Origin of the sequence: Variovorax sp. 160MFSha2.1, from assembly GCF_048305075.1 — a bacterium.
GTDB lineage: Bacteria > Pseudomonadota > Gammaproteobacteria > Burkholderiales > Burkholderiaceae_C > Variovorax > Variovorax guangxiensis.
Window position 1 is genome coordinate 5,802,269 of record NZ_CP157624.1, and the last position, 114,299, is coordinate 5,916,567.

The 114,299-nt window shown below is 68.2% G+C and carries 97 protein-coding genes and 1 tRNA gene (2 of these 98 running past the window's edge); 37 read left to right on the plus strand and 61 right to left on the minus strand.

Annotation, left to right across the window (positions count from 1 at the left end):
• The 8 genes from ABL838_RS26760 to ABL838_RS26795 all read left to right on the plus strand — a co-directional run.
• On the plus strand, positions 1 to 449 hold the 3' portion of the coding sequence (locus tag ABL838_RS26760; protein WP_240650729.1) for a type II secretion system F family protein. It extends 556 nt beyond the left edge of the window; 449 of the gene's 1,005 nt are visible here — the last part of the coding sequence; its start codon lies off the left edge, out of view; it ends in the stop codon at positions 447 to 449.
• Positions 446 to 1,417: a type II secretion system F family protein gene (locus ABL838_RS26765; RefSeq protein ID WP_418122720.1), complete on the plus strand. Its 972-nt coding sequence runs from the start codon at positions 446 to 448 to the stop codon at positions 1,415 to 1,417. The genes ABL838_RS26760 and ABL838_RS26765 overlap by 4 nt, the downstream gene beginning before the upstream one ends.
• On the plus strand, positions 1,414 to 2,397 hold the full coding sequence (locus ABL838_RS26770; RefSeq protein ID WP_418122722.1) for a tetratricopeptide repeat protein: 984 nt from the start codon (positions 1,414 to 1,416) through the stop codon (positions 2,395 to 2,397). The genes ABL838_RS26765 and ABL838_RS26770 overlap by 4 nt, the downstream gene beginning before the upstream one ends.
• A complete protein-coding gene (locus ABL838_RS26775) occupies positions 2,394 to 2,864 on the plus strand; it encodes a DUF3613 domain-containing protein (RefSeq protein WP_418122724.1) in 471 nt (156 codons plus the stop codon). The genes ABL838_RS26770 and ABL838_RS26775 overlap by 4 nt, the downstream gene beginning before the upstream one ends.
• A 37-nt stretch (positions 2,865 to 2,901) precedes the next feature.
• Positions 2,902 to 3,381, plus strand: a complete 480-nt coding sequence (locus ABL838_RS26780; protein WP_418122725.1) for a TadE/TadG family type IV pilus assembly protein — start codon at positions 2,902 to 2,904, stop codon at positions 3,379 to 3,381.
• A 59-nt stretch (positions 3,382 to 3,440) separates the two neighbouring features.
• Positions 3,441 to 3,887, plus strand: coding sequence for a TadE/TadG family type IV pilus assembly protein (locus tag ABL838_RS26785; RefSeq protein ID WP_418122727.1), 447 nt, complete (start codon positions 3,441 to 3,443; stop codon positions 3,885 to 3,887).
• 89 nt (positions 3,888 to 3,976) lie between these two features.
• Positions 3,977 to 6,040 carry a TadG family pilus assembly protein gene (locus ABL838_RS26790; protein ID WP_418122728.1) on the plus strand — a complete coding sequence of 688 codons (2,064 nt, stop codon included), beginning with the start codon at positions 3,977 to 3,979 and terminating at the stop codon, positions 6,038 to 6,040.
• Positions 6,041 to 6,085: 45 nt separating this feature from the next.
• Complete coding sequence (locus ABL838_RS26795; RefSeq protein WP_418122730.1) at positions 6,086 to 7,513, plus strand: sigma 54-interacting transcriptional regulator; 1,428 nt, start codon at positions 6,086 to 6,088, stop codon at positions 7,511 to 7,513.
• A 129-nt stretch (positions 7,514 to 7,642) separates the two neighbouring features.
• On the opposite strand, the gene ABL838_RS26800 is transcribed toward ABL838_RS26795, so the two are convergent.
• The 6 genes from ABL838_RS26800 to ABL838_RS26825 all read right to left on the minus strand — a co-directional run bounded on the left by ABL838_RS26800 (position 7,643) and on the right by ABL838_RS26825 (position 20,884).
• Positions 7,643 to 9,244 carry a TolC family protein gene (locus ABL838_RS26800; protein ID WP_184640779.1) on the minus strand — a complete coding sequence of 534 codons (1,602 nt, stop codon included), beginning with the start codon at positions 9,242 to 9,244 and terminating at the stop codon, positions 7,643 to 7,645.
• Positions 9,241 to 10,557, minus strand: coding sequence for an HlyD family type I secretion periplasmic adaptor subunit (locus ABL838_RS26805; protein WP_126023568.1), 1,317 nt, complete (start codon positions 10,555 to 10,557; stop codon positions 9,241 to 9,243). The genes ABL838_RS26800 and ABL838_RS26805 overlap by 4 nt, the downstream gene beginning before the upstream one ends.
• Positions 10,558 to 10,607: 50 nt before the next feature.
• Positions 10,608 to 12,431 carry a peptidase domain-containing ABC transporter gene (locus ABL838_RS26810; protein ID WP_126023569.1) on the minus strand — a complete coding sequence of 608 codons (1,824 nt, stop codon included), beginning with the start codon at positions 12,429 to 12,431 and terminating at the stop codon, positions 10,608 to 10,610.
• Between the two features lie 392 nt (positions 12,432 to 12,823).
• Positions 12,824 to 15,910: a glutamate ligase domain-containing protein gene (locus tag ABL838_RS26815; RefSeq protein ID WP_418122731.1), complete on the minus strand. Its 3,087-nt coding sequence runs from the start codon at positions 15,908 to 15,910 to the stop codon at positions 12,824 to 12,826.
• Between the two features lie 112 nt (positions 15,911 to 16,022).
• The gene (gene pal / locus ABL838_RS26820; RefSeq protein WP_126023572.1) at positions 16,023 to 16,526 is read right to left on the minus strand and encodes a peptidoglycan-associated lipoprotein Pal; all 504 of its coding nucleotides are present in this window, start codon (positions 16,524 to 16,526) and stop codon (positions 16,023 to 16,025) included.
• 104 nt (positions 16,527 to 16,630) lie between these two features.
• On the minus strand, positions 16,631 to 20,884 hold the full coding sequence (locus tag ABL838_RS26825) for a hypothetical protein (RefSeq protein ID WP_418122732.1): 4,254 nt from the start codon (positions 20,882 to 20,884) through the stop codon (positions 16,631 to 16,633).
• Between the two features lie 302 nt (positions 20,885 to 21,186).
• Between ABL838_RS26825 and ABL838_RS26830 the strand changes: the two genes are divergently transcribed.
• On the plus strand, positions 21,187 to 21,621 hold the full coding sequence (locus ABL838_RS26830; protein ID WP_019656213.1) for a DUF1841 family protein: 435 nt from the start codon (positions 21,187 to 21,189) through the stop codon (positions 21,619 to 21,621).
• Here ABL838_RS26830 and ABL838_RS26835 read toward each other — a convergent pair.
• Positions 21,618 to 22,610, minus strand: a complete 993-nt coding sequence (locus ABL838_RS26835) for a LysR substrate-binding domain-containing protein (protein ID WP_418122734.1) — start codon at positions 22,608 to 22,610, stop codon at positions 21,618 to 21,620. The two genes, ABL838_RS26830 and ABL838_RS26835, sit on opposite strands and share 4 nt — an antisense overlap.
• A gap of 124 nt (positions 22,611 to 22,734) precedes the next feature.
• Here ABL838_RS26835 and pcaH point away from each other — a divergent pair, with 124 nt between their 5' ends.
• Positions 22,735 to 23,448: a protocatechuate 3,4-dioxygenase subunit beta gene (gene pcaH, locus ABL838_RS26840; protein WP_184640953.1), complete on the plus strand. Its 714-nt coding sequence runs from the start codon at positions 22,735 to 22,737 to the stop codon at positions 23,446 to 23,448.
• A gap of 23 nt (positions 23,449 to 23,471) precedes the next feature.
• Positions 23,472 to 24,074 (plus strand): protocatechuate 3,4-dioxygenase subunit alpha, encoded by a 603-nt coding sequence (pcaG, locus tag ABL838_RS26845; RefSeq protein WP_369662391.1) that lies wholly within the window; start codon positions 23,472 to 23,474, stop codon positions 24,072 to 24,074.
• A gap of 82 nt (positions 24,075 to 24,156) precedes the next feature.
• Here pcaG and ABL838_RS26850 read toward each other — a convergent pair whose 3' ends face one another.
• Positions 24,157 to 24,849, minus strand: coding sequence for a c-type cytochrome (locus tag ABL838_RS26850; RefSeq protein WP_126023575.1), 693 nt, complete (start codon positions 24,847 to 24,849; stop codon positions 24,157 to 24,159).
• 160 nt (positions 24,850 to 25,009) lie between these two features.
• Between ABL838_RS26850 and ABL838_RS26855 the strand changes: the two genes are divergently transcribed.
• From ABL838_RS26855 to ABL838_RS26885, 7 genes are all read left to right on the plus strand, one after another.
• The gene (locus ABL838_RS26855) at positions 25,010 to 25,864 is read left to right on the plus strand and encodes an AAA family ATPase (protein WP_126023576.1); all 855 of its coding nucleotides are present in this window, start codon (positions 25,010 to 25,012) and stop codon (positions 25,862 to 25,864) included.
• A gap of 4 nt (positions 25,865 to 25,868) precedes the next feature.
• Positions 25,869 to 26,114 (plus strand): hypothetical protein, encoded by a 246-nt coding sequence (locus tag ABL838_RS26860; RefSeq protein WP_184640784.1) that lies wholly within the window; start codon positions 25,869 to 25,871, stop codon positions 26,112 to 26,114.
• 34 nt (positions 26,115 to 26,148) lie between these two features.
• Positions 26,149 to 26,736 carry a GNAT family N-acetyltransferase gene (locus tag ABL838_RS26865; protein ID WP_418122735.1) on the plus strand — a complete coding sequence of 196 codons (588 nt, stop codon included), beginning with the start codon at positions 26,149 to 26,151 and terminating at the stop codon, positions 26,734 to 26,736.
• Between the two features lie 21 nt (positions 26,737 to 26,757).
• Complete coding sequence (locus ABL838_RS26870) at positions 26,758 to 27,945, plus strand: vWA domain-containing protein (protein WP_184640786.1); 1,188 nt, start codon at positions 26,758 to 26,760, stop codon at positions 27,943 to 27,945.
• A gap of 63 nt (positions 27,946 to 28,008) precedes the next feature.
• Positions 28,009 to 29,958, plus strand: coding sequence for an autotransporter assembly complex protein TamA (locus ABL838_RS26875; RefSeq protein WP_418122736.1), 1,950 nt, complete (start codon positions 28,009 to 28,011; stop codon positions 29,956 to 29,958).
• Positions 29,959 to 29,972: 14 nt separating this feature from the next.
• Positions 29,973 to 34,040 (plus strand): translocation/assembly module TamB domain-containing protein, encoded by a 4,068-nt coding sequence (locus ABL838_RS26880; RefSeq protein ID WP_418122738.1) that lies wholly within the window; start codon positions 29,973 to 29,975, stop codon positions 34,038 to 34,040.
• A gap of 235 nt (positions 34,041 to 34,275) precedes the next feature.
• Positions 34,276 to 34,590: a hypothetical protein gene (locus tag ABL838_RS26885; protein WP_184640789.1), complete on the plus strand. Its 315-nt coding sequence runs from the start codon at positions 34,276 to 34,278 to the stop codon at positions 34,588 to 34,590.
• Here the strand turns inward: ABL838_RS26885 and ABL838_RS26890 are convergent.
• The 7 genes from ABL838_RS26890 to oxlT all read right to left on the minus strand — a co-directional run bounded on the left by ABL838_RS26890 (position 34,535) and on the right by oxlT (position 42,931).
• The gene (locus ABL838_RS26890; RefSeq protein WP_418122740.1) at positions 34,535 to 34,783 is read right to left on the minus strand and encodes a formate dehydrogenase subunit delta; all 249 of its coding nucleotides are present in this window, start codon (positions 34,781 to 34,783) and stop codon (positions 34,535 to 34,537) included. The genes ABL838_RS26885 and ABL838_RS26890 overlap by 56 nt on opposite strands.
• Positions 34,784 to 34,823: 40 nt before the next feature.
• Positions 34,824 to 35,648 (minus strand): formate dehydrogenase accessory sulfurtransferase FdhD, encoded by an 825-nt coding sequence (gene fdhD, locus ABL838_RS26895; protein WP_418125917.1) that lies wholly within the window; start codon positions 35,646 to 35,648, stop codon positions 34,824 to 34,826.
• A gap of 19 nt (positions 35,649 to 35,667) precedes the next feature.
• Positions 35,668 to 38,538 carry a formate dehydrogenase subunit alpha gene (fdhF, locus tag ABL838_RS26900; protein WP_418122741.1) on the minus strand — a complete coding sequence of 957 codons (2,871 nt, stop codon included), beginning with the start codon at positions 38,536 to 38,538 and terminating at the stop codon, positions 35,668 to 35,670.
• 180 nt (positions 38,539 to 38,718) lie between these two features.
• A complete protein-coding gene (locus ABL838_RS26905) occupies positions 38,719 to 40,278 on the minus strand; it encodes a formate dehydrogenase beta subunit (RefSeq protein ID WP_418122742.1) in 1,560 nt (519 codons plus the stop codon).
• The gene (locus tag ABL838_RS26910) at positions 40,275 to 40,775 is read right to left on the minus strand and encodes a formate dehydrogenase subunit gamma (RefSeq protein ID WP_418122743.1); all 501 of its coding nucleotides are present in this window, start codon (positions 40,773 to 40,775) and stop codon (positions 40,275 to 40,277) included. Before ABL838_RS26910 ends, ABL838_RS26905 begins: the two co-directional genes overlap by 4 nt.
• A 260-nt stretch (positions 40,776 to 41,035) precedes the next feature.
• A complete protein-coding gene (locus ABL838_RS26915; protein WP_418117894.1) occupies positions 41,036 to 41,524 on the minus strand; it encodes a gamma carbonic anhydrase family protein in 489 nt (162 codons plus the stop codon).
• A 126-nt stretch (positions 41,525 to 41,650) separates the two neighbouring features.
• Positions 41,651 to 42,931, minus strand: coding sequence for an oxalate/formate MFS antiporter (oxlT, locus tag ABL838_RS26920; protein ID WP_418120524.1), 1,281 nt, complete (start codon positions 42,929 to 42,931; stop codon positions 41,651 to 41,653).
• Between the two features lie 689 nt (positions 42,932 to 43,620).
• Between oxlT and ABL838_RS26925 the strand changes: the two genes are divergently transcribed.
• Positions 43,621 to 43,785, plus strand: a complete 165-nt coding sequence (locus ABL838_RS26925; RefSeq protein WP_418117896.1) for a hypothetical protein — start codon at positions 43,621 to 43,623, stop codon at positions 43,783 to 43,785.
• A gap of 48 nt (positions 43,786 to 43,833) precedes the next feature.
• Here ABL838_RS26925 and ABL838_RS26930 read toward each other — a convergent pair whose 3' ends face one another.
• The 11 genes from ABL838_RS26930 to oxc form a co-directional block, all read right to left on the minus strand.
• Positions 43,834 to 44,781, minus strand: a complete 948-nt coding sequence (locus ABL838_RS26930) for a LysR family transcriptional regulator (protein WP_418122744.1) — start codon at positions 44,779 to 44,781, stop codon at positions 43,834 to 43,836.
• Positions 44,782 to 44,807: 26 nt separating this feature from the next.
• Positions 44,808 to 46,226: a pyruvate kinase gene (pyk, locus tag ABL838_RS26935; RefSeq protein WP_418122745.1), complete on the minus strand. Its 1,419-nt coding sequence runs from the start codon at positions 46,224 to 46,226 to the stop codon at positions 44,808 to 44,810.
• Positions 46,227 to 46,380: 154 nt separating this feature from the next.
• Positions 46,381 to 47,394 (minus strand): 2-dehydropantoate 2-reductase, encoded by a 1,014-nt coding sequence (locus ABL838_RS26940; RefSeq protein WP_184640795.1) that lies wholly within the window; start codon positions 47,392 to 47,394, stop codon positions 46,381 to 46,383.
• Positions 47,395 to 47,443: 49 nt separating this feature from the next.
• Complete coding sequence (locus ABL838_RS26945; RefSeq protein WP_369660801.1) at positions 47,444 to 48,223, minus strand: fumarylacetoacetate hydrolase family protein; 780 nt, start codon at positions 48,221 to 48,223, stop codon at positions 47,444 to 47,446.
• Between the two features lie 54 nt (positions 48,224 to 48,277).
• Positions 48,278 to 49,177 (minus strand): succinate--CoA ligase subunit alpha, encoded by a 900-nt coding sequence (gene sucD, locus ABL838_RS26950; protein ID WP_126023594.1) that lies wholly within the window; start codon positions 49,175 to 49,177, stop codon positions 48,278 to 48,280.
• A 40-nt stretch (positions 49,178 to 49,217) separates the two neighbouring features.
• Positions 49,218 to 50,396: an ADP-forming succinate--CoA ligase subunit beta gene (gene sucC, locus ABL838_RS26955; RefSeq protein WP_369660799.1), complete on the minus strand. Its 1,179-nt coding sequence runs from the start codon at positions 50,394 to 50,396 to the stop codon at positions 49,218 to 49,220.
• 32 nt (positions 50,397 to 50,428) lie between these two features.
• Positions 50,429 to 50,746 carry a hypothetical protein gene (locus ABL838_RS26960; RefSeq protein ID WP_369660798.1) on the minus strand — a complete coding sequence of 106 codons (318 nt, stop codon included), beginning with the start codon at positions 50,744 to 50,746 and terminating at the stop codon, positions 50,429 to 50,431.
• A gap of 275 nt (positions 50,747 to 51,021) precedes the next feature.
• Entirely contained in the window at positions 51,022 to 52,269 is a 1,248-nt protein-coding gene (gene frc, locus ABL838_RS26965; protein WP_126023597.1) for a formyl-CoA transferase, read from the minus strand.
• A complete protein-coding gene (locus ABL838_RS26970) occupies positions 52,266 to 52,712 on the minus strand; it encodes a PAS domain-containing protein (protein ID WP_126023598.1) in 447 nt (148 codons plus the stop codon). The genes frc (ABL838_RS26965) and ABL838_RS26970 overlap by 4 nt, the downstream gene beginning before the upstream one ends.
• Before the next feature lie 158 nt (positions 52,713 to 52,870).
• Positions 52,871 to 54,142, minus strand: coding sequence for a formyl-CoA transferase (frc, locus tag ABL838_RS26975; protein WP_418117900.1), 1,272 nt, complete (start codon positions 54,140 to 54,142; stop codon positions 52,871 to 52,873).
• A 33-nt stretch (positions 54,143 to 54,175) separates the two neighbouring features.
• Positions 54,176 to 56,005: an oxalyl-CoA decarboxylase gene (gene oxc / locus ABL838_RS26980; protein ID WP_418122747.1), complete on the minus strand. Its 1,830-nt coding sequence runs from the start codon at positions 56,003 to 56,005 to the stop codon at positions 54,176 to 54,178.
• A 151-nt stretch (positions 56,006 to 56,156) separates the two neighbouring features.
• Between oxc and ABL838_RS26985 the strand changes: the two genes are divergently transcribed.
• Positions 56,157 to 56,765: a Crp/Fnr family transcriptional regulator gene (locus tag ABL838_RS26985; RefSeq protein WP_126023601.1), complete on the plus strand. Its 609-nt coding sequence runs from the start codon at positions 56,157 to 56,159 to the stop codon at positions 56,763 to 56,765.
• Between the two features lie 162 nt (positions 56,766 to 56,927).
• On the opposite strand, the gene ABL838_RS26990 is transcribed toward ABL838_RS26985, so the two are convergent.
• The 4 genes from ABL838_RS26990 to ABL838_RS27005 form a co-directional block, all read right to left on the minus strand.
• Positions 56,928 to 57,764 carry a cytidylate kinase family protein gene (locus tag ABL838_RS26990; RefSeq protein WP_184640801.1) on the minus strand — a complete coding sequence of 279 codons (837 nt, stop codon included), beginning with the start codon at positions 57,762 to 57,764 and terminating at the stop codon, positions 56,928 to 56,930.
• Between the two features lie 16 nt (positions 57,765 to 57,780).
• The gene (locus ABL838_RS26995; protein WP_126023603.1) at positions 57,781 to 59,313 is read right to left on the minus strand and encodes a tripartite tricarboxylate transporter permease; all 1,533 of its coding nucleotides are present in this window, start codon (positions 59,311 to 59,313) and stop codon (positions 57,781 to 57,783) included.
• A 25-nt stretch (positions 59,314 to 59,338) separates the two neighbouring features.
• Positions 59,339 to 59,860 carry a tripartite tricarboxylate transporter TctB family protein gene (locus ABL838_RS27000; RefSeq protein WP_126023604.1) on the minus strand — a complete coding sequence of 174 codons (522 nt, stop codon included), beginning with the start codon at positions 59,858 to 59,860 and terminating at the stop codon, positions 59,339 to 59,341.
• A gap of 108 nt (positions 59,861 to 59,968) precedes the next feature.
• Positions 59,969 to 61,000 (minus strand): Bug family tripartite tricarboxylate transporter substrate binding protein, encoded by a 1,032-nt coding sequence (locus tag ABL838_RS27005; protein ID WP_126023605.1) that lies wholly within the window; start codon positions 60,998 to 61,000, stop codon positions 59,969 to 59,971.
• 253 nt (positions 61,001 to 61,253) lie between these two features.
• Between ABL838_RS27005 and ABL838_RS27010 the strand changes: the two genes are divergently transcribed.
• The 3 genes from ABL838_RS27010 (at position 61,254) to ABL838_RS27020 (ending at position 66,310) form a co-directional block, all read left to right on the plus strand.
• A tRNA-Arg gene (locus tag ABL838_RS27010) sits at positions 61,254 to 61,328 on the plus strand.
• Positions 61,329 to 61,450: 122 nt separating this feature from the next.
• On the plus strand, positions 61,451 to 63,115 hold the full coding sequence (locus ABL838_RS27015; protein WP_418122748.1) for a methyl-accepting chemotaxis protein: 1,665 nt from the start codon (positions 61,451 to 61,453) through the stop codon (positions 63,113 to 63,115).
• 234 nt (positions 63,116 to 63,349) lie between these two features.
• Positions 63,350 to 66,310 carry a hypothetical protein gene (locus tag ABL838_RS27020; RefSeq protein WP_418122749.1) on the plus strand — a complete coding sequence of 987 codons (2,961 nt, stop codon included), beginning with the start codon at positions 63,350 to 63,352 and terminating at the stop codon, positions 66,308 to 66,310.
• A 216-nt stretch (positions 66,311 to 66,526) separates the two neighbouring features.
• Here ABL838_RS27020 and ABL838_RS27025 read toward each other — a convergent pair whose 3' ends face one another.
• From ABL838_RS27025 to ABL838_RS27075, 11 genes are all read right to left on the minus strand, one after another.
• On the minus strand, positions 66,527 to 66,850 hold the full coding sequence (locus tag ABL838_RS27025; RefSeq protein WP_418122750.1) for a hypothetical protein: 324 nt from the start codon (positions 66,848 to 66,850) through the stop codon (positions 66,527 to 66,529).
• 89 nt (positions 66,851 to 66,939) lie between these two features.
• Positions 66,940 to 67,641 (minus strand): EthD domain-containing protein, encoded by a 702-nt coding sequence (locus ABL838_RS27030; RefSeq protein WP_418117939.1) that lies wholly within the window; start codon positions 67,639 to 67,641, stop codon positions 66,940 to 66,942.
• Positions 67,638 to 68,828: an NADH:flavin oxidoreductase/NADH oxidase gene (locus ABL838_RS27035; protein WP_418122751.1), complete on the minus strand. Its 1,191-nt coding sequence runs from the start codon at positions 68,826 to 68,828 to the stop codon at positions 67,638 to 67,640. Before ABL838_RS27035 ends, ABL838_RS27030 begins: the two co-directional genes overlap by 4 nt.
• A 12-nt stretch (positions 68,829 to 68,840) precedes the next feature.
• On the minus strand, positions 68,841 to 69,794 hold the full coding sequence (locus ABL838_RS27040) for a DMT family transporter (RefSeq protein WP_418122752.1): 954 nt from the start codon (positions 69,792 to 69,794) through the stop codon (positions 68,841 to 68,843).
• A gap of 168 nt (positions 69,795 to 69,962) precedes the next feature.
• On the minus strand, positions 69,963 to 70,934 hold the full coding sequence (locus ABL838_RS27045) for an MBL fold metallo-hydrolase (protein ID WP_418122753.1): 972 nt from the start codon (positions 70,932 to 70,934) through the stop codon (positions 69,963 to 69,965).
• Positions 70,935 to 70,962: 28 nt separating this feature from the next.
• Positions 70,963 to 71,673, minus strand: a complete 711-nt coding sequence (locus tag ABL838_RS27050) for an ABC transporter ATP-binding protein (protein ID WP_126023612.1) — start codon at positions 71,671 to 71,673, stop codon at positions 70,963 to 70,965.
• A gap of 20 nt (positions 71,674 to 71,693) precedes the next feature.
• Positions 71,694 to 73,484 carry an ABC transporter permease subunit gene (locus ABL838_RS27055; RefSeq protein ID WP_418122754.1) on the minus strand — a complete coding sequence of 597 codons (1,791 nt, stop codon included), beginning with the start codon at positions 73,482 to 73,484 and terminating at the stop codon, positions 71,694 to 71,696.
• Positions 73,481 to 74,404 carry a branched-chain amino acid ABC transporter permease gene (locus ABL838_RS27060; RefSeq protein WP_301506119.1) on the minus strand — a complete coding sequence of 308 codons (924 nt, stop codon included), beginning with the start codon at positions 74,402 to 74,404 and terminating at the stop codon, positions 73,481 to 73,483. The genes ABL838_RS27055 and ABL838_RS27060 overlap by 4 nt, the downstream gene beginning before the upstream one ends.
• Positions 74,405 to 74,483: 79 nt before the next feature.
• Positions 74,484 to 75,692 carry an ABC transporter substrate-binding protein gene (locus ABL838_RS27065; RefSeq protein WP_418122756.1) on the minus strand — a complete coding sequence of 403 codons (1,209 nt, stop codon included), beginning with the start codon at positions 75,690 to 75,692 and terminating at the stop codon, positions 74,484 to 74,486.
• A 52-nt stretch (positions 75,693 to 75,744) separates the two neighbouring features.
• On the minus strand, positions 75,745 to 76,521 hold the full coding sequence (locus ABL838_RS27070; protein ID WP_418122757.1) for an SDR family NAD(P)-dependent oxidoreductase: 777 nt from the start codon (positions 76,519 to 76,521) through the stop codon (positions 75,745 to 75,747).
• A 41-nt stretch (positions 76,522 to 76,562) separates the two neighbouring features.
• Positions 76,563 to 78,323 (minus strand): FAD-dependent oxidoreductase, encoded by a 1,761-nt coding sequence (locus tag ABL838_RS27075; RefSeq protein WP_418117945.1) that lies wholly within the window; start codon positions 78,321 to 78,323, stop codon positions 76,563 to 76,565.
• A gap of 186 nt (positions 78,324 to 78,509) precedes the next feature.
• Here ABL838_RS27075 and ABL838_RS27080 point away from each other — a divergent pair, with 186 nt between their 5' ends.
• On the plus strand, positions 78,510 to 79,307 hold the full coding sequence (locus ABL838_RS27080) for an IclR family transcriptional regulator (RefSeq protein WP_126023618.1): 798 nt from the start codon (positions 78,510 to 78,512) through the stop codon (positions 79,305 to 79,307).
• A 77-nt stretch (positions 79,308 to 79,384) separates the two neighbouring features.
• On the opposite strand, the gene ABL838_RS27085 is transcribed toward ABL838_RS27080, so the two are convergent.
• The 6 genes from ABL838_RS27085 to ABL838_RS27110 all read right to left on the minus strand — a co-directional run bounded on the left by ABL838_RS27085 (position 79,385) and on the right by ABL838_RS27110 (position 84,333).
• A complete protein-coding gene (locus ABL838_RS27085; protein WP_126023619.1) occupies positions 79,385 to 80,131 on the minus strand; it encodes a lysophospholipid acyltransferase family protein in 747 nt (248 codons plus the stop codon).
• A gap of 17 nt (positions 80,132 to 80,148) precedes the next feature.
• Positions 80,149 to 81,435, minus strand: coding sequence for a dihydroorotase (locus tag ABL838_RS27090; protein WP_184640813.1), 1,287 nt, complete (start codon positions 81,433 to 81,435; stop codon positions 80,149 to 80,151).
• Positions 81,436 to 81,574: 139 nt separating this feature from the next.
• Positions 81,575 to 82,537 (minus strand): aspartate carbamoyltransferase catalytic subunit, encoded by a 963-nt coding sequence (locus ABL838_RS27095; protein ID WP_019656265.1) that lies wholly within the window; start codon positions 82,535 to 82,537, stop codon positions 81,575 to 81,577.
• Positions 82,538 to 83,038, minus strand: a complete 501-nt coding sequence (gene pyrR / locus ABL838_RS27100; protein ID WP_126023621.1) for a bifunctional pyr operon transcriptional regulator/uracil phosphoribosyltransferase PyrR — start codon at positions 83,036 to 83,038, stop codon at positions 82,538 to 82,540.
• 139 nt (positions 83,039 to 83,177) lie between these two features.
• Positions 83,178 to 83,609, minus strand: a complete 432-nt coding sequence (ruvX, locus tag ABL838_RS27105) for a Holliday junction resolvase RuvX (RefSeq protein WP_418117947.1) — start codon at positions 83,607 to 83,609, stop codon at positions 83,178 to 83,180.
• A 124-nt stretch (positions 83,610 to 83,733) separates the two neighbouring features.
• Positions 83,734 to 84,333 carry a YqgE/AlgH family protein gene (locus ABL838_RS27110; protein WP_301506141.1) on the minus strand — a complete coding sequence of 200 codons (600 nt, stop codon included), beginning with the start codon at positions 84,331 to 84,333 and terminating at the stop codon, positions 83,734 to 83,736.
• Here ABL838_RS27110 and ABL838_RS27115 point away from each other — a divergent pair, their 5' ends adjacent.
• Positions 84,334 to 85,833, plus strand: coding sequence for a cryptochrome/photolyase family protein (locus tag ABL838_RS27115; RefSeq protein ID WP_418122758.1), 1,500 nt, complete (start codon positions 84,334 to 84,336; stop codon positions 85,831 to 85,833). It abuts the gene before it with no gap.
• Positions 85,834 to 85,907: 74 nt separating this feature from the next.
• On the opposite strand, the gene ABL838_RS27120 is transcribed toward ABL838_RS27115, so the two are convergent.
• The 6 genes from ABL838_RS27120 to ABL838_RS27145 form a co-directional block, all read right to left on the minus strand.
• Positions 85,908 to 92,147, minus strand: coding sequence for an Hpt domain-containing protein (locus tag ABL838_RS27120; RefSeq protein WP_418122759.1), 6,240 nt, complete (start codon positions 92,145 to 92,147; stop codon positions 85,908 to 85,910).
• 184 nt (positions 92,148 to 92,331) lie between these two features.
• Positions 92,332 to 94,641, minus strand: coding sequence for a methyl-accepting chemotaxis protein (locus ABL838_RS27125; RefSeq protein WP_126023625.1), 2,310 nt, complete (start codon positions 94,639 to 94,641; stop codon positions 92,332 to 92,334).
• A gap of 42 nt (positions 94,642 to 94,683) precedes the next feature.
• Positions 94,684 to 95,217, minus strand: coding sequence for a chemotaxis protein CheW (locus ABL838_RS27130; protein WP_126023626.1), 534 nt, complete (start codon positions 95,215 to 95,217; stop codon positions 94,684 to 94,686).
• 19 nt (positions 95,218 to 95,236) lie between these two features.
• Entirely contained in the window at positions 95,237 to 95,602 is a 366-nt protein-coding gene (locus ABL838_RS27135; protein ID WP_093304503.1) for a response regulator, read from the minus strand.
• Entirely contained in the window at positions 95,602 to 96,000 is a 399-nt protein-coding gene (locus tag ABL838_RS27140; RefSeq protein ID WP_093205631.1) for a response regulator, read from the minus strand. Before ABL838_RS27140 ends, ABL838_RS27135 begins: the two co-directional genes overlap by 1 nt.
• A gap of 84 nt (positions 96,001 to 96,084) precedes the next feature.
• Positions 96,085 to 96,255 (minus strand): rubredoxin, encoded by a 171-nt coding sequence (locus ABL838_RS27145; protein WP_007838397.1) that lies wholly within the window; start codon positions 96,253 to 96,255, stop codon positions 96,085 to 96,087.
• A gap of 111 nt (positions 96,256 to 96,366) precedes the next feature.
• Here ABL838_RS27145 and thiD point away from each other — a divergent pair, with 111 nt between their 5' ends.
• From thiD to ABL838_RS27160, 3 genes are all read left to right on the plus strand, one after another.
• Positions 96,367 to 97,329 carry a bifunctional hydroxymethylpyrimidine kinase/phosphomethylpyrimidine kinase gene (gene thiD, locus ABL838_RS27150; RefSeq protein WP_126023627.1) on the plus strand — a complete coding sequence of 321 codons (963 nt, stop codon included), beginning with the start codon at positions 96,367 to 96,369 and terminating at the stop codon, positions 97,327 to 97,329.
• Between the two features lie 101 nt (positions 97,330 to 97,430).
• Positions 97,431 to 98,717 (plus strand): glutamate-1-semialdehyde 2,1-aminomutase, encoded by a 1,287-nt coding sequence (gene hemL, locus ABL838_RS27155; protein ID WP_418122760.1) that lies wholly within the window; start codon positions 97,431 to 97,433, stop codon positions 98,715 to 98,717.
• A gap of 3 nt (positions 98,718 to 98,720) precedes the next feature.
• On the plus strand, positions 98,721 to 99,206 hold the full coding sequence (locus tag ABL838_RS27160) for a hypothetical protein (protein ID WP_418122761.1): 486 nt from the start codon (positions 98,721 to 98,723) through the stop codon (positions 99,204 to 99,206).
• Positions 99,207 to 99,285: 79 nt separating this feature from the next.
• Here the strand turns inward: ABL838_RS27160 and purH are convergent, their stop codons facing one another.
• The 3 genes from purH to dusB are packed head-to-tail and all read right to left on the minus strand — an operon-like array spanning position 99,286 to position 102,230.
• Complete coding sequence (gene purH, locus ABL838_RS27165; protein ID WP_418122762.1) at positions 99,286 to 100,893, minus strand: bifunctional phosphoribosylaminoimidazolecarboxamide formyltransferase/IMP cyclohydrolase; 1,608 nt, start codon at positions 100,891 to 100,893, stop codon at positions 99,286 to 99,288.
• A 16-nt stretch (positions 100,894 to 100,909) separates the two neighbouring features.
• Complete coding sequence (locus ABL838_RS27170) at positions 100,910 to 101,146, minus strand: Fis family transcriptional regulator (protein WP_007838304.1); 237 nt, start codon at positions 101,144 to 101,146, stop codon at positions 100,910 to 100,912.
• A gap of 19 nt (positions 101,147 to 101,165) precedes the next feature.
• Positions 101,166 to 102,230: a tRNA dihydrouridine synthase DusB gene (dusB, locus tag ABL838_RS27175; RefSeq protein WP_369660782.1), complete on the minus strand. Its 1,065-nt coding sequence runs from the start codon at positions 102,228 to 102,230 to the stop codon at positions 101,166 to 101,168.
• Between the two features lie 174 nt (positions 102,231 to 102,404).
• On the opposite strand from dusB, the gene ABL838_RS27180 reads away from it, so the two are divergent.
• The gene (locus ABL838_RS27180) at positions 102,405 to 102,875 is read left to right on the plus strand and encodes a YqaA family protein (protein ID WP_126023632.1); all 471 of its coding nucleotides are present in this window, start codon (positions 102,405 to 102,407) and stop codon (positions 102,873 to 102,875) included.
• Between the two features lie 15 nt (positions 102,876 to 102,890).
• Here ABL838_RS27180 and ABL838_RS27185 read toward each other — a convergent pair whose 3' ends face one another.
• From ABL838_RS27185 to ychF, 4 genes are all read right to left on the minus strand, one after another.
• Positions 102,891 to 103,565 carry a glutathione S-transferase gene (locus ABL838_RS27185; RefSeq protein ID WP_418122764.1) on the minus strand — a complete coding sequence of 225 codons (675 nt, stop codon included), beginning with the start codon at positions 103,563 to 103,565 and terminating at the stop codon, positions 102,891 to 102,893.
• 62 nt (positions 103,566 to 103,627) lie between these two features.
• Positions 103,628 to 103,813, minus strand: coding sequence for a hypothetical protein (locus tag ABL838_RS27190; protein WP_126023634.1), 186 nt, complete (start codon positions 103,811 to 103,813; stop codon positions 103,628 to 103,630).
• Positions 103,810 to 104,331, minus strand: coding sequence for a zeta toxin family protein (locus ABL838_RS27195; RefSeq protein ID WP_184640823.1), 522 nt, complete (start codon positions 104,329 to 104,331; stop codon positions 103,810 to 103,812). Before ABL838_RS27195 ends, ABL838_RS27190 begins: the two co-directional genes overlap by 4 nt.
• A 26-nt stretch (positions 104,332 to 104,357) precedes the next feature.
• Entirely contained in the window at positions 104,358 to 105,449 is a 1,092-nt protein-coding gene (gene ychF, locus ABL838_RS27200; protein ID WP_126023635.1) for a redox-regulated ATPase YchF, read from the minus strand.
• A gap of 209 nt (positions 105,450 to 105,658) precedes the next feature.
• On the opposite strand from ychF, the gene ABL838_RS27205 reads away from it, so the two are divergent.
• From ABL838_RS27205 to rbsD, 6 genes are read left to right on the plus strand one after another with little or no spacing between them, the layout of a single operon-like run.
• The gene (locus ABL838_RS27205) at positions 105,659 to 106,612 is read left to right on the plus strand and encodes a sugar ABC transporter substrate-binding protein (RefSeq protein ID WP_184640824.1); all 954 of its coding nucleotides are present in this window, start codon (positions 105,659 to 105,661) and stop codon (positions 106,610 to 106,612) included.
• A 38-nt stretch (positions 106,613 to 106,650) separates the two neighbouring features.
• The gene (locus tag ABL838_RS27210; RefSeq protein WP_418122765.1) at positions 106,651 to 108,249 is read left to right on the plus strand and encodes a sugar ABC transporter ATP-binding protein; all 1,599 of its coding nucleotides are present in this window, start codon (positions 106,651 to 106,653) and stop codon (positions 108,247 to 108,249) included.
• Positions 108,246 to 109,238 (plus strand): ABC transporter permease, encoded by a 993-nt coding sequence (locus ABL838_RS27215; protein ID WP_418122766.1) that lies wholly within the window; start codon positions 108,246 to 108,248, stop codon positions 109,236 to 109,238. The genes ABL838_RS27210 and ABL838_RS27215 overlap by 4 nt, the downstream gene beginning before the upstream one ends.
• A gap of 34 nt (positions 109,239 to 109,272) precedes the next feature.
• Positions 109,273 to 110,370: a LacI family DNA-binding transcriptional regulator gene (locus tag ABL838_RS27220; RefSeq protein WP_126023639.1), complete on the plus strand. Its 1,098-nt coding sequence runs from the start codon at positions 109,273 to 109,275 to the stop codon at positions 110,368 to 110,370.
• Positions 110,367 to 111,344, plus strand: a complete 978-nt coding sequence (gene rbsK, locus ABL838_RS27225; protein WP_418122768.1) for a ribokinase — start codon at positions 110,367 to 110,369, stop codon at positions 111,342 to 111,344. Before ABL838_RS27220 ends, rbsK begins: the two co-directional genes overlap by 4 nt.
• Complete coding sequence (gene rbsD / locus ABL838_RS27230; RefSeq protein ID WP_418122769.1) at positions 111,341 to 111,733, plus strand: D-ribose pyranase; 393 nt, start codon at positions 111,341 to 111,343, stop codon at positions 111,731 to 111,733. The genes rbsK and rbsD overlap by 4 nt, the downstream gene beginning before the upstream one ends.
• A 22-nt stretch (positions 111,734 to 111,755) precedes the next feature.
• On the opposite strand, the gene ABL838_RS27235 is transcribed toward rbsD, so the two are convergent.
• Entirely contained in the window at positions 111,756 to 112,643 is an 888-nt protein-coding gene (locus ABL838_RS27235) for an MOSC domain-containing protein (RefSeq protein ID WP_418122770.1), read from the minus strand.
• A gap of 118 nt (positions 112,644 to 112,761) precedes the next feature.
• On the opposite strand from ABL838_RS27235, the gene ABL838_RS27240 reads away from it, so the two are divergent.
• Positions 112,762 to 113,889, plus strand: a complete 1,128-nt coding sequence (locus ABL838_RS27240) for an FAD-dependent monooxygenase (RefSeq protein ID WP_418122771.1) — start codon at positions 112,762 to 112,764, stop codon at positions 113,887 to 113,889.
• Positions 113,890 to 113,935: 46 nt separating this feature from the next.
• Positions 113,936 to 114,299 carry the 5' portion of a DsbC family protein gene (locus ABL838_RS27245; RefSeq protein WP_184640831.1) on the plus strand. Its footprint extends 359 nt past the window's final position, so the window shows 364 of its 723 coding nt (coding positions 1-364); its start codon is at positions 113,936 to 113,938; the stop codon falls past the right edge of the window.

A 114,299-nucleotide genomic window follows, 5' to 3' on the forward strand; every position in this document is an offset into this window, starting at 1 on the left:
AGCTCGCGATCGCCACCACGCAGGCGCCGTTGCGCGGCCACCTGGAACGCGCGGCGGCACTGGTGCGCGCGGGCGTCGATCTCGACCGCGCGCTGCACCAGACAGCGGACAACGTGCGCATCGAGGAGATGTACCTGCTCGCCTCCATCCTAGGCCTGGGCGTGCGATACGGCGGCCGCGCCGACCTGCTGTTGGAACGCGTGAGCAACTTCATGCGCGACCGCGAGCAGGCCGAGCAGGAACTGATCGCGCTGTCTTCGGAGACGCGTCTTTCGGCCTGGATCCTGGGCCTGCTGCCGGTGGCGGTTGGTGCCTTCCTGATCCTCACCAATCCGAGCTATTTCATGGGCATGTGGAACGATGGCACCGGCCGCATCCTGATCTTTTCCGCGGTGGGCCTGCAGCTGACGGGTGCAGCGCTGCTCTACCGTCTGGCGAGGCTGGCATGACGGCGCTCACGTCCAGCCAACTGACCATCTACAGCATCGTTCTGCTGGCGCTGGGCCTGCTGGTGGGCGCCGCGGCGCTCATCGCGGCCGAGCTTCGCCGCACGCGCAGCGGGCAGGTCATCGGCCGGGCCATCAGGCAGGCGGCCGGAGCCGCCGATCCGGGCTCGAAGTCCGCCGTCGAACTCGCCGTGGATCAGGACGCCCCTCCCAAGCCCGAACTCGACCTGCCCTTCCACTGGCTGGACTCGAAGCTCGGCCGTGCGCTGGTGGCGGACGAAGACCGCAACCTCATCGACCAGTGCGGCTTTCCTTCGAAGCGGTCGCAGCTCATCTTCCTGGTCACGCGGATCTCGCTTGCCTTCGTGCTCCCGCTGCTGGCCTATGTCTTCTGGAGCGGCGGGCATGTGCGCAGCACCGTCACCATCGTCCTCGCCACCGCGACCGCCGTCGGCTTCATGGCGCCCAAGTGGGTGCTCGGCCGCATCGCCGCCGGCCGGCGCGAGCGCGCGGCGCAGGAGCTGCCCCTGTTCATCGACTTGCTGCGGCTGTTGCAAGGCGTGGGTCTGAGCCTGGACCAGAGCCTGCAGATCATGGCGACCGACTTCCGCCATGTGCTGCGGGTGCTCGGCTTCGAGCTGGCCATTGCCAACGCGCAGTACAGCCAGGGCCGCACGCGCGAGCATTCCCTGCATCGCCTCGCAACGCTGCACAGGAACGAGAACATGCGCGGCCTCGTCTCGCTGCTGGTGCAGGTCGACAGACACGGTGGCGCGGTGCAGGAGCCGCTACGCATCTACAGCGACCGGTTGCGCGAAAGCCGCCGCTCCGAGATGAAGGAACGCATCGGAAAGATCACCGTGAAGATGACCGGCGTCATGGTGACCACGCTGCTGCCGGCACTGGTCATCGTCACCGCGGGACCGGGCTTCATCGCAATATTCCGTTCACTGGGAGCCATCAGCAAATGACACCCCTCGATCTCCCCGGGCGCACGGGCCGCGCCGGCCGTCTGCTAGCCTGCGGCGTCGCGGTGGTGGCCGCCGTCGCAATCACCGGATGTGGCGCGCTCAAGGACCAGTACGCCGCTGCTGCCGATGCGCAGCAGCGCGCCTCCGCCGAAGCAGCCGCCGAAACCAAGGCAGGAGCATCCGTCGACACCAAAGCCACCTATCTCAAGCTCGTCGAGCAGATGCAGAAGGAAGGCCTGTGGTTCGCCTCGCTGGCGCACATCGATGCACTGGAACAGCGATGGGGCGTGTCGCCCGAGTCGACCCGCATGCGCGCCGATGCCCTGCGCCAGACCGGACAGGCCGCCGCGAGCGAACAGGCCTACAAGCGCCTGGTCGGCACGCCGCTCGAAAGCGCCGGCTACCGCGGCCTCGGCCTCCTGGCCGGCACCCGCGGCAGCTTCGCCGAAGCCGTGCAACTGCTGAAGCAGGCCCAGCGACTGACGCCCACCGACGCAGCCCTGCTCAGCGACCTGGGCTATGCCAACCTGCGCGCCGGACAGATCGACGAAGCACGGTTGCCGCTGATGCAGGCGCTGCAGCTGCGCCCCGACAGCGCCCAGGCACAGTCGAATCTCGCGCTGTATCTCGAAGTCACGGGCCAGAGCGAACAGGCCGACAGGCTGATGGAAGCCAACCGCATGTCCGCCGCGGCACGCGCGGCGGTGCGCGACGCAGCGCAGCAGCTGCGCGCGGGCGGTACGACGCCTCTCGCAGCTGCCCGCGCCGCGCTGCCTTCCGTTGCCATCGTGCGCCCGCTTCCCGCCGCCACCGAGCCGGCGCGCGAAGACAGTATGGCAACGCAGCAACAGCCGCTGATGCTCAAGGCATCCCGCTGGTCCGGCAGCGGCGGCATTCGCACGGCCAGCCAGCTCAACCCCGTTGCAGTAGATGCCGCGGCCGCCATTTCGCCGACCCCGACCTCACGAGGCACCCAATGAGAAGAGAAGAAAAAAAGCAGGCGCGCGCCGTCGCTACGAACGGTCTGGCCATGCTGTCCGCGTTCGGCATCGCAGCCGTGCTGATGGCTTTCGGACCCGCGGTGAAGGCACAGCAGCAAGCACAGCCCACACCCGCGAAGGTCCAGGAATCGAAGGCCCCGGCCGCCGCTGGTACCGCAGGCCCGACCACTCCCGACCCGACGCCCGCGCAGGGGCAGGAAGGGATGGACGAGGAGGACTACGTCATATACGAACCGCTTCAGGTGGGCGACGCCACGCATGATCTGTTCGCATGGCAGCGCGGCGGCGAGATCGCCTCCACAACGCCGCGTCCTATTGCGGGCAATGTCGCGACGCGCAGCTACGAACGCTACCTGAAGAGCTTCGAATTTCCCATTCCCGAGCGCATGAGCTCGACCGTCAAGCAGACGGGCAGCGGCTCAGGCTCCAGCTCCATCCCGAAGTAGGCGGCCACGCAACCAGCACAGACGCAGTAGGCGCGCCATGGACAGCTCCCTCCGACTTCGCAACCGCAACCGTGCACACGGCCAGCGAGGCGCGTACGCCGTCGAGTTCGCCATGGTGTTCCTGATCTCCTTTTCCCTGCTGTACGGCGTCATCACCTACGGCATGCTGTTCGCGTTCCGCATGGGGTTGCAGAACGCTGCGGAAGATGGTGCCCGCGCGGCGTTGCGCTACCAGCCCACTCTGAATAAGCGTAAGGATCAGGCCACGGCGACTGCAATGTCCAGCAGCAGCTGGATGCCGAGCAAAGTGGCTCCAGGCGTCGAAGCAACAGTGTGCGAGGTGCTGACGAACAACTGCGCAAACCCCGCATGCACTACTTGGGATACACGATGCCAGATGATCGTGACCGTCACGGCCAACAATCTGCAGCAATTGCTGCCACCCTTCCCCAGCTTTGCAATGCCTGACCAGATTGTCGGCAAGGCAAACATGCTCCTCGATGGGAGAGTTCCTTGACTGCTGGTCGATATTCGAATGGCAAGAGGCGCCAGACTGCCGGTGGAATGCAGCGCGGCGTGGCCGCCATCGAGTTCGCGATGGTCTTTGTCATCCTGTTCAGCGTGCTGTATGCACTGGCGACCTTCGGAGCGGTGTTTTATGTGCAGCAGTCGATCACGCGAGCATCGGAAGAAGGGGCGCGGACTGTGGGCCTGCTTACGCCAGCACCAACTGCAGGCGATCAGCGCGTCAAGGATGCTGTGTACGACTCACTTGCCAACTCGATAGTGGTTCCCGCGTCGGCCAACACCAGCATTGCAGCGCGACGCAGTTGGATCATCGCCAACGTTCCGGTGGACGTGGCCCGCAGCACTCCGAGCAGCCCGGGAGCCTACATCCGCTATGTAGTCACCGTAAGGTACCCCTATAGCGCAAACCAGCTACTACCCACGATTCCACTGGTGGAGCAATGGATGCCCGATCAATTGCAAAGCCGGACAACCGCCGCGCTTCAAGCGTCTTGAAGGGCATCTTCGACATGAACGCTGCATTTCAGAATCACCCTCGCCACAGGCGAATCCGTGGTTCGGTCCTCATCAACACGGCAATCGCGATGAGCTTGATCGTCATCACTCTGATCGGTACCGAGATCGGCTTCATGTACTTCATGAAGCGGGAATTCCAGAAGGCGGCGGACCTTGCCGCGCTGGCGGGTGCACAGCAGATCCGCAGCGGCTGCACCGCAGCGAGTACCGCGGCGCAATCGAACGCAAACGGCACCTCGGCAAGCGATACGGCACGCAATATGCCTATTGGTTTCTCGCTGGTCGCAAGTGAAGTGCAATGCGGCTATTGGGACAGGGCCACCAGCTTCCAGTCTCCCGCGACCTCCGGCACTCCGAATGCAGTACGTGTGAGCTTTCAGAAGGAGACTGTGAAACTTCTGCCCTTCTTCGACGGCAATCGCATCATCAGCGTCAGTGCCGTGGCTGCACTGAGTGCTCCGCTTGCTTCATTTTCCATCGGCACCAAGCTCGTCGAGATCAGCGGCGATTCACTGCTGGGACGGGCACTCAAAGGCATCGGCCTCAATCTATCCGGCTCATTGGTTGGCTATGACGGTCTTGCCCAACTTAAAGTGACACCGGCCGGTTTGCTGGAAAAACTGGAACTGCCAGTCAGCGCAGACATAACCGTAGGAGAGTTGAATGCACTTCTCAACGCACAGACCGTCACGCTCGCCAAGTTGTTAGACGCAACGGTGCAAGCGGCAGGTGCCGGTAGCGATTTGCTGGCAAGCAACATCCTTCTTCTTAATGCCATCCAGGCCAAGCTCGGCCTCTCGGGATTGACCGTTCCCCTAGGATCCCTGTTACAAATCACCGCACCCGACGGCCCGGCGGGTGCGGCATTGAACGTGGGAATCAATGCACTCGACGTTCTTTCTACCGGCATCGGTATCGCCACGCAAAAGCATGCCATCGCCATCAACGATTTGAGCGTAGCAAATCTCATCAAGTCTCGCGTGGCACTCATCGAGCCGCCGTCTATCGCCGTCGGTGGTGTCGGGGCAACTGCATATACCGGGCAGTTGAGAACCTATGTCCAGATCGATACTGGCAACCTTCCCATAGTGGGCAGCCTTGTGCGGCTGAAGCTTCCGGTCATGATTGACGCAGTCAACGGCAAGGGAACTCTCACGCAGATGTGCACACCCGAGTTGAGAACTCCTGCAGGAGTGGATCGTGCGCGCATCGATGTGCAAGCATCGATTCTCAAAGTCTGCGTGGGCAAACCAGGAGCCGATCCTTCGAAGGAAGACGAGATTTTCTCAAAGAGCGCCAGCTGCGACACCAACCTTCAGAATGAGCAGTTGCTGAACGTGGGGCTCCTCGGCATCAACCTTGTGTCGCTCAACACTCAACTCAAGATCGATGCGTTGCCACTCCCGCCTAACTCCTACGTGACGTTGGCGCAGTCCGAGACCGGCACGCTAGGCAACGATCTACTGGTTGGAACGACCGTCTCGAATATCACCAATGCTTTGCTTGCATCGCTCTTGGCAAACTCACTGAGCCAATCGCCGCCGCTGACCGATGCACAGCGTCAGGCCATGGCGACGGATCTTTGGGGAGCCCCTCCCTGCGGTGCAAACGACAGTGCTTGCCGGAAAGCAAGACTGACAACGGTCAACAACAAGATCACAGCAGCGGCCAACGGTCTCGGCGGCTTTCTCGGCAACTTGGGCACAGACACAGTGAGCATCTTGAACCAGCTGCTGACACTGGATGTCGCCGGTCTTATTTCTGGAATCCTCAATTTGGTGGGTGGCCTTCTCAACAATGTAGGAGACGTACTAAACGGCATCCTTGGTGGCCTCCTAGGCAATACATGCACAGGAGGAGGCCTACTCGGCGGCTATGGCTCGGATGCCGGATGCATCAGCAAGATCGCGGACAGCTTGAAGAATTCGTCCAGCAGCGGAAGCGGGTCGACACCGAATGCAGTTACCTCCCTAGTTGGCTTCTTGCTTCAACTGTTGCAGCCGATTCTTGACGCCCTAGGCACCCAAATACTCACTCCTCTACTGCAGAACGTCCTCGGACTTCACCTGGGTCAAGTAGACGTCAATCTCCGTACTCTGGATTGCAATGCCGCACCATCGCTCGTCTATTGAGTTGCCCCAATCTGCAGACCTAAGCGTCGACCAATTCAAGCGTTCATGACCTCCCCCGCCAATTTCGACGAACTCGACCTCTTTGTCTGGGAAGGCAAGGCAGACATCCTCGACCGCATCGCGCGGTGCATGGCGAGCTTCGACGTGGAGGTCATCCGGGCCGACGGCATGCCGACGCCGCATCCGGAGCAGGGGGCTGCGCTGCGGCCTTCGGTGGCGATCATCAGCGTGACGGTCATCGACGGCGGAGGGCTGGCGCATGCGACGGAGCTGCTGCAGGGCATGCCGGTGATCTGGGTGGCGGCCGGCTCGCGCGAGCGCGACTCGCGCACCTATCCGCCCGAGTACCTGCACGTGCTGCCCTACGACTTCACCTGCGCCGAGTTGCGCACGATGGTCGCGAAGCTGGTGCGCCAGCTGCGTGCGCGCGAGGTGGCGCCACAGGCGCCCGACGTGCTGGTGGCGCATTCCGATGCGATGAAGGCGCTGCTGGCCGAAGTGGGCGCGTTCGCCGACTGCGACCACAGCGTGCTGGTGCGCGGCGAAACCGGCGTGGGCAAGGAGCGCATCGCGCAGCAGCTGCACCTGGGCCACCAGCGCTACGGCAAGGGCGCGTTCGTGGCGGTGAACTGCGGCGCGATTCCCGACGGTCTTTTCGAGTCGCTCTTCTTCGGCCATACCAAGGGTTCTTTCACGGGCGCGGTGCATGCGCATCGCGGCTACTTCGAGCAGGCCACGGGCGGCACGCTGTTCCTCGACGAGATCGGCGACCTGCCGCGCTACCAGCAGGTGAAGCTGCTGCGCGTGCTGGAAGACAACGCGGTCACGCGGCTGGGCGCGACGGCGCCGGTGCGGGTGGACTTCCGGCTGGTGGCGGCCACCAACCGCAACCTGCGCGAGATGGTGGCCAGCGGCGAGTTCCGCGCCGACCTGTTCTACCGGCTCGCGGTGATCGAGCTTCACGTGCCCAGCCTCGAGGAGCGCGGCGAGATCGATAAGATCGCGATCTTCAAGGCGCTGCTGAGCAACGTGCTCGGCGACGAACTCGAAGCGCTTGGCGAGACGCCGCACTGGCTCAGCGACGCTGTTGCCGAGACCTACTTCCCCGGCAACGTGCGGCAGCTGCGCAATCTCGCGGAGCGCGTGGGCGTGATCGCTCGGCAGCTGCACGGCTGGGACCAGAACCTGATCCAGCGCGCCATCGCGCTCACGCGCGGAACGCCGGCACCGGCTGCATCGGCCGGCAACGGCATGAACGGCAATGGCGGCGGCCTCGGCGCGATCGACGGCAGCGCCGACCGCAAGGGCTGGAACAGCAGCGAGCGCAACCGCATCATCGCGGCGCTGGAGATCAACGACTGGAAGCGCCAGGACACGGCGCAGCACCTGGGCATCAGCCGCAAGGTGCTGTGGGAAAAAATGCGCAAGTACCAGATCCTCGACGGCGAACCGGGCATTCCGGAAGAGCAATAGGCTCTCCCCCAGGCTGCGCGGCACTCTTCGTGTCCGCTTCGCCAACCCCCTTCCGGGGGCAACACCTGCGGCCCGGCAGAGCCGGTTCCGCGGTGTTCCCGAATTGGCTTCGCTTCGCTTGCCTCGTGTTTATGGGATCGAGAGACGTTGTGCTCTGCGTAGCGCAGGCGGCGCGCCGGCTGCTCCCGTCGCGCGTTCGGCCACCACCGGCTCGCTCGCGCAGGCCGTATTGCTCGAGATGCACAGCTTCGCAAGCAGCCCGTCTTCGGTCAGCACCTGGCGGCTAGGCGCGCCGAAGAGGCGGTCGATCCAGTTGTTGGGGCCGTTGGGGTCGATGCGCAGTTCGCCGGTGGTGCGCGCCAGGCGCAGCTCGGAGATGCGCAGGTCGAAGACGCCGTCGACGTAGTCGAACAGCAGCGTGTAGTAGTCGAGCTGGGCGTCGAGCACCTTGGGCAGGGTCTCGCGGCCGAACTCCATCAGGCGGCGGCGGCCGCGGAAGGCCTGGCCGGCGGTGCTGACGGCTTCCATCAGCTGCTTCTCGCGCTCGCGGCCCGAGACGGTGCGCGACCACGAGGCCGACGTGAGCTCGAACAGGTTGAGCTTCACGCCCTCGAGCTTGGCTTCCTGGTTGGCGACTTCGGCCAGCGCCGACTTCATGCGCAACTGGCGGTCGAAGCCGTTGCCGAAGTTCCAGTTGAGTTCGAAGGCGGCGCGCGTCGGGTCCTGCGGAGAAACGCCGCGTGGGTCGCGGCTCTTCACGAGCACGGCGTCGAGCGTGGGGTAGAGGCTCGCATCCTGCTGGTCGGCCAGCGCCCTCGCCCGCTCGATGCGGCCCAGCGCCTCGGCGATCTCGGTGCTGCGCGACTCGGCACGGCGCAGCGCCTCTTCCTGCGAGCCGATGCGCCACTGCACCGGCGCCGCGAGCACCGGCAGCGATTCGGCGTTCGGCGAGAACTTGAAGTAGTTGCGGAACTTGGCCATCGCCTCGTCGCGCTGCGCCTCGAAGTCGGACTCGCGCGCAGCCACCAGCGCGCGGCGCGAGGCCGCCATGTTCAGGTCGTTGTCACCGCTCACGCCCAGTGCCACGCGGCGGGCCTCGGCCTTCGAGAGTTCGGCCACCACCTCGGTGGCCTTGTGCGCGATCTGCTTCTTGAGGTCGAAGCGCTGCACCTGCAGGTAGGCGGTGAGCGCGTCCAGCACCACCTTCTGCGACGTGGTGACGACGGCCTCGTCGTCGGCCTGGTTGCCGGCTTCGGCGGCGCGCTGGGCGGCGCTCATGGCGCCGCCGTCGATCAGGCTCACGCGGGCTTCGGCTGTCAGCACCGTGTAGCTCTGCGTCTTGGCGTTGGCCGCGCCGCTGTTGTAGTTGCCCGATGAGGTGCCGACCTTGAACTTCGGGTAGCGCGCCTGCTTGGCGGCGTCCACGCCGTAGCTGCTGGTGTTGGCGGCCGCCTGCATGGTCTGCACTTCGGGATAGTCCTGCGACAGCGCGATCAGCGCCTGCTTCACCTGCTGCGCGTAGCTGGCGGCGCCGAGCGAAGGCGGCGACAGCCTGCGCGCGACCGTGAGCCTGGCGGCGCTTTCCATCTCCTGCTGCTGCAGCAGGTGCTCCGGCAGCGGCTGTTGCTGCTCCTGGGCGTACGCAGGCGGCAGCGCGAAGCCCGCGCACAGCGCCGCGCAGACGGCGCCGGTGCCAACGCGGCGCAGATCGACCGGTTTGCGGTACTTCATGGTTCGCGGAAAGCTTCGCGGCGAAGCTTGAGCACAGGTCGCAGGATGTACCAGATGAACGGGTCGGTGCCCACGCGCAGGTCCACCTCGGACTCCATGCCGGCGGTGATGCGGTTCTCGACGCGGCCCACGTGCGACTGCGACATGCTGATGAGCAGCCGGTAGTAGGGCGCGCCGTTGGAGATGGCGGGGTCGCGGTCGGCGTCGGCCGCCACCAGCCTGACCTTGCCGTCGACCGCGCCGTAGCGCAGGTAGTCGTAGGCGGTGATCTTCACGCGCGCCTCCTGGCCCACTTCGATGAAGCCGCGGTCGTTGGGGTTGAGCCGCGCCTCGACCATGATCTCGTCCTCGTCGGGCACCACTTCGAGAATCGATTCGCCCGGCTTCACCACCCACCCCGGGCTGGAGTTGCGCAGCCCCTTCACGATGCCGTCGGAAGGCGCCTTCACCACGGTGCGCGAGCGCTGCGTGCGCGCACGCGCCAGGTCTTCGCTCAGGCTCGCGAACTGGCGCTCGACGGTGGCCAGTTCGTCCGACGCGCGGCGGCGGAAGCGCCCCTCGGCCTCCGCCATCTTGGCCTGCGCCTCGGTGATGGAGGCGTTGGCGGAAACCACGCCCTGGCGCGCCACCGCGAGTTCGCTGCGCACGCTCTCGGCCTGGCGGCGCTTCTCCAGCACTTCGACCTGGCCCACCAGCTTCTCGCTGAGCAGCTGTTCGGAAATTTCCAGCTCCTTCTGCATCAGCGCGAGCCGGTCGCTCAGGCCCTTGACCTTGGCCTCCTGCTCCAGCTTCTTGCTGCGCGCCTGCTCCAGGCCCGACACCGCGCCGGCCATCACGCCGCGCTGCTCGAGCGCGCGCGCCTGGTAGGCGCCGGTCTCGCCTTCGAACACGCCCTCGTCGATGTCGGTCGCGAAAGACTGCCGCGTGAGCGGCTGGCCACGGCTCTCGGCCATGAGCCGTACGCGCGTGGCCTGCGTGGCGGCGTAGCGGGCGGTGAGCTCCTCGAGGTTGAGGCCGCTGCCGCCCAGGTCGATCTCGACCAGCGACTGGCCCTGCTTGACCTTCTCGCCCTCCTTCACCAGCACGTTGCTGACGATGCCGCCTTCCAGATGCTGGATGGATTTCACGCGGTCCGAAGGGATCACGCGGCCTGGCGCGACCACCACGGTCTCCATCGGAAAGCCGAGGCCGACCAGCGCGAGCACGGCGATGGCGCCGCCGATGATCCACTGTCGCCGCCTTCCCTGCGGCGAGGTCTGGGCCGCGCGCTTCTCGTTCTCGTCCTGAAGAATCTGCGGCAGGTCTGATTTCAAGTCGCGTCCCCGATCACTCTTCGTTCGTCACTCATCACATCGCCAGTCGATCACGCCATCGAGCGGGAAGCCGGGGAGGCTCCCGCCGCGCCATCTTCCGCGTCGCCCAGCGCCACCAGCGGCTTCTTCACGCCGAACAGCTTCGGCACCATCACCGCCGCCGTGCCCTGTTCCACGTTGCCCATGCCGGTGACGTGGTAGACCACGTTGGCGGCCGAGACGATGCGCAGCGAGTGCGTGACCACCACCACGGTGCGCACCTTGGCCACCGCAAGCAGCGTGGCGAGCAGGTTGCGCTCGCTCTGGAAATCGAGGTCGTTGCTGGGCTCGTCGAGCACCAGCACCGAAGGCTTGCGCAGGAAGCTCATGGCCAGCGCGAGCTTGCGCCGCTCGCCCACCGAAACACCGGTGCCGCCTTCGCCGATCATGGTGCGATAGCCGTCGGGCAGCCGCGAGATGAAGTCGTGCGCGCCCGAGAGCTTGCAGGCCGCGACGATCTGCTCGTCGCTCTGGCCCGGCGCGTTGCGGCGCATCACGTCGATCATCGAGCCGCCGAACCAGTAGACCTCCTGCGAGAGATAGCTGATCCAGCGCGAGAGCTCCTCGCGGCCGAACTGCGAGAGGTCGTACTCGCCGATGCTCACGATGCCGCGCGTGGGCGTGTACAGGCCCGACAGCAGCTTCACCAGCGTGGACTTGCCCGCGCCGTTGCGCCCGACGATCACGTGCAGGCCGCCCGGGCCGATGTCGAGGTCGACGTTCTCCAGCACCGGCTGCTGCGCGGTTTCGGTGAAGCTGAAGCTCACGTCCTTCAGGGTGATGCGGCCCAGCGGCTGGGGCAGCGTCATGCCCGTGGGCGGCTTCTCGACCGGCTCGCGCAGCACGGTCTCCAGCCGCTTGGCGGCTTCCTTCGCGGTGGCCAGCGAGCGCCAGTTCGACACGAGCCCCGCCACCGGCTGCAGCGCCTTCAGGGCCAGCATGTTCGATGCGACGAGGCCACCTACCGTCATCCACTGCTCCATCACGGAAACGGCGCCGACGGTCACGACGACGACCGAGAACACGGTGAGCAGCACGGTGGTGCCGTCGCGCGCGGTCTCGATCTGGCCGTTCTTGCTGAAGCTCTCGGCGAGCCAGGCGTTGTAGGTCTGGCGCCACATCTCGATGGTGGGGCCGTCGTTGGCCTGGGCCTTGAGCGTCTCGCGCGCGTTGCAGATCTCGGCGGTCACGCGTTCCAGGCCGCGCCCGCGCTGCACTTCTTCCACGCGGCCGGAACGCACTTCGTCGGCCCACCACCACGCCAGGAAGGACATGATGCCGAGGAACAGCACCACCACCGGCAGCACCGGCAGCGCGACGATGCCGATGACCACCAGCGCGAAGACGGCCATGGGCAGGTCGAAGATGGATTGCGCCAGCCCGCCGGTGATGGTGCCGCGCACCGAGGCCACGTCGCGGAAGTACAGGTGCCACACCGACGCCGGCCGCGCTTCCAGCGCGCGCAGCGGGCGGCCCAGCATCGAGTTCAGCAGCGCGCCCGAGACGCCGTGGTCGACGATGGCGCCCGCGTTGCGCAGCAGGCGCGAGCGGCGCGTGCGCAGCCAGAATTCGATGCACAGGAAGAACAGGATGCCGCTGACCAGCGCGGCGAGCGTGGAAGTGCCGCTGCGCGAGAGCACGCGGTCATAAACCTGCAGCAGGAAGATGGAAGGCAGCAGCCCGAACAGGCTGATGGGCAGCGAGCGCCATGCCGCGCTCTTCACCAGCGGGTAGGCCGCGCGGAACGCGGCGTTCAACGCACCCGCGTAGGGACTGGCGCCGGGCTCGTCCGGGGTCTCGGCAACCAGTTGGCTTGGCAGGAGGAACTTGATCATGGGAAAGAGCCGGTTCGTCGTGCAATGACGCCTGCGTCATTATCAACTGTTACCCGACTGTTACAAGGCAAATATTCACTCACCGTGTGCTTCAAACACACATCAGCACGGCAGCCTTTGCCCCCTCGCCACATCGGCCCTGATCCCATGAACCGGAACCGGTTGCGCGGCGCTTCCCGTTACCGCGCAACCGGCCGGCCTCCCTGCCCTTGCCTCCCCCGTTCGCCCTGACAAATCCTGCGCGAACACCAGCGCGATGTTGGCGCACAGCAGCATGCAAAGCACCCATGCGCACAGCAGCTGCAGCCAGCCCAGCCACCAGTGGCGCGCGACCGGCTGTCGCTTGACCGGAGCCTCGTATCCGAAGGCCGTGTGCAGAAGTGCGTTCAATCTCATGGCAGTGCTTTCAAAACCCGGGCGAGGCGCGAAAGGCCCACGCCCGCGGAACTCTTCGCCAGCACCCAGTCGCCGGGCTGCAGCAGCCCGCCGAGCGCTGTCGACAGATCGGATACATCGACGAACCAGTGCGAGCGGACCTTGGTGCGGATGCGCGCATGCAGCGCGCGCATCAGCGGGCCGCACAGCAGCACGCGGTCGGGCTGCGATGCGAGCAACTCGGCCTCGAGGTCGAGGTGGTGGCGTTGCGCGGCGGGGCCGAGCTCCTGCATGTCGCCGAGGATCGCCACGCGCCGCGCCGGCTCGCAGGGTGCCTGCGACAGCAGCTCCAGCGCCGCGCGCATCGAGCTCGGGTTGGCGTCGTAGGTCTCGTCGATCAGCTTGAAGCTGCCGCCGCCGATGTGGATGGTGTGCAGCGCGCCGCGTCCGCCCGGCGGCTCGAAATGCGCGAAGGGCTCGACCGCGGCGGCCAGCGGCAGGCGCATGGCCTGCAGCGCGGCGAGCGCTGCGATGGCGCTCGCGCCCATGTGCCGGCCCGGCGCGTTCAGCCGCAGCTGGAAGGGCTCGCCCGCCACCAGCGCCTGCACCTCGCCGTGGTCGAAGGCCAGCAGGCGCACGTCGGCGTCGCGGTGCTCGCCGCAGGTCACGATCTGCAGCTGCTGCGCCATCGCCGCTTCGGCGAAGGTGGCGAACTCGGGCATGTCGCGGTTGAGCACCACCGAATCGCCCGGCGCCATGGCCTGGAAGATCCGGCTGTCCATGCGCGCGGCGGCCTCGCTCGGGCCGCGGTGCTTCTGCGACGCGGCGGAAAGCCCCGTCACCACGACGAGCGAAGGCCGCACCAACTGGGCCGACGCCGGCATGTGCGAGGTGCCCATCTCCAGCACCCAGTAGGCGGCGTGCCTGGGCATGCAGGTCATGTTCCACGCGATGCCCGAAGGCAGGCTCACGTTGCCCTCGGGCTGGCCGACCTCGCCCCACACTGTGAGCGCGCCGGCCAGCATCGCGGCCACGGTACTGCTGCCCGCGCCGCTGCCGAGCACGCCGCACACGCGGCCGGTGAACTCGGCGCGCGCATGGTCGCCGAGCTCCAGCACCGCCTGCAGCACGTTCTGCACCTTGAGCACGGGCACGCGCTTGTCGAGGTGCGGCTTGGGGTCGGAGCACAGCACCGCGGCAGCCGGCTGCAGCACGCCCTTGAGCGTGACGGCGGCCAGCGGCGTCCTGGAAGGCCGCGTCTGGTGGTCGAACACCACGCGGCCCTTGCGCATGAAGGAGCGCTGCGCCACGCCCGCGGCGCGCCAGCCGTCCTCGGGCTTGACGACCCACTCGCCGCCGGTCACGCGCGCCATCTCGCTGGCGGTCCACACGGCGCCGTCGTCGCGCCCGCCACCGGAGCCCGTGCCCGCCGCACCGGGCGCCGCGCGGCGCTCCACCAGGTAGCGGTGGTAGGCGGCGAAGCCCGAGAGGTACTGCTCCACGTCGTCGATGCGCACGCGGAACGAGTGATGGCGGATGAAGAACGAGCCCACCACTGCCGAGGGCCGGCGGAAGTACATCGCCATCTCGGGCCAGAAGAAGCCGTTGAGCAGGTAGTGCGCGCGGTAGTCGAGCGCGCGGTAGAACTTCTCGGTATCGAGTTCGTCCAGAAGGTGCCGCATCGCGGGCATGCCTTCGAGCCGCTGGAGCATCTGCTGCGCGGCCAGCATGAGTTCGAGCAGCGTCGGGAAGGTGGTCTTCCGGTCGAGCACGAAGTCGAGATACCCCGCCACGTTCTGCAGGCCGAAGCGGAAATACTTCTCCTGCGGGCTCCAGTGCGTGAGTTCGCACACGCAGCAGCTGAGCCAGTGATCGTGCGCCTGCCAGTGCTGGCTGGCGATGAAATGGTCGAAGGCCTTCTCCACCACCGCCAGCCACTGCGGCTCGCGCGTGAGCGAGTAAAGGCGCATGAGCGCGAAGGCGGCCTCGCCGTCGTAGTAGATGATGCGCGAGGCCTGCTTGACCGTGAGGTCGGCCGCGTGCAGAACGTGGTTGAAGCGGCCGGTGGCCGCATCCTGCATCGAGGCGATGCCCAGCGCGAGCTTCTCCAGCAGCGGCAGCCAGCGGCGCGTGTCCATCAGCTCGCAGTACTTCACCAGCGCGAGCACGCAGGCCGCGTTGCCGCCGAGCTTGATCTCGCCGCCGGTGTCGACCAGGAAGGCCACCGCGCGCCCGTCGAGCAGCGTGTACTCGCGGATCAGCGAGATGGTGAGATGGTCCAGCGCCCGGTCGATGGCCGCGCGCAGCGTCTCGTCGCGCGTGAGCTCCCACGACTCGAGCATGGCGTAGACCGCGCTCGCGTGGCGCATCGCGTCGTAGGTGGGAATGCGGCGGTCGAAGCACGGGAAGTAGCCGTACACGAAGAGGCCGTCGCTCTGCACCTGGCGCGCCAGGTACGACGAGCCGCTGCGCACCAAATCCATCACCGACTGCGGATTGAGCGCCGGCAGCTGCCTGCGGCCCGCGTCGAGCCCCGTGCCCACGAGCTTGTGCACCACGCCGTCGGGCTGGCAGAACACGCCCACCGTCGCCAGCAGGTAGACGGGCTGGTCCGAGGGCATGTCCAGCGGCGGCGAGCACTCGAAGCGCGCCTGCCCGTAGACCTCGAAGTTGCGCGCGTTCACCACCGAGTGCGCGATGGTCGAGTCGCCGCACAGCATGGCGTTGGCATTGAGCTCCTGCTCGGTGAAGGCGAGCGTGAAATCCTTGTCGAAGGCCAGGCCAAGGCGGAAGTAGTTGCGCTTGACGGCCGTGAGCTGCGTCTTGAACTGGGCCCAGTCCATAGGGCTCGCGCCCTCGACCCAGTCGATGCGCAGCCAGGGCGAGACGATGCCGCGCTCGCGCACCCAGCGCTCGACGTGGCCGGCGCCTTCGCGCCACGCGGTCTCGAAGTCGGCGGCCCGCGCGTGCACCACGTGCGCGCGCTGCGCGCCGTCGCTGACCGAGAAGAACAGCGTGAACGCCGGGTAAGGGGCAGGCAGCGCCGCGCACACCGACGCGAGGCGTTCGTGGCAGGCGTGGAGCTGGTCTGGGAAGGACATCATTCGGCCCCGTTCGGATGCGGGAAACCGGCCACGCCCGTCATCTGCTTTCGCTCTGGTGACGTGTGCGTGGTCCGGGGACTGCCACCACCGAGGTCATCGCGGTGACCCGGCTTCAGCGATAGCTGAATTCGGCTCGGCGATTGAGCTGATAGCCCTCCTCGGTGGTCTCGAGCGATGCCGGTTTCTCCAGGCCCCAACTGATGGCCTCGATGCGCTCGGCGGGCACGCCCAGCTGCGTGAGCGCGCGCTGCACCGCGTCGGCGCGGCGCTGGCCCAGAGCCAGGTTGTATTCGCGGCCGCCGCGCTGGTCGGTGTGGCCTTCGATCACGACCCTGCTCTGCGGCCGGTTGCGCATGAAGCTGGCGTGAGCTTCCACGACGTTCCGGTCGGCAGGCCTGATGTTGTATTTGTCGAAGTCGAAATAGACGATTTTCGGCACGCCGGCCGGTCCGTTCTGCACCGGTGGCGGCGGTGCCGGCTCCACCTTCGGCACCGCGGTCGCAGCCTTGTTCGAGTAGTAGTAGGTCGCATCGTCACGGCCGGTCTTGGGGGCCGCGCAGCCCACTAGGACTGCGCCGAGCGCGACGATGGCCACTGTCTGGAAATTCTTCTTCATATCGGTCCTTTCGCGGGACAGGCCGGTGGCGGCCTGTCCCTGGTGCTGCGGCAAGCTCCCTCGCCCCTCTTCCTTCTTGTGTTCTTGCTTCCGGTGTCCGCCGATCAGCCCAGCAGGCCGTGGAGGATGTTCGTCACCGGCGAAACCGTGTGCTCCACCAGGCTGGTGATCGGCGTCACGACTTCCGTCACCAGCGGGGTGACGGCATGTTCGACGCCGCTCGTCACGTTGCTGACGGCATCCGTCACCGGGGCAGCCGCCGTCGTGGCGCCAGCCAGGATGTCGGTCACCGGCGCCGTCACGTCGTGCGCCGCGCTGGTCGCATTCGAGACGATCGGCGAGACGGCATCGGTCACGCCGCCAGCGACTTCGCTCACCGGCTGCAGGATGTTCGCCACCGGGCTGTCGCCACCGGTCAGGCCGCCGAGCAGGCTGCCCACCAGGCCGTCCTGGCCCAGGAGGCTGCCGACGAGGCCGTCGCTGCCGAGCACGCCGTCCAGCAGGCCGCCCGTGTCGCCACCGGTCACGGTGCCGAGCAGGCCGCCGACAAGGCCGTCGCTGCCGAGCACGCCGTCCAGCAGGCCGCCCGTGTCGCCACCGGTCACGGTGCCGAGCAGGCCGCCGACGAGGCCGTCGCTGCCGAGCACGCCGTCCAGCAGGCCGCCAGCGTCGCCACCGGTCACGGAACCGAGCAGGCCACCGACCAGGCCGTCGCTGCCGAGCACGCCATCCAGCAGGCCGCCAGCGTCGCCGCCGGTCACGGAACCGAGCAAACCGCCGACCAGGCCGTCGCTGCCGAGCACGCCGTCCAGCAGGCCGCCAGCGTCGCCGCCGGTCACGGTGCCGAGCAGGCCACCGACCAGGCCGTCGCTGCCGAGCACGCCGTCCAGCAGGCCGCCAGCGTCGCCGCCGGTCACGGTGCCGAGCAGGCCACCGACCAGGCCGTCGCTGCCGAGCACGCCGTCCAGCAGGCCGCCAGCGTCGCCGCCGGTCACGGAACCGAGCAGGCCACCGACCAGGCCGTCGCTGCCGAGCACGCCGTCCAGCAGGCCGCCAGCGTCGCCGCCGGTCACGGAACCGAGCAGGCCGCCGACCAGGCCGTCGCTGCCGAGCACGCCATCCAGCAGACCGCCAGCATCGCCGCCGGTCAGACCACCCAGCAGACCGCCAGCATCGCCGCCGGTCAGGCCACCCAGCAGGCCGCCGACCAAGCCGTCGTCGCCGAGGACGCCACCGAGCAGACCGCCGTCCCCGCCGAGCACACCGCCCAGCAGGCCGTCGTCACCCAGCACGCCGCCGAGCAGGCCACCATCGCCACCGAGCACGCCGCCCAGCAGGCCGTCGTCACCCAGCACACCACCGAGCAGGCCGCCGTCGCCACCGAGCACGCCGCCCAGCAGGCCGTCGTCACCCAGCACGCCGCCGAGCAGGCCACCGTCGCCACCGAGCACGCCGCCCAGCAGGCCGTCGCCGGACAGGACGTTGGCCACGCCGTCGGTCAGGTAGTCGACTTGCGCCGTGACGCCGTTCAGCAGCGCGGCCGTCGTGTTCGTGCCGAGCAGCTGGTCGGTCAGCGGGCTCAGCAGGCCGGAGGCACCGCTCGCCACCTGGCCGACGAGGCCGTCGACCGGGTCGAGCACGTTGGGATCGTTTTCCGAGAAGCTGGTGCCGAGCACCGGGCCCAGCAGGCCGTCGACCGTGTCGGTCAGGCCGTCGGCGACGCCGACCACCGGTCCGAGCACATTGGTCAGGCCGAGCCCGCCCAGCGCGCCTTGGCCCAGGCCGTCGACCAGGTTGCCGAGCACGCCGTCGGCCGGGTCGAGCAGCGCCGCGCCGGTACCGGGGGTGCCGCCACCGCCGACGCCGTCCAGCAGACCGCCGAGCAGGCCGCCGACGATGCCGTCTTCACCGAGCAGGCCACCGACCGGGCCCTCTTCGCCCAGCACGCCGCCGACCAGGCCGCCAGGCCCGAACAGGCCGCCGGCGATGCCGCCGTCGCCGAGCACGCCGCCCAGCAGGCCGTCGTCACCGAGCAGGCCGCCGACAAGACCGTCGTCGCCGAGCAGGCCACCCACGAGGCCGTCGCCGCCCAGCAGGCCGCCGACCAGGCCGTCATCGCCCAGCACGCCGCCCAGGAGGCCGTCGTTGCCGAGCAGGCCACCGGCGAGGCCGTCATCACCCAGCACGCCGCCGAGCAGGCCGTCATTGCCGAGCACGCCGCCCAGCAGGCCGTCGCTGCCCACCACGCCGCCAAGGAGACCGTCGTTGCCGAGCAGGCCACCCACGAGGCCGTCGTCACCCAGCAGGCCGCCGACCAGGCCGTCGTCGCCAAGCACGCCATCGAGCGCGCCACCAAGCAGGCCGCCTTCGCCACCGAGCAGGCCGCCCAGCGGGCTGTCGGCGAGGATGCCGGAGATGGCGCCGTCCTGGCCCAGCAGGCTGTCGACCAGGCCGCCGTGGCCCAGCAGTTCGCCGGTGAGGCCACCGCTGCCCAGCACGTTGGCCAGGGTGCCTTCGCCGCCCACCAGGCCGCCGACGAGGCCGTCGTTGCCGAGCAGGCCGCCCACCGCGCTGCCGTCGCCGAGCAGGCCGCCCAGCAGGCCGTCGTCGCCCAGAAGGCCGCCGGTCAGGCTGCCCACGGCGCCGTCGCCGAGCAGGCCGCCCACGACGCCGTCGCTACCCAGCACGTTGCCGAGCACGCCGCCCAGGGCGCTGTCTTCACCGAGCAGGCCGCCGACGACGCCGTCTTCGCCGAGCAGGCCGCCGACCAGGCCGTCTTCGGCCAGCAGGCCGTTCACCAGGCTGCCTTCGCCCAGCACGTTGTCGAGCGTGCCGCCCAGCAGGCCGTCGTTGCCCACGAGCTGGTCGGTGAGGCCGCCGAGGCCGAGCGCGTCGGTCAGGCCGCTGATGATGCCGTGGTCGCCGATGAGGTTGGTCAGGCCGTTGTCCAGCGCGTCGGTCAGGTAGTCGACCTGGCCCGCCACCGTGCCGAGGATGGCGCCGGTCGCGCCCTGGCCCAGCAGGTTGTCGAGCGTCGGGCTCAGCGAGTCGCCCAGCAGGTCGGTGACGCCGCTCACGGTGTTGTCGATCGGGTCGAACTGGTTGGGGTCGTTCGGCGTGAACTCGCTGCCCAGCAGCGGAGCCAGCACGTCGTCGAGCGTGTCGGTCACGCCATCGACCGCGTTGGTGACCGGGGTGAGCGAGTCGCCCAGGCCGAGTGCGCCGCCAAGGCTGTCGGTGACGTGGTTGACGAGGCTGTCGCCGGGGTTGAGGAGGGCGTCTGCGTCGGCATCGGCATCGGCATCCGCATCGGCGTCCGCATCAGCATCAGCATCGGCGTCCGCATCAGCGTCGGCATCCGCATCCGCATCGGCGTCCGCATCAGCGTCAGCGTCAGCGTCAGCGTCGGCATCGGCATCGGCATCGGCATCGGCATCGGCATCGGCATCGGCATCGGCATCGGCATCGGCATCGGCGTCAGCGTCAGCGTCAGCGTCGGCGTCGGCGTCAGCGTCAGCGTCGGCGTCGGCGTCAGCGTCAGCGTCGGCGTCGGCGTCAGCGTCGGCGTCGGCGTCAGCGTCAGCGTCGGCGTCGGCGTCAGCGTCAGCGTCGGCGTCAGCGTCAGCGTCAGCGTCGGCATCGGCATCGGCATCGGCGTCCGCATCGGCGTCACCGTCCGCATCCGCATCGGCATCGGCGTCCGCATCCGAGTCGGCGTCCGCGTCGGATTCACCGGGGTTGTTCGGGTTGCCCGAGCCGACGAGCAGCGGAACGACGCTGTCGCTGCCGCCGCCACCGCCGCTCAGGGCAGCGCCCAGCGCCGCGGCGCCCAGGGCGCCGAGTGCGAATTCGCCCAGCCCGATGCCACTGCCGGCAGCGAGCTTCTTGGTGACGGCCAGTGCAGCGGCGTCGGCGTCGCTGTCGGGCGGGGTCACCTGCAGGTCGCCCGAGGCGACATCCACGTTCACCTGTTCGAGGCCGCCGGGCAGCTTGGTCGAGCCGATGGTGGCGTCGGTGCCGCCGGTGAACACACCTGCGAGCGGGGCCTTGTTGGTGGCCGATCCGGGGAAGAGGACATTGGCGTGGCCGTCCTGCGGGACGAGCACGCGGTCGCCGGCCATCAGTGTCTGATTGCCATCGACGGGAATGCTGACACCATCGCGCATGACGGTGACGCCGGGCGTGGCGTTCGATAATGTGCCGATGCTGGCCGGGGCGGCAGCTGCGGCAGGAGCGGCCGGGCTCACCACGCCGGGAGTACCCAGCGGAGTGACGGTGGCCTGGGCGAGAACCACAGGGGCAGCGCCAGCGGCGGCAAGTCCCTCGGTCGAGTTGGTCGATGCTTGTTGAGCGGTCATTGGGCAGCCTCTGTGACAAAAGATGCCTACTCAGGGGCAACTAGCGTGCCGCTTTTGCGAGGCGCCATGCCGAAGCTGCCTCGAACACCGCAACTCGTTGATTCGTATGGAAAATTTTCTTTTTGCAGGGCCTCCGGCGGGGTGTGGAAACAGCTCGTAAGGAGGTCAATCGGCGATTCGTTACGTTACGAAGTAACGCCGCGTACCCGGAACGTCCGACACATCCGAGGCACCGCGAAGCCGCCGAAAAAGCAGTTCGCGCCGGCCCCTCCCTCTCATCTTTTCGCCACCTCTATATAGATATGTTCAACCCCTCCCAGGAAGACGTGCGCCGCTTCTTCTGCGACGTCTACGCCAAGCACCGCCAGGGCCTGCCGATGGAAGCGCTCGAGACCATCGCCGCCGGCTGGATCGACCAGCACCCCGAGTACCACGAGGACCTGGCCGACGCCGACGCGGCGGTGGCGCGCGTGTACGACGGCTCGAACGGACGCGAGAACCCGTTCCTTCACCTGTCGATGCACCTGTCGATCAGCGAGCAGTGCTCCATCGACCAGCCGCGCGGCATCCGCCAGGCGGTCGAGCTGCTGGCGGCGCGGCGCGGCTCGCTGCTGCATGCGCATCACGAGGCGATGGAGTGCCTCGGGCAAATGATGTGGGAGAGCCAGCGCGCCGGTCGGCCGCCGGATGGCGAGGGCTACGTGGCCTGCGTGCAGCGCCGGGCGACGAAGGACTAGCCGCCACGCTTGCGCTTTGCCGCGGGAGGCACGCCCCCCTGCTGCTTCGCTGCCTCGCGCAGCAGCGCGGCCATGGCGGCTCGCAGGGCCGAGGGCTCGGCATCGCTGCGCTGCAGCAGTCCGACCGGCTCTTCCGTGCCGGCCGTCTCTATGCGCAGCCGCACGAGGCGCCCATCGTCCAGTTCGCCGCGCGCGGCGCCCAGCGGCGTGATCCACACCGCATCGGACACCGCCACCAGCGCGCGCGCCACCGCCACGTCGAGCGTCTGCAGCGTGTTGGCCGGCAGCACGAGGCCGCGCGCCGAAAGAAAGCTCTCGGTGTTGTGGCGCGGGATCGTGCCTTCGCCGTACACCACGAGCGGATAGGCCAGCACCGCCTGCACCGACACCGCCTTGTGCGCCAGCGGATGGCCCGCGCGCACCGCGAACACCAGCGCCTCGGTGTGCAGCAGCTCGAAGCTCAGACCGCCCATCAGGCGCGGATCGCTCATGCGGCCCACCACCAGGTCGAGCTCGCCGGCGCGCAGCTCGTCGAGCAGCGCGGCGTTGGCAGCGCTCTTCACCACGATCTGCACAGAGGGACGGCTGTCGCGCAGCCGCGCCAGCGCCTGCGGCAGCAGGGCCGGCGCCACGCTGGGCAGCGCGCCGATGCGCAGCCGCTCGATGCGCTCTCCCGCCGCCGGCGCCACGGCCTGCGCACTGGCGTCGAGCGCCTCCAGCACGCGCAGCGCGTGCGCGAGCAGCTGTTCGCCGGCGGCCGTGAGGCCCTGCACGCCGCGCCGGCCGGCGTTGCTGCGCTCGACCAGCCGCGTGCCGGCAATGGCCTCGAGCTCGGACAACGTCTTCGACACCGCCGGCTGGCTCAGCGCCAGCCGCTCGGCGGCGCGCGCGAGGTGGCGTTCCTGCGCCACCGTGACGAGGCAGCGCAAGTGCCGCAACTGCACGTTGCGCACGAAGTCCTGGCGAAGATCGGTGAGGGGGTCTTTCAAGTGTGGGCCTTCAATTCCTGCCGGTTATTGAAAACGTAGCAATCTTCAATTTACATCATCGGATGCCGCTTCTACAGTGGCGGCTTCCGGATTCGTCCCACGACAGGAGACAACGTTGACCAAGATCCAGGGCCCCTCGCCCATCCTCACCCCGCGCGACTGGGATGCCCACCCCAGCTACATCTACCCCGGCTACAAGTCCACCGTGAAGCGCGGCCCGCAGAAGCCGCTGATTCCGCTGAAGGCCTCGCTCGGCGAACTGCAGCAGCCGGTGTACGGCCACGACAGCATCGGCGAGTTCGACCACGACCTCACGCGCAATGCGCGCAAGAACGGCGAGCCGCTGGGCGAACGCATGATCCTCACCGGCCAGGTGCTCGACGAGCGCCGCCGCCCGGTGGCCAACACGCTGGTCGAGCTGTGGCAGGCCAACGCCGCCGGCCGCTACGTGCACAAGGTCGACCAGCACGACGCGCCGCTGGACCCCAACTTCCTCGGCGCCGGCCGCTGCCTGACCGACAGCGAAGGCCGCTACCGCTTCCTCACCATCAAGCCCGGCGCCTACCCCTGGGGCAACCACCCCAACGCCTGGCGTCCGCAGCACATCCACCTGTCGCTGTTCGGCCAGAGCTTCGCGAGCCGCCTGGTCACGCAGATGTACTTCCCCGGCGACCCGCTGCACCAGTACGACCCGATGATCACCGGCACCCCCGAGCGCTACCGCAACCGCCTGATCGCCGACTTCAGCCTCGACATCACCGAGGACGGCTACGCACTGGGCTACCAGTTCGACATCGTGCTGCGCGGCGCCGACGAGACGCCTTTCGAGAACCGCTGAGCCAGGAGACACACACCATGCTGATGACCGCACTGGAAGCCGACTTCGGCCAGACCCCCTCGCAGACCGTGGGCCCCTACTTCGCCTACGGCCTCACCGCCACGCAATACGGCTACGACTTCGACCAGCCCTTCGACGCCGTCCTCGCGCTCGACAGCGCCAAGGGCCAGCGCATCCGCCTCGAAGGCCGCGTGCTCGACGGCGACGGCAACCCGATCAACGACGCGATGGTCGAGATCAGCCAGCCCGACGGCGAAGGCCGCTATCCGCAGACGCCCGAAGAGGCGCGCGCCATGGGCTTTCGCGCCTTCGGCCGCGTGGGCACCGGCACGCACGAGGGCAACCGCTTCGTGTTCCACACCGTCAAGCCCGGCGCCGAGTCGCCCGGCGAGGCACCGCACATCAACGCGATCGTGCTGATGCGCGGCCTGCTGCTGCATGCCTTCACGCGCATCTACTTCAGCGACGAAGCCGAAGCCAACGCGAAGGACGCGGTGCTGCAGAGCGTGCCGGCCGAGCGCCGCCACACGCTGATCGCCGAGCGCGTGGAGCAAGGCGGCGCCGTCACCTACCGCTTCGACATCCGCATGCAGGGTGCCGACGAGACGGCGTTCTTCGACGTCTGATCCACCTGATCTCTCAGGGAAATCCCGGACACAAAAAAGCCCGCTGACGCGGGCTTTTTGTTTCTGGAAGCGCTCGGCCTGCTTATTCGGCGCCGTGGTGGATGCGCGACTCGGGCACCGTCTTCAGCTCGCCCGGCAGCGAGCTGATGTAGCTGGCCAGCGTCTTCAGTTCGGCGTTGGTGAACTTCTTCTCCTCGACCTGCTGGCCCATCACAGCGTTCGAACGGCCCAGGTGCGAGTTGTTCTTCACGCGGTACGACTTGAGCGCGACGAAGAGGTAGTCGGCATGCTGGCCGGCCAGCTTGGGCACGGTGCCGTCGTTGGGCGTGTTGAAGTTGGCGCCGTGGCACTTGGTGCAGCTGTTGTCGGCGTTGCGGGTGATGAGGGCCTCCACGTTGGCCGGCGTGGGCTTGGCCAGCGTGGCGGGAGGTGCGCTGCCGTCCTTCAGGCCGAGCTGGCTGTAGTAGGCGGCGACGTCGGCGATGTCCTGGTCGGTGAGCGTGTCCGCGATGGCGCGCATGGTGGGATGCTTGCGGTCGCCGCCCTTGTACGCGGTGAGCGCTGCCGTGATGTACGTGGCGCTCTGGCCAGCGATCATCGGCACCTTGTGAATCTCCGGGAAGCTGGCCTGGTAGCCGATGATGCCGTGGCAGCCCACGCACATCTGTACCTTCTTTGCTCCGTCCTGGGCCTTGCCAGTGACTTGTTGGGCTTCAGCCGAGACCGTCACGGAAGCGACAGCAAGGGCAAACATCGTGGTCAACAACTTGTTCATTTTGCGCGCACAATCTCGTGGAGAGTACAGTTTTTCGGATCAACATTCGATTATATGCAGGGGTCCCCTGGAACCCTGTGCAGGCCAACCCTGAGGCTGCACGACGCACATCGGGTGTGTTCTTTTCTCCACCCCAGCCTTCGCTCCACCCATCGCACTCATGAAATTCCAGGGCTCAGACAACTACGTCGCCACTCAGGACCTGATGCTCGCCGTCAACGCGGCCATCACGCTCAAGCGCCCGCTGCTCGTCAAGGGCGAGCCCGGCACCGGCAAGACAATGCTGGCAGAGGAAGTGGCCCAGTCGCTCGGACTGCCGCTTCTGCAGTGGCACATCAAGTCGACCACCAAGGCGCAGCAGGGCCTCTATGAATACGACGCCGTGAGCCGCCTGCGCGACTCGCAACTGAAGGACCTCGACGGCGGCGAGCGCGTGAGCGACATCAACAACTACATCGTCAAGGGCGTGCTCTGGCAGGCCTTCACGGCCGACCAGCCCGTGGCGCTGCTGATCGACGAGATCGACAAGGCCGACATCGAATTTCCGAACGACCTGCTGCGCGAGATCGACCGCATGGAGTTCTACTGCTACGAGACGCGCGAACTCATCCGCGCCAAGCACCGGCCGGTGGTGTTCATCACCTCCAACAACGAGAAGGAACTGCCCGACGCCTTCCTGCGCCGCTGCTTCTTCCACTACATCAAGTTCCCCGACGCCGAGACGATGAAGCACATCGTCGCCGTGCACTTCCCCGGCCTCAAGCAGGAGCTGCTCGCGGCCGCGATGAAGACTTTCTACGACGTGCGCAACCTGCCCGGCCTGAAGAAGAAGCCCTCCACCTCCGAGCTGCTCGACTGGCTCAAGCTGCTGGTGGCCGAGGACATCCCGCTCGAGGCCCTGCAGAGCAAGGACGACAAGGTCGCGGTGCCGCCGCTGGTGGGCGCGCTGCTCAAGAACGAACAGGACGTGACGCTCTTCGAGAAGCTCGTCTTCATGCAGCGCAACAACCGCTGAACCCATGAGCGGCCAGAAACACTCCACCAGACAGCTGATGAAGCTGGGCATCGCCCAGGCGGTGCTCTTCATGGTGGGCGCGCTGCTGGGCCGCGGGCTCGGGCTGCTGCTGGGTTTCGACGCTTTCGGCAGCGGCGAATACAACAAGCGAGAGCTCATCGGCATCGCGCTGATCGGCCTGGGCGGCGGCGCAGGCGCACAGGCCGCGCGTGTCTGGTACACAGGCAAGTACGGCGACCCGCGCGGCTGAAGAGGGACACGACCGGAGAGTGGGAGAAGAAGAGATGGCGTTCGTCGAACCTGTCACGCTGAAGGCACGCGGCATCGCGCTGGTGCCGCTGTCGCTTGACCACGAAGAGGGCCTTCGCACCGCGGCCGCCGACGGCGAGCTGTGGAAGCTGCGCGTCACCTCCGTGCCCGAGCCGGAGAACACCCGCGCCTACATCGAGACCGCGCTCAAGACCACCGACCGCTTCGCCTTCGCCGTGACTGACGAGGCCACCGGCACCGTGCTCGGCTCCACCAGCTACCACGACATCCTGAGCGCGGTGAAGCGCGTGGAGATCGGCTACACGTGGTACGCCGCGCGCTGCCAGCGCACGCACGTCAACACCGCCTGCAAGCTGCTGCTGCTCGCCCATGCCTTCGACGCACTGGGCTGCAACGTGGTGGGCTGGCGCACCGACAACTTCAACTTCGCATCGCAGCGTGCCATCGAGCGGCTGGGCGCCAGGAAAGACGGCGTGATCCGCGGCAACGCGATGCGCCGCGACGGCACCATCCGCGACACCGTCATGTACAGCCTGCGCGCGGGCGAGTGGCCCGAGGTGAAGGCGCAGCTGCTGTACCTGCTCGACAAGCCGCGCGCCTGAAAGAAACACAAGGAGCACCCCATGCTCATCGACTTCTTCTACACCCTGCGCTCGGCCAAGCTGCCGGTGTCGGTCAAGGAATACCTCACGCTGCTGGAGGCCCTGCAGGCCGACGTGGTGGGCCCCAACTCCGACGGCGCCTACGGCATCGACGACTTCTACTACCTCTCGCGCACCGCGCTGGTGAAGGACGAGAAGCACTACGACAAGTTCGACCGCGCCTTCGCCGCCTACTTCAAGGGCGTGGAGATGCTGACCGACTTCACCAAGGAAGTGCCGCTCGACTGGCTGCGCAAGACGCTGGAGCGCGAGTTCACGGCGGAAGAGAAGGCCAAGATCGAGAAGATGGGCTGGGACGAGCTCATGGAAACGCTCAAGAAGCGCTTCGAAGAGCAGAAGGAGCGCCACGAGGGCGGCAGCAAGTGGATCGGCACCGGCGGCACCTCGCCCTTCGGCAACGGCGGCTACAACCCGCAAGGCATCCGCATCGGCGGGGCGGGCAAGAACCGCAGCGCCGTGAAGGTGTGGGACCAGCGCGCCTACAAGGACTACGACGACACGCAGGAACTCGGCACGCGCAACATCAAGGTCGCGCTGCGCCGGCTGCGCAAGTTCGCGCGCGAGGGCCATGACGAGGAACTGGACCTCGACGACACCATCCACTCGACCGCCGCCAACGCCGGTTTCCTCGACATCAAGATGCGGCCTGAGCGCCACAACAACGTCAAGGTGCTGCTGTTGATGGACGTGGGCGGCACGATGGACGAGCACATCCAGCGCGTGGAGGAGCTGTTCTCGGCCGTGAAGACCGAGTTCAAACACCTGGAGTTCTTCTACTTCCACAACTGCGTGTACGACTTCATGTGGAAGAACAACAAGCGCCGCTTCTCCGAGAAGTTCGCCACCTGGGACATCCTGCGCAAATACAACAAGGACTACAAGCTCATCTTCGTCGGCGACGCGACCATGAGCCCCTACGAGATCCTGCAGCCCGGCGGCAGCGTCGAATACAACAACGAGGAAGCCGGCGCCGAGTGGATCCAGCGCCTGACGCACGCCTTTCCGAAGTTCGCGTGGATCAACCCCGAGCCGCAGGGCGTGTGGCAGTACCGCCAGAGCATCGCGGTGATGCAGCAGCTGATGTCCAACCGCATGTACCCCCTCACCTTGCGCGGGCTCGAGGAGGCGATGCGCATGCTGTCCAAGTAGGACGATGCCGCCGATCCGGCGGGGCCTTCAGGAACCGGCCGGGCTTGCTGTCAGAATCCGCCCATGGTCAGGGCGGTTCCTGTTTCTTCGCCGGCGTGGTGGCCGGCTTTGTTTTTGTGCGGCGTCCTGCTCTTGCAAGGCTGCAGCCTGCTGCCGAAAAAGGAATCCGCCGAAGAAAACAAACCCGTGGCCGGCCTCGTGCGCAGCGGCGCGGCGGGTGCCGGCACCACCGGTGCCGACAAGGACGAGAAGGAAGACGGCGGCAGGAAGGCCGGTGACAAGCGCGACGCCTTCACCGTCGACGTGCGCGGCCCCGAAGCCGTGCGCGACTACCTCAAGCTGCATCTCGAAATCCAGCGCTACCGCGAGCTCGACGACCTCGGCGCCACCGAGATCTCCCGCCTCATGGTGGCCGCAGAGGCCAACGCCCGCGAACTGCTCGCCACGCTCGGCTACTTCACGCCCACGCTGACGCTCGAACTCAACGAGACGCCGCAGGGCGCGAAGGCCCCGCGCGAGATCGTCATCAACGTCTCGCCCGGCGAGCTCACCAAGGTGAGCAACGTGCAGATCAGCTACGCCGGCCCTATCGCCGACGACCCGGCCGCCGAGTCGCAGCGCGACACCATCCGCACCGCCTGGGCCCTGCGCGCCGGCCAGCCCTTCACCCAGCAGGCCTGGGACGACGCGAAGACCACCGCGCTGCGCAGCCTCACGGCGAAGCGCTTTCCCACGGGCAGCATCGCGATCAGCCGCGCCGAGGTGGATGCCGACCGCAGCGAGGCGCGCCTGAGCGTGACCTACCAGTCGGGCCCGGCCTACAAGTTCGGGCCGCTGGTGCTGCGCGGCATCCAGCGCTACGACCCCGACGGCGCGCGCCGCATCGCGCGCCTGCCCAGCGGCCAGGACTACGACCAGCAGAAGCTGCTCGACGCCCAGCAGCGCCTGGCCAGCAGCGGCTACTACGACTCTGTGTTCCTCACGCTCGACACCGACGGCGGCAACCCGCTGGCCGCGCCCGTCATCGCGCAGCTGCGCGAGGCGCCGCTGCAGAAGGTGGTGCTGGGCGTGGGCTTCACCACCGACAACGGCCCGCGGCTTTCGATCGACCACATCCACAACCAGGTGCCGCTGCTGGGCTGGCGCGCCGTCTCGCGGCTGTCGGTGGACAACGACATCAAGTCGCTGTCTACCGAGCTCAAGGCCATTCCCGACGACCGCGGCTGGCGCTGGTTCGCGGGCGCGGAGCTCAAGAGCGAGCAATCGGGCAGCTACGTGGTCGACAGCGGCCGGCTGCGCGGCGGGCGCAGCAAGTCGGGCGACCACATCGACCGCAGCTATTTCCTGCAGTACGACTACGCGCAGAACCGCGGCACCAACGCGCCGCCCTCGGCCTCGGCCGTGACGGCCAACTGGGGCTGGACAGGGCGCTACTTCGACGACAACTCCGCCCCCTCGCGCGGCTACGGCCTCGCGCTGGAGGTGGCTGCCGGCTACACGCTCACCGGCGAGCAGGTGCCCTTCACGCGCACCTACGCGCGCTGGCTCGGCGTGCTGCCGCTGGGCTCGGCCGAGGACAAGGAGCTGCGCGCGCGCCGCAGCCGCCTGCAGCTGCGCGTGGAGGCCGGCGCGGTATCGGCGAAAGACAGCGCGCAGATCCCCTCCACGCTGATGTTCCTGACCGGCGGCGACACCACCGTGCGCGGCTACAGCTACAAGCAGATCGGCACCGTGCGCCCCGACGGCACCACCGTCGCCGGCCGCTACCTCGGCGTGGCCAGCGTGGAGTGGCAGCGCCCCTTCGTCTACAACGACAAGCTCACCGAATGGGAGAGCGTGGTGTTCGTCGATGCCGGCGCCGTGGCCGACAAGCCCGGCGAGCTCAAGCCCAAGGTGGGCGTGGGCGTGGGCGCGCGCTGGCGCAGCCCGGTCGGGCCGGTGCAGGCCGACCTGGCCTACGGCGTGGACTCGAAGAAGTTCCGCCTGCACTTCCGCCTCGGCTTCACCTTCTGACGCAGGCCACGCAGATGCAGACCGACGACCAGAAGCCTACGCCGCCCTCGCCTCCCCGCCGTTCGCGCGCGCGGCGCGCGGTGCGCGCCCTGGCCTGGACTGTCGCCGGCCTGTTGCTGGCCGTGGTGCTGCTGGTCGCCGGCGCATGGTGGTGGCTGGGCTCGAACACCTCACTCGCATTCGCGCTCGCGCAGGCGGCGCAGCGCCTGCCAGCCGGCCAGACGCTCGAAAGCCGCGACGTGAGCGGCTCGCTGCGCACCGGCGGCCGCATCGGCTGGCTCAAGTACCAGAGCGAGAGCATCGCCGTGGAGGTGAACGACGCCACCATCGGCTGGCAGCTCGCGCCGCTGCTGAAGCGCAGGGTGCAGCTCGGCGAGGTGCATGCGAAGCAGGTGCTGATCGAGAAGCGCGGCCCGCCGAGCGACAAGCCCACCGAGCCGCTCGAACAGCTCGCCCTGCCGATAGAGGTCGAACTGCCCTTCCGCATCGACGAACTGCGCGGGGCCGGCCCGCCCGTGCTGCAGGCGCTCAATCTCTCGGGCAGCTACAGCTACAAGGCGGCCGAGCATGCGCTCGAGGTCAAGGGCGTGGACATCGCCAGCGGCCACTACAGCGCCCGCGTGAAGCTGCAGGGCCCTGCGCCGATGGCGATCGACGCCGCACTCGACGGCCGCGTGAAGGCGCCCGTGGCCGAGGACCACGACATCGACGTGATGGCCACCGCCACTGTCAAGGGCACGCTCGCCGGCGCCGGTGCGCGCCTGCAGGTGGCGGCAGAGCTGAAGCCTGCCGAGGAGAACGCCGACGCGCCCATGGCGGCCAGCCTGCAGGCGCAGATCGCGCCCTGGCTGCCCCAGCCGGTGATCGACGCGAAGGCCGACCTGCGCAACGTCGACGCATCGAGCCTGTGGCCCGGTGCGCCCGAAACGCGGCTCACCGGCACCGTCGAACTGCAGCCCGATGCCGACACCGGCCCCGCAGCCTGGAAGGCCTCGGCCGACATCCGCAACGCCCTGCCCGGCCCGTGGGACAAGGAGAAGCTGCCGCTCGAACAGCTGCTGGCCAGGGTCGGCTTCGACGGCACCAGCTGGACCATTTCCGAAGCCACCGTGCGCGCGGGCGGCGGGCGCATCGACGCGGCCGGCAAGTGGAGCCCGGCGCCCTCGCCCTGGCAGGCGCAGGCCACCGTGCGCGGCGTGAGGCCCGCGGCGCTGCACAGCGAGCTTTCTGGCGCACCGGTCAGCGGACAGATCAAGGCCGAGCAGAAGGACAGCGCCATCGCCTTCGACGCCAGCCTGCGCGCCGAGGGCGGCGGCGCGGGCAGCAAGGCCCTGCCCGGCTTCGCGCTCGACCGCGCGCTGGCCCAGGGCCAGTGGAAGGACCAGGTGCTCGAGCTGCGCACGCTGCGCATCGATGCGCAGCGCGCCAGCGTCGACGGCCGCCTGCAGGTGCGCGTGGCCGAGCAGGCCGCCAGCGGCAAGCTGGCCCTCGCCCTGCCCGGCGGCAGCGCGCAGGTCGAAGGCCGCATTGCGCCCGATTCGGGCAGCGGCGAGGTCAAGGCCGCCATCGATGACGCCGACACCGTGCAGCGCTGGGTGCAGGGCCTGCCGGGGATGTCCGGCGTGTTCGGCAACGCCGGCGCCAAGGGATCGGCAAAGCTCGACGCCAGCTGGCAGGGTGGCTGGCGCACCATCCAGCGCCGGCTGGAAAACCCCAACGCCCCCGCCCCGCGCGGCGTCGCCGAACCGAGCCTGAAGGCCGCACTCTCGGTGCCGCGCCTCGACCTCACCCTGCCCTCCGAGCAGCCCGGCGCAACGAACACCGACATCCAGCTGCGCAACCTGCAGGCCGACCTTGCCGGCAGCCTCGCGCAGGCCACGCTCGCGCTGAAGGGCGAGGCCGCCACCGGCACGCAGAAGTTCGACATCGACACCCGCGCCAGCGGCGGCATCGCCGGTGTCGGCCAGTGGCGCGCGGCGCTGGCCAGCCTGAAGCTGCAGGCGCAGGACAGCGCTCGACCCGGCGCGCCATGGGTGCTGGAGCTGGGGCGCGAAGTCACCGCGACCATCCGCACCGCGAGCGGCAATGCGCCGCGCCTCGACGTGGAAGCTTCCGCCGCCTCGGCCACGCTGCGAGGCCCCGTACCGGGCACGGTGCGCATCGACTGGCAGCCGCTGCGCTTCAGCCAGAGCGGCGCGGCGCCCAACCGCGTGTTCCGCGTGCAGTCCAAGGGCCAGCTGCAGGGCCTGCCGATGGCCTGGGCCAGCGCGCTCGGCGCCAATACCGCGCTCGGCGAATACGGCATCAGCGGCGACCTGATGTTCAACGGCGACTGGGACATCGACGCGGGCGACACGCTGCACGCCAAGGCCCGCCTCGCACGCCAGAGCGGCGACATCCGCGTGCAGGCCGGCGAGGCCGCGCTGGTCACGCGCATCACCAGCACCGGCACGGGCACCGCGAGCGAGCGCACGATGAATTCCGCCTCGGCCAGCGGCGACGCGCCCAGCACGCCGGCCGGCCTGCGCCAGGCCGAGCTGCGCCTGGATGCCGACGGCGACGCGGTGCGCGCCGTTCTCGCGTGGGACAGCGAGCGCGCCGGCAAGATCGACGCGCAGCTCGACACCCGCGTGCAGCAGCGCGCCGGCGGCTGGCAGTGGGCGCCCGACGCGCCGCTGGGCGGCACCATCAAGGCCATGCTGCCGAACCTGGGCGTGTGGTCCATGCTCGCGCCTCCGGGCTGGCGCATTGCGGGCACATTGGACGCCAACGCCACGCTCTCGGGCAACCGCGCCGCGCCGCGCTGGAACGGCACGCTGGGCGCCGACAAGCTCGCGCTGCGCGCGCCGGTCGAAGGGCTGGACCTGCGCGACGGCCGGCTGCGCGCCACGCTCACCGGCGAGCGCGTGCAGATCACCGAATTCACGCTCAAGGGCGGCGCCGGCAGTTCGGCGCGCATCGGCGGCCAGAGCGGCAACCGCAGCACCGCCGCCAGCGAGGCCCGCACCGACGGCGGCACGCTCTCAGCCAGCGGCGAGCTCGCCTGGGGCCCGGCCAGTGGCTCGGCCTCCGGCATCCGCATGGCGCTGCAGGGCCAGCTGCGCGCGCTGCGCGTGCTGGTGCGCACCGACCGGCAGGTCACACTCTCGGGCGACCTGCAGGCGCGGCTGGACAACGGCCAGTTCACCGTGCGCGGCAAGCTCAGGACCGACCGCGCCGTCATCATCCTGCCCGACGAGACCGCGCCCAGCCTGGGCAGCGACGTCGTCGTGCGCTCCGCCGCCAAGGACCGCGAGGCCGCCGAGGCGGCGAAGCGCGAGGCCGCCCGCGCCGACGCACAGGCCGCGAAGCCGCAGACCGCCAAGCCGCCGGACATCACCGTCGAGTTCGACCTGGGCGACGACTTCGCGGTGCAGGGCCGCGGCATCACCACGCGCCTCGAAGGCAACCTCGAGATCCGCAGCACCCGGCTCGATGCGCCGCCGCGCATCACCGGCGAGGTGAAGACGGTGAAGGGCCAGTACCGCGCCTACGGCCAGCAGCTCGACGTGGAAACCGGCATCGCGCGCTTCAACGGCCCCTTCGACAACCCGGCGCTCGACATCCTCGCGATCCGCCCCAACCTCTCGCAGCGCGCGGGCGTGCAGATCACCGGCACCGCGCAGTCGCCGCGCGTGAAGCTGTATTCGGAGCCGGCGCTGTCCGATGCCGAGACGCTCTCATGGGTCGTGCTGGGCCGCGCCTCGGCCACCAGCGGCGGCGAATCGGCGCTGCTGCAGCAGGCCGCGCTGTCGCTGCTCGGCAAGATCGGCGGCGCCTCCACCGGCGGCAGCCTCGCGAGCCGCTTCGGCCTCGACGAACTCGGCTTCAAGGGCCCGGGCGACGGCGGCGACCTGCGCGAATCGGCAGTGACGCTGGGCAAGCGCCTGTCGAAGGACTTCTACATCACCTACGAGCGCAGCATCGGCGGCACCTTCGGCACCCTCTTCATCTTCTACGACCTGACGACGCGCCTCACCCTGCGCGGCCAGGCCGGACAGACGAGCGGCCTCGACCTGATCTACACGGTCAAGTACGACTGAAGCGGGATCGGGACCGGGCAGCCGAACGCAGAGGTCGCGAAGGTTGCGCGAAAGTCGCAAAAGGAAAACCAGAAAATGGTTTTCTGTCTCTTCTGCGGCCTCTGCGTAGCTTTTGTATTTTTTCTGCGTTCGGCTGTCGGATCCCTTCCCCCGGCCCGCTCCCGACTTCGGCCTTGACCCGCGTCTTGCGCGCGTGATAAGAACCGTCCCTCGCCTTCACCGAGGAGCGACCACGATGAAAAGAGTTGGAGACAAGGGCGAGAGCCTTCGGAACTTTCCAGATGGCTCTCGGACATCCGCCCCGCCGGGGCTCTCGCGCATCGCCCTCACGCGAGGCGCATTGCGCGGCACGATCGCGCTGATCGCGGGCCTCGCGCTCGTGGCGTCCGTCCCCTACTGGGGCGGCATGCACTTTCCCGTCACCAGCCTCGTGATCTACGTCGCGGGCATGGTGTTCATCGCGATGCCGCTGTGCCTCTACTACGAGTCCCTGCTCATGGCGCAGGCAGCAGCGTCGCCCGATGGCTGCGAAGCGCCGATGCCACGATAGACATCAGCTGCGGCGTCTTGCCCGCATCGAAATCGCGCAGCAGCTGGATGCGCATGCTCGGTGCCCAGAACGACTTCAGGTGCGCGGCAATGGCCTGCGTGGCCGCGCCCGCGTCGCTGGGCGACTGCGCCTGGAAGAAGCTGCCGATCTGGTTGGCCATCTTCACGAGTTGCGCCGATTGATCGTGCTCCATTTGGTTTCCGGAAAGTTGTAGCGTTGAAAAAGGGAACGGCTCAGCGCAGCCGCTGGGGGTGGCTGTACACGCCAAGATCTTCCTGCCGCACGAAGCCCACCAGCGTGAGCCCCGCGCGCTGCGCCGTGGTCACCGCGAACGAGGTCGGTGCCGACACGGCGGCCAGCAGCGGCGCGCCGGCCATCGCGGCCTTCTGCACCATCTCGAAGCTCGCGCGGCTGGTGACGGCGATGAAGCCGCCGGACGCATCGACGTCGTTGGCCGCGAGCGCGCCCACCAGCTTGTCGAGCGCGTTGTGGCGGCCCACGTCCTCGCGCAGCCACATCACCTCGCCCTCGGGCGAACACCACGCCGCCGCGTGCACCGCGCCGGTGGCTTCCTGCAAGGTCTGCTGCGAAGGCAGCCGCGACATCGCCCGGCCGATGGCCTCGCGCTCGAAGCGCACGGCGGCATCGTCGCGCAGCACGGGAATCTCGCGCGACACTTGCGTGAGGCTTTCGGTGCCGCACAGGCCGCAGCCGGTGCGCCCGGCCATCGAGCGGCGGCGCTGCCTGAGGCGCGCGAATGCGGCGCTCGACACCTGCATGTGCACCGTGAAGCCCAGCGCCGACTGCTCGGCCTCCACCGAATAGAGCTCGTGCGCCTCGTCGAGGATGCCCTCGCTCAGCGAGAAGCCTAGCGCGAAGTCTTCCAGGTCGAGCGGCGTAGCCAGCATCACCGCATGCGAGATGCCGTTGTATTCGAGCGCGACGGGCACCTCCTCGGCAACCCAGTCCTGCACGTCGAAGGGCCGGCCGCCGCGCACGCCGTGCACGGGCAGCAGCTGCGCGCCTTCGCAGAAGCGGACCGTGTCTGCGGCCTGCATGGTCATGCGCGATGCATCCTCACTTGGCCGGCACCGTCTCGTTGCTCTGGTGCGAGGCAGCGGCGAGCAGGTCGTGCTGCGTCCGGTTGAAGCGGCTGTACTCCTGCTGCCATGCCGAAGGCTGCATCACCGGCGCCACCTGCACCGCCGTGACCTTGTATTCGGGGCAGTTGGTGGCCCAGTCGGAGTTGTCGGTGGTGATCACGTTCGCCCCCGACTCGGGGAAGTGGAAGGTGGTGTAGACAACGCCCGGCTGCACGCGCTCCGACACCGTGGCGCGCAGCACCGTCTCGCCCGCGCGGCTCTGGATGCCGACCCAGTCGCCTTCCTTCACGCCGCGTTCCTCGGCGTCGTGAGGATGGATCTCCAGCCGATCCTCGCTGTGCCACTGGTTGTTCTCGGTGCGCCGCGTCTGCGCGCCCACGTTGTACTGCGAGAGGATGCGCCCGGTGGTCAGCAGCAGCGGGAACCTGCGCGTGACCTTCTCGTCGGTCGCCACGTACTGCGTGACGATGAACTTGCCCTTGCCGCGCACGAAGCGGTCGATGTGCATGGTGGGCGTGCCGTCGGGCGCGTTCTCGTTGCAGGGCCACTGGATGCTGCCGAGCTCGTCGAGGCGCTTGTAGCTCACGCCGTGGAAGGTGGGCGTGAGCGCGGCGATCTCGTCCATGATCTCCTCCGGGCTCTGGTAGTCCATCGGATAACCCAGGGCCTGCGCGAGCTTCACCGTCACTTCCCAGTCGGCATAGCCCGCCTTCGGCGGCATCACCTTGCGCACGCGCGAGATCCGGCGCTCGGCGTTGGTGAAGGTGCCGTCCTTCTCCAGGAAGGAGGAGCCCGGCAGGAACACGTGCGCGTACTTGGCGGTCTCGTTGAGGAAGATGTCCTGCACCACCACGCATTCCATGGCCATCATCGCGGCGGCCACGTGCTGGGTGTTCGGGTCGGACTGCACGATGTCCTCGCCCTCGCAGTAGAGGCCCTTGAAGCTGCCGCCGATGGCGGCATCGAACATGTTGGGAATGCGCAGGCCCGGCTCGGGGTCGATCGGCACGCCCCAGGCGGCCTCGAACGCGGAGCGCGTGGTGCTGTCCGACACATGGCGGTAGCCCGGCAGCTCGTGCGGGAAGGAGCCCATGTCGCAGGAGCCCTGCACGTTGTTCTGGCCGCGCAGCGGGTTCACCCCCACGCCCTCGCGGCCGACGTTGCCGGTGACCATCGCGAGGTTGGCGATGCCCATCACCGTCGTCGAGCCCTGGCTGTGCTCGGTCACGCCCAGGCCGTAGTAGATGGCGGCATTGCCGCCGGTGGCGAAGAGCCGCGCGGCCGCGCGCATCTCGGCGGCCGGCACGCCGGTCACCGCCTCGGTGGCCTCGGGCGACTGCTCGGGGCGTTCGACGTACAACTTCCACTCCTTGAAAGAAGCGGTGTCGCAGCGCTCGGCCACGAACTCGTCGGCCATCAGCCCCTCGGTCACGATGACGTGCGCCAGCGCCGTGACCACCGCCACGTTGGTGCCGGGGCGCAGCTGCAGGTGGTGCGCCGCCTCGATGTGCGGCGACTTCACGATGTCGATGCGGCGCGGGTCGACCACGATCAGCTTCGCGCCCTGGCGCAGCCGCTTCTTCATGCGCGAGGCGAACACCGGGTGGCCGTCGGTCGGGTTGGCGCCGATCACCATGATGACGTCGGCCTTGTCCACCGAGGCGAAAGTCTGCGTGCCCGCCGATTCGCCCAGCGTCTGCTTCAGGCCGTAGCCCGTGGGCGAATGGCACACGCGCGCGCAGGTGTCGACGTTGTTGTTGCCGAAGGCGGCGCGCACCAGCTTCTGCACGAGGTAGGTCTCCTCGTTGGTGCAGCGCGAGGAAGTGATGCCGCCGATGGAGTCGCGGCCGTACTTGGCCTGCAGGCGCTTGAACTCGCTGGCCGCATAGCCGAGCGCGGTCTCCCAGCTCACCTCCTGCCACGGGTCGCTGATGTTCTTGCGGATCATCGGCTTGAGCATGCGGTCCTGGTGCGTGGCATAGCCCCAGGCGAAGCGGCCCTTCACGCAGGAGTGGCCCTCGTTGGCCTTGCCGTCCTTCCACGGCACCATGCGCACCACCTCGTTGCCCTTCATCTCGGCCTTGAACGAGCAGCCCACGCCGCAGTAGGCGCAGGTGGTGATCACGCTGTGCTCGGGCTGGCCGAGCCAGATCACCGACTTCTCCTGCAGCGTGGCGGTGGGGCAGGCCTCGACGCAGGCGCCGCAGCTCACGCACTCCGAATCCATGAAGGCCTCGTCCTGGCCCGGCGACACGCGCGACTCGAAGCCGCGGCCGCTGATGGTCAGCGCGAAGGTGCCCTGCGTTTCCTCGCAGGCGCGCACGCAGCGGTTGCACACGATGCACTTCGAGGGGTCGTAGCTGAAGTACGGGTTCGACTCGTCCTTCTCGCTCTTGAGGTGGTTGGCGCCGTCGAAGCCGTAGCGCACGTTGCGCAGGCCGGTCACGCCCGCCATGTCCTGCAGCTCGCAGTTGCCGTTGGCCGAGCAGGTGAGGCAGTCCAGCGGATGGTCGGAGATGTAGAGCTCCATCACGCCCTTGCGCAGCTCCTGCAGCCTGGGCGTCTGCGTGCGCACCTTCATGCCGGCTTCGGCGGGCGTGGTGCACGAGGCCGGAAAGCCCCGGCGGCCCTCGATCTCGACCAGGCACAACCGGCACGAGCCGAAGGGCTCCAGGCTGTCGGTGGCGCAGAGCTTGGGCACCTGGATGCCCGCATCCACCGCCGCGCGCATCAGCGAGGTGCCCGCGGGCACCGTGACTTCGTTGCCGTCGATCTCCAGCGTCACCTCGCGCTCCGATTCGCGCTTGGGGGTGCCGTAGTCGATGTCCTTGAGATGGTTCAACATGTTGGGGGCTTTCACTGAGGCCTGAGGCAAATGCGGGAGCGGACAGCCGAACGCAGAAGTCGCGAAGATTTCGCAGAAGTCGCAAAAGGAAAACCCAAAATGGTGTTTGTCTCTTCTGCGATCTCTGCGTAGTTTTTGTATTCCTTCTGCGTTCGGCTGTCCGTATCCGGATGCGTCATGTCAGGCGGCCTTTCTATCGGGAGCTTCGATGCCGAAGTCCTGCGGGAAATGATCGAGCGCCGAGAGCACCGGGAACGGCGTCATGCCGCCCATGGCGCACAACGAGCCGTGGACCATCGTGTCGCACAGGTCGCGCAGCAGCATCACCTGCTGCGGGCGGTTCTGGTTGCCGCGGATCTTGTCGATCACTTCCACGCCGCGCGTCGAGCCGATGCGGCAGGGCGTGCACTTGCCGCAGGATTCGAGCGCACAGAACTCCATGGCGTAGCGCGCGAGCTTCGAGAGGTCGGCCGTGTCGTCGTGCACCACGATGCCGCCATGGCCCACGGTGCCGCCCACGGCCGCGTAGGCCTCGTAGTCCAGAGGCAGGTCCCACTTCGATTCGGGCAGGTAGGCGCCCAGCGGACCACCGACCTGCACCGCCTTGATGGGCCGGCCCGAGGCCGAGCCGCCGCCGTAGTCGTAGAGCAGTTCGCGCAACGTGACGCCGAAGGCCTTCTCGACCAGGCCGCCGTACTTGATGTTGCCCGCCAGCTGCATCGGCAGCGTGCCACGCGAGCGGCCCACGCCGTAGTCGCGGTAGAAGGCCGCGCCGCGCGCCAGGATCAGCGGCACGCTGGCCAGCGTGATGACGTTGTTGATGAGCGTGGGCTTGCCGAACAGCCCCTCGATGGCCGGCAGCGGCGGCTTGGCGCGCACGATGCCGCGCTTGCCTTCCAGGCTTTCGAGCAGCGCCGTCTCCTCGCCGCACACGTACGAGCCCGCGCCCTTGCGCACCGCGAGCGAGAAGCGCTTGCCCGAACGCAGGATGTTGTCGCCGAGGAAGCCCGCCGCCTCGGCGATACGGATCGCCTCGTTCAGCGTCGCGATCGCGTGCGGGTACTCCGAGCGCACGTAGATGTAGCCCTGCGTCGCGCCGGTGGCGAGGCCCGCGATGGTCATGCCCTCGATGAGCATGAAGGGGTCGCCCTCCATCGTCATGCGGTCGGAGTACGTGCCCGAGTCGCCTTCGTCGGCATTGCAGACGATGTACTTCTGCGAAGCAGCCGTGCCGAGCACCGTCTTCCACTTGATGCCGGCCGGAAAGGCCGCGCCGCCACGACCGCGCAGGCCGGAGTCGAGCACCTGCTGCACGATGTCCTCGGGCGCGAGCGCCAGCGCGCGGCGCAGGCCGGCGAAGCCCTCGTAGGCCTGATAGTCGGTGAGCGACACCGGGTCGGTGATGCCCATGCGCGAGAAGGTCAGGCGCTCCTGCTTCTTCAGGTAAGGGATCTCCTCGGTCGGGCCGAGCGCCAGCGGATGCCTGCCGCCGGTGATGAAGCCCGCGTCGAACAGCCCCGCCACGTCGTCGGGCGTCACCGGGCCGTAGGCGATGCGGCCGGCGGGCGTGTTCACCTCCACCAGCGGCTCGAGCCAGAACATGCCGCGCGAGCCGTTGCGCACGATCTCCAGCATCAGGCCGCGCGCCGCTGCCTCCTTCGCGATGCAGCGGGCCACGCGGTCTGCGCCGGCGGCGAGCGCGGCCGAGTCGCGCGGGACGTATACGGTGATGGTGCTCATGGGTTGACCTGCGCGACCAGCGCATCGAACGTGCGGGGCGTCATGCGCGCATGCGGCTGGTCGTCCAGCGTCATCGCGGGCGAGGAGGCGCACAGGCCGAGGCAGAAGGCCGGCTCCAGCGTGAACGCGCCGTCCTTCGTGGTGCCGTGCGCGCTGCAGCCCAGACGAAGTTCCGCATGGGCCAGCAGCGCATCGGCGCCCATCGACTGGCAGGCCTCGGCGCGGCAGATCTGGATCACATGGCGGCCCGCGGGCGCGCTGCGGAAGTGGTGGTAGTAGGTGACGACGCCGTGCACCTCGGCGCGCGAGAGGTTCTGCGCCTCGGCGATCACCGGCACCGCGTGGGCGGGGATGTAGCCGAGCGCGTCCTGCACGTCGTGCAGTATCGGCAGCAGCGCGCCGGGTTCGTTCTCGTGCACATGCAGGATGCGCTGCACGGCGGCGAGTTCGCTCGCCTCGTGCCCCTGCTGCGCCTGCTGAACCTGTTCTTGTCTCATGGTCCGTCCGATCTGCTCCGCTGCGTGAAGCCTTCGAGGCCTTGCAGGCGGAGCTGTTTTCATCGTGGTTCGTCACGGGTTCGACGTCGCGAATTCGACGCGAATCCCGTGGTCGTCCGCTTGGGGATCAATGTCGATGAATCGGGCGTCGGGGGCCTTGACACAAGTCAATTTCCGCCGAAACAAGCACGGTGCCAATGCGCACAAACCCTGCGGGCGCGCAGGGTTTCGCAAGGACCGGGAGAACTGCCTGAAAGACCCTATCGGGCGGAGGCTTCGCGCGCCCTGCGCAGCTGCGCTTCGGCTTCTTCGTCGCCCACCTCGCCGGTGACCTTCGCGGGGCGGCCCGCGATGCGCGAACGGTCGGGAAAAACCTTGCCTTCGGTGAGCAGCGAACCGGGCTCGACGATGCATCCGCGGCCCACCACCGAGCCGTTGAGCGCGACGGTGTTCTCGCCGACGACGGCGCCGTCGCCCACGGTGCAACCGTGCAGCATCACGTGCGGGCCGACCATCACCTCGGCGCCGATGGTGAGCGGGAAGCCGGGGTCGGCGTGCAGCATCACGCCCGCCTCCACCTGGCTGCCGCGGCCGACGGTGATGGGCTCGTTGTCGCCACGCAGCACCGAGTGCGCGCCGATGCTGCAGCCGGCCGCCAGCACGACCTGGCCGATCACGCTGGCGCTCTCGGCCACTCGGGCGCTGGCGTCGATGACCGGTTCATGCGCGTCAAGTCGGTAGATCGTCACTGCAAAGGCTCCTGTTCATCGGCAAAAGGCCCCGCCATCTTCATGGCGGGGCCGCGGGGGAAAGGCGGATGCCCGGATGGTACCGGCGCTGCCGCCTTCGGTGGTGTGCAGGTGTTCTATTCGGTGCTATTCGGTACGGCTGGCCTCGATGTGCTTGCGGCGCATCGGGCGCAGCACGAACCAGGCCATCAGCGCCGCGAGCGCATTGACCGCGCTGGCCGCGATGAAGACGGCCTGCCAGCTGCCTGTGGAGGCGGCCAGCACGCTCGACAGGGGCACCAGCAGCGAGGCCGTGCCCTTGGCGGTATAGAGCATGCCGGCGTTCGAGGCCGCGTACTTGGAGCCGAAGGTGTCGGCGCAGGTCGAGGGGAACAGGCTGTAGATCTCGCCCCATGCGAAGAACACGATGCCCGTGAGGATCACGAACAGCAGCGGGTTCTGGCCGTAGTGGTAGAGCATCAGGATGCCGACCGACTCGATCGCGAAGGCGATGAACATGGTCTGCTCGCGGCCGATCTTGTCCGACACCCATCCGAAGAATGGCCGCGTGAGGCCGTTGAGCACGCGGTCGATGGCCAGTGCGAAGGTCAGCGCGGGCAGCACCAGGCCCATGATGTTGACCGGCACGTCGATGATCTTGAAGTCCTTGGCGATGGGCGCGAGCTGCGCGGTGGCCATCAGGCCGCCGGCCGCCACCATCACGAACATCGCGTACATCACCCAGAACACCGGCGAGCGCAGCACCTCGGAGGGCGCGTAGTCGCGGCGCGACTGCTGCACGGCGCGGTTGTTGGAAGCCTTGGCGTGGTCGGGCGCGCGGGTCAGGAGCCATGCGAGCAGGAACACGATGAGTCCCTGCCCGATTCCAAAATAGAGAAAGGCTGCCTCATAGCCGCTCGACTTGATCATCGCGGAGATCGGGATGATCGTGAGCGCAGAGCCCGCACCGAAGCCCGCGGCGGTCATGCCCGCCGCGAGGCCGCGCCGGTCGGGGAACCACTTGAGCGCATTGCCCACGCAGGTGCCGTAGACCGCGCCCGCGCCGATGCCGCCGATGGCCGCCGCCACGTACAGCAGCGCCAGCGAGTCGGCGAACGAGTTGAGCACCCAGCCCACGCCGCAGAGCACACCGCCCACCAGCACCACGGGACGTGGTCCGAAGCGGTCGACGAGGTAGCCCTCGATGGGCACCAGCCAGGTTTCGGTGAGCACGAAGATGGTGAAGGCGACCTGGATCGCGGCGCGGCTCCAGCCGTGCTTGTCGGCGATCGGATTGACGAAGAGCGTCCAGCCGTACTGCAGGTTGGCGATCATCGCCATGCAGACGATGCCTATGAGCAATTGGCCCCATCGGTACGCCTCGGATCGGGTCGCGTTGGCGCCATAGGTTTCGGACGGGGGGTACATCGCGGCGTTGGAACCTGCGATCGTGGAGGTGGGCCGAGTCATGGAGTTGTCCTTGGTGTTTTCGTTGAAATCCGACGGGCTGCCAGAGCAGAGCAATCAGTCGAGCGAACTGTGCGCATCGACGGGCGACGAGGCTTCGTTGACATCGATACACGGCATTGGAATCACCAGTTTTCTGCGCGTGAATGACTGTCGGACCGAGCGACTCAAAAACTCTTGACCTCAGTCAAGTTCACACGAATCGCGCCCTCGGCGAACCCCCGAGGTATCCCTAGCACGAGGCACTGATTCCTCTCTGGAAATCGCACCGCGCGCGACGCGCACGAGAGGCCGCTGCGACGCGTGTCGAACGGCCTCTCGCGCATCGCATCAAGGAACAGAAATGGATGGAGGAATTTCGATGATTCGCGCGTGATGGTTGCGCGCCATTTTTCGATGCACGCATCGGCTCTTGGGATGTCCCTCGATGGCTTCGCGATGCGCGTCGCGCGCGGCCGATGCTCTTCCGATCGGCTCTGGCAGGCGGAACTTTCACCCCATGACGGGACCCTGTCCGACAGGGAAAAAATTGACCCAGGTCAAGAAACGCAAAAATCGCGTTTGCCCTCGTCTAGGGTAAACCCTAAAATTCAGGGTAATCCCTTCGGTCTTTCCGATTCAGTTTCAGATTCTTTTTTTGGAGCCATCAAATGAGCCACACGACCCTGAATTCCAACGCACTGCGTGCCCCGTCTTCTTCCTCGGCCGCCAGCAACGTCATGCGCGAGCTGTTCGCGGTGATGCCCATCGTGATCTTCTACAAGGCCGCTCGCGCCGCGCTGATGCAGCGTCGCTCGTCGTTCGTGCAACGCTGATCCGCCGCACGCAGCAGCCAGGCAATCCCCGCAAGGAGCGCGCGCGAGTCACTCGCCGCGCTCTTTTTCCTTGGGGCCTTCGAACGGGACGATCTGCGCGATCAGCGCGGGCCCGTCGCTCAGCAGGAACTCCTTGAAGGCCTGCGCCACCGGCGGCAGCCGCTTGCTGCGGCGATGCACCACGTACCAGTTGAGCATCAGCGGGAATCCCTGCACGTCGAGCACGCAGAGGCTGCCGGCGCGCAGCTCCTGGCTCACAGTGTGGGCCGACACGAAACTCACGCCCATGCCCGCGATCACCGCCTGCTTGATGGTCTCGGTGCTGCGTATCTCCATCGCGACGTTGATGCCGCTCAGGTCGCCGCCGAAGCCGTCCTCCATCGAGTGCCAGGTGTCGGAAGCCTTCTCGCGTACCACGAAGGGCTCGCGCATCAGCCGCGCCCGCGGGATGTTTCTCTCTTGCGCCAGCGGATGACCGGGCGCCGCGACGATCACGTAAGGGTGCGGCGCAAAGGGCTGGTTGACGGTGTCCAGGTCGGTAGGCGGGCGCACCATGATCGCGAGATCCGTAAGGTTCTCCGCGATGTGGGTCAGCAGCTCCGCGCGGTTGTGGACCGTGAAGTTCAGCGTCACGCCCTGGTGGCGGCTCGCGAACTCGACCAGCAGGCGCGGAAAGAAGTAGTCGCCCGCGCTGATCACGCCCACGTTGAGCTTGCCGCCCGAGACGCCCTTGAACTGCATCATCGCGTGCTCGGCCGCCTCGAACTGCTGGATGATCGCGCGGCTGATCTGCAGCAGCTCGGTGCCCGCGGGCGTGAGGTAGATCTTCTTGCCGAACTGCTCGAAGAGCGCGTTGTCCGCATGCTCCTCGAGCTTGCGCACCTGCGTGGAGACGGCGGGCTGCGTGAGGTGCAGTTCCTCGGCCGCGCGCGAGAAGCTCAGCAGCCGCGCCACCGCCTCGAAGACCTTCATCTGGCGCAAGGTCGCGTGTTTCATCGCAGGGCCTTCGAAGCTGGGGGCGCTCAGCGCGGTATTCGGGCGACGTGCAGCAGGTTGGTGGTGCCCGACTGCCCGAAGGGCAGGCCCGCCACCACCACCACGTCGTCCCCCTCCTTCGCGAAGCCCTCGGTGCGCGCCGTGCGGCATGCGCAGTCGATCATCTCCGCCACGTCGTGCACGTCGTCGACCAGCACCGCGTGCACGCCCCAGACCATCGCCATGCGACGCGCGGCGGCCACGTCGGGCGTGAGGCTCAGGATGGGCACCGCCGGGCGCTCGCGCGCCGCGCGCAGGCTCGTGAAGCCCGACGACGTGTAGGTCACGGTGGCGGCCGGCGCGAGCAGCGAGGCCACCTGGCGCATCGAGGCGCACACCGCATCGGCCGTGGTGGAAAGCGCTGCATCGTGCGTGGCGTCGATGCCCGTGCGGTACGACGGATCGGCCTCCACGCGCGCGATGATGCGGTCCATCATCGCGACCGCCTCCAAAGGGTACTTGCCCGAGGCCGACTCGGCCGAGAGCATCACCGCGTCGACGCCGTCGTACACGGCGGTCGCCACGTCCGACACTTCGGCGCGCGTGGGTACGGGCGAGACGATCATCGATTCGAGCATCTGCGTCGCCACCACCACGGGCTTGCCGCGCTTGCGGCATGAACGCACGATCAGCCGCTGAAGCTCCGGCACCTGCTCGGGCGGCAGCTCCACGCCGAGGTCGCCGCGCGCCACCATGATGCCGTCGCACAGTGCGACGATGGCATCCAGGTGCTCGATGGCAGCGGGCTTCTCCAGCTTGGCCATGATCCAGGCACGCGAGCCGATGATGGCGCGCGCCTCCTCGATGTCCTCGGGCCGCTGCACGAAGGAGAGCGCGACCCAGTCCACGCCCATCGAGAGGCCGAAGGCCAGGTCGTCGCGGTCCTTGGGCGTGAGCGGCGAGATCGGCAGCAGCACGCTGGGCACGTTGACGCCCTTGCGGTCGGAGATGTCCCCGCCGACCAGCACCGTGGTCTCGGCGAAGTCGGGGCCATGGCTGTCCACGCGCAGGCGCAGCTTGCCGTCGTCGAGCAGCAGCTCGGTGCCGTTCTGCAGCGCGGCGAAGATTTCCGGGTGCGGCAGCGGCGCACGGCGTGCATTGCCACTGGCCTGGTTCATGTCGAGCCGGAAACGCGCGCCCGCGTCGAGATGCGTCCGCCCGCCCTCGAAGGTGCCCAGCCGCAGCTTGGGCCCCTGCAGGTCGAGCAGGATGCCGATGGGCCGGCCGTGCTCCTTCTCGAGCCGGCGGATGGTCTCGATGCGGCGCGCATGGTCGTGCTGCGTGCCGTGGCTCAGGTTGAGCCGGAACACGTCCACGCCGCGTCCGAACAGCGCGCGGATGGCCTGCTCGTCGGTGGTGGCCGGGCCGAGGGTTGCGACGATCTTGGCGCTGCGCGTGCGTCTCATCGAACGCCTCCGGTACCGAGGGCCTGGCTCCCTCTCCCCTCGGGGAGAGGGTTGGGGTGAGGGCTGGCGGCGCTGGTCGAGGCAGGGCTTGTGCGAGGGCCGTCACCCTCACCCCTGCCCTCTCCCCGAGGGGAGAGGGAGAAACACCGTCCGCTCATGCCGCGATCTCGTCGAGCTTCACCCGGCCACGCTGGTCTTCCATGGTGCGAGCGAGCAGCTTCACAAGGCTGTAGACGGTGTCGATGTGCGGCGTCGGCGTTTCGGTGAGCCGTGCCAGCTCGACCACGGCGCCGACCAGCGCGTCGATCTCGGGCGCGCGGCCCGCTTCCACGTCCTGCAGCATCGAGGTCTTGTGCTTGCCGACCTTCTCCGCGCCCGCGATGCGCTTCTCCAGCGTCACGCGGAACTCGATGCCGAGCTTGTGCGCGACGGCCTGGGCCTCGCGCATCATTGCCGCGGCGAGCTCGCGCGAAGGCGGGTACTGGCAGATGTCCACGAGCGTGGAATGCGCGAGGCTGCTGATCGGGTTGAAGGTGAGGTTGCCCCACAGCTTGAGCCAGATCTCGGCGCGGATGTTGTCGAGCACCGGCGCCTTGAAACCCGCGCCGGTGAAGCAGGCCGACACGCGCTCGACGCGCTCGCTGGCCGAGCCGTCGAGCTCGCCCACCGGAAAGCGGTCGCCCTCGATGTGCCTGACCACGCCGGGCGCGATGAGCTCCGAAGCCGGATACACCACGCAGCCGATCACCCGCTGCGCCGGAATCTTCGCCGCGAGCGTTCCCGATGGGTCGACGCTGCGCACCGGCGTGCCTTCGAGCGTGCCGCCATGCTTGTGGAAGTACCAGTACGGGATGCCGTTCTGCATGGTCACGACCACCGTGTCCGGCCCGAAGAGCTTCGGCACGTCGTTGGCCACGGCCTCGACCTGGTGGGCCTTCATCGCGAGCACCACGATGTCCTGCGGGCCCGCCTCGTCGTAGCGGTCGGTGGCCTTCACGTTGCGCGCCACCTGTTCCTCGCCTTCGGCCGAGACCAGCCTGATGCCGTTGCGGCCTATGGCTTCGAGGTTGGCGCCACGCACGATGAACGTGACGTCCTCGCCGGCCAGCGCGAGTTTCGCGCCGACCAGTCCGCCGATGGCGCCTGCGCCGATGATTGCAATCTTCATGTCGTCGATCCCCAAGAGTTGAATTCCTTGCGCGACCCTTCGGCTGCGTTCAGCCGAAGCGGTTGCTGAGCTTTCCGATGCCGCCGATCTCGATCTCGACGAGGCTGCCGGGCTTCATGGAGCCGACGCCGATCGAGGTGCCGCAGAGGATCACGTCGCCGCGGTGCAGCGTCATGTCCTGCGAGATGAGGCTCACGAGCTGCTGCACCGAAAAGCGCATGTCGCTGATCGGGTAGTTCTGGCGCTGCTCGCCGTTGAGCGTGGTGGTCACGGTGAGCGTGGCGGGATCGAGGCCGGTGGCCACCACCGGGCCCATGGGGCAGAAGGTGTCGAAGCCCTTGGCGCGCACCCACTGCGCGAAGGACGCGTCGCGGTTGAGGATGTCGGCCACGGTGACGTCGTTGGCGCAGGTGTAACCGAACACGTGGTCGAGCGCGTCGGCTTCGGAGACGGCGGTGGCGGTCTTGCCGATGACGATGCCGAGCTCGCCCTCGAACACCACCTTGCCGTCGCACAGCGGCTTGCGGATGGGCGCGCCGGGCGCGAGGTAAGAATTGGGCGTCTTCAGCAGGTACAGCGGCTCGGCCGGCACCGGCAGGCTCAGCTTGGCGCCCAGCGCGTGGAAGTTGTTCCACAGCGCGATCACCTTGGTCGGCTCGGTGGGCGTGAGCAGCTGCAGCCCCGCGAGCGCGAACACGCGGCCCGTGGGCTCGGAGCTGCCGAACATGTCGCCCTGCCGCTCGTGCACGGCGTCGCCCTCGAGCGTGCCGAAGCCGATGCCACCCGCGTGCTCGAAGCGGACCCATTTCTTCATCTGCTGCTGTTCCATGTTGTTGTCGTCTTTCTGGATGTTGAGGATTCGGGTCCGCCGCCGTTCGATCGGTCAGTCGAACGGCAGGTAGTCGGGCACCACGAGCGAGGCGAGCAGCTTTCCCATGTCCGCCGGATTGCGCGTGACGTGGATGCCGCACTCCTTCATCACCGCGAGCTTTTCCTGCGCCGTGCCGCGGCCTCCGGAGACGATGGCGCCCGCATGGCCCATGCGCTTGCCGGGCGGTGCGCTGGCGCCGGCGATGAAGCCGACCACGGGCTTGGTCATGTGGTCGCGTATCCAGCGCGCGCATTGCTCCTCGGCGTCGCCGCCGATCTCGCCGACCATGATCACGGCGTCGGTGCGCGGGTCGTCGTTGAACATCTTCAGCACGTCGATGTGCCGCAGCCCGCCGACCGGGTCGCCGCCGATGCCCACCACCGTCGACTGCCCGATGCCGAAGCTCGCCAGCTGGCTCGCGGCCTCGTAGGTCAGCGTGCCGGAGCGCGAGACGACGCCGATGCGCCCGCGCTGGTGGATGTGGCCGGGCATGATGCCGATCTTGATCTCGCCGGGCGTGATGAGCCCCGGGCAGTTGGGCCCCAGCAGCAGCGTCTTGCGGCCCTGCATGCGGTGGCGCGTGCGGATCATGTCGCGCACCGGAATGCCCTCGGTGATGCAGATGACGAGGTCGAGCTCGGCATCGACGGCCTCGTCGATGGCGGCGGCCGCGAAAGCCGGCGGCACGTAGATCACGGAGACGGTCGCGCCGGTCTCGGCCTTGGCTTCCTTCACCGTGCCGAAGATCGGGATGCCCGCCATCGACTGGCCGCCCTTCATCGGATTCACGCCCGCCACGAAGCAGTGCCTGCCGTTGCCGTATTCGAGGCAGGCCTGGGTGTGGAACTGGCCCGTCCTGCCGGTGATGCCCTGCGTGATGACGCGGGTGTGCTTGTCGATCAGGATGGACATGCGGCAATCTCCATCGGCTGTTGCTGGAAACAGGAGCGGTTCATCGCGGGCGCTCCCAGTTGCTGGCCGCGCCGATGGCGCGCTGCGCGGCCTCGGCCATGTCGTCGGCGTTGATGATCGACAGGCCCGACTGCGCGAGGATGGTCCGGCCCAGGTCCTCGTTGGTGCCTTTCATGCGCACGATCAGCGGCACCTTGAGGCCGGTCTCGCGCACCGCGTCGACCACGCCGTGTGCGATCACGTCGCACTTCATGATCCCGCCGAAGATGTTGACCAGCACGGCCTTGAGCCTCGGGTTGCGCAGCATCAGCCGCACGGCCTCGGCCACCTTGTCGGCCGTCGCGCCGCCGCCCACGTCGAGGAAGTTGGCGGGCTCGCCGCCGTAGAGCTTGATGGCGTCCATCGTCGCCATCGCGAGGCCCGCACCGTTGACCAGGCAGCCGATGTCGCCGTCGAGCGCGATGTACGAGAGCCCGGCGTCCGAGGCCTCGATCTCCACCGGGTCTTCCTCGTCGAGGTCGCGCATCGCGACGATGTCGGGCTGGCGGAAGAGCGCGTTGTCGTCGAAGTCGAACTTGGCGTCGAGTGCGATCACGCGGCCGTCGCGGGTGAGCACCAGCGGGTTGATCTCGGCCAGCGAGGCGTCGCTGCCGTCGAAGGCCTGCCAGAGGTTCTGCATCAGCACGCGCGCCTGCACCACCGCGCGGTCGGCAATGCCGATGCGTCGCGCGATGCCGTCCGCCTCGGCTACGCCGAGGCCGTTGACGGGGTCGATGAAGAGCCGGTGGATCTTCTCGGGCGTGCGCGCGGCCACTTCCTCGATGTCCATGCCGCCTTCGCTCGAAGCCATCAGCGCCACGCGCTGCGAGTTGCGGTCGACCACGAAGCCCAGGTAGAGCTCCTTGTCGATCTCCACGCTTTCTTCCACCAGCAGCTGCTTCACCACGCGGCCCTCGGGGCCGGTCTGCGGCGTCTGCAGCGTCATGCCGAGCATCTGGCCGGCGTGGCGCCGCACCTCGTCCACCGACCAGGCCGGCTTCACGCCGCCGCCCTTGCCGCGGCCGCCCGCGTGGATTTGCGCCTTGACCACCCAGGCGCGCCCGCCGATGCGGCTGGCGGCCTCGGCGGCCTCGTCGGGCGAGCGGCAGACGAAGCCGCGAGGCGTTGCCACGCCGTATTGGCGCAGCACTTCCTTGCCTTGGTATTCGTGGATGTTCATCGCCGCAATTGCCCTGAATCGTTAATTGGAATTCAGGCGCCCAGCTCGACGCCGTGGCTTTCAGCCCAATTGAAATAGCTCGACGAAGCCATTTCGCGCTTGCGGTGGATTTCCTTCTTCTGCTCGATGGCCACGGCGAGGAATTCCGCGTCGTAGGCCTTCAGCAAATGCGGCTGCTCGGTCTTCAGGTAATGGCCGATGCGCGTATTGGCGTCCTCGCCCAGGCCCATCAGGCGGTCATAGGTCTCGCCGTCCCAATGCCAGCGCAGCCCCAGCTCGAAGAAGGCGGCGTTGTAGGCATTGCGCTCGATCTCGTCGCGCCAGTATTGGATGGGTGACTGGTTTTCCATGATCTTCTCCTTGAATGAATGCCGGATCGATGAATAAGATGGGCAATTCCGGCGAGTTCAAAATGTAGAAGCGATGGACGATAAATAAAAATCAAATGAATTTATAAAAACCATTCATTGCAGGTTATGGATGGAAATTCCGAAATTCCAGCCAGATCGACAACCGGCAATTGATTCGAATCCGGGCGCGCAGGCGCCCTCCGCGCTGCCCGCGAACAGGCAGCGCGCCAGGAAAAAGGAAAACGGCAAGAGGCGGCGGCCCGCGCCGCCGGGCCTCAGATCACGCGTTCGGCCCGCAGGGTCGCCAGGGCGTCCGCGTCGTAACCGAGTTGCCTGAGCACTTCCTCGGTGTGTTCGCCGAGCAGCGGCGAGCGCGTCACCACCGTCGGGCTGTCGGACATCTTGATGGGGTTGCCCACCGTCAGGTACTTGCCGCGCACCGGGTGGTCGACCTCGACGATGGTGCCGGTCTCGCGCAGCGACTCGTCCGCGGCGATCTCCTTCATCGAGAGGATCGGTCCGCACGGAATGTCGTACTCGTTGAGGATGTCCATGGCCTCGAACTTGGTCTTGGTCATGGTCCACTGCTCGATGCGCGCGAAGATCGGCTTCAGGTGCAGCAATCGCGCCGCCGGCGTGGCGTAGGCCTCGTCGGTGATCCAGCCTTCCTCGCCGATGACTTTGCACACCGCCGGCCACACCGCCGCCTGCGTGATGAAGTAGATGTAGGCGTTGGGGTCGGTCTCCCAGCCCTTGCACTTGAGGATGGAGCCGGGCTGGCCGCCGCCCGATGCGTTGCCCGCGCGCGGCACTGCGTCGCCGAACTTGCCGTCGGGGTACTGCGGGTACTCGTGCATGGTGCCGGTGCGCTCCAGCCGCTGCTGGTCGCGCATCTTCACGCGGCACAGGTTGAGCACCGCGTCCTGCATCGGCGCGAGCACCTGCTGGCCGCGCCCGGTGCTGTTGCGCTGGAAGAGCGCCGCGAGGATGCCGAGCGCCAGGTGCAGCCCGGTGCCGCTGTCGCCGATCTGCGCGCCGGTCACGAGCGGCGGGCCGTCCTCGAAGCCGGTGGTGGAGGCCGCGCCGCCCGCGCACTGGGCCACGTTCTCGTAGACCTTGCAGTGCTCGTACTTGCCGGGGCCGAAGCCCTTGACCGAGGCGACGATCATGCGCGGGTTGAGCTTCTGGATGTGGGCCCAGGTGATGCCCATGCGGTCGAGCGCGCCGGGCGCGAAGTTCTCGACCAGCACGTCGCAGGTCTTGATGAGGCTGTCGAGAACCTCCTTGCCCTTGGGGTTCTTGGTATCCAGCGTGATCGAGCGCTTGTTGTGGTTCAGCATCGTGAAGTAGAGGCTGTCCGCGCCGGGAATGTCGCGCAGCTGGCCGCGCGTGGCGTCGCCTTCGCCGGCGCGCTCGACCTTGATCACGTCGGCGCCGAACCAGGCCAGAAGCTGGGTGCAGGTGGGGCCCGACTGCACGTGGGTGAAGTCGAGGATGCGCACGCCCTCGAGTGCTTGGCTCATTGACTGTCTCCTTCTCTGATCATCGTGGCTTCGACTTCTACCAGACGGGCGCGGAGTTTGCGCTCCTCGGCGAAGCGGGCTGTCTCGTCGCGCACGATGGCGACGATGCCCGTGACTTGGTGATCGGCGGAGAACAGCATCGAAACCGTGAAGGCGATCGAAAGGGTGCGACCGTCTTTGTGCAGCGCGGGAACGCGCAGCAGGTCGGCGCCGTACTTGGTGACGCCGGTTTCCATGGTCTTGTGGTAGCCGTCCCAGTGCCGCTGGCGCTGCCTCTGCGGAATGATCAGGTCGAGAGACTGGCCGAGTGCCTCGGCCTCGCTGAAGCCGAAGATGCGTTCGGCGGCGCGGTTCCACAGCGTGATCGCGCCCTGCGCGTCGCACACCATGATCGCATCGCCGGCGCCTTCGACGAGCTGCTTGAAATCGACATTCGCTTGCATGTGAACCTCCGGCGCTTCGTTTAATCCAGGCCAGGCTCCCGCAGCAGCCTCCCCCAGTTCCAGGGACACCGCGGAACCGGCTCCGCCGGGCCGCAGGTGTCGCCCCCTGGAGGGGGTTGGCGCTGCCACACGAAGTGGGCAAGCCTGGGGGTGGGCTTCTACACCGCCTTGGCGGCGTGCAGGCCGGCGATCTGATCCTGGCTGTAGCCGAGCTCCGCCAGCACTTCGTCGGTGTGCTCGCCCAGCAGGGGCGACGCGGTGACTTCGGGCTTGAGGTCAGAGAACTTGATCGGGCTGCCGATGGTCCAGTAAGTGCCGCGCTCCTTGTGCGGGACTTCGACGATCGAGCCGCTCTTGCGCAGCGACTCGTCGTGCAGCAGTTCCTTCATCGAGAGCACCGGGGCGCACGGAATGTCGTACTTGCGGAAGATGTCCACCGCCTCGAACTTGGTCTTGTCCTTGATGAAGTCCTCGATGGTGGCGAAGATCTGCTCGATGTGCGGCTGGCGGGCCTTGGCCGTCATGTAGTCGGGATCGGTCTTCCACTCGGGCTTGCCCAGCGCCTCGCAGATCGGCTCCCAGGCGTGGCCCTGCACCGTGAAGTAGATGTAGGCGTTGGGGTCGGTCTGCCAGCCCTTGCACTTCAGGATCCAGCCGGGCTGGCCGCCGCCGCCGGCGTTGCCGCCGCGCGGCACGACCTTGTCGGCGAACGCGCCCATCTCGTGCGGGTACTGCGGGTACTCCTCGAGGTAGCCCACGCTGTCCAGGCGCTGCTGGTCGCGCATCTTCACGCGGCACAGGTTGAGCACGGCGTCCTGCATCGAGCAGGCCACCTTCTGGCCCTTGCCGGTCTGCTGGCGGCCGATGATGGCCGTCAGGATGCCGATGGCCAGGTGCATGCCGGTGTTGGAGTCGCCCAGCGCGGCAGCCGAGATGGTCGGCACGGAATTGCCGCCCTTCCACCAGCCGGTGGTGGATGCCGCGCCGCCGGCGCACTGCGCCACGTTCTCGTACACCTTCAGGTCCTCGTAGTGGTGGCCTTCGCTGAAGCCCTTGACCGAGGCGACGATCATCTTGGGGTTCAGCTCCTGGATGCGCTCCCAGGTGAAGCCCATGCGGTCGAGCGCGCCGGGGCCGAAGTTTTCCACCAGCACGTCGGATTCGCGGATCAGCTTCTCCAGCACGGCCTTGCCCTCGGGCTTCTTCGTGTCCAGCGTGATCGAGCGCTTGTTGCTGTTGAGCATGGTGAAGTAGAGCGCGTCGACGTCGGGGATGTCGCGCAGCTGCGAGCGCGTCACGTCGCCCGCGCCGGGACGCTCCACCTTGATCACGTCGGCGCCGAACCAGGCCAGCATCTGCGTGCATGCGGGACCGGCCTGCACGTGCGTGAAGTCGATGATCTTGATGCCGTTGAGGGGCTTGTTGCTCATTGGGATATCTCCTTGAATGAAACGGAACGCGGGTTACTTCTTCTTCGCCGTGGCGGGGTTCAGGCTCGTGATGCGGCCGCTCTCGGTGCCCGCCGTCTCGTCGATGACGGCGTTGATGAGGGTCGGGCGGCCCGAGGCGACGGCCTCGGCGAGGGCCTTCTGCAGCTCGTCGGCGGTGGTGGCGTTCACGCCCACGCCGCCGAAGGCTTCCATCAGCTTGTCGTAGCGCGCGTTCTTGACGAACACGGTGGGCGCCACGTCGCTCGTGCCGCTGGGGTTCACGTCGGTGCCGCGGTAGACGCCGTTGTTGTTGAAGACGATCACGCAGACCGGCAGGTTGTAGCGGCAGATGGTTTCCACCTCCATGCCGCTGAAGCCGAAGGCGCTGTCGCCCTCGATGGCGATCACCGGCTTGCCCGTGACCACGGCCGCGGCCACGGAGAAGCCCATGCCGATGCCCATGATCCCCCAGGTGCCCACGTCCAGGCGCTTGCGCGGCTCGTACATGTCGACGATGCTGCGCGCGAAGTCCAGCGTGTTGGCGCCCTCGTTGACGACGATGGCGTCGGGCCGCGCCTTCACCTGGTCGCGGATCACGCTCAGCGCGCTGTGGAAGTTCATCGGCGAGGGCCGCGCGGCCAGCGTGGCGGCCATCTTCGACAGGTTCTTGTCCTTGCGCTCGGCGATGGCGCCGGTCCATTCGGCCGGCGGCTTGGCCCACTTGGCGTCGATGCCGGCCAGCAGCGCGGCCACGCAGGAGCCGATGTCGCCGATCACCGGCGCCTCGATGGCGACGTTGCTGTCGATCTCGGTCGGGGCGATGTCGATCTGGATGAATCGCTTGGCGCCCTTCTCCTGAGCCCAGGTCTTGCCCTTGCCGTGCGAGAGCAGCCAGTTCAGGCGCGCGCCGATCAGCACCACCACGTCGGCTTCCTGCAGCACGTAGGAGCGCGCGGCCGATGCCGACTGCGCGTGCGTGTCGGGCAGCAGGCCCTTGGCCATGGACATCGGCAGGTAGGGAATACCCGTCTTCTCGACCAGCGCGCGGATGTCGGCGTCGGCCTGCGCGTAGGCGGCACCCTTGCCGAGCAGGATCAGCGGACGCTTGGCGCCCTTGAGCAGTTCGAGGGCGCGGTTCACCGCGTCGGCAGCGGGAATCTGGCGCGGCGCGGCGTCCACCACCTTGATGAGCGAGGCCTTGCCGGCGGCCGCTTCCATGGTCTGCGCGAAGAGCTTGGCCGGCAGGTCGAGGTAGACGCCGCCCGGACGGCCCGAGAGCGCGGCGCGGATGGCGCGCGCGATGCCCACGCCGATGTCCTGCGCGTGCAGCACGCGGAAGGCGGCCTTGCACAGCGGCTTGGCGATGGCCAGCTGGTCCATCTCCTCGTAGTCGCCCTGCTGCAGGTCGACGATCTCGCGCTCGCTGGAGCCGCTGATGAGGATCATCGGGAAGCAGTTGGTGGTGGCGTTGGCAAGCGCGGTCAGGCCGTTGAGGAAGCCGGGCGCCGACACGGTCAGGCAGATGCCGGGCTTCTGCGTGAGGAAGCCGGCTGCCGCCGCCGCGTTGCCGGCGTGCTGCTCGTGGCGGAAGGAGATCACGCGCAGCCCTTCGGCCTGGGCCATGCGCGTGAGGTCGGTGATCGGGATGCCGGGCAGGCCGAAGATGGTGTCGATGCCATTGAGCTTGAGGGCATCGATGACGAGGTGGAAGCCGTCGATGGTCTCGCCCTCGGGCGCGTTGTCTTCCGTCACGCTCTTGAGCGCGCGCACCACCGCGTCGCCGTCGGCGTCACGGGTTTTCGCGGACTTGAGGGCTTCGCTCAGCGTGGTGGTCGCCTCTTTCTCTGTTCTGACTGAAGACATGTCTCTCCTTCTGCATGGGTGAATGGCCGAGGCCCGAGCCGCGACTATGATTCGGGCCAAACTTTCGGCCGTTGACCTCGGTCAACTTTCCCGAAAACGGCGACGGCCCCGATGACCGGCGCCGGCAGCGAAATCGAGCAAGACGGTGACCATGACGACGTTGGAAAACCACCCGGAGAAGAACATCATTCGCGCCCAGCTGCGGCAGAACGTGCTTCTCAAGGACCTGAGCGAAGCCGACCGCGCGGAGCTCGAGGCGCACCTGGTCATCGTGGACGGCAACAAGGGCGAGTTCCTGCTGCACCAGGGCGTGCGGGAGATGGAGCAGTACTTCATCCTCGACGGCATCCTCAAGCGGGTGGTGAGCAACCCGGAGGGCAAGGAAATGATCCTTCGCTTCGCCGACGAGAACGACATGGAGACGAGCTACGCTGCGCTGCGGCTGGGCACGCCCACGCCCTACGGCATCGTCTGCGTGACCAAGGCGCGGGTGGCGAGCCTGCCGCTGAAGGAGTGGATCGCCTTCTTGAACAGGCATCCCGAGACCAAGGAACTGTTCGAGTTCCTCGTGATGCGCGGCATGAGCGAGATCATGGCGCACACGATCACGCTGCACCTGCTCGACGCGGCCGGGCGCGTGCACCGCTTCATGCGCAAGCACCCGGAGCTGGAAGACCGGATTCCGAGCAAGGAACTGGCTTCGTATCTGAATCTCTCGGCGGAAACCCTTAGCCGGCTGCGCAAGCGCGGAAAGATCTGAGTCTGTCTTGGCATTGGTTCCCTCTCCCGCTTGCGGGAGAGGGTCAGGGTGAGGGTGCGGCGGCTTCCATCGCAGCACCATTGGCAAGTTCCAGCGCCCTTCCCTCACCCCCCCTCTCCCGCACACGGGAGAAGGAGCAAGACCGAATACAGAGCCCGGCGCTCAGGTCTGCTTCGCCGAAGCAAAGCGCCGCGTGCTGGCCATCAGCCTCAGCTGGTTGTGCACGCCGCTCACGCCCGAGACCTCAGCCGCGACAGCCTCGGCCTGCGCCCGCTCGTCGGAATTCAGCACGATTCCGCGCAGCAGCAGTTCGCCATGATTCGCGGTGATCGTCACGTTGATGTCCCGCGTCGCCTCGTGCTCCTTCAGCGCCGCGCGCACGCGCGCCTCCAGCGCCATGTTGGCGAGCAGCGCACGCGAGGCCGGTGTCTCCGCGAACTCGGGGCGGTTCACCATCAGCCGGATCTGCTCGACGCAACTCTCGACAGAAAGGCGGTCGGTGTTGAGCACCAGGTCGTAGAGCACCGGGTCGCCCCAGGTCACGCCGAACTGCGCGTGCATGCGCGCGGCGTGCGCCTGGTCGCTGCGGCGGATCTCGGCTTCGGCGAACTCGGCGTCGTCGGTCTCGAGGTCGCCCATCAGCCATTCGACGCGCTTCTTCATCGAGCGCGTGATGCGCACGCACACCACGTGCGGCACCGGCCGCAGCAGGCAGGTGGCGCCCCAGCCGCGCAGCACCACGTTGCCGCGGTCGGCCAGCGCGAAGAGTTCTTCGGCGGTGTAGAGCGCCACGCTGCGCCGGTCGGTGGTGAGGCGCTCCACCAGGCCTGCCTTGCCGCTGCGCAGCCGGCCGATGAGGCTGGTGGAGACCTGCATGCGGTCCGCGACGTGCTCGATGACCTCGTGGCGCATCACGGCGAGGCCCAGCGTCTCGGCGAGTTTCAGCGAAACATCCTTCGCGAGGGAACCCATCTCCTGGGTCAGTGCGATCACTGGCATGTGCTGGCCTCCTTCGTCAATCCACCGGCCGTTCGACGGCGAACTCGTCGGCCTTCTTCGGCTTCCTGACGAAGGCCAGCGCCTTGGAGATCAGCGGCCAGAACAGCAGCACCAGCGCCAGCGTGGTGATGGTGCCCACCAGCGGGTTGGAGAACATCACCATCACGTCGCCCTGCGACACCAGCATGGCCTGGCGGAAGGAGTCTTCCGCCTTGTCGCCGAGCACCAGCGCCAGCACCAGCGGCGCGAGCGGGAAGTCGAGCTTCTTGAAGAGATAGCCCAGCACGCCGAATCCCAGCATGAACCAGATGTCGAGCATCGCGTTGTGCACGGTGTAGGCGCCGATGGCGCAGATCACGATGATCACCGGCGCGATGATCGAGAACGGAATGCGCAGGATCGATGCGAAGAGCGGCACGGTGCTCAGCACCACGATCAGCCCGACGATGTTGCCGAGGTACATGCTGGCGATGAGGCCCCAGACGAAGTCCTTCTGCTCCACGAAGAGCAGCGGCCCAGGCTGCAGGCCCCAGATCAGCAGGCCGCCCAGCAGCACCGCGGCGGTGGGCGAGCCGGGAATGCCCAGCGCCAGCATCGGCAGCAGCGCGCTGGTGCCGGCCGCGTGCGCGGCGGTCTCGGGCGCGACCACGCCTTCCGTCTCGCCGGTGCCGAACTTGGCGCCCTTCTTCGACATCTTCTTGGCGAGGCCGTAGGCCATGAAGGAAGCCGGCGTGGCACCGCCGGGCGTGATGCCCATCCAGATGCCGATGAGCGAGCTGCGGATGGAGGTCATCCAGTACCTGGGCAGCTGCTTCCAGGTCTGCCACACCACCTTCGGATCGATCTTGGCGCTCTTGCCGGAGAACTTCAGACCCTCTTCCATCGACAGCAGGATCTCGCCGATACCGAACAGGCCGATCACCGCGATCAGGAAATCGAAGCCGCGCATCAGCTCGGGCTGGCCGAAGGTCAGGCGCAGCTGGCCGGTGACGGTGTCCATGCCCACGCTGGCGAGCGCGAAGCCCAGCGCCATCGACGCGAGGATCTTGAAGGGCGAGCCCTTGCCCATGCCGACGAAGCTGCAGAAGGTCAGCAGGTACACCGCGAAGAACTCGGGCGAGCCGAACTTGAGCGCGAACTTCGCGACCAGCGGCGCGAGGAAGGTGATCATCACCACCGCGAGGAACGCGCCCACGAAGGAGGACGTGAACGCGGTGGTGAGCGCCGCGCCCGCCTGCCCGTTCTGCGCCATCGGGTAGCCGTCGAAGGTGGTGGCCACCGACCATGGCTCGCCCGGTATGTTGAACAGGATCGAGGTGATGGCCCCGCCGAAGAGCGCTCCCCAGTAGATGCACGACAGCATGATGATGGCCGAGGTCGGCGACATCGTGAAGGTGAGCGGCAGCAGGATCGCCACGCCATTGGCGCCGCCGAGCCCCGGCAGCACGCCGATCAGCACGCCGAGGATGATGCCGAGGAACATCAGGCCGATGTTCATCGGCGAGAGGATCACGTAGAAGCCCTGCATCAGGGCACTGATTTCTTCCATTTCGCTTGTGCTCCTTGGTTCGGGTTCAGTAGCCGAGGAATCGAAGCGGATCGAGCGCGCCCTTGAACAGCGGCACCTTGAACCAGACCTCGAACATGCAGAAGAAGAGCGCGTTCACGGCCAGCGCGGCGAACACGCTCTTGAACCACGCGTACTTGCCCAGCACCATCATGAAGAGCGCGATGTAGATCGCCGACGCCACGTAGATGCCGAGGAAGGAAATCGCCAGCACGTAGACCGTGGCGGGCACGAGCACCGACAGCACGCGCCTGAGCTGCACCGAGTCGACGAAGACCGCGGTGTTGCGGTTCTTGCCAAGCAGCGACTGGTAGAGGATGCCGGCGCCCGAAATCGTGATGATCACGCCGATGAAGAACGGGAAGTAGCCCGCGCCGGGGCCGTCGGTGGTCCAGCCGGCGCCGAGCTTGCGCGCCTCGAAGACCACCACCAGGCCGATGACCAGCAGCGCCACGGCCACCGCCGCTTCTACGAGGTGGGTGGAGATGCCCGTGCGCGCCGGGCCCCCGGATGATTCGTCGTGCTCCATGGAGCCCCCATCGTGGTTGTTTGAAAAAAGAAGGAATGCGGCGTGCGCCCGCGGCGCACGCGCCCGCTGCCGCGGGGCGCGGCAGTCGGTCGTCGGCGGTCTGCCCGCCTACTTGTTGCTCGCGAGGAAGCCCGCGTCGGACATCAGCGTGCGGTGCGTGGTCTCGGCCTCGGCGAGCCACTTCGCGAAGGCGTCGCCGGTCATGAAGGTCGGGTTGAAGGCGCCCTTCTCCATGTACTCCTTCCACTCCGGCGTGGCCGCCACCTTGGTCAGCAGGTCCTTGTAGAAGGCGAGCTGGTCGGGGGTGACGCCCGGCGGCATGAAGATGCCGCGCAGCATCGTGTACCTGGTCGGCACGCCCGCTTCCTTGCAGGTGGGGATGTCGTTCCACGACTGTGTGTCGGTGACCTTGGCCTTGAAGGGCATGCGCTCGTCGTCGAACACGCACAGCGCGCGCAGCTTGCCCGCGCGCCATTGCGCCACCGCCTCGATCGGGTTGTTCACCGTCGACTGCACGTGCCCGCCCACCAGCTGCACCGCCACCTCGCCGCCGCCCTTGAACGGCACGTAGATGAATTTGGTGCCAGTGGCCTTCTCGAGCGCGACCGTGATGATCTGGTCTTCCTGCTTCGAGCCGGTGCCGGCCATCTTGAACTTGTTCGGCCCCGCGGTCTTCACCGCCGCGACGTACTCGCCCGCGCTCTTGTAGGGCTCGGAGGCGTTGGTCCACAGCACGAACTGGTCGAGCGCCAGCATCGCGACCGGCGTCATGTCCTTCCAGTTGAAGGGCACGCCCGTGGCCATCGGCGTGGTGAACAGGTTCGACAGCGAGATGACGATCTTGTGCGGATCGCCCTTTGCCTCCTTCACCGCCAGGAAGCCCTCGGCGCCCGCGCCGCCGGACTTGTTGACGACGATCAGCGGCTCCTTCATCAGCTTGTATTTGATGACGATGCCCTGCAGCAGCCGCCCCATCTGGTCGGCGCCCCCGCCGGTGCCGGCGGGAATCACGAACTCCACCGGCTTGGTGGGTTCCCATGCGAAGGCAGGCGCGGCACCGGTCGCCAGCGCCATCGCGGCGGTTGTCGTGGCAAGAACGGCAGTCGCGCGGCTCAGAACATTCAAGGCGATCTTCTTCATCAGGTTGTCTCCTGTGTAGTGATTTCGCTCTTTTTTGTTCTTGAATCTGAGCAGAGATGCGAACGGGCACGATGGTGCGCGCCAGCGATTCGAGGCGGCTTGATCGCGGTCAACTTTTTGCAGATTTCGTATCGGGGTAAGCCCGCGCTGGCGATGCGCGAGGGGCCGGGCGCGGCCCCGGCCGGGGCTGTCATCGCGAACCCTATAAAATCGCGGGCGCACCGCAGCTCGCCGCTTCGTGCATCCCCATCCGGTCTTCGTAGTTCAATGGATAGAACGGGGTCCTCCTAAGACTCAGATACAGGTTCGATTCCTGTCGAAGGCACCACCAGATCGCCAAGTCGTTGAATCGCAACGGCTTTTCAAGACCCCAGGCAGGCCCGGCGCAAGCCCCGCCCACACGCGGGTCCGGGTCAACGACCAGTCACACGCCCTCGGTCTAATCCGCGCGTGACATCAGACGCCCACCTTCTCCTCCCCTCCTCCGGCTCCCGCAACATCCTCGGTCGCCGCCTCCTGTTCACCTTCTCGGCCGTCCTGCTGCTGACCCTCGCGGGCTCCGGCATCGGCATTCGTTCGCTCGCCAAGGTCGACGAGGCCACGCGCGAAGCCATCCAGCAGCGCGGCGTGTCGGAGCGCATCGTGGCCGACGCCTACCGCCTGCAGGCGATCAATGCCGAGCGCTACAAGGCGATGGCGCTGAGCTCCGAACCCGAGGTCGGCGAGATTCTTGCGGCGGACATCCGCGCAACCGCCGCCAGTTACGACGAACTGATCAAACAGCTCGACCAGCGACTGCACGACGAGGCCGACCGCGCATTGCTCGCGCAGGCCGACGCCGCCGCCAGGGACTTCGCGGGCGCCGTCAAGGAACTGATCGCCGCGCGCGACTCGGGCCTCACCGAGCGCATCCGCAACGTGTACGCGCAGCGCTTCCAGCCCAGTTCGGCCGCGCTGCTGGCCGCCGTTTCCAGGCTCGCGCAATCGCAGCGGCTGGCCATCGACGTGGCAGGCGAGCACGTCGCCGAGCTGAGCGCCTCCGCGCGCATTGCGCTGGTGCTGTTCAGCGTGGCCGCGCTGCTGCTGGGCGGTGTGCTGGCGCTGGGGCTGATGCGCAGCATTGGCAGGCCGATCAGGCTCGCGAGCGACACAGCCGGACGCGTGGCCACCCTCGACCTGCGCCAGGACATCGAGGGCCACTCCCGCGACGAGGCGGGCCAGATGCTGCAGGCGCTGGGCGCCATGCAGGGCGCACTGCGCGAGCTGGTGCAGCGCGTGCGCGAGTCGGTGCAGAACGTGCGCACGGCGGCCGCCGAGATCGCGCACGGCAACTCGGAACTCTCGGCACGCACCGAAGGCGCCGCGGCCAGCCTGCAGCAGACGGCGGCGGCGCTCGGGCAGGTCATGCACAACGCGCAGCAATCGAGCACGGCCGCCGGCGAGGCCGAACGCATGGCCGGGGCCGCCGCCACGGTCGCAGCGCAGGGCGGCGAGGCGGTGTCCCAGGTGGTGAGCACCATGCAGGACATCCGGCGCGAATCGCACAGGGTGGCCGACATAACCGGCGTGATCGACGCCATCGCCTTCCAGACGAACATCCTGGCGCTCAATGCCGCGGTCGAGGCTGCGCGGGCCGGCGACGCGGGACGCGGCTTCGCGGTGGTCGCGTCTGAGGTGCGGCAGCTGGCCACGCGATCGGCCGCGGCTGCCCGCGAGATCAAGGGCCTGATCGAGAACTCGGTGCAGCGCATCGAGTCGGGCACCGCGCTCGCCGACGACGCTGGCCGCACGATGGGGCGCATCGTCGCTTCCATCGGCCAGGTCGCCGACACGGTCGGCGCCATCACGATGGCGACGCAGTCGCAGGTGCAGGACATCGCCCAGATCGACGCCGCCGTCGCCCGGCTGGACGAAATGACGCAGAAGAACGCGGCCATGGTCGAGGAATCGGCCGCCGTATCGGAAAGCCTGCGCGACCAGGCCCGCAACCTGGGCACGCTCATCAGCCAGTTCGTGCTGCCCTGCGACGTAACGCGCGACGCACTGCCCTCGGCACCGCGCCGCGACTTCTCCCGCGACATCCCGGTGTCGCCGCGGCTGCGGCCCGCGGCCTGATCCGCGGCCCGGCGGCTGCTTGCGCCCCGGCCTTCGTTACGTACTGACAAGGTAACAGCGCTACGTAACAAGTGCCGAAGTGCGTCCGCCCGGCGCTTTCATCGCGACGTGGCTCCGGCAAAAATCTCCATGTAAATCAACAGTTTGCGCGCACCTTGCCCCACGCCGGCGCCTGCGCAAAAAAGCGGCACACAAGTTGCCCCGTCAGCCACTCCCACTACCGAGGAGGCTGCCATGGCGGATGCCAACACAACGATTTCTTCGATCGCCGGAGGCGCCGACAGCAGTGCCGCCACGCCGGTGATCCTCGCGCAGGCGACGGTCCGGCCGGTCGCTCCCATGGGGGCGGCCACCGCCGCCTCGGCAACACCGGCTGCGGCGCCGGCCGGCATCGGGTCACTGTCGAATGCGACGCCCGGCACGGTCGTCATGCGCGACGGCGTGGCGATTCCGGTGTCCGGCAACCAGACGCTGATGGCCGGCGACCGCGTGATCGTTCCGCAGGACGGCCATGCCAACGTTCTATTTCCCGGATCGGCCACCAACAAGGCACCCCTGGCCGGCGTGTTCACGGGCGGCACGGACGCCACCATCAGCTCGACCAAGCTCGCGAGCGGCCTGGAGCAGGTGAACGTGGACGTGGCCTCCGGCGACCTGGAAGTGACCGCGCCCGACAGCGACGCCGAAGCCGCCGCGCTCGCGGTGAGCAAGAAGACCGCTGCCGGCAGCGGCATCGGGCTGGGCGAATTCGCGCTCGGCGCGCTGGGCGCCGCCGGGCTCGCGGCGGCACTGGGCGGCGGCGGGGGCAGCGACGGCGCGGTCCCCTTCTTCGTTCCGGGCATCGGCGAAAGCGATGCGGATGCAGACGCGGACGCCGATGCCGACGCGGATGCGGATGCGGACGGCGACTCGGATGCGGATGCCGACGCTGACGCCGACGCCGACGCCGATTCGGACGCCGATGCCGATTCGGACGCGGACTCCGATGCGGACGCCGACTCGGACGCCGACTCGGATGCCGACGCCGACGCGGACGCCGACCACCTGCTCGACCCAGGCGACGGCGCCGCCGACCATCTTGTCGGAGCCCTCGACAACCTGCTCGGCCTCGGCGGAGGCGGCGGTACGGCCGCCGCCGCGCGCAGTGCCGCGGTCACGAGCTCCGCGCCCACGCTCTCGTCGCTGATGCCCACGGTCGACGGCCTCACCGACCTCGTGGACGACGTGCTCTCGCCCATCGCGGGCAACGAATTCAGGCCCGACGATCCGAACGCCTTCGACCCGCTGGACGACACTGTCGACGGCATCACCGCCGACCTCGGCGGCGTGCTCACACCCGTGGTCGACGGCCTGCTGGGCGCCGGCCTCACCGGCGCGCTCATCGGCTCGCTGAACGGCCAGGTCGACTACCTGACCGACGCGCTCGGCAACATCCTCGACAACGTGCTCGGTGGCGACGGACTGCTCGGCGGCGTAACCACCGGCCTGGGCATCGACGGCCTCGTCGACCAGATCGTCGGCGACGAAGGCGTGGTCAGCCAGGTGCTCGACGGCCTGCTCGGCGAAGGCAGCCTCGTGGGCAGCGTGCTCGGCGAAGACGGATTGGTCGGGCAGCTGCTTGGCGATGGCGGCTTGCTTGGCGGGCTGCTGGGCGGCGTACTCGGCGGCGATGGCGGCCTCCTCGGCGGCGTGCTGGGCGACGACGGCCTGCTGGGCGGCGTACTCGGTGGCGATGGCGGCCTGCTCGGTGGCGTGCTGGGCGACGACGGCCTGCTGGGCGGCGTGCTCGGTGGCGATGGCGGCCTCCTCGGCGGCGTGCTGGGTGACGACGGCCTGCTGGGCGGCGTACTCGGCGGCGATGGCGGCCTGCTCGGCGGCGTGCTGGGTGACGACGGCCTGTTGGGCGGCGTACTCGGTGGCGATGGCGGCCTGCTCGGCGGCGTGCTGGGTGACGACGGCCTTCTGGGTGGCCTGCTGAGCGGCGACGACGGCCTGCTCGGAGGCGTACTCGGCGGCGACGGCTCGCTCGCCGGCCTGCTCGGCAGCGAGGGCCTCACCGGCGGCTTGCTGGGCGGCGACGGGCTGGTCGACAGCCTGCTCGGTCCCGACGGCGTGGCCGGAGGACTGCTTGGCACAACACCCCTCGGCGGCTTGCTCGGCGGCGAAGACGGCCTGCTCAGCGGCGTGCTGGGCGACAACGGCCTGATCGGCGGCCTCCTCGGTGGAGACGGCCTGCTGGGCGGGGTTCTTGGCGACGACGGCCTCCTCGGTGCCGATGGCCCGCTGGGCGGTCTGCTCGGTGGCGATGGTGGCCTGCTCGGCGGCGTGCTGGGTGATGGCGGCCTGCTGGGCGGCGTGCTCGGTAGCGACGGCGGCCTCCTCGGCGGCGTGCTGGGCGACGACGGCCTGCTGGGCGGCGTACTCGGTGGCGATGGCGGCCTCCTCGGCGGCGTGCTGGGCGACGGCGGCCTGCTGGGCGGCGTGCTCAGCGAAGACGGTCTCGTCGGCGGCCTGCTCGGCGGCGTCACCAACGGCGATGCCGGTGGCCTGGTCGGTGGCCTCCTCGGTGAAGACGGCCTCGTCGGCGGCCTGCTCGGCGGCGTCACCAACGGCGATGCCGGTGGCTTGGTCGGTGGTCTCCTCGGTGAAGACGGCCTCGTCGGCGGCCTGCTCGGCGGCGTCACCAACGGCGATGCCGGCGGCCTGGTCGGTGGTCTCCTCGGTGAAGACGGCCTCGTCGGCGGCCTGCTCGGCGGAGTGACCGGCGGCGGCGGCACCGGCGGCCTGCTGGGTGGCGTGCTCGGCGAAGACGGCATCGTGAACAACCTGCTCGGCGACGAAGGCCTGGTCGGCAGCGTGCTGGGCGCAGACGGCCTGGTCGGCCGCCTGCTCGGCTCGCTCGGCGGCGACGACGGCCCGGTGGCCAACGTGCTGCAGTCGGCGACCAGCGAAGCGGCTGCTCCGGCGGCACATGCGGCCTCCAGCGCGGCGGCGCCGGCGACCGACATCCTGGCCGGCACTTCCGGCACCGTGGCGCCGGTGGCCGAGACAGTGGCCCACGTGGCCGAAGGCGCGGCCGGTGCAGTGGCTTCCGGCGTGGGCGAAGTCGTCGCGCCGATCACCAGCCAGGTCGAGCAGACGGTGAGCCACGTGGTGAACCCGGTCACCAACATCCTGCACGGCCTGCTGGGCTGAGCGGGCCACCCGCTCGCCCGCTGCCGGCCCCGGGGTGCCGATGTAGGCAGGCGCTCACGCACTTGCCTTGCAATGTCCCGCATGGGCGGGCGCTGCGCAGAGTCAATGTGGAGGTTCCGTGGATCCCGGTTCCTCCTCACGACGCATCCGTGCGTCGTTAAGCGCTCCCTCGAGGGGCGCTTTTTTTTGGGGGGCGTGCGTGAACGCCGCTGCTCCTCAGCGGATCAGGCTCATCGGCGCGACCTGCGGCGTCACCTTCTGCTCGGTCGCCGTCAGCAGCTGGCCGTTCGATTCCTTCCAGCACATGAGGTTGGTGGTGCCCGAGCCCGCCGGTCCCGGCGCCTGTATCGATACCGCCTTCCATCCCTTGCAGACGCCGCCGACGGTGGTGGGGCGGTCGAGAAACACGTAGTCGGTGCCGGCGTCGATGCGCATCACGCCCGCCACGCCGGGCGGAAGCGGCTTGCGCGTCTGGGCGGACGCCGCGCATGCGGCCGTGGCCACGGCGATGCCCAGGAAGAAGATGCGAGTGCGCCCCATGTGTGCCGCTCCGGTTTGACGAACGCCGATGTTATGGCCGGCGACACCGCGCGGCGAGCGCATCCATGCCCGGCCCGCCCTCATTGGCCTCACACCACGCGGTGCTCCTCCACCACGAAGGCCGTGATCTCCGCAAGAAAGGTGAGCGCATGCGCCATCGTCACCTGCCCTTGCGGCGATGCGAAGGCCGCATCGAGCGTGCCGGGGTTCTCGAACCACAGCTCGACGATGCCGTCGATCGGCAGCTCCGCGTAGCCGCAGGGCGTGCCCTTCACGAACTCGCGCGCGGTCACCACGTTCTGGCGGTAGCCGCTCACGCCAGGCATGCGGCGCACGTGGTCGGCGTGCACCTTCCATTCGCGGCGGAAGTCTTCTTCCGACTGCTCGACGGGCCGGCGCAGCAGCGAGATGCGCTTGAGCAGCCCCTCGGGCTTGGGCGGCGGCGCGATCACCTCGGTCTGCGCGACGGTCACGATGTGCAGGCCGCCCAGAAAGCGTTCCTCGTCGGCGCGGATGGCGGCGGCGAGCTCGCCGCGGTTGAAGGCCGCGTCGGCCTGCTTCGCCTCGTCGAAGCCCAGCTGCGAGAAGCCGTCGAAGTCCCACGGCCCACGCGCGAAGTCGATGCCGCGCTGCAGCCGGTCGAGCACGAGGTTCTGCCGGTAGCCGCGCAGCGTGGGCAGCTGCGCCACCAGCGGGCCGTGCCTGTCGCGCCAGTGGCTGCGGAAGGCCTCGTCGGTCCATTCGGGTTTCTTGCGGATCAGGCCCATGCGCAGGGGCGTCGGTTCGGTCATCTGCTTGTCTCCTTATCGTTGATTTGCAAGGCGGCTTCCGCCTCGGCGCGCGCTCGCGCGAGGCCGGGCGCGCGCTTGGCCAGCCACACGCCGTGGCGCACCGGCCAGCGCTGGAAGCCGGGGTCCGCACCGAGCGTCGCGGCCGCGTGGTGCGCCCAGTAGGGGTCGAGCAAGGCCTCGCGGCCCAGGGCGACGAGATCGGCCTGCCCGGCGGCGAGCACGGCCTCGGCCTGATGCGCGTCGACGATCATCCCGACCGCCTGCGTGGGCACCTGCGCCTCCTGCCGGATGCGCGCGGAGAACGGCACCTGGAAGCCCAGTCCGCGCGGCACCGGCAGCGCGCGCGTCTCCTCGGTGAGGCCGCCCGAGGAACAGTCGATCACGTCGACGCCGCAGCGCTTGAGCTCGCGCGCGAGCACCACCGAGTCGTCCAGGTTCCAGCCATCGGGCGTGCCGTCGACCGCCGAGAGGCGGCAGAACAGCGGCTTCTCCGCCGGCCACGCGGCACGCACGCGCTGCGCGATCTCCAGCGCGAGCCACATGCGGTTGTCGCGGCTGCCGCCGAGGGCATCGTCGCGATGGTTGGCGTTGGGTGAAAGGAAGCTGGCGACGAGGTAGCCGTGCCCGAAGTGCAGCTCGACCACGTCGAAGCCAGCCTTGTCGGCGCGCAACGTCGCATCGACGAAGCGCTGCACCACCGCCGCGATGCCATCGGCATCGAGCGCGCGCGGCACCGACCAACCCGGCCCTGCCGCGATGGCGCTGGGGCCCAGGCGCTCCCACGGCTCCTCGTCGGCGGCCATGCGCGCATCGCCGAGTGCGGCGCCCCCCTCCCACAGCGGCTCGCTGCCCGCCTTGCGGCCTGCATGCGCGAGCTGCACGCCGATGGCGCTGCCCTGCGCGTGCACGAAATCGACCACTGCCTTCAGCGGCGCGATCTGGCTGTCGTTCCACAGGCCGAGGTCGGCGGTGCCGATGCGACCGCGCGGATCGACCGCTGTGCTCTCGGTGAGGATCAGCCCGGCGCCGCCGAGCGCGAACTTGCCCAAGTGCACCATGTGCCACGGCGTGGCATGGCCGCGCTCGGCGGCGTGCTGGCACATCGGCGAGATCACGACACGGTTGGCCAATGTGAGGCCGCGCAGTTGCAGGGGCTGGAACAGCAGGGGAAGAGAGTCGGTGGACATGGATGGAAGAAATCAGGGTGCAGGCTTGGGCACGGCGGCGGCTGCCGGCCGCGTGCCCAGCCACGTGCCGCCCATCACCGCGGCGAAGCCGAACAGGTGCCACCAGGTCAGCACCTCGCCCAGCAGCAGCGCCGCGACCGCGACGCCGAACACCGGCACCCAATAGAGAAAGACAGCAGTGCGCGCCACGCCGATGACGGAGATGGCGCGGTTCCAGATCAGGTTGCCGGCGGCGGTGGCGGCCACGCCCGAGAACAGCACCAGCACCCACGGCCACGCACCCGGGAACAGCTGCGCCGCGCCCAGCGGCGAGGGCCCCAGCAGCGTGTGCAGCACCAGCATCGCGGTGCCCATGACGTAGATGCCCCAGCTCATCGACAGCGGATCGATCTGCCGCGCCAGGCGCTGCACGCCTACGCCGCCGACCGCGAAGCTCACCACCGACAGCGCCAGCAGCAAATCGCCCAACCCCGCGCGCGACAGGCTTGCTCCCGGATGGCTCAGCACGACCGCCGCCACGCCCGCGAAGCCCAGCGCCACGCCGCAGAGGCGCCGCGCCGTCAGCGCCTCGCGGAACACCAGCGCTGCCATCAGCGCCGACACCAGCGGACTCAGCGCCATGATCAGCGCTCCGTTGGTGGCCGTCGAACGCTGCAACCCCAGCGCGAACAGGATCTGGTTGGCATACACCATCAGGAAGCCGCAGCCGGCAAGTGCCGCAAGACGCCGCATGCCGAACACCGGCACCCCGCCGCGCCGCCAGAGCAAGATCGCGCTCAGCGCCACGCACGCCACCGCCATGCGCAAGGCCGCCAGCGGCAGCGCCTCGAAGAAGCCCGTCAGCACCTTCACCGCCGACACGTTCACGCCCCACACGAGCATTCCCAGCAGCAGCCAGGCCTGCACGGCGGCCGGTGTGGCGCCCGCAGAGGTCGATGAAGATGACGACGGCGCAGACTTGTTCATTTCAATCGTTCATCGAAAGACAACACAACGCCACGGCCCGCGCAGCGAGGCCCCTTCGCAGGCTCCCGCGGAACCGGCTCTGCCGAGCCGCAGGGTGCGCCCCCGCGAGGGGGTGTCCGAGCCACACGAAGTGGGCGAGGCTGGGGGTGATCAACAGTCCTGGGGTGGTCAACCTTCCAGTTCGTTCCACATTTCGATGTCGCGCTCGGCGGTCCAGATGCGCGGGTGGACGTGACCGGTGGCCTCGTCGTAGGCGCGCGTCACGTCGAACGGCATGCAGTGGTCGAAGATCACCCAATGGCCGTACGTGGGGCGCAGCGCCGCCACGGTTTCCTTGTAGATCGCGTTCAGCGTCTTGCCCTGCGCCACGCCGTTGTTGACCAGCGTGTACACGTCGGAGATGAAGGCGCGCGTGGAGGCGATGGCCTTGCGCACGTCGGCGGCGTTCTCCAGCGCGGCGCCGCGCCCGGGCACCAGCTTCTCGAAGCCGAAGCCCGCGAGGCGGTCGAGCGTGGCGGGCCAGTCGCGGAAGTAGCAGTCGCCGGCGTAGGCGGTGCTCTGGTATTCGACGAGGTCGCCCGCGAAGCAGATCTTCTGGTCTTCGAGGTAGGCGATGGTGTCGCCCTTGGTGTGGCCGCGGCCCACCTGCGCGATCTTGACTTCGAGCTTCTTGCCCAGCCACACGCTCATGGTGCCGTCGAAGGTCATGGTGGGCCAGGTCAGGCCCGGCGGCACCGACTCGACATTGCGGAACAGGCGCGGGAAGCGGCCGATCTCGCTGGCCTTGTCCTGCTCGCCGCGCTCGACGATCAGGTCGTAGGTGTCGCGGCTGGCGATGATCTGCTCGGCGCCCTCCTTGAAGTAGGCCGACGCGCCCAGCACGCGCACCGCGTGGTAGTGGCTCAGCAGCACGTACTTGATGGGCAGCGGCGTCACTTCGCGGATGCGGCGGATCACGTCCTGCGCCATCGCGGGCGTGGCCTGGGTGTCGACCACCATCACGGCCTCGTCGCCGATGAAGATGCCGGTGTTCGGGTCGCCCTCTGCGGTGTAGGCATAGGCGTTCTCCGAGAGCCGGGTGAACGAGACCTTCTTTTCCTCGAGGTCGGCGTGGCTGGCGAATTTCTTGGTGGTGGTCATTGGCAGTCCTTTGAAATGAGCGATGAAATCAGTGCGTGCCGAGGTACGCGGACTTCACCTTGGGGTTGTCGAGCAGCTCGCGGCCCGAGCCTTCGAGCGTGATGCAGCCGGTTTCGAGCACGTAGGCGCGGTCGGCCACGCCCAGCGCCTGCTTGGCCATCTGCTCGACCAGAAGGATGGTCAGGCCCGAGCTGCGCAGCTGGCGGATGGCATCGAAGATGTCCTTGATGATGAGCGGCGCCAGGCCCAGCGAGGGCTCGTCCAAAAGCAGCAGGCGCGGCTCGCTCATGAGCGCGCGGGCGATGGCCAGCATCTGCTGCTCGCCGCCCGAGAGCGTGCCCGAGGGCTGGTGCTGGCGCTCCTTCAGGCGCGGGAAGCGCGCGAACTCGCGCTCGATGCCGCGCTCCACGAAGGCCTTGTCGCCGCGGCGCGAGTAGGCGCCGAGCATCAGGTTCTCGCGCACCGTCTGGTCGGGGAACACGCCGCGGCCCTCGGGCGACAGCGCCACGCCCAGGCCCACGCGCCTGTGCGAGGGCACGTGCGTGCAGTCGTTGCCGTCGATCAGCACGCGGCCCTCGGCCACGGGCTCCAGGCCGACGATGCTCTTGAGCAGCGTGCTCTTGCCGGCGCCGTTGGCGCCGATGATGGTGACGACCTCGCCCGCGCGCACTTCCAGGCTCACGCCCTTGACAGCCTCGATGGCGCCGTACGAGACCTTCACCGATTCGATTTTCAGCATGATGGTTTCGGTCTTTCTGCTCAGGCGGGCATGGCCGTGGCCAATACCGCTTCTTCTTCGTCGTCCACGCCCAGGTAGGCCTCGACCACGCGCGGGTTGGCCTGCACCTCGGCGGGCCTGCCCTCGGCGATCTTGATGCCGTAGTCGAGCACGATGACGTGGTCCGAGATCGACATCACCAGGTCCATGTGGTGCTCCACCATCAGGATCGACACGCCGCACTTGCCGATGCGCAGCAGCAGTTCGCCGAGCTCGGCGGTCTCCTGCGGGTTGAGGCCGGCGGCCGGTTCGTCGAGCAGCAGCAGCTGCGGCTCGGTGGCCAGCGCGCGCGCCAGCTCCACGCGGCGCTGCAGGCCATAGGGCAGGCTGCCGGCGGGCCAGTGCGCGAGGTGGCCGAGGTCGACCAGGTCGAGCAGCTGCAGCGCGCGCTCGCGCGTCGCCTTCTCCTGCCGGTTCGCGGTGGGCCAGGCCACCAGCGACGACAGGAAGCCGTTGCTCATGCGGCTGTGGCGGCCGAGCATGACGTTGTCGAGCACCGAGAGATCCGCGAACAGGCGCAGGTTCTGGAAGGTGCGGCCCATGCCCATGCAGCAGATGGCATGAGCCGGCTCGCCCACGATGTTGCGGCCCAGGAAGCGGATCGAGCCCGCGTCGGGTTCGATCACGCCGGTGAGCATGTTAATCATGGTGCTCTTGCCCGCGCCGTTCGGCCCGATCAGCGCATGGATGTGGCCGCGCTGCAGGCGGAAGGACACGTCCTGCGCCGGCTTCACGCCGCCGTACGACTTGGTCACGCCCTGCACCACCAGCAGCTCGCCTTCGCCGCCGGGGCCGATCTGCCCCGGAACGCCGTTGCCGCCAGCGCCCTCGCCGCGATGGCGCGACTTCATGAACCACTTGTTGAACAGGCCCACCACGCCGCCGGGCATCACGTACAGCGCGAACAGCAGCAGGAAGCCGTAGAGGAAGTGCTGCGCCGAGGGCCAGCGCGCGAGCAGCGCGTCGGTCAGCGTGAGCAGCACCGCACCCACCAGCGGCCCGTACATCGAGCCCGCGCCGCCGAACAGCACCAGCAGCAGGATGAAGATCGACAGGTGGAAGGTGATGAAGTCGGAGTTGATGTACTGGTTCTGCTGGGCCACCAGCGCGCCCGCGATACCGCAGGTGACGGCCGCGACCACGAAGGCCATGACCTTGGCGCGGTACACGCGCACGCCCACGGAAGACGAAGCGATCTCGTCCGCCTGCAGCGACAGCAGCGCACGGCCGAAGCGGCCGTTGAGCAGGTTGCGCAGCAGCAGGTGCAGCGCCGCGCACAGCACGATGCCCAGGATGACCCATTGCGTGGTGTCCAGCGGCGCCCCCTTCCAGGTGAGCGGGCGGATGCCGTAGATGCCCTGCGCGCCGCCGAACACGTCGGTCCATTCGCCCACGAGCTTCTCCACCACGATGCCGAAGGCCAGCGTGACCATGGCGAGGTACGGCCCCTTCACGCGCAGCGAGGGCAGCGCGATCAGCACGCCGCACAGGCCCGAGATGACGGCGGCCAGCGCGAGCGCGAGCCACGGGTCCATGTCGGTGCGCGAGGTCAGCAGCGCCACGCCGTAGGCGCCGGCCGCGAACAGCCCGGCCTGGCCCAGCGATTTCTGCCCCGCGTAGCCCACCAGCACGTTCATGCCGGCGGCGCAGAGGTAGTAGACGCACATCATGAAGGCGATGCGCAGGTAGTAGTCGTTGCCCGACATCGAGACGATGCCGCAGAGCAGCGCCGCGATCAGCACCACGGCGAGGGGATGCGCGAGGCGCTTCATACCTTCTCCACCGTCGAGCGGCCGAACAGGCCGGTGGGCCGGAAGGCCAGCACCAGGATGACGAGCGCGAACACCGCCACCTCGCGCCACTGCGCCTGCCACAGGTTGACCATCGACTCGAGCACGCCGAGCAGGAAGCCGCCGATCACGCAGCCGCGGGGATTGCTCAGCCCGCCGATCATCGCGCCCGAGAAGCCCTTGAGCCCCACGGTCAGCCCCATGAAGAGCGAGGCCTGCGCAATGGGCGCGAGCAGGAAGCCCGAGAGCCCCGCCAGCGCCGAGCTGACGACGAAGGCGCCGATCATCATCGCGTTGGTGTTGATGCCCATCAGGCTGGCGACGTTGCCGTTCTGCGCGACCGCGCGCATCGCCTTGCCGACCATGGTGCGGTTCATCACGCGGTCGAAGCCGAGCATGACCACCACGGCCACGCCCAGCGTCAGCAGTTCCTGCGGACGCACGCCCACGCCGAACATGCGGATCACGGTGTCGCCCACGGGCGCGGGCACCACCACCGGCTTCGGGCCCCAGATGGCCAGGCCCACGCTCTGCAGGATCACGCCGAAGCCCAGCGTGCTCATCACCCACGCCATGCCGGGGCGGCCCGCGAAGGGACGCACGCCCAGCACGTAGAGCAGCCAGCCCAGGAGGCCCATCACGCCGAGCGCGGCCAGCAGCGCGAACAGCTGCGCGCCCGCGCCTGGCACGGCATCGCCGAAGGTGGTGGAGCTCAGCGGCTTGCCCAGTACCAGGAACAGGGCGCTCATGCCGATGAAGGCGCCGGCCGAGACGAACTCGCCGTGCGAGAAGTTCAGCGTCTTGGTGGTCGTGAACGTGATGCTGAATCCCAGCGCCACCAGCGCATAGGCACCGCCGACGGCGAGCCCGCTGATGAGCGCCTGCAGGAGCGCTTCAACCATGGTGTGTATCTCCGTTGCGAGACGGCGCCGGCTGCCGCGCGGGCATGCCGGTCGCTTCGCCTCTTCTTTTCTGTCTTGCTTACTGCTTGAAGTCGGCCGGCTTCAGGCCCTGGATCAGCGCGTCGGTATAGGGCATCAGCTTGCCGTCCTTCCAGCGGATCCAGACCAGGTCCTTGGCGGTCAGCGCCTCGTGGTTGGTCTTGCTGAAGGGCTTGTCGTAGGTCTTGAGCACGCCCTGCACCGGCGTCTTCAGGTCTTCGAGCGCCGCGCGCACCGCCGCGCCGTCGGTGCTGTTGGCCTGCTTCATGGCCTGCGCCAGCAGCTGCACGGAGTCGTAGCCGTGCAGCGCGAAAGAGAACGAGCCCGGCGCCTTCAGCTTGGCACCGATGCGGTCGAAGAGCTTCTGCTGCGCGGGCGTGCGGGTCTCGCTCACGGTGCGCATGAAGATCGGCTTCTCCGCGAGCTGCTTGCCGGCCGCGTCGTAGAAGGTGATGTTGTCGGCGGCCCAGGAGGTCAGCGTCAGCGGGAAGTAGTTGATCTTCTCCATGCTGCGCACCAGCTGCGCGATGGGCGTGCCCTGCGCCCACACCACCACGGTGTCGACGTTGGCGGCCTTCATCTTGCTCAGCTGCGAGGTCATGTCGGTGTCGCCGACACCGAAGCGCTCGGTGGCGGCGATCTTGATGTCCTGCAGCTTGGCGATCTCCTCCATGTCCTTCAGGCCGCCCTGGCCGTAGCCGGTGGTCTCGGCCATCAGGCCCACCACCTTGGAGCCTGCGGTGTTCTTCTTCACGTAGGCCATGAGCGCGGCGACCTGCTCGCGGTCGACCATCGAGACGCGGAACATGTAGTTGTCGGCGCCGGGGCTCATCGGCTTGGTGATGTCGGTGCCCGAGCCCACGTTGCCCAGCACGGGGATCTTCTTCTGGTTGGCGATGTGCTTCCACGCCATCGCGTTGCCCGAGTTGGTGGGGCCGAAGACAGCAGCCACCTTCTCGTTGTCGATCAGGTCGCTCATGTTCTGGATCGACTTCGGCGGCGCCGAGACGTCGTCGCGCGTGACCAGCGCCAGCTTCTTGCCGAGCACGCCGCCTGCGGCGTTGATGTCGGCGATGGCCGCCTCCATGCCCAGCACCGCGGCCTGGCCGCTCTGGGCCGAGGGCGACGCGGAGAGGTCGCCGTTGTAGCCGACCTTGATGTCCTGCGCCATGGCACCGGTAGCGCCGGCCGTGAAGGCGGCGAACGCGGCCGCGGCGAGCAGCGTCTTGTACAGACGGATGGTTTTCATTTTTTGTCTCCTGAGGTTGACGGACGGGGAAGCGGAAAAAACAAAAGGGGGCTCAGACGGCGAGGAAGCCGCCGTCCACCGGCAGCACGATGCCGGTCACGTAGCGCGACATGTCGCTGGCCAGGAAGATCACCGGGCCCACGAGGTCTTCGGTCTGGCCGACGCGGCCCATGGGGATGCGCGTCATGAACGATTCGAGGCGCTGCGGGTTCTCGCGCGTGGCCGCAGTCATGGGTGTCTCGATCACGCCGGGGGCCAGCGCGTTGACGCGCACGCCAGCGGGCGCGAGCTCCTGCGCGAGCGACTGCGTGAGCATCTTGATCGCGCCCTTCGACGGCGAGTAGCCCAGGCTGGCGCCCTGCCCCGCGTAGGCGGCAATGGAGGCGATGTTGACGATCGAGCCCTTCGTCTGCTTGAGCACCGGGATGAAGGCCAGCGTGGTGTTGAAGGTGCCGTGCACGTTCACGTCGATGGTCTTCTTCCAGTTGGCAGCGGCGTTGGGGCTGCTGGTGTTCTCGCGGATGATGATGCCGGCGTTGTTGACCAGCAGGTCGACGTTGCCGATCTCCTTGCCCACGCGCTCGGCCAATGCCTGGCAGGCTTCGGGCGCGGTCACGTCGAGCACGAAGGACCAGGCCTCGCCGCCCGCGTCGCGCACCAGCTGCGCGGTCTCGCGCACGGTGGCGTCGTTCATGTCGGTGACGACCACGCGCGCACCGGCCTGCGCCAGGCCCAGCGCGAGCGCGCGGCCGTTGCCCTGGCCCGCGCCGGTAATGAAGGCCAGGTGGCCTTCGAGCAGGCGGGGTGCGACGGTGGATGGAAAGGCCATCGGTGTCTCCTTCTCTCTATATATGTGTGGGTGTATGACGCTCAGGCAGCTCGGCTGACCGGCACGGCCTCGCGCTGCTCCACCTTCAGCTGCGCCGCGGCCTTGGCTTCGGCCTGCGCGACCTGCAGGCCGGCGACATAGCCGAAGGTCAGCGCCGGGCCGAGGGTGATGCCGGCGCCGGGGTAGTTGCCGCCCATGACGCTGGCGGCGTCGTTGCCCACCGCGTAGAGGCCCTTGATCGGCTGGCGGTTGGCGTCGAGCACGCGGGTCTTCTCGTCGGTGACGAGGCCGGCGAAAGTGCCGATGTCGCCGATCACCAGCTTGATGGCGTAGTAGGGGCCGTTCTCCAGCGGCGCGACGCAGGGGTTGGGCGTGATGTTGGCGTCACCCTGGTAGCGGTTGTAGGCCTTGCTGCCCTTGCCGAAGGCGGGGTCGTCGCCGGTGCGCGCGCCCTTGTTGAACTCCTGCACGGTGGCTTCGAGCGTGGCGGGCGCGATGCCGAGTTCCTTGGCCAGTTCGCCGACGGTGGCGCCGCGCTTGAGGTAGCCGCTCTTCAGGTGCCGCCCGATGGGCAGCGGCGCGGGCGCGACGCAGCCCAGGCCGTAGTCGCGCAGCGCCTTGTGGTCGCACAACAGCCAGGCCGTTACCTCGGGCTCACCCTCGCAGGCCTTGACCATCGCCTGCACGAAGTCGTGGTACGAGTTGCCCTCGTTGGTGAAGCGGCGGCCCTTGGTGGTGACCGCGATCACCCCGGGCTTGGCGCGGTCGATGAAGTGCGGCATCACGCCCTTGCTGCCGTCGGGGCGCGTGGTGACCGACGCGGGCACCCACGCCGCGGCATGCGGGATGGTGCCGTCGACGCGGCCGCCCACGGCCTCGGCCAGACGCAGGCCGTCGCCGGTGTTGGTGGAAGGCGATGGCGAGTAGTGCTCGCGGCCGGTGGGCGCATGCGGAAAGAGCTGCTTGCGGCGTTCCACGTCGTAGGGGAAGCCGCCGCAGGCCAGCACCACGCCGCGCTTCGCGACCACGCGCACGTTCTGGCCTTCGTGCTGCACCACCGCGCCGGAGACGCCGTCGTACTCGACCACCAGCTTCTTCACCGGCGACGAGAGCCACACGGGAATGTTCTTGTCCATCGCGGCCTTGGCCAGGCGGCCGGCCAGTGCATTGCCGTTGGTCAGCGTCATGCCGCGGCCGTGGCGCAGCACGTCGAGGAAGTGGCGGCTCAGGCGCTTGGTCACGTACCAGAACGAGGTCGGCGACTTGAAGGCCCGCATGAAGTGTTTGATCTCGGGGCCCGAGCCCAACATCATCCCGAACACGGTGAGTTCGGGCAGCGGCGGCGCCAGCTGCTTGATGCGCTTGCCGAGCTCGCGGCCGTCGAACGGGCGCGTGACCATCGAGCGGCCGCCCTGCTGGCCGCCCGGCGCCTCGGCGTGGTAGTCGGGGAAGACGGCCGGCATGTCGAACTGCACGCAGGTGTTGCGCGTGAAGAAGTCGATGGCCTTGGGCCCCATCTCCAGGAAGGCGCCGACGCGCGCGGCGTCGAAGTGCGTGGTGGCCTCGTGCTTCATGTATTCGAGCGCGGCGCCCTCGGGCTCGTGGATGCCCTGCTCCGTGGCCAGGCGCGTGCCCGGAATCCACAGCCAGCCGCCCGAGCGCGCGGTGGTGCCGCCGAAGCGCGGCTCCTTCTCGACCACCAGCACCTTCAAGCCCTGCGAAGCCGCCGTGACCGCGGTGGCCATGCCCGATGCGCCGCTGCCGACGACGAGCACGTCGCATTCGAAAGTGTTCTGTTCCATGTCTCTGCCTGTTCGCGTGTTTGTGTAAGACCTAAGTTGCGGCGCAGTTTAGGCAGCGACGTTGATATGGTCAAGTCTCTTCGTTACTATCAGATGTTCAATCATCATCGATTGAACACGATAATATCAGTAGAAACCCTGATGGCTATACTCGCCCCCACTCTCACTCCCCACGCCGGGCGCCCCATGGAAAAGCCAAGACGTGGCATTCAGTCCGTCGAAATCGGAACGCAACTGCTGGTGGCGCTCGGGCGCCACGTCGCGCCCATGGCGCTGCGCGACCTGGGCAAGGCCGCGGGTGTTCCCGTCGGCAAGGCGCACCCCTATCTCGTCAGCTTTTTGAAGGTCGGCTTCGTGGTGCAGGACAGCGCGGGCCGTTACGAGCTCGGCCCGCTGGCGCTGCAGTTGGGGCTGGCCAAGCTGCAGCGGCTCGATCCGATCAAGGAGGCGTCGCCGCTGATCGAACAGCTCGCGTCGGAGACCGAGCAGAGCATCGCGGTGGCCGTGTGGGGCAACTTCGGGCCGACCGTGGTGCGGCTGGAGGAGCCGATCCACCCGCTGCACGTGAACCTGCGCACCGGCACCGTCATGTCGCTGGCCTACACCGCGACGGGCCGGCTCTTCGCGGCCTACCTGCCGCCCAAGGTGGTCGAGAAGATGATGCTGGAGGACCTGGCGCGCACCCGCCCCGCGGACGGCCGCGGCGCCACCGCCGAGCTGTCGCGCGCCGAGATCGAGGCCCTGCTGGTCGAGACGCGCCTGCACGGCATGTCACGCACGCTGGGCCAGCCGATCCCGGGCATCGACGCCTTCTGCGCGCCGGTGTTCGACTCCACCAACAACCTGGTGCTGGGCATCACCGCCATGGGTCCCGAGGCTACCTTCGACCGCGAATGGGACGGCCGCGTTGCCGTGCCGCTGAGGGCCTGCGCGCTGGAGATCTCGCGCCGGCTGGGCTTCGTGCCCACGGGCGAGCAGGCCTGATCGCGGGTCTTCACCGGCTTCCCGGCAAAAGAAAAAGGCGCTTCGACGAAGCGCCTTTTTCTTTTGGTTCCGGCCGGTCAGTGCGTCTCGCGGCGCAGCTGCTGCACGTCTTCATGCAGCGAATGCGCCCATTCGCGCCGGTCGCGGCCATGCGGGTCCTGCGGCTCGCCGAAGCGCACGATGGCCAGCAGCGGCGGCGCGCGCAGCGTGTTCCACAGCGAGACGACGAGGTTGTCGTCGTCGATATAGCGCGGCGCCTGGCTGGTCTCGCCGGTGGCGGCGTCGGCGAAGCGCAGCGCGGCGGGCAGCACCGGCGCGCCCGAGGAGATCGACGCCTGCAGCAGGTTCGCGTGGAAGGGCAGCAGGCCCCGGCCGTCGCTGGTCGTGCCTTCGGGGAACACGCCGATCAGGTCGCCGTTGCGCAGCGCGTCGGTCATGTGGTGCACCACGCGCAGCGCGTCGCGGCGGCGTTCGCGCTCGATGTAGAGCGTGCCCGAGCCGTTGGACAGCGTGCCGATCAGCGGCCAGCCCTTCACGTCCGACTTCGACACGAAGCGCACGTGCCGCGCGGCATGGATGGTCGTGATGTCCAGCCACGAGAGGTGATTGCAGATCAGCAGCACCGGCCCCGTGGGCGGCGGCGTGCCCTGCACCACCAGCGTGATGCCCATGAGCTCCAGCATGCGCCGCGACCACGCCTGCACGCGCGCGTTGCGCTCGGCCTGCGTGAGCTTCGGGAAGGTGAAGCGGATCGTCCACCAGCCCGAGGCCGCGTGCGCCACCGCGCGCGCCAGGCGCCAGCAGGCTTTCAGCGAATGAAGCATCGGCGCCCGGGCCCCTCTCAACCGTGGACGATGCGGCCGGCCACCAGCGTGTGGCGCGCGCGGCCCTGCAGCGGGTAGCCGGCAAAGGGCGTGTGCTTGCCCTGGCTCCTGAGCGCGCCGGGCTCCACCTGCCATTCGAGCGCGGGATCGACGATGCACAGGTCGGCCACGCCGCCTTGCTGCAGCCGGCCGATGCCGGCGCCCGCATCGGTGGCGCCCAGCAGGCGCGCGGGCGCAGCGGTGACGACCTCGATGGCGCGCGCGATGCCCGCGCCGCTGCGCTCGCCCCAGCGCAGCGCCAGCGGCAGCAGCAGCTCGAGCCCGGTGGCGCCCGCCTCGCTCTCGGCGAAGGGCAACGTCTTGGCGTCGGCCTCGACCGGCGTGTGGTCGGACACCAGCGCGTCGATGGTGCCGTCGGCCAGCGCGGCCGAGAGCGCGTCGCGGTCGCCCTGCTGGCGCAGCGGCGGGTTCAGGCGGGCGCGGCTGTCGAAGTAGCCGATGTCGGTGTCGGCCAGGTGCAGCGAGTTGATGCTGACGTCGCAGGTGATCGGCAGCCCCTGCGCCTTGGCCTGGCGCACCAGCTCCACGCCGCGGGCGCTGGAGATGCGGCACAGGTGCACGCGTGCGCCGGTTGCTTTCATCAGCTCGACGATGGTGAAGATGGCGATGGTCTCGGCCGACACGGGCACGCCCGCCAGGCCCAGCCGCGTGGCCAGCGGGCCGCTGGCGGCGACGCCCTTGCCGAGGTCGCGGTCCTGCGGGCGCAGCCACACGGTGTAGCCGAAGGTGCTGGCGTAGGAGAGCGCGCGCTGCAGCACCTGCGTGTCGCCCAGCGGCACGTCGGCCTGGCCGAAGCCGATGCAGCCGGCCTCGGTGAGCTCGGCCATCTCGGTCAGCACGCCGCCGGCCAGGCCGCGCGTGAGCGCTCCCAGCGGGAAGAGGCGCGCGGCCTGCAGCTTCTCGGCGCGGAACTTGAGCATCTCGACCAGGCCGGGCTCGTCGAGCACCGGGTCGGTGTCGGGCGGGCACACGAGGCTGGTCACGCCGCCCGCGATGGCCGCGGCCATTTCGCTTTCGAGCATGCCTTCATGCTCATAGCCGGGCTCGCGCAGCCGCGCGGCGAGGTCGACGAGGCCCGGCGCGACGATGCAGCCCGTGGCGTCGATGGTGCGTTCGGCCTTGAAGCCTGCCGGAATGCTGCCGCCGATGCCGGCGATCTTTCCGTCGGCGATGGCGATGTCGGCCTGCTTGTCGATGCCCGACGCGGGGTCGACGACGCGGCCGTTGGCGATGTGGATGTTCATGCGTCTGTACTTCCAGTGACAGTCATGGCCTTTTCGGGAAACACCGTGGAACCGGCTTCGCCGGGCCACTGGTGTTGCCCCCGGCAGGGGGTTGGCGAAGCGACACGAAGTGCGCGAAGACTGGGGGCGAGCAACATTTCTATGCTTCGTTACCTGCGACGATGCTCATTACCGCCATCCGGACCGCGATGCCGAAAGTGACCTGCGGAAGGATCACGCTCTGCTTGCCGTCGACCACGGCGGAGTCGATCTCCACGCCGCGGTTGATGGGGCCCGGATGCATCACGATGGCGTCGGGCTTGGCCAGCTGCAGCTTTTCCTGCGTGAGGCCGAAGGTCTTGAAGAACTCCTGCGACGAGGGCAGCAGCGCGCCGCTCATGCGTTCGTTCTGCAGGCGCAGCATGATGACCACGTCGCAGTCCTTGATGCCCTCTTCGAGCGTGTGGCACACGCGCACGCCCATGCCGGCCATGTCGCCGGGCACCAGCGTCTTGGGGCCGACCACGCGCACTTCGGCGCAGCCCAGCGTGGTGAGCGCGTGGATGTCGGAGCGCGCCACGCGCGAATGCAGCACGTCGCCGACGATGGCGACCGTGAGGTTCGAGAAGTCTTTCTTGTAGTGGCGGATCGTGTACATGTCGAGCAGCCCCTGCGTCGGGTGCGCGTGGCGGCCGTCGCCGGCATTCACCACGTGCACGTGCGGCGCGACGTGCTGCGCGATCAGGTAGGGCGCGCCCGACTCGCTGTGGCGCACGACGAACAGGTCGGCCGCCATGGCGCTCAGGTTGGCGATGGTGTCCAGCAGCGACTCGCCCTTGGTGGCCGAGGAGCGCGCGATGTCGAGGTTGATGACGTCGGCGGAGAGGCGCTTGGCAGCGATCTCGAAGGTGGTGCGCGTGCGGGTGCTGTTCTCGAAGAACAGGTTGAACACGCTCTTGCCGCGCAGGAGCGGCACCTTCTTCACCTCGCGGTCGCTCACGCTCGTGAAGTTGGCGGCCGTGTCGAGGATGTGCGTGACGATGTCCTTGGGCAGGCCCTCGATCGACAGCAGGTGGATCAGCTCGCCGTTCTTGTTGAGCTGGGGATTTCGCTTGTAGAGCATTTACTTGTTCTCCTCCACCTTGAGGCTGAAGGCACCGTCGTTGGCGCGTGCGAGGGCGAGCAGTTGCGTGTCGGGCAGCGCCAGCGTCGTGGCGGCGAAGTCGGCGGCCACGGGCAGTTCGCGGCCGCCGCGATCCACCAGCACCGCGAGGCGCACGCTGGCCGGACGGCCGAAGTCGAACAGCTCGTTGAGCACCGCGCGGATGGTGCGGCCGGTGTAGAGCACGTCGTCGAGCAGCAGCACGTCGGCGCCGTTCACGTCGAAGGGCAGCGCGGTCTGCACGCTGGCCGAGAGGCCGCGGCGCGAGAAGTCGTCGCGATGCATCGCCGACGAAATGATGCCGGGCGCGCCGGGCAGGCCCAGGTCCTTCTGCAGCCGCTCGACCAGCCAGGCGCCGCCGGAGGTGATGCCGACCAGCTTCGTTTCGGGGCGCATCAGCGGCTTCACGCCGGCCAGCAGGTCGAGATACAACGCCTCGGCGTCAGGAACGACAGAACTCACGATGATTGCTCCACGGCAAGGCAAGGGAAAGGGAAAGCTCGGGGAACACCGTGGAACCGGCTTTGCCCGGCCACCGGTGTCGCCCCCGGCGAGGGGGTTGGCGAAGCGACACGAAGTGCGCGAAGCCTGGGGGAGAGCCTCATTCCTGAAGGCTCCTGAGGAATTGCTCCAGGATGATGCAGGCCGATGCCGCGTCGGCATCGCGGGCGCCTGACGACAGGGCCTCGGTGGTGCTGTAGCGCTCGTCGACCTCGAACACCTGGAGATTGAAACGGCCGCGCAGCTGGCGCGCGAACTTCTGCGCGCGGCGGGTGTTCTCGTGCGCGGCGCCGTCGGGGTGCCAGGGCACGCCGATCACCAGCGCGTCGGGCTGCCATTCCTTGATGCGCGCCTCGACCTGCGCGAAACGCGCGTCGCCCTCGGCCTTGATGGTCGGCTGGGGCGTGGCGGTGCGCAGCAGCCGGTTGCCGCTGGCCACGCCCGTGCGCTTCAGGCCGAAATCGAAGGCCAGGAAGCTCTGGAAATGGGCGGGAACAACTGCAGGTGCCGGGGGCTGGGCACTGTCAGACATCGCCGGTCCAGTCACAGGGACAGGGGGCCGCCGCGCACGGCCGCCCGAAGCGGCCGGCCCGCCCCCGGAAGGGGGTTGGCGAAGCGACACGAAGTGCGCGCAGCCTGGGGGTGAGCCGAGTTCATCATGCGTGTCCGGCGTCGGGAGAGAGCTTCCAGGCCTCCAGGCCCAGCAGCATCAGCGCCTTGTCGTAGCGCTGCTCGATCGGGGTGTCGAAGATCACGGCCGGGTCGGCGCCCACGGTGAGCCAGCTGTTCTCGGCCAGCTCGGATTCGAGCTGCCCTTCGCCCCAGGCCGCATAGCCCAGGGAAACCAGCACCTTGCGCGGACCCGCGCCGGTGGCCAGGGCCTCCAGCACGTCCTTGGAAGTGGTCATCTCGAGCCCGCCGGGGATGGTCATGGTCGAGGCGTAGACGGATTCCTCGGGCTTCTCGGCCTGGGCGAAGACCGGCTCGTGCAGCACGAAGCCGCGCTCGGTCTGCACCGGGCCGCCCTGGAATACGGGGGCCTCGCCCAGCTCCGGGCGGGCCAGGTGCAGCTCGATCTTCTCGAACAGCACCTTGAGGTTGATGTCGCTGGGCTTGTTGATCACCAGGCCGAGCGCGCCGCGCTCGCTGTGTTCGCAGAGGTACACGACGCTGCGGTTGAAAGTTTTGTCTTCCATCCCGGGCATCGCTATCAAAAAGTGATGCGTGAGGTTCATCGGGGCAGAATCGGCGGCCATATGCCTCCGATTTTACTGGCCGTCGACAAGACCTATCCCAAAGGGCTCATGTGGTTCCGCCGCGACCTCCGCGTGGACGACAACGCCGCCCTCTACCGGGCGCTGCGGGCCTGCCGTCAGGTGCTGTGCGTCTTCGTGTTCGACAAGGCGATCCTGGACGCCCTTCCCACGGCCGACCGCCGGGTCGAATTCATCCGCGAATCGCTGGTGGAGCTCGAGGCCGAATTACGCTCACTGGGCGGCGGGCTGATCGTGCGGCACGCGGTGGCGGCGCAGGAGATCCCGGCACTGGCCCGCGAGCTGGAGGTGCAGGCGGTCTTCGCCAACCGCGACGACGAGCCCGACGCGCTGGAGCGCGACGCCAAAGTCTTCGGCGCGCTGGCCAATGCCGGCGTGACCTTCCACACCTACAAGGACTCGACCGTCTTCGACCGCGACGAGGTCATGACCAAGACCGGCCAGCCCTACACGGTGTTCACGCCCTACAAGCGGGCCTGGCTGGCGAAGCTCGATTCCTTCTTCCTCAAGTCGTACCCGGTACGCAGCCACGCCGACGCGCTGGCGCCCTCGCCGCAGGCCTACGGCGAGCCGGTGCCCGCGCTGCGCGAGATCGGCTTCGAGATGACCAACCTGTCGACGCTGGAGATTCCCACCGGCACCCGAGGCGCCGGCCAGCTCTTCGAGGACTTCTTCGAGCGCATCGACCGCTACGACGAGGCGCGCAACTTCCCCGCCGTGCGCGGGCCCAGCTACATGGGCGTGCACCTGCGCTTCGGCACGGTGTCGATCCGGCAGATGGCGAGCCTGTCGCACCAGCTCTCGCTGCAGGGCAACACGGGCGCGGCGACCTGGCTGAGCGAGCTGATCTGGCGGGAGTTCTATTTCCAGATCCTGGCGCACTTCCCGCACGTGCACAAAGGCGGTGAATCGAAGAGCTTCCGCCCCGAGTACGACAAGATCCAGTGGCACCACGGCAAGCACGCCGACCAGCTCTTCGACGCCTGGTGCAACGGCCGCACCGGCTACCCGCTGGTGGACGCGGCCATGCTGCAGATCAACCAGAGCGGCTACATGCACAACCGCCTGCGCATGGTGGCGGCGAGCTTCCTGTGCAAGGACCTGGGGCTCGACTGGCGCCGCGGCGAGGCCTACTTCGCGCTGCACCTCAACGACTTCGAGCTGGCCTCGAACAACGGCGGCTGGCAGTGGGCCAGCTCCAGCGGCTGCGACGCCCAGCCCTACTTCCGCATCTTCAACCCGGTCACGCAGAGCGAGCGCTTCGACCCCGAGGGCAAGTTCATCCGCCGCTACCTGCCGCAACTGGCGGGGCTGTCGAACACGGCGATCCATGCGCCGTGGCTGGCCTCGCCGGTGGAGCTGGAGGCCGCCGGCATCAAGCTCGGCGAGACCTACCCGAAGCCGGTGGTCGACCACGCCGAGGCGCGCGAGAAGACGCTGCAGCGCTACGGGGTGGCGCGGGCGAAGGCGCTGCAGAAGTAGAAATAGAAATAGAAAGAACCGGAAAAAGAAAAGGGCCTTCGAGAAGGCCCTTTTCTTTGATGGAGCGCGGCGCGTCAGGCGGCAGCCGCCAGCGCCGGTTCGCTCGTGTACGCCCGCACCAGGCGCAGCAGCTCCTCTTCCGAGTACGGCTTGCCGAGGTAGTGGTTCACGCCCAGCGTGCGCGCGTAGTCGCGGTGCTTCTCGGCGATGCGCGAGGTGATCATGATGATCGGCAGCTCGGCCAGGGCCGCGTCGGCGCGGATGTTGCGGGCCAGGTCGAAGCCGTCCATGCGCGGCATCTCGATGTCCGACAGCACCACCGCCGGGCGTTCCTGCTGAAGCCGTTCGAGCGCCTGCAGGCCGTCGGCCGCGAGGGACACGCGATAGCCTTCGCGCTGCAGCAGGCGCTGCGTGACGCGGCGCACGGTGATGGAGTCGTCCACCACCAGCACCAGCGGGATCTGCGGCACCACCGGTGCCAGCGCCTGCGACGGCTCCTGCGGTGCGCCGTGCTCGACCGCAGCGGTCGCGGCCTGCGCCGCCGAGGTTGCCGCGATCGCGGCTGCGGCCTGGCGCTCGCGCGCCTGCTCGCCATGCACCGCGGCCAGTGCCACCGGGTTGTAGATCAGCGCCACCGCGCCCGAGGCCAGCACCGAGATGCCGGCCAGACCAGGCAGCCGCGCCAGCTGCGGGCCGAGGTTCTTCACCACGACTTCCTGGTTGCCCAGCACTTCGTCCACGTGCAGGGCGACGCGCTGCGCCGCGCTTCGCACGACCACGATGGTGTTGTTCTTGGCCAGGCCGTGCTCGCTGCGGGTGGACGCCTGCAGCAGCGCGCCGGTCCAGTAGAACGGCACGTGCTCGCTGCCGAAGGGATGGCTGTTGTTCAGGTAGGCGGCCTCGAGGTCGGTCGAGCCCACGCGCTGCACCAGTTCCACCAGGTTCGACGGCACGCCGATGGACACCTCACCCGCGCGCAGCATCACCACGTGCGTCACGGCGGTGGTCAGTGGCAGCACCAGCTTGAAGGTGGTGCCCTGGCCCTGGGTGCTGTGCGTCTCGATGCGGCCGCCGAGCGCCGCGATCTGCGCGCGCACCACGTCCATGCCGATGCCGCGGCCGGCGAGTTCGGAAACCTGCCCCGCCGTCGAGAAACCGGGCTTGAAGATCAGCTCGGTGGCCTCTTCGGCCGTGAGTTCCTGGTCGGCGCCCAGCAGGCCCAGCGTGCGGGCACGCTCGGCGATGCGCTTGTGGTCGAGGCCGGCGCCGTCGTCGCGGAAGCTCACCGACACGTCGTTGCCTTCGTGGTGCAGGTCGATGACGATCAGGCCGCTGGCGTCCTTGCCGGCCTTCTCGCGCACGGCCGAATCCTCGATGCCGTGGGCCACGCAGTTGCGCAGCAGGTGCTCGAAGGCAGGCGTCATCCGGTCGAGCACGCCGCGGTCCATTTCGATGGAACCGCCGACGATGTCCAGACGCACCTGCTTGCCGGTGTCCTTCGAGGCCTGGCGCACCACGCGGTAGAGGCGGTCGGAGATGCCTTCGAACTCCACCATTCGCGTGCGCAGCAGGCCGCGCTGCAGTTCGCGCGTCTGGCGCGCCTGCACGCTGAGGTCGTCTTCCGTCGCCTGCACCGTCTTCTGAAGGGTGCGCTGCACGGTGGCCACGTCGTTCACCGACTCGGCCATCATGCGCGTGAGCTCCTGCACGCGGGTGAATCGGTCGAACTCCAGCGGGTCGAAGCTCTGCTGCGAGTCCTTGGCCTGCGCGAGGCGCGACTGCATCTGGCTTTCGGCCTGCACTTCGATGTCGCGCAGCTGCTGGCGCAGGCGGTCGAGGTTGCCCGTGAGGTCGGACAGCGAGCCGCGCAGCTGGCCGAGTTCGGCCTCCAGGCGCGAACGCGTGATGATGACCTCGCCGGTCTGCGCGACCAGGCGGTCGAGCAACTGGGTGCGGATGCGCACCGCCTGGCCGGTCGCGGCGCGCAGCGGTGCCACCAGGGCGGCCGGCGCGGGGCGCGGCTGCAGCGTGGCGGGGGCGTCGGCCGCTGCCGCTTCGGGAGCCGCAGCGGCTTCGGCGGCGGGCTGGTCGTCCAGGCTCGCCACGGAGGCTGCGGTCTCGTCGTTCGCCGGCACGCCGGCTTCGGGCGCCTGGGATGCGACGGTGACGGGCGCCGACGAGGTGGCCGCGGCCACGATCTGGGCCAGCTCGACCTGCGTGGCGTCGTCGGCCGCGCGCAGCGCGTCGAAGGTGGCCTGCAGGGTGTCGAGGCGCATCAGCAGCTTCTCGATGTCGGCCCGCTCGGCGCCCTGGGAACCCAGGACCTCGATCTCGGACTCCATGCGGTGCGCGCGCTCGCCCAGGCGCATGGCGCCGGCCAGCCGCGCGCTGCCCTTGAGCGTGTGCAGCGTGCGCAGCACCGAGGCACGCGGCGCGCTGTCGTCGGGGTGGTGCGCCCACTGGCGCAGCGCTTCGCCGAGCTGGGGCAGCAGTTCGGCCGCCTCTTCCTCGAAGATCGGGAACAGGTCGACGTCGACCGCGTCGGCCAGGTCGATGGCGTCTTCGGAATCGTCCAGCGCCACGTCGGCGACCGGCTCGCTGACCACCACCTGCGGCAGCGGACGGGCTTCGGCGCGCATGGCCACCTCGGTGGGCATCGGCGAGTTGGCGATGTCGCGCAGCGCCTGCAGCGTGCCTTCCGCCGGATCGCGCAGCAGGCCGACGGCGAACTGGTGTAGCAGGCGGCGCAGTTCGTCGGCCGCGGCCACCAGCACCGTGCCCTGCTCGCGCGTGCCGCTGCCCTGCATCTGCAGGTGCTGCAGCGCGGCCTCGAACAGGCGGGCCATGCCCGAGAGGCTGTGGAAGCCGACGGTGGCCGAGCTGCCGGCCAGCGAATGGGCCAGCGCGATGGTCGAGTCGGGCATGCGCTCATGCGACTCGAGCGCCCACTCGCCGACATCGGTGGCGAGCTGGCGGGACCATTCGTCGGCCTCGTTGAGGTAGACGTTGTAGAGCTGGATGCCGATGCGCAGCGGGCCGATGACCTTGACCTGGTCGTCGGCGCTTTCCTGCGGCACTGCAGGAGCGGCGGCTTCGAGGGCTTCGACGGGCTGAGCCGCCTCGACGCTCGTCACGGGTTCCGGCGCCGGGGCCTCGACCGCATCGGCGACGAGGATCTGCGCCTCGGCGGGAGCGGCCGGTGCCTCGAAGATGGGCACGAGGGCTTCCTCGGCCGCAGCCACCGGGGCAGGCTGGGGTTCGGCTTCGGGCTCGACCGCCAGTTGCGGCTCGGGCACGGCGACCGGCTCTTCCACCGGCAGCGGAGCTTCCACCGCCTCGACCACTTCGGGAACGGAAACGTGCTCCGGCTCGACGACGGGTTCCGCAGCCTGCACGGGCAGCGGCTCGGGCTCCCATTGCAGATCGGGCAGGCCGGCGGTGGTGGGCACGGTGGCGGCGATGGGTTCGGCCGCGGGAGCCGGCGGAGTCGCCAGTTCGGCGGGTTCCTGCTTGAGTTCGACGGTCGCGGGCGTCCTGGCGGGCGGCGCGAGGAAGTCGAACATCTCGCCGCTGGGCAGGACCAGCGGCGCGGGTTCTTCGGCCTGCGGCTTGGCATCGAAGTCGATGAAGTCGGTCGACGTGAAATCGTCGTCGGCCTCGGGCGTGCCGGCCTTCGCGGGCTCCGGCACCTGCCAGTCCAGGGTCTGGAGCGGCGGGATCTCGGGGGCCGCGGCCGGTGCAGGCGCCTGCACGGGCGCCGGAGCCTGCGTGGTGAACGACAGGTCCGGCAGGTCGGGCAGGCGCAGGGGCGGCAGTTCCGCCGCGACCGGTGCGGGCGCCACCGGCGCGGGAACTTCGAGCGGCGCGGGCGCGGACATCGGCGCCTCGGCGGCGATGTGGCGCGCGGCGACCGCCAGGGCCTCCGCGTCGGCCACGCGCACCGGCGGGGGCACGGGCTCGCCGGCCAGCAATGCATTGGCCACGCGGCTGAACGGCGCGGACTTCCAGCCCTGCGCGGAGCCCGCGGCGATGGCTTCGACCCACTGGCCGAAGTCCTTCATCGTGCGTTCGGTGCCTTCCAGCAGCGCCGGCGTGGCGGGGCGCTGGTCGGCCAGCCAGGTGTTGAGCACCTGTTCGAGCGACCATGCGGCATCGCCGAACTCGGTGAGGCCGACCATGCGCGAGCTTCCCTTGAGCGTGTGGAAGGCACGCCGCAGGATCGTGAGCTCCTCGGTGTCGTCCGGGTAGCTGCCGAGTTCCTCGATGGCGGCCAGGCCGTTCTGCACGACCTCGCGCGCCTCTTCGAGGAAGATGTTCTGCAGGTCGTCTTCTTCGAGCTCGGTGACTTCGGTGTCGGGCAGCTCGGCCGGGCCGGTGATCTTGTGGGTCCAGCTGTCGGCCTTCTTGCTGAATTCCTCGATCGGCGAAGGCTTGGCCTTGGGCGCGGCGAGCGCCGCGAGCTTGGAGGCGATCTGCGCGTCGACTTCCTCGATGCTGAGCACGGCCTCGGCGGCGGGCGCCTGGCCCGCGGCGGCGCCCTCGCCGCTCTCGGCCTCGGCAGCCTGGCGGCCCATCAGCGGCTTGAGTTCGCCCGCCTCGGCGTCGAACACGAACAGGCGCTTGGCCAGCGCGGGCTGGTAGCCCAGCATGTCGATCAGGAAGCCCAGCGCGCCGAGGTTGTTGCCCAGCGCGTCGAAGCCGGCCATTTCCTCGGCCGGCGAGGTGCTGACGAGCATCGCCTCGACGTCCTCGCGCATGCGCTGGACGGTGAGCGCGGCCTGGTCGAGGCCGAGCACGGAGAATACGCCGCGCATCTGCATGAGCTGCGTCGGCACGGTGCGCAGCAGGCCCTTCTCGGCCGGGCGGCGGAAATACTGGTCGAGCGACTTCTCGAGTTCGCTCAGGTGGCTGCGCAGCTCGTCGACCACGGTGCCCATGGTCTGGCGGTCGCTCACGCGGCGGTAGAGGTCCTCCATCCACGGCTCGAGCGGCTCGGAGTGGCCGCCGGCGCGCACGCGCTCGATGCGGCCCGCGAGCTGCAGCGTGCGGGCGGTGAGCTGGGGATCGCTCGGGTCGAGGTCTTCGAGCGCGGCTTCGAGGTAGAGCACCGAGGTGGCGACTTCCATCGCGAGCTCGGTACCCGGCGCCTGGCCGGAACGCACGGAGGCCTCGACCGCGTGGGTCAGGGCCTGCACCATCGGCAGGCTCGGCGGATGCAGCTTCTGCAGCGATTCGCCCAGCTGCGCGAAGGTGTCCGCCACCTGGCGGGTGCGGGTGATGTCGCCGCCCGAGAGCGCCGACCACATTTCCTTGGCGGTCTCGATACGCTTGCGCGCTTGCTGCAGCACGAGCGGATCGAAGCGGCCGAACTGCTCGGCGTTGTAGTCGACGCGCTGTTCGCCCGAGATGCCCCAGGCGGTGCGCACGGTGCGCAGCGTGGCGGCATCGTCGCCCACGGCGGGCACGGCCTGCGCGCAGAAGAAGAGCAGGTCCTGGCCCAGCCGGTCGGACACGAGGCTGTCGCCGCGCGCGAGCGTGGCGTATTGCAGCAGCACACGGGAGGCGGCGCGCTTGACGTAGGCGTCGGGCTGGATCAGCCCGGCTGCCAGGGCCTCGAAAAAGCCCGCGGCCAGGGTCCAGAAGCTGGAGACGCGAGGCAGCAGCGCGCCGCGGCCGAGGCCCAGGCACAGCGCATGCAGCCGGCGCGCGGCCTGCGTGTCGCCGCTCTTGACGAGCTGCAGCACCTCGCGGTCGAGGCGCGAGCGCACGGCCGGGTCGTAGGCGACGGCAGCCTGCGTGACCGCGGGCTTGATCTCGACCCAGCGCCAGGCGGTGCTCCACAGGTCGGCCGGGTGCACGCGCTCGTTGCCGACCAGTTCGAGGACGTCGCGGTACTGCGGAAACAGCGCGACCGACGACACCGGCTTGCCGGCCAGCAGCGCGCCGAGGAAGTCGGTGACGGCGAAGCCCGCACGCTCGATCTTGAGCACCGCGGCTTCGGTGCAGCGCTGCGGCTCGGCGATGAAGCCCTGCACCGCGAACTCGATGGCGCCGAGCACCAGCGCGGGCGAGGAATGCCCCACCATCTGGAGCGCGCCGACGGCCTGGTGCAACTGCTGGCGGGCCATCTGCAGCGGGCCGGCCTCGGGCTCGGACGCGGCGGCATCCACTTCGCGAACGAAGCGCCGCAACGACTTGCCTACACCGTCAAGGGATTTCTGGATTTCTCCCAGCACCCAGGCCAGCGGCCCGAGGTCTTCGGTGACCGGCGTGTTGCCGGCGTGAGGGGCCGTGGCAGGGGTTTGAATCGACACGTTGGGTGCTCGCCGTTCTTTGACTGTCAGTTTTTCAATGGGCGCGATGCGCCCCGAATGCACAAGGCCGTCGCGGCCACTTCACGAAACACCGCGGAACCGGCTTTGCCGGGCCGCCGGTGTTGCCCCCGGAAGGGGGCTGCCGCAGCGACACGAAGTGCGCGAAGGCTGGGGGAGAGCGTCATCACGCAATCTTGAAACGGGCAACCGATCGGCGCAGTTCTTCGGCCATCTGCGAGAGTTCGCGCACCTGCTGTGCCGTGGTACGCGTACCTTCTCCGGTCTGTTCCGTCACCGCGAAGATGTGCTGGATGTTCGCGGCCACCACGTTGGCCGAATCGGCTTCGCGGGAGGCGGATTGCGAGATCTGCTCGATGAGGTCGGCGAGTCGGCGCGACACGCGGTCGATCTCGGACAGCGCGGTACCCGCGTTGTCGGACAGCTTGGCCCCTTCGACCACACCCTGCGTGGAACGCTCCATGGCGCCCACCGCGTCCTGCGTGTCGGTCTGAATCGCCTTCACCAGCGCCGAGATCTGGCGCGTGGCGTCCGCGGAGCGTTCGGCCAGCCGCTGAACTTCTTCCGCCACCACCGAGAAGCCTCGGCCGGCTTCACCGGCGGACGCTGCCTGAATGGCGGCGTTCAGGGCCAGCACGTTCGTCTGTTCGGTAATGTCCGAGATCAGCTCCGTGATTTCACCGATCTCCTGCGAGGATTCGCCCAGGCGCTTGATCCGCTTGGAGGTTTCCTGGATCTGGTCGCGGATGGAGTTCATACCGCCGATGGCGTTCTGCACGGCCTGCAGACCCGACGACGCAGCCTGCAGCGACTGGCGCGCCACGGTGGCGGACTCTTGCGCCTGGGTGGACACGCCGTTGATTCGCTCGGCCATGGTCAGCACCGACTGGCCGGTTTCGCGAATCTCGCGCAGCTGTTCGGTCGATGCCGCCAGCAGTTCGGTGGAGGTGTTTTCCACCTGCGACGTGGTCTGCGCCACGCGGGTTGCCGTGTTCTGCACGTTGCCCACCAGCAGTCGCAGTTCTTCCACCGTGTAGTTCACCGAGTCGGCGATGGCGCCGGTGATGTCCTCGGTCACGGTCGCTTCCTGCGTCAGGTCGCCTTCGGCCACTGTCTGCAGTTCGTTCATCAGCCGAAGAATGGCGGCCTGGTTGGCGTTGTTCACGCGGCTGGCTTCGTCGGAAGCCTGTTCGGCGGCCAGACGCTCGCGTTCGGCGACGGCGGCGCGTTCGCGGCCTTCGCGCACCTGCACGAAACCGATGGCGCCGGCGAGTGCCAGGGCGGCCAGCGACAGCACGAACAGCAGCACGATGGTGCCGGCGCCCAGGCCGGTGCGGGCGGAGAGCTTTTCCTGCAGGTCGCCCAGCGACTTGCGCAGCGGCTCGCTGTCGGTCAGGATCGATGCCTGCGCTTCGCGCGCGGCCACCAGGCCCTGCAGGTTGCCCAGAATGGCCGATGCCTGCGTGCGCATCTGTTCGTAGGTCTTCAGGATGGCTTCGAGCTGCTGGCGCGTCTGCGGGTCCTTCGAGCCGGGGAAGCGCTGCTGCGCATTGCCGTCGAGCAGGCCGCGGGTGGTTTCCTGGAAGGTGTTCAGGTCCTTGCCCAGCAGGAACACGGCGTCCGGGTTCACACCCTCGACCGTGAAGAACTCGTTGGTCGACTTGCCGATGCGCTGCGTCAGCATCACGAGTTGGCCGGCGGCCGAGATCTCGGGCAGCGTGGCGTTCTGCTGCATCTTCAGCGAGGCGACGGTTTCCGTCATCTCGAGCAGCGTGGACGACTGCTGGTTGATGTCGCGCAGAGCGGCACCCACCTGCGTCAGGATCTGGCGCTGGGCCAGCACGACCTTGGCGCTGGCGTCGGCACGGGTGACGAGGGGATTGATCTTGTTCATCTCCTCGTCGTACTGGTTGCCCACGCGCTCCAGGCGCAGCGAGTCGTCGCCGTTGGTCAGGCCCTGCACGCGGCGCGTGAGGTCGTCCGCGGCGTCCTTCACTTCGACGAAGGCCGAGGCGCTGCCCACGAGGGCCTGCGAGATCGACTTGGCGAGACGCTGCGACTGCATCAGCGACTGGCCGGTGGCCGCCACCTGCTGCGCGAGGCGTTCGGCGCGAAGAATTGCGGAGCCTGCGACCAGCAGCAGCAGCAGCACCACGACCGCCAGCATGATGGCCAGGATACGCTGCTGCTTCGCGGGGTTGGAGCCCGCGCGGCCGCCGGTGGCGTCGGGCGCGACTTCGGCAGGCGCGGCGCCGGGCTCGTTGGCTGCGTCGCCGCCGCCGGGCAGGTCGACGTCGCCGAAGCTGGTGTCGGGGGCCGCGGAGCCCTTCCTGGCGAGGCGCACGGTTTTCTCGTCCGGAACCTGGACGGTATCGACATCGTCGAGCGATATCGAACCGGAGCCATCGACGCGGGCCTTGTCGTTCCCGTTGTTCACGGGCAGTAATTTCTTGAACTTGTCGGCGATCGAGCTCACGGTCGGTCCTTCAGGTGGTTTCCGGTACGGCGTGCGGCGGCACTACGCACCAATGCTCAAAAACTGGGGTTGCTGCGAAAGCGCCTGCAGGTTGACTTCCTGCCAGCGCTCCCCCGCTGCATCGGTAAACAGATGCCCGTGCCAGGCAGGTGCTTCTGCGCCAGGAGGCTCGGATGCCGTGAAGGCCTCCGCCCCCCGCAACCCCGCCAGTCGATCGACCAGCAAAGCGCAGTTGACTTCGAGCAGCTCGTTGAAAGCAACGAGCCGCGACTGGATGCGCGCCGCCTCGGTGGCGGCCAGCGCGACAGGAACGCCGGTGGCGAACGCCGCAAGCTGCACGACGCCGTAGAGGCCGCCGCGCAGGTTGGCAACGCCGAGGAACCACGGCTGCGTGTAGGGCACGGGCTGCGGCGGCGTCCAGGGAAAGATCTCGCCGGCGTGTCCCAGCGGAAAGAGGTATTTGCCCTCGCCGGCCTCGACCGCCAGCCAGGTGGCGGCCACCCCCGTCGTGCGAGCGGCCTGCAGGCGGCTCGCCAGCCGGGACTGGAAGGCTCTCAGAGCATCGCGATTCGCCATGGACTCGGCAGGCTTTCGCTCAGTTCAGGGCGCTGATCTTGGACATCAGGTCGGCGGCGTTGACCGGCTTCACGATGTAGTCGCGGGCGCCCTGGCGCATGCCCCAGACGCGGTCGGTCTCCTGGTTCTTGCTGGTGCACAGGATGATCGGGATCGCGGCGTACTTCGGGTCGCGGGCGATGGCGCGCGTGAGCTGGAAGCCGTTCTGGCCGGGCATGACCACGTCCATGAGGATCAGGTCGGGGTGCTCTTCCTCGAGGCGGCGCATGGCGTCGTCGGCGTTTTCAGCCGTCTTGACGGCGAAGCCGTTCTTCTGGAGGAGGTCGGACAGGAACACCAGTTCCGTCTTGGAGTCGTCGACGACGAGGATTTTTCGAATGGGCATTACTGCACTTCCTGTTGAACGGTGCCAAACTGCTGCACGGCCTGCAGCAGCTGGTCTTTGGTGAAAGGCTTGGTCAGGTAGTCCTGGGAACCGACCATGCGGCCGCGTGCCTTGTCGAATACACCGTCTTTCGACGACAGCATGACGACCGGGACGTTGGAAAAGTGGGCGTTGCGCTTGATGATGGCGCAGGTCTGGTAGCCGTCCAGGCGCGGCATCAGGATGTCGCAGAAAATCAGATGCGGCTTGTGGTCGTTAACCTTGGAGAGCGCGTCGAAGCCGTCTTCGGCGAGAAGAACCTCGTGCCCACCCTGCTTCAGAAAAATCTCGGCACTGCGCCGGATGGTGTTGCTGTCGTCAATGACAAGCACCTTGTAACCAGATCCATTCGGGCCCATTGCAAACGCTCCTGCTCATGAGACTTGGAAGCCCGCCGCGCCGAACATCGACGCAGACCGCGTAGCTCTATCTATGCCATGCTTTCAGATTTCAACCATTTCGAAGTCTTCCTTGCGCGCACCGCACTCAGGACAGGTCCAGTTCATCGGAACATCGGCCCAGGCCGTGCCTGCCGCGATGCCATCTTCCGGTACACCAACCGCTTCGTCATAGATCCACCCACAAATCAGGCACATCCAAGTTTTCGTGTTCATCGGAGCTTAAAGTCCTTGTTCATTAAATGCAACGAGTGTATCTATGCGTATCTCTCTGGCAGACTGTAAACGTCGCGCCTATGCCACCATCCAGAGGATTCCGCACGGCGTATGACCATCTACTTACTTCCAGCAGACGACGCCCGCAAACCGGGCGATCTTAACGATCCCTCGCAGGATGCCGGCGAGCCGGCCGAGCACGACCTGAATCCCCCCTGCGTGCTGGTGTTCAATGCCAGCGATCCCAGCGGTGCGGGCGGGCTGGGCGCCGATGCCCTGGCCATGGGGTCGGTAGGCGCACACATCCTGCCCGTCGTCACGGGCGCCTACGCCCGGGACACAGCCGAGATTTTCGATCACTTCCCCTTCGACGAGGAGGCCATCGCCGAGCAGGCGCGCGCCATCCTGGAGGACGTGGAGGTACAGCTGATCAAGGTCGGCTTCGCCGGCACCACCGAGGCGCTGAGCACCATCGCGGAAACCGCCGCCGACTATCCGGAGGTGCCCGTGGTGGCCTACATGCCCAATCTTTCCTGGTGGGACGAGAACCTGATCGAGCCCTATCTGGACGCTTTTCGCGAGCTCGTCCTGCCTCAGACGACAGTGTTGGTTGGAAACCACAGTACCCTGTGGCGCTGGCTGCTTCCGGACTGGAACGGCGACCGTCCGCCCGGCGCGCGCGACATCGCCAAGGCCGCCGGCGAGTTCGGCGTGCCCTACACGCTGGTCACCGGCCTGATGCTGCCCGACCAGTTCATAGACAACGTGCTGGCCTCGCCGCAGTCGGTGCTCGCCAGCGAGAAGTACGAGCGGCTAGAGGCCGTCTTCGCGGGCGCGGGCGACACCCTGTCGGCCGCGCTGGCCGCCCTGCTCGCCAGCGGCACCGACCTCGTGGCCGCGACCACGGAAGCGCTGGCCTACATGGACCGCTGCCTCGACGCGGGCTTCCGGCCGGGCATGGGCCATGTGCTGCCCGATCGCCTCTTCTGGGCCGAGCCCGAGCCGGAGGAAGGCGACGACGATCCCGACGCCCCGCCGGACTTCGCCCTGCCCCCGCACGACACCCGGCACTGAAAATGTTGCTCGCCCCCCAGGCTGCGCGCACTCCGTGTCGCTTCGCCCCTACCGGGGCGGCCGTGCGCGGCGGCCCCACTGAAAACCTCTGCTGAGTCCCGATGCCAAGTACTGATCGCAACGACATTCTTTTCGAGCGCGCCCGCGCCGTGATTCCCGGCGGCGTGAACTCGCCCGTGCGCGCCTTCAAGGCCGTGGGCGGCACGCCCCGCTTCGTCCAGCGCGCCCAGGGCGCCTATTTCTGGGACGCCAACGACAAGCGCTACATCGACTACATCGGCTCCTGGGGCCCGATGATCCTGGGCCATGGCCACCCCGCCGTGGTCGAGGCCGTGCAGAAGGCCGTGCTCGAAGGCTTCTCGTACGGCGCGCCGACCGAGCGCGAGGTCGAACTGGCAGAGGCCATCCTCGCGCTGGTGCCGTCGATGGAGATGGTGCGGCTGGTCAGCTCCGGCACCGAGGCCGCCATGAGCGCCCTGCGCCTGGCGCGCGGCGCCACCGGCCGCAAGAGCATCGTCAAGTTCGAAGGCTGCTACCACGGCCACGCCGACGCGCTGCTGGTGAAGGCCGGCTCCGGCCTCGCCACCTTCGGCAACCCCACCTCCGCCGGCGTGCCGCCCGAGGTGGTGCAGCACACCATCGTGCTCGAGTACAACAACCTGCAGCAGCTGGAAGAAGCCTTCGCGCTGCACGGCAAGGACATCGCCTGCCTGATGATCGAGGCCATCGCCGGCAACATGAACTTCGTGCGCGCCACGCCCGAGTTCGCCCGCCGCTGCCGCGAGCTCTGCACGCAGCACGGCGCCCTGCTGGTCTTCGACGAGGTGATGACGGGCTTTCGTGTGGGCCTGCATGGCGCGCAGGGCGTGCTGGGCATCAAGCCCGATCTCACGGTGCTCGGCAAGGTCATCGGCGGCGGCATGCCGCTCGCGGCCTTCGGCGGCCCGCGCGCGATCATGGAGCAGCTCGCGCCGCTGGGGCCGGTCTACCAGGCCGGCACGCTGTCGGGCAACCCGGTGGCCACGGCCTGCGGGCTCGCCACGCTGAAGGAAATCGCGAAGCCCGGTTTCTACGAAGCGCTCGGCAAGAAGACGCGCTCGCTGGTCGAAGGGCTCAAGGCCGCCGCCGCAGCCGAAGGCCAGCCCTTCAGCGCCGACAGCGAAGGCGGCATGTTCGGCTTCTTCCTGATGAAGGACCTGCCGCAGAACTATGCCACCGTGATGACAACCGACAACGCGAAGTTCAATGCGTTGTTTCACGGTCTGCTGGATCGCGGCGTGTATATTGCGCCCGCGCTTTACGAAGCAGGTTTCGTGAGCGCGGCACACAGCGACGACGACATCGCCGCCACCATCGAAGCCGCACGACAAATCTTCAGGACACCCTAGCCCATGAACTCCCTGCGCACGCTGCCGGTCCTGAGCATCGCTCTTCTCATTCCCGGCTTCGCGTCAGCGCAGGAGTCGTCCTTCGATCCCAAGAACATCTGGATCAACCCCGGCTTCTATTCGGCCCACTTCGACAGCGGCAAGGGCCTGGAGAACGTCAACCAGGGACTGGGCTTCGAGTACCCGCTGAACGACACCTTCCGCATCACGGCGGGCACCTTCCGCAACAGCGACCGGAGGCAGTCGAACTACGTGGGCCTGTACGCGCTGCCCTTCGAGTTCTACGGCGTGAAGTTCGGTGCCGTGGTCGGCGGCTTCGACGGCTACCCCAACTACCGCAACGGCAACTGGTTCCCGGCCATCCTTCCGGTGGCGGCCATCGAAGGCAAGAACTGGGGCCTGAACATCGCATACGTGCCGACGATCAAGAACCGGTTGTACGGCGCGGTAACTTTCCAGCTTAAGTACCGCTTCGGCGACCACGAGTAGCGGCAACCGCAACCGTCGCCGCCATTGAAAAAGCCGGCATCGCTGCCGGCTTTTTCTCGTGGAGGCCGCGCCTTCCCCGTCAGTGACGGAAGTGGCGCACGCCCGACAGCACCATCACCACGCCGCGCTCGTCGGCGGCGTCGATGACTTCCTGGTCGCGCATCGAGCCGCCCGGCTGGATCACGCAGCTCGCGCCCGCGTCGACCACCACGTCGAGGCCGTCGCGGAACGGGAAGAAGGCATCGCTGGCCACTGCGGTGTCCTTCAGCGAAAGGCCGGCATGCTCGGCCTTGATGCTGGCGATGCGCGCCGAATCGAGGCGGCTCATCTGGCCCGCGCCCACGCCCATGGTCATGCCGTTGGCGCAGAACACGATCGCGTTGCTCTTCACGTACTTGGCGACCTTCCATGCGAACAGCAGGTCCTGCAGCTGCTGCGGCGTGGGCTGCTTCTTGCTGACCACCTTGAGGTCGCTGGCGGCGAGCTCGTGGTTGTCGGCCGTCTGGATCAGCAGGCCCGAGCCGACGCGCTTGACGTCCATGGCGTTGCGGCCGTTGTCCCAGTCGGTCGTGCCGCCCTTGGGCAGTGCGATTTCCAGCACACGCACGTTCAGCTTGGCCTTGGTGGCCTGGAACACCTCGAGCGCATCGGGCGTGTAGCCCGGCGCCATCAGCACTTCGACGAACTGCTTGGCGATCTCCTGCGCGGTCGCACCATCCACCGGGCGGTTGAAGGCGATGATGCCGCCGAAGGCCGAGGTCGGGTCGGTCTTGAAGGCCTTGGAATAGGCCTCGGCTGCGTCCTTGCCGATGGCGACGCCGCAGGGGTTGGCGTGCTTCACGATCACGCAGGCGGGCACGTCGAAGCTCTTCACGCATTCCCATGCCGCGTCGGCATCGGCGATGTTGTTGTAGCTCAGCTCCTTGCCCTGCAGCTGCTTCGCCGACACCAGCGAGCCGGGCGCCGGATGCAGGTCGCGATAGAACGCGGCCTGCTGGTGCGGGTTCTCGCCGTAGCGCAGGTCCTGCACCTTCACGAAGCGGCCGTTGCTCTGCGCCGGGAAGAGCGAGCGCTTCGGCGCGGGCTGGCCGATGCTGGCGTCGAAGTCGATGGCCGAGAGGTAATCGCTGATCGCGCCGTCGTAGTCGGCGATGCGGTTGAACGCGGCCACCGAGAACGCGAACTTGGTCTTGTCGCTGAGCTTGCCGTTCGCCTTCAGCTCGGCCAGCGCCACGGCGTACTGCGAGGAGTCGGTCAGCACGCCCACGTCCTTCCAGTTCTTGGCCGCGCTGCGCACCATGGCCGGGCCGCCGATGTCGATGTTCTCGATCGCGTCTTCCAGCGTGCAGCCGGGCTTGGCCACGGTGGCCTCGAACGGATACAGGTTGACCACCAGCAGGTCGATGGTGTCGATGCCGTGTTCCTCGATGGCGGCGACGTGCGCGGGCAGGTCGCGGCGCGCCAGCAGGCCGCCATGGATCTTTGGGTGCAGCGTCTTCACGCGGCCGTCGAGCATTTCGGGAAAGCCGGTGTGGTCGGCCACCTCGGTGACGGGCAGGCCCGCGTCGGCGAGCAGCTTGGCGGTGCCGCCGGTGGACAGCAGCTTGATGCCCAGCGCATGCAGTGCCTGTGCGAATTCGAGAATGCCGGTCTTGTCGGAAACGGAGATGAGTGCTGTCTGGGCCATTGGATATGCCGTGGGGTTATTTCAAGAGTTTGTGTTCGACCAGCTTCTTGCGAAGCGTGTTGCGGTTCAGGCCCAGCCATTGCGCGGCCTTCGACTGATTGCCCTCGGCGCGCGTCATCACGACATCGAGCAGGGGTTTTTCGACCACGCGCACGAGCATCTCGTACATGCCGTCGGGTTCGGTGCCGCGCAGATCGCGAAAGTAGCTGTCCAGACTGGTGCGCACGCAGTCCTCGATGTGTTTCTTGCTCATTGCTTCTTCTTTTCCTCTCTCAATGGACGGCGCAGGCCGCCTCCTCTTCTTCGCCCGGCGCGTCTGCGTCCGCCGGGCGTTGCACGGGCATGCGGTCCATGTGGTCCGCCAGCCCGTCGAAATAGTCGCCGACCGCGCGCAGTTGCTCGGCACAGTCCTCGATGGTGTTCATGCGAGCGCGAAACGCCTCGCCATCGGGCAGCGTGCGCACGTACCAGCCGATGTGCTTGCGCGCCGTGCGCACACCGCTGTAGTCGCCGTAGAGCGCATAGTGCTCCACCAGATGGTCGAGCAGCAAGCGGCGCACTTCCACCACCAGCGGCGGCGCGCGGTGCGTGCCGGTTTCGAGGAAGTGCGCGATCTCGCGGAAGATCCACGGCCGGCCCTGCGCGGCCCGGCCGACCATCACCGCGTCGGCGCCGGTGACCGCGAGCACGTCGCGCGCCTTCTCGGGTGAATTGATATCGCCGTTGGCCACCACCGGCACGCGCACCGCGGCCTTCACGGCGGCGATGGTGTCGTACTCGGCGAAGCCCTTGTAGCCCTGCTCGCGCGTGCGCCCGTGCACGGTGAGCATCTGCACGCCGGCGGATTCGAAGTCTCGCGCCAGCTTCACCGCGTTGCGGTGCTCCAGGCTCCAGCCGGTGCGCATCTTGAGCGTGACAGGCACGCCGAAGGGCTGCGCCGCGTCGACCACGGCCTGCACGATCTCCAGTGCCAGCGGCTCGTCGCGCATCAGCGCAGAGCCCGCCCACTTGTTGCAGACCTTCTTGGCCGGGCAGCCCATGTTGATGTCGATGATCTGCGCGCCGCGCTCGATGTTGTAGACCGTGGCCTCCGCCATCATGGCCGCGTCGGTGCCGGCGATCTGCACCGCGATGGGGCCCGGCTCGCCGTCGTGGTTGGCGCGCCGAGAGGTCTTGAGCGAACCCCAGAGTTCCTTGCGCGAGGTGACCATCTCGCTGACCGCGTAGCCCGCGCCGAGCTCGCGGCACAGCATGCGGAAGGGCCGGTCCGTCACGCCGGCCATGGGCGCGACGAACAGGCGGTTTTCCAGCGTGTGGTTGCCGATCTGCAAGGTCATTTGGAAGGGGAGCGTGCGCGTTCGGCTGCTGAAAAATGAGGCACGATTGTAGCCACGCCGCATTTCAGCGACTGAAACGATTTGCGCCTCGGTACCCCGTACAAATACCGGTGCGCGCCGGGGCTTTCTCCCACGCGGTTGCGGCGCGGGCGCTGCCTATACTGCGCCGACCCTATGCAAGCCTGGCTCGACTCCCTCCTTGCCCTGCTGGCGCTGCCGCAGGTCGGCCTCTCCACGCTGTTCGTTGCGGCCTTCGTCTCGGCGACGCTTCTGCCGGTGGGCTCCGAGCCATTTCTCTTCGGCCTGCTCAAGCTCAACCCCGACATGTTCTGGCCCGCCATCGCGGTCGCGACAGTGGGCAACACGCTGGGTGGCGCAGTCGACTGGTGGATGGGCTACGGCGCGCACAAGGTGGCCGACAAATACTCGCACTCGAAACATCATGTGCGCGTTCTGGGCTGGCTCGAGAAGCTCGGCCCGAAGGCCTGCCTGCTGAGCTGGCTGCCGCTGGTGGGCGATCCGCTGTGCGCGGTGGCGGGCTGGCTCAAGCTGCCGTTCTGGCCATGCGTGGCCTATATGGCGATCGGGAAATTCCTGCGCTACGTCACGATGACGGTCGCGCTGCTGTACGTCTTTCCATCCTGAAGCCGCCGCCTCGGCTCAGTTCAGCAGCTCGTAGGGCCCGCCGCGCTCCAGCGCGCGCTTGTACGCAGGACGCGAGTGGATGCGCTCAAGGTACGCCATCAGCTTCGGCCGCTTCGCATCGAGCCCCCCACGCGCCTGCGCGGCCTCGACCACGAAGCTCAGCTGGATGTCCGCGCCCGTGAACGCATCGCCGGCGAACCACTCGCTCTTGCCGAGCTCGGCTTCCATGTAGTTCAGATGATTGGCGATGTTCGGATGGATGAACGCCGACTTCGTCTTCGCCGCGATCGCCTTGGCCACCGGCCGCGCGAAGAAAGGCATCCTGCTCGTCTCGATGCGGTCGAAGATCAGCTTCATCAGCAGCGGCGACATCGCCGTGCCCTCCGCGAAATGCAGCCAGTAGCGATAGCGCACCGCCTCCAGCGAACCTGCGGCGGGCGCAAGGCGACCGTTGCCGTAGCGCTCGATCACCGTCTCGATGATCGCGCCCGACTCCGCGAGCGTCAGTCCGTCATCCGTCGTGACAACCGGTGACTTCCCCAGCGGATGAACGGCCCGCAGCGAAGCGGGCGCCAACATGGTCCGCGGATCGCGCTGGTAATGCACGATCTCGTAGGGCAGCTCCAGCTCTTCGAGCAGCCAGAGCACGCGCTGCGAGCGGGAGTTGTTGAGGTGGTGGACGGTGAGCATGGGGCGGGGCCTGGAAGAAGACAGGGCGCGCGGAGTCTATCCAACAACCCCGCGCCGTCGATTCACTTCACGCCGGCTTTGCGCAACTCGTCGGCCGTGACACGGACCGGCTTCTGGTCTCGCTGCACCACGATGGCGGTGTTGGTGCGCACTGCGGCTTCCCGCGCCGCCCGCGCAGCGCGCCGGATCGCAATCAGCGAAGCCGCAAGATCCTTGTCCTTAGCTTGTGCCAGTTGCTCATTGGTCATGGTGCTTCTCCCCATTCGATGAGTGCCGGCTCTTCACCGGCGTTGTCGTACAGAGCCCAGGCATCGACCGCTCCGCGGTAGCTGTCGTCGAAATTCCTGCGCCCCGACACGAAGCGACGGCGAATCACGTCTTCAGGAATGTGATGACCACCCTGGCGAACACGCTCCGCCACACGCGCAATCGCAAATTCTGCCGTCGGGAGCGCCAGGAAGAAAAGGCTCACGTGGTAGCCCGAGGCTCTCCATGCACCGATGTGACGCAGATAGCCCAGCCCCGACAAGGTGGTTTCGAAAGCGAAGCTCTCCCGCCGACGGACGCATTCCGCGATTTCCTCCAGCATCAGCCGACCGGCCTTGATGGCTTCCGCTTCCGGAGCGAAGGGAGACAGTCCGGCTGCGATCAGATCCGCATTGATGAAACGCGAAACCTGCGCCTCCTGCGGAAGGAAGGCGCGGGCGAAGGTAGTCTTGCCCGCGCCGTTGGGGCCCGCAATGATGACGATCTTGGGACGGCTCATCAGAGGGGCATTTCACCCGGCGGGAATCAGGAACTGAACAGGAAGTTCATCACGTCGCCATCCTTGACGACGTATTCCTTGCCTTCCGAACGCATCTTCCCCGCGTCCTTCGCGCCCTGCTCGCCCTTGTAGGCGATGTAGTCCTCGAAGGCGATGGTCTGGGCGCGGATGTAGCCCTTCTCGAAGTCGCCGTGGATCACGCCTGCCGCCTGCGGACCGGTGTCGCCGATGTGGATGGTCCAGGCGCGCACTTCCTTCACGCCGGCGGTGAAGTAAGTCTGCAGGCCCAGCAGCTTGAAGGCCGCGCGGATCAGGCGGTTCAGGCCCGGCTCTTCCTGGCCGATCTCGGCGAGGAACATCTTCTTGTCCTCGTCGTCCATCTCGGCGAGGTCGGCTTCGATCTTGGCGCAGATGGCGACCACGGGCGCGCCCTGCTTGGCGGCGTACTCGCGCAGGCGGTCGAGGTACGGGTTGTTCTCGAAGCCGTCTTCCGACACGTTGCCCACGAACATCGCGGGCTTGGCGGTGATCAGCGTGAAGCTCTTGACCAGCGGGCGCTCTTCCTTGGTGAACTCGAGCGCGCGCACCGGCGTGTTCTCGTTCAGCGCGGCCTGGCAGCGCTCGAGCAGGCCGACCAGCTTCTGCGCGTCCTTGTCGCCCGAACGGGCCACCTTGGTGTGGCGGGCCAGCGCCTTCTCGACGGTGGCGAGGTCGGCCAGGCACAGCTCAGTCTGGATGACTTCGATGTCGGAGATCGGGTCGACCTTGCCGGCCACGTGGACGACGTTGTCGTCATCGAAGCAGCGCACCACATTGACGGTGGCATCGGTCTCGCGGATGTGGGCCAGGAACTTGTTGCCCAGGCCTTCGCCGGTGCTGGCGCCGGCCACCAGGCCGGCGATGTCGACGAATTCGACGATGGCGGGAACCACGCGCTCGGGCTTGACGATCTCGGCGAGCTGGTCGAGGCGCGGATCGGGCACTTCCACCACGCCCACGTTGGGTTCGATGGTGCAGAAGGGATAGTTCTCCGCCGCGATGCCGGCCTTGGTCAGCGCATTGAAAAGAGTGGATTTACCGACGTTGGGCAGGCCGACGATGCCGCATTGCAAACTCATGGGAGGTCCTCTTGGATAACCGCGAATTTTAGGCGAGCATGGTTTGGCGCCCGCCGGACAGGTCTTCGAACAGCATTCGAGCCCACGGATGCATCAGGGTAAGACCCAATCGGCAAACGTTTGCGCAAACGTTTCCCTCAGTTAACATCGGCGCCCCGGCAAAGACCGGCGCACCCGTTCCGATCAACCTATCCCAGGAGACATCCACCATGAAGTTCACCCGCCGTACCCTGCAAAGCGCTGCCGCACTGACGCTGCTGGGAGCCATGGCCGGAACGCCCGCCTTCGCGCAGGACAAGCCCAAGGTCGCGCTGGTCATGAAGTCGCTCGCCAATGAGTTCTTCCGCACCATGGAAGACGGCGCCAAGGCGCACCAGAAGGCCAACGCCTCGAAGTACACGCTGGTGGCCAATGGCATCAAGGACGAAACCGACACCGCCGCGCAGATCAAGATGGTCGAGCAGATGGTGGCGCAGAAGATCAACGCGCTGGTCATCGCGCCGGCCGATTCGAAAGCGCTGGTGCCCGCGGTGAAGGCCGCCATCGACAAGGGCATCCTGGTGGTCAACATCGACAACCAGTTCGACGCCGCCGCGCTCAAGGAAAAGGGCATCCAGGTTCCCTTCGTCGGCCCCGACAACCGCGCCGGCGCCAAGCTGGTGGGCGACGCGCTCGCCAAAGAACTGAAGGCGGGCGACAAGGTCGGCATCATCGAAGGCGTGTCGACCACCTTCAATGCGCAGCAGCGCACGCTGGGCTACCAGGACGCGATGAAGGCCGCCGGCGTGACGGTGGTGGGCGTGCAGTCGGGCCAGTGGGAAATCGACAAGGGCAATACCGTGGCCGCCGGCATGATGCGCGAGCACCCCGACCTGAAGGCGCTGCTCGCGGGCAACGACAGCATGGCGCTGGGCGCCGTGGCTGCCGTCAAGGCCGCCGGCAAGACTGGCAAGGTGCTGGTGGTCGGCTACGACAACATCGGCGCCATCAAGCCGATGCTGAAGGACGGCCGCGTGCTCGCCACCGCCGACCAGTTCGCCGCCAAGCAGGCGGTGTTCGGCATCGAGACCGCGCTGAAGGCCCTCGCAGAGAACAAGAAGCAGTCGGAAATGCCCGCCGAGGTGAAGACCGACGTGGTGCTGGTCACCAAGGACTCCAAGTAAGAAACCGGAAAGAGCAGACGTTGACAGCATCCGCCGCCATGAATCTCACAACGGCCCTGCCCGTGCTCTCCCTGAGCGCCATGGGCAAGGACTACGCGGCGCCGGTGCTGGACGACGTCTCGCTCGTGCTCAACCCCGGCGAAGTGCTGGCCCTCACGGGCGAGAACGGCGCGGGCAAGAGCACGCTGTCGAAGATCGTCTGCGGCCTGGTGCAGCCCACGCGCGGCCGGATGCTGCTCGACGGCAAGCCCTTCGCGCCCACCTCGCGCCGCGACGCGGAGCGCCTGGGCGTGCGCATGGTCATGCAGGAGCTCGGCCTCGTCACCACGCTGTCGGTGGCCGAGAACCTGCTGCTCGACCGCCTGCCCAACAAGACCGGCTGGATACGCAAGGCCAGGCTGCACGAGCTGGCCGCGCGCCAGCTCGCCAAGATCGGCATGCAGAACATCGACCCGGCCACGCCCGTGGCGCGGCTGGGCATCGGCCAGCAGCAGATGGTGGAGATCGCGCGCAACCTGCAGGACGACACGCGCGTGCTGGTGCTCGACGAGCCCACCGCCATGCTCACGCCGCGCGAAACCTCGCACCTGTTCGAGCAGATCGACCTGCTGAAGGCGCGCGGCGTGGCCATCGTCTACGTCTCGCACCGCCTCGAGGAGCTTCAGCGCATCGCCGACCGCGTGGCGGTGCTGCGCGACGGCAGGCTGGTGGATGTGCGCGCCATGGCCGGTGTGCGCGAATCCGAACTGGTGCAGCGCATGGTGGGCCGTGCGGTGCACGAGCACGAGGGTCGCGACCGCCGCGTGGCGGGACCGGTGCTGCTGAGCGCGCGCGGCATCGGCCGGGCGCAGGTCGTTCGCGACGTCGACATCAACCTGCGCGCGGGCGAAGTCATGGGCCTGGCCGGCCTGGTCGGCTCGGGCCGGACCGAGCTGGTGCGCCTGCTGTTCGGAGCAGACCGCGCCGACCGCGGCGAGATCACGCTGCATGCCGACGGGCAAGCCACGCACCACGTCCGCAAGGGCTGGCGCTCGCCGATGCAGGCGATCCGCGCGGGCATCGGCCTGGTCACCGAAGACCGCAAGTCGCAGGGCCTGCTGCTGCCGCAGTCGATCCGCGTCAACGCCACGCTGAGCGACCTGGGCGCGATCTCGCACGCCGGGTGGCTGCGCGGCGCCAAGGAACGCGGCATCGCGCGCAAGCTGGTGGAACTGCTGCGCATCCGCTCGCGCAGCATCGAGCAGCCGGTTTCCACGCTCAGCGGCGGCAACCAGCAGAAGGTGGTTTTCGCGCGCTGGCTGCACCGCGAATGCAAGGTGCTGCTGCTGGACGAACCCACGCGCGGCGTGGACGTGGGCGCGCGCGCCGACCTCTACGCCGAGCTCGACCGCATGACCGACGCCGGCAAGGCGCTGCTGATGGTGTCCAGCGACCTGCGCGAACTCATGGCCATGTGCGACCGCATCGGCGTGATGAGCGCCGGGCGCCTGGTCGCGGTGTTCGAGCGCGGAGAATGGACCGAACAATCGCTGCTGGCCGCGGCATTCAGCGACGCGACAGGACACGCAGCAGCAGCCAATCCGCCGACGGTATCCCCCGTTTCCGATCCGATCCCGGTCACCGCCGACACACCATGAACGCCGCCTCTACGACATCCAACACGCCGCCCACGCCCTCCGCGCTGAAGGGCCAGCTCGGCACCTACCTGGGCCTCACGGTCGTGCTCGTGGGCATGATCGCCCTCTTCGGCTCGCTCAGCGAATACTTCCTGACGCGCGAGACCTTCGTCTCCATCGCCAACGAGATTCCCGCGCTGGCCGTGATGGCGGTCGGCATGACCTTCGTGCTGATCATCGCGGGCATCGACCTGTCGGTGGGCTCGGTGCTGGCGCTCAGCGCCGCCGTCACCGCCGCCGCCATCCTCGAATGGAAGCTCTCGGTGCCGCTGGCCGCCGCGCTCGGCCTGGCCACGGGCCTGGTCTGCGGCACGGTCACCGGCGCGGTGTCGGTGGCCTGGCGGCTGCCGAGCTTCATCGTCTCGCTGGGCATGCTGGAGGCGGTGCGCGGCGGCGCCTACCTCGTGACCGATTCGCGCACGCAGTACGTGGGCGACGCCATCTCGGGCCTGGCCGCTCCGTGGATCGGGGGCATCTCCGCCGCCTTCGTGCTGGCGGTGGTGCTGGTGGTCATCGGGCAGATGGTGCTCACGCGCACCGTGTTCGGCCGCCACGTGGTGGGCATCGGCACCAATGAAGAGGCGATGCGGCTGGCCGGCGTCGATCCGCGCCCCATCCGCATCATCGTGTTCGCCGTCACCGGGCTGCTGGCCGGCCTCGCGGGCCTGATGCAGTCGGCCCGCCTCGAAGCCGCCGACCCGAACGCGGGCGTGGGCATCGAGCTGCAGGTGATCGCGGCCGTGGTCATCGGCGGCACCAGCCTGATGGGCGGGCGCGGCTCGGTCGTCAACACCTTCTTCGGCGTGCTGATCATCGCGGCGCTGGAAGCCGGCCTCGCGCAGGTGGGTGCCAGCGAGCCGAGCAAGCGGATCATCACCGGCGCGGTGATCGTGGTGGCGGTGATCATCGACACGCTGCGCCAGCGCCGCGCGGAACGCCGGCTGGCCTGATCGCCGCCGCCCATCCAGCAAGAGGAATAGAACCATGGCCACCATCAAGGACGTCGCGCTGAAGGCGGAGGTGTCGGTCACCACCGTATCGCATGTGGTCAACGACACGCGCCACGTGAGCGCCAAGGTGCGCGAGCGGGTGGAGCTCGCCATCCGCGAGCTGGGCTACGTGCCCAACGCGATGGCGCGCAGCCTCAAGAGCAACACCACCTCGACGCTGGGCATGCTGATTCCCAACAGCTCCAACCCCTATTTCGCCGAGATCGTGCGCATTGTGGAGGACCGCTGCTTCGGCGCCGGCTACACGCTGGTGCTGTGCAACACCGACGACGAGCCCCGCCGCCAGAGCGTCTACCTGCAGGTGCTGGCCGAGCGCCGCATCGACGGGCTGATCGTGGTGTCGACCGGCGAGAGCGGCGACAACGACCTGGCGAAGCAGCTCAATGGCCTGCGCGTGCCGACCGTGCTGGTCGACCGCGAGATCGCCAACCCCGTGTGCGACCTGGTCGAGACCGCCCACATGCAGGGCGGCCTGCTCGCCGTGCGGCACCTGCTGTCGCTGGGCCACAAGCGCATCGCCTGCATCGGCGGGCCGGTGGGCGTGATGCCCAGCGAGCAGCGCATCGAGGGATGGCGCATGGCGCTGGCCGAAGCCGGTGCCGCGCCCGGCATCGCCAGCACCGATTCGCTGCTGTGGCGCGGCGGCTTCACCAGCCAGGGCGGCTACGAGGCGATGCACGCCATCCTGCGCACCGAGCAGAAGCCCTCGGCCGTGTTCGTCTGCAACGACCTGATGGCCATCGGCGCATTGCGCGCGGCGCACGAGAGCGGCGTGCGCGTGCCCGACGAGCTCTCGATCGTCGGCTTCGACGACATCGAACTCTCGGCCTACACCAGCCCCGCGCTCACCACCGTGGCTCAGCCCAAGGAGCGCATCGGCGCGCTGGCGGTCGACATGCTGCTGGAGCGCGTGGGCGGCAAGCGCCGCGACGCGCGCAAGGTGGTGCTGCAGCCCGAGCTGTGCGTGCGCGCCTCCACTGCGCGCCACGCGAGCTTCCGCGAAGCCCCCGCTCCCGCGCCGGCTGCCGCCGAAACGCCCTCCCAGCAACCCCGAAAGTCCCGCACCTCGTGAGCCTGAAGCCTTCTTCCAGCAGCAGCACCGATGGCCGTGCCGCGGCACCGCGCATCGTGGTGTTCGGCAGCCTCAACATGGACCTGGTCGTGCGCGTACCGCACGCGCCGGCCGCGGGCGAGACCCTGCTGGGCCATTCGATCGCCGACATCCCCGGCGGCAAGGGCGCCAATCAGGCGGTGAGCTGCGCGCGCCAGGGCGGCAGCGTGCGCATGATCGGCTGCGTCGGCGACGACGCGCACGGCAAGGCGCTGCGCGATTCGCTGGAGCGCGACGGCATCGACATCGCTTCCCTGCGCACCGTTGCGGGCGAGCCCACCGGCACGGCGCTGATCCTGGTGGAAGACAGCGGGCAGAACCGCATCGTGATGATCCCCGGCGCCAACGCCTGGCTGGAGGCCGACGAGGCCGCGCTGAAGCAGCAGGTGCAGGGCGCCGCCTTCCTGGTGGCGCAATTCGAGACGCCGCTCGACCAGGTCGCGCGCGCCATCGCGGTGGCGCACGAGGCGGGCTGCAAGGTGCTGCTGAACCCTTCGCCCGTGCAGGCCATCGCCGAGCCTCTGTGGCCGAAGATCGACACGCTGGTGGTCAACGAGATCGAGGCACAGACGCTTTGCGGCCAATCCGCCGACAGCCCCGAGGAGGCCGCGCATGCGGGCCAGGCACTGCGTGCCAAGGGCATCGCGCGCGTGGTCGTCACGCTGGGCTCGCGCGGCGCGGTGGCCGTCGATGCCGACGGCGCGCGCCATCATCCGGCACCGAAGGTGCAGGCGGTCGACACGACGGCGGCCGGCGACACATTCCTGGGCGCCCTCGCCGTCGCGCTGGGCGAAGGCCAGGGCTTCGACGAGGCCGTACGTCTCGGAATCCGCGCAGCGGCACTGTGCATCCAGCAGCCGGGCGCCCAGCCCTCCATTCCGCAGCGCGATGCCGTGCTGCGCAGCCCCATGCCCCCCGACTGGATCAAGCTTTGAAACGCACCGCCCTGCTGCACGCCGAACTCTCCCACGTGATCGCCTCGCTGGGCCATGGCGACATGCTCGTGCTCGGCGACGCCGGCCTGCCCATTCCCGACGGCCCGCGCCGCATCGACCTTGCGGTGGCGCGCGGCGTGCCGACGCTCGACGAGGTGCTGCAGGCGGTGCTGTCGGAGATGCAGGTGGAAGCCATCGTGATTGCCGACGAAGCGCTCGGCGATGCGAAGAAGCTGCCCGGCTGGTATCCGCGATCGCTGGGCATCGAGCCCCAGACGGTGTCGCACGAGGAATTCAAGCGCCGTACCGCGAAGGCCCGCGCCATGGTGCGCACGGGCGAATGCACGCCCTACGCGAACATCATCCTGATCGCAGGGGTGAAGTTCTGAGGCGCCAACCGGGCGCCGACTTTCATTCGAACTTGTAGTTCGCGCCCACCGGCTGCCCGACCTTGAGCGTGTGCTCCACGCCCTGGATCACGATGCAGTTCATGCCGAAGGTGATGCCGCCGTCCACGCGCGCGTCGGCGCGGTATGTGCGCAGCGTGTTGCCGACTTCCGGACTGCTCAGCGCGGTCGCCGGGTCGATGTCGGGAATCGGGCAGCGCGTGCAGGGCTTGACGGGGCGCAGCTCGGCCTCGCCCTCGCCGGTCGTGATGTGCAGCGCGTCGACGCGGTCCTCGTCGTGCGACTCGATGCCGGCGAGCACGATGTTCGGGCGGAAGCGCTCGATGCCCACGGCGCCATGGCCCTGCGCCGCGAGACGGTCGTTGAGCTCGGCGAGCGAGCCTTCGCTCGCCACCAGCAGCGCGTAGCCGTCGGCGAACTGCGTCTGCGCCTCCACGCCGTCGGTCCACTTCATGCTCGACAGGCGCCTGTGCTCGGGGTCGAAGCGCACCAGGCGCAAGGTCTGCGGCTTGCCGGGCTCCGAGAGGAAGTCGCTGAACCATTGCGCGGCGATGTCGCCCATGTCGTAGGCGGCGACTTCGTCCTTCCACACGCGAACCCGCACCGGCTTCTCGACCCGGTCGAAGGCCAGGTGCAGCGCCAGCATGCCGGGCGCGCGCAGCACCACTTCGGTGTGCTTCATCTGCGGCTTGATCAGCGCCATGCGCGGCAGCTGCCGCTGGGTGACGAACTCGCCCTGCGCGTCGACCACCATCCAGGCGCGGTCGAACTCCAGCCCCGTCTCGGTCAGCAGCATTTCGGGAAGCTCGACGCCGGCGCAGGATTTCACTGGGTAGACGAACAGGCGCGAGATGGTGGCCTGGAGATCGAAGGCGGGCTGGGAAGCGGACACGGTGGGGTTTCCTTGGAATTCGGCCGCGATTGTCCCGTATCGCAGCGGCGGCAAGACCGTGGGCCACCGGGAAAAGACCCCGGGTCCGCGCCGGACGGGCAACTCCTACAATCCTTCGATGGCTCTCCCCCCAGAAGTTTGCATTCGCGGCGCCGGCATCGTCGGCCGTACGCTGGCCCTGCTGCTCGCCCGCGAGCGCGTGCGCGTCGCGCTGGTGGTGCCGCCGGCCGCGCAGGGCAAGGAAGACATCCGCGCCTACGCGCTCAATACCGCCTCCCGCGCGCTGCTCGAATCTCTGCGCGCCTGGCCCGATGCGGCCCACGCCACGGCCGTGCGCGAAATGCTGGTGCATGGCGACGAAGGCGGCCGGGTGCAGTTCAGCGCCGCACGCCAGAAGGTCGATGCACTGGCCTGGATCGTCGACGTGCCCGCGCTCGAAAAGCAGCTGGCCGACGCTGTGCGCTTCCAGCCCCAGATCGAAGTCGTGGCCGAGCCCGTGGCCGCGCCGCTGACCGTGGTGTGCGAGGGCAAGGCCAGCACCACGCGCGAGGCCCTCGGCGTGAGCTACGAGGTCACTCGCTATCCGCAGCACGCCATCGCGGCCCGGCTGGAAGCAGTGCAGTCGCACGACGGCATCGCTCGCCAGTGGTTCAACGACAAGGGCGAGGTGCTCGCGCTGCTGCCGCTGGACGGCACGCACGGCAGGACGGTCGCGCTGGTGTGGTCGGCCGACCAGCTGCGAGCGCCCGAGCTTCTCGCGCAGGGCGACGAAGAGTTCGCCGCCGCGGTCACCGAGGCCAGCCACAACGCGCTCGGCGCGCTCCGGCTCACCAGCGAGCGCTCCGCCTGGCCGCTGGCCCGCGCCATCGCCGACCGCTGGACCGGTGCCATGCCCGGCCAGCCGAACCGCTCGTGGGCGCTGGCGGGCGACGCCGCGCACACGGTGCACCCGCTCGCCGGCCAGGGCCTGAACCTGGGACTGGCCGACGCCGCCGAGCTGGCCTGCGTGATCAAGAACCGCGACTACTGGCGCAGCGTGGGCGATGCTCGGCTAATGCGCCGCTACGAGCGCGCCCGCCGCACCGACGTGCTGCAGATGAGCCTCGCGACCGACGGGCTGCAGCAGCTCTTCGCGCACGACCTGGGCCCGCTGCAGGCCTTGCGCAACTGGGGCATGCGCGGTTTCGACCGCACGCGCCTCGTCAAGCACTGGATCACCGCGCAGGCCATGGGCCTGAAGGCCTGAGGCCCTACCCCTTCGACTGAATCCCGACCGAACAAACGGACTTCCGATGACACTCGTACGCAACCTTCTTCTCGCCGCCTGCACGCTCGGCGCGGTCGTGGCCGCCACCGCGGGCGAAGCCGAGATCCGCAAGAACCTGCCCTCGCGCATTCCGCAGTTCCCGGCCATCGACGAGGTGTCGAAGTCGCCGGTCCCGGGCGTGTACGAAGTGCGCGTGAACGGCTCGCAGATCTTCTACACCGACGAGCAGGGCAACTACCTCTTCCAGGGCAACCTGATCGACGTGAAGGCGCGCAAGAACCTGACCGAGGAGCGCGTCGAGAAGCTCAGCGCCGTCGCCTTCGACCAGTTGCCGCTGAAGGACTCGATCAAGATCGTGCGCGGCAACGGCAAGCGCAAGCTGGCCGTGT

Coding starts and splice junctions, on each gene's coding strand:
- ABL838_RS26765 (WP_418122720.1), top strand. CDS start 446: ATGACGGCGCTCACGTCCAGCCAACTGACCATCTACAGCATCGTTCTG.
- ABL838_RS26770 (WP_418122722.1), top strand. CDS start 1,414: ATGACACCCCTCGATCTCCCCGGGCGCACGGGCCGCGCCGGCCGTCTG.
- ABL838_RS26775 (WP_418122724.1), top strand. CDS start 2,394: ATGAGAAGAGAAGAAAAAAAGCAGGCGCGCGCCGTCGCTACGAACGGT.
- ABL838_RS26780 (WP_418122725.1), top strand. CDS start 2,902: ATGGACAGCTCCCTCCGACTTCGCAACCGCAACCGTGCACACGGCCAG.
- ABL838_RS26790 (WP_418122728.1), top strand. CDS start 3,977: ATGAGCTTGATCGTCATCACTCTGATCGGTACCGAGATCGGCTTCATG.
- ABL838_RS26795 (WP_418122730.1), top strand. CDS start 6,086: ATGACCTCCCCCGCCAATTTCGACGAACTCGACCTCTTTGTCTGGGAA.
- ABL838_RS26800 (WP_184640779.1), bottom strand. CDS start 9,244: ATGAAGTACCGCAAACCGGTCGATCTGCGCCGCGTTGGCACCGGCGCC.
- ABL838_RS26810 (WP_126023569.1), bottom strand. CDS start 12,431: ATGATCAAGTTCCTCCTGCCAAGCCAACTGGTTGCCGAGACCCCGGAC.
- ABL838_RS26815 (WP_418122731.1), bottom strand. CDS start 15,910: ATGATGTCCTTCCCAGACCAGCTCCACGCCTGCCACGAACGCCTCGCG.
- pal (WP_126023572.1), bottom strand. CDS start 16,526: ATGAAGAAGAATTTCCAGACAGTGGCCATCGTCGCGCTCGGCGCAGTC.
- ABL838_RS26825 (WP_418122732.1), bottom strand. CDS start 20,884: ATGACCGCTCAACAAGCATCGACCAACTCGACCGAGGGACTTGCCGCC.
- ABL838_RS26830 (WP_019656213.1), top strand. CDS start 21,187: ATGTTCAACCCCTCCCAGGAAGACGTGCGCCGCTTCTTCTGCGACGTC.
- pcaG (WP_369662391.1), top strand. CDS start 23,472: ATGACCGCACTGGAAGCCGACTTCGGCCAGACCCCCTCGCAGACCGTG.
- ABL838_RS26850 (WP_126023575.1), bottom strand. CDS start 24,849: ATGAACAAGTTGTTGACCACGATGTTTGCCCTTGCTGTCGCTTCCGTG.
- ABL838_RS26855 (WP_126023576.1), top strand. CDS start 25,010: ATGAAATTCCAGGGCTCAGACAACTACGTCGCCACTCAGGACCTGATG.
- ABL838_RS26860 (WP_184640784.1), top strand. CDS start 25,869: ATGAGCGGCCAGAAACACTCCACCAGACAGCTGATGAAGCTGGGCATC.
- ABL838_RS26865 (WP_418122735.1), top strand. CDS start 26,149: ATGGCGTTCGTCGAACCTGTCACGCTGAAGGCACGCGGCATCGCGCTG.
- ABL838_RS26870 (WP_184640786.1), top strand. CDS start 26,758: ATGCTCATCGACTTCTTCTACACCCTGCGCTCGGCCAAGCTGCCGGTG.
- ABL838_RS26875 (WP_418122736.1), top strand. CDS start 28,009: ATGGTCAGGGCGGTTCCTGTTTCTTCGCCGGCGTGGTGGCCGGCTTTG.
- ABL838_RS26880 (WP_418122738.1), top strand. CDS start 29,973: ATGCAGACCGACGACCAGAAGCCTACGCCGCCCTCGCCTCCCCGCCGT.
- ABL838_RS26885 (WP_184640789.1), top strand. CDS start 34,276: ATGAAAAGAGTTGGAGACAAGGGCGAGAGCCTTCGGAACTTTCCAGAT.
- ABL838_RS26890 (WP_418122740.1), bottom strand. CDS start 34,783: ATGGAGCACGATCAATCGGCGCAACTCGTGAAGATGGCCAACCAGATC.
- fdhD (WP_418125917.1), bottom strand. CDS start 35,648: ATGCAGGCCGCAGACACGGTCCGCTTCTGCGAAGGCGCGCAGCTGCTG.
- fdhF (WP_418122741.1), bottom strand. CDS start 38,538: ATGTTGAACCATCTCAAGGACATCGACTACGGCACCCCCAAGCGCGAA.
- ABL838_RS26905 (WP_418122742.1), bottom strand. CDS start 40,278: ATGAGCACCATCACCGTATACGTCCCGCGCGACTCGGCCGCGCTCGCC.
- ABL838_RS26910 (WP_418122743.1), bottom strand. CDS start 40,775: ATGAGACAAGAACAGGTTCAGCAGGCGCAGCAGGGGCACGAGGCGAGC.
- oxlT (WP_418120524.1), bottom strand. CDS start 42,931: ATGTACCCCCCGTCCGAAACCTATGGCGCCAACGCGACCCGATCCGAG.
- ABL838_RS26925 (WP_418117896.1), top strand. CDS start 43,621: ATGAGCCACACGACCCTGAATTCCAACGCACTGCGTGCCCCGTCTTCT.
- ABL838_RS26930 (WP_418122744.1), bottom strand. CDS start 44,781: ATGAAACACGCGACCTTGCGCCAGATGAAGGTCTTCGAGGCGGTGGCG.
- pyk (WP_418122745.1), bottom strand. CDS start 46,226: ATGAGACGCACGCGCAGCGCCAAGATCGTCGCAACCCTCGGCCCGGCC.
- ABL838_RS26940 (WP_184640795.1), bottom strand. CDS start 47,394: ATGAAGATTGCAATCATCGGCGCAGGCGCCATCGGCGGACTGGTCGGC.
- ABL838_RS26945 (WP_369660801.1), bottom strand. CDS start 48,223: ATGGAACAGCAGCAGATGAAGAAATGGGTCCGCTTCGAGCACGCGGGT.
- sucD (WP_126023594.1), bottom strand. CDS start 49,177: ATGTCCATCCTGATCGACAAGCACACCCGCGTCATCACGCAGGGCATC.
- sucC (WP_369660799.1), bottom strand. CDS start 50,396: ATGAACATCCACGAATACCAAGGCAAGGAAGTGCTGCGCCAATACGGC.
- ABL838_RS26960 (WP_369660798.1), bottom strand. CDS start 50,746: ATGGAAAACCAGTCACCCATCCAATACTGGCGCGACGAGATCGAGCGC.
- frc (WP_126023597.1), bottom strand. CDS start 52,269: ATGAGCCAAGCACTCGAGGGCGTGCGCATCCTCGACTTCACCCACGTG.
- ABL838_RS26970 (WP_126023598.1), bottom strand. CDS start 52,712: ATGCAAGCGAATGTCGATTTCAAGCAGCTCGTCGAAGGCGCCGGCGAT.
- frc (WP_418117900.1), bottom strand. CDS start 54,142: ATGAGCAACAAGCCCCTCAACGGCATCAAGATCATCGACTTCACGCAC.
- oxc (WP_418122747.1), bottom strand. CDS start 56,005: ATGTCTTCAGTCAGAACAGAGAAAGAGGCGACCACCACGCTGAGCGAA.
- ABL838_RS26985 (WP_126023601.1), top strand. CDS start 56,157: ATGACGACGTTGGAAAACCACCCGGAGAAGAACATCATTCGCGCCCAG.
- ABL838_RS26990 (WP_184640801.1), bottom strand. CDS start 57,764: ATGCCAGTGATCGCACTGACCCAGGAGATGGGTTCCCTCGCGAAGGAT.
- ABL838_RS26995 (WP_126023603.1), bottom strand. CDS start 59,313: ATGGAAGAAATCAGTGCCCTGATGCAGGGCTTCTACGTGATCCTCTCG.
- ABL838_RS27000 (WP_126023604.1), bottom strand. CDS start 59,860: ATGGAGCACGACGAATCATCCGGGGGCCCGGCGCGCACGGGCATCTCC.
- ABL838_RS27005 (WP_126023605.1), bottom strand. CDS start 61,000: ATGAAGAAGATCGCCTTGAATGTTCTGAGCCGCGCGACTGCCGTTCTT.
- ABL838_RS27020 (WP_418122749.1), top strand. CDS start 63,350: ATGGCGGATGCCAACACAACGATTTCTTCGATCGCCGGAGGCGCCGAC.
- ABL838_RS27025 (WP_418122750.1), bottom strand. CDS start 66,850: ATGGGGCGCACTCGCATCTTCTTCCTGGGCATCGCCGTGGCCACGGCC.
- ABL838_RS27030 (WP_418117939.1), bottom strand. CDS start 67,641: ATGACCGAACCGACGCCCCTGCGCATGGGCCTGATCCGCAAGAAACCC.
- ABL838_RS27035 (WP_418122751.1), bottom strand. CDS start 68,828: ATGTCCACCGACTCTCTTCCCCTGCTGTTCCAGCCCCTGCAACTGCGC.
- ABL838_RS27040 (WP_418122752.1), bottom strand. CDS start 69,794: ATGAACAAGTCTGCGCCGTCGTCATCTTCATCGACCTCTGCGGGCGCC.
- ABL838_RS27045 (WP_418122753.1), bottom strand. CDS start 70,934: ATGACCACCACCAAGAAATTCGCCAGCCACGCCGACCTCGAGGAAAAG.
- ABL838_RS27050 (WP_126023612.1), bottom strand. CDS start 71,673: ATGCTGAAAATCGAATCGGTGAAGGTCTCGTACGGCGCCATCGAGGCT.
- ABL838_RS27055 (WP_418122754.1), bottom strand. CDS start 73,484: ATGAAGCGCCTCGCGCATCCCCTCGCCGTGGTGCTGATCGCGGCGCTG.
- ABL838_RS27060 (WP_301506119.1), bottom strand. CDS start 74,404: ATGGTTGAAGCGCTCCTGCAGGCGCTCATCAGCGGGCTCGCCGTCGGC.
- ABL838_RS27065 (WP_418122756.1), bottom strand. CDS start 75,692: ATGAAAACCATCCGTCTGTACAAGACGCTGCTCGCCGCGGCCGCGTTC.
- ABL838_RS27070 (WP_418122757.1), bottom strand. CDS start 76,521: ATGGCCTTTCCATCCACCGTCGCACCCCGCCTGCTCGAAGGCCACCTG.
- ABL838_RS27075 (WP_418117945.1), bottom strand. CDS start 78,323: ATGGAACAGAACACTTTCGAATGCGACGTGCTCGTCGTCGGCAGCGGC.
- ABL838_RS27080 (WP_126023618.1), top strand. CDS start 78,510: ATGGAAAAGCCAAGACGTGGCATTCAGTCCGTCGAAATCGGAACGCAA.
- ABL838_RS27085 (WP_126023619.1), bottom strand. CDS start 80,131: ATGCTTCATTCGCTGAAAGCCTGCTGGCGCCTGGCGCGCGCGGTGGCG.
- ABL838_RS27090 (WP_184640813.1), bottom strand. CDS start 81,435: ATGAACATCCACATCGCCAACGGCCGCGTCGTCGACCCCGCGTCGGGC.
- ABL838_RS27095 (WP_019656265.1), bottom strand. CDS start 82,537: ATGCTCTACAAGCGAAATCCCCAGCTCAACAAGAACGGCGAGCTGATC.
- ruvX (WP_418117947.1), bottom strand. CDS start 83,609: ATGTCTGACAGTGCCCAGCCCCCGGCACCTGCAGTTGTTCCCGCCCAT.
- ABL838_RS27110 (WP_301506141.1), bottom strand. CDS start 84,333: ATGGCCGCCGATTCTGCCCCGATGAACCTCACGCATCACTTTTTGATA.
- ABL838_RS27115 (WP_418122758.1), top strand. CDS start 84,334: ATGCCTCCGATTTTACTGGCCGTCGACAAGACCTATCCCAAAGGGCTC.
- ABL838_RS27130 (WP_126023626.1), bottom strand. CDS start 95,217: ATGGCGAATCGCGATGCTCTGAGAGCCTTCCAGTCCCGGCTGGCGAGC.
- ABL838_RS27135 (WP_093304503.1), bottom strand. CDS start 95,602: ATGCCCATTCGAAAAATCCTCGTCGTCGACGACTCCAAGACGGAACTG.
- ABL838_RS27140 (WP_093205631.1), bottom strand. CDS start 96,000: ATGGGCCCGAATGGATCTGGTTACAAGGTGCTTGTCATTGACGACAGC.
- ABL838_RS27145 (WP_007838397.1), bottom strand. CDS start 96,255: ATGAACACGAAAACTTGGATGTGCCTGATTTGTGGGTGGATCTATGAC.
- thiD (WP_126023627.1), top strand. CDS start 96,367: ATGACCATCTACTTACTTCCAGCAGACGACGCCCGCAAACCGGGCGAT.
- hemL (WP_418122760.1), top strand. CDS start 97,431: ATGCCAAGTACTGATCGCAACGACATTCTTTTCGAGCGCGCCCGCGCC.
- ABL838_RS27160 (WP_418122761.1), top strand. CDS start 98,721: ATGAACTCCCTGCGCACGCTGCCGGTCCTGAGCATCGCTCTTCTCATT.
- purH (WP_418122762.1), bottom strand. CDS start 100,893: ATGGCCCAGACAGCACTCATCTCCGTTTCCGACAAGACCGGCATTCTC.
- ABL838_RS27170 (WP_007838304.1), bottom strand. CDS start 101,146: ATGAGCAAGAAACACATCGAGGACTGCGTGCGCACCAGTCTGGACAGC.
- dusB (WP_369660782.1), bottom strand. CDS start 102,230: ATGACCTTGCAGATCGGCAACCACACGCTGGAAAACCGCCTGTTCGTC.
- ABL838_RS27180 (WP_126023632.1), top strand. CDS start 102,405: ATGCAAGCCTGGCTCGACTCCCTCCTTGCCCTGCTGGCGCTGCCGCAG.
- ABL838_RS27185 (WP_418122764.1), bottom strand. CDS start 103,565: ATGCTCACCGTCCACCACCTCAACAACTCCCGCTCGCAGCGCGTGCTC.
- ABL838_RS27190 (WP_126023634.1), bottom strand. CDS start 103,813: ATGACCAATGAGCAACTGGCACAAGCTAAGGACAAGGATCTTGCGGCT.
- ABL838_RS27195 (WP_184640823.1), bottom strand. CDS start 104,331: ATGAGCCGTCCCAAGATCGTCATCATTGCGGGCCCCAACGGCGCGGGC.
- ychF (WP_126023635.1), bottom strand. CDS start 105,449: ATGAGTTTGCAATGCGGCATCGTCGGCCTGCCCAACGTCGGTAAATCC.
- ABL838_RS27205 (WP_184640824.1), top strand. CDS start 105,659: ATGAAGTTCACCCGCCGTACCCTGCAAAGCGCTGCCGCACTGACGCTG.
- ABL838_RS27210 (WP_418122765.1), top strand. CDS start 106,651: ATGAATCTCACAACGGCCCTGCCCGTGCTCTCCCTGAGCGCCATGGGC.
- ABL838_RS27215 (WP_418122766.1), top strand. CDS start 108,246: ATGAACGCCGCCTCTACGACATCCAACACGCCGCCCACGCCCTCCGCG.
- ABL838_RS27220 (WP_126023639.1), top strand. CDS start 109,273: ATGGCCACCATCAAGGACGTCGCGCTGAAGGCGGAGGTGTCGGTCACC.
- ABL838_RS27240 (WP_418122771.1), top strand. CDS start 112,762: ATGGCTCTCCCCCCAGAAGTTTGCATTCGCGGCGCCGGCATCGTCGGC.